The 115343-nt window shown below is 30.0% G+C and carries 97 protein-coding genes and 2 tRNA genes (2 of these 99 only partly in view); 56 read left to right on the plus strand and 43 right to left on the minus strand.

Annotated elements, in window-relative coordinates:
- Positions 1 to 544 carry the 5' portion of an SdiA-regulated domain-containing protein gene (locus tag I0K12_RS05155; protein WP_196885860.1) on the minus strand. Its footprint begins 194 nt before the window's first position, so the window shows 544 of its 738 coding nt (coding positions 1–544); the start codon lies at positions 542 to 544; its stop codon lies beyond the left edge, outside the window.
- Between the two features lie 108 nt (positions 545 to 652).
- On the opposite strand from I0K12_RS05155, the gene I0K12_RS05160 reads away from it, so the two are divergent.
- On the plus strand, positions 653 to 1396 hold the full coding sequence (locus I0K12_RS05160) for a hypothetical protein (RefSeq protein WP_196885862.1): 744 nt from the start codon (positions 653 to 655) through the stop codon (positions 1394 to 1396).
- Between the two features lie 39 nt (positions 1397 to 1435).
- Here the strand turns inward: I0K12_RS05160 and dusB are convergent, their stop codons facing one another.
- From dusB to I0K12_RS05180, 4 genes are all read right to left on the minus strand, one after another.
- The gene (gene dusB, locus I0K12_RS05165; protein ID WP_196885871.1) at positions 1436 to 2413 is read right to left on the minus strand and encodes a tRNA dihydrouridine synthase DusB; all 978 of its coding nucleotides are present in this window, start codon (positions 2411 to 2413) and stop codon (positions 1436 to 1438) included.
- An 83-nt stretch (positions 2414 to 2496) separates the two neighbouring features.
- Positions 2497 to 3792, minus strand: coding sequence for a TlpA disulfide reductase family protein (locus I0K12_RS05170; protein ID WP_196885879.1), 1296 nt, complete (start codon positions 3790 to 3792; stop codon positions 2497 to 2499).
- Between the two features lie 28 nt (positions 3793 to 3820).
- Entirely contained in the window at positions 3821 to 4939 is a 1119-nt protein-coding gene (locus I0K12_RS05175; RefSeq protein WP_196885880.1) for a hypothetical protein, read from the minus strand.
- A gap of 239 nt (positions 4940 to 5178) precedes the next feature.
- Positions 5179 to 5886: an NRDE family protein gene (locus I0K12_RS05180; RefSeq protein ID WP_196885891.1), complete on the minus strand. Its 708-nt coding sequence runs from the start codon at positions 5884 to 5886 to the stop codon at positions 5179 to 5181.
- Positions 5887 to 5971: 85 nt separating this feature from the next.
- Between I0K12_RS05180 and pruA the strand changes: the two genes are divergently transcribed.
- Positions 5972 to 7597 (plus strand): L-glutamate gamma-semialdehyde dehydrogenase, encoded by a 1626-nt coding sequence (gene pruA / locus I0K12_RS05185; RefSeq protein ID WP_196885893.1) that lies wholly within the window; start codon positions 5972 to 5974, stop codon positions 7595 to 7597.
- An 84-nt stretch (positions 7598 to 7681) separates the two neighbouring features.
- Here the strand turns inward: pruA and I0K12_RS05190 are convergent, their stop codons facing one another.
- A complete protein-coding gene (locus tag I0K12_RS05190) occupies positions 7682 to 8710 on the minus strand; it encodes an Omp28-related outer membrane protein (protein WP_196885894.1) in 1029 nt (342 codons plus the stop codon).
- A 175-nt stretch (positions 8711 to 8885) separates the two neighbouring features.
- On the opposite strand from I0K12_RS05190, the gene I0K12_RS05195 reads away from it, so the two are divergent.
- Entirely contained in the window at positions 8886 to 9371 is a 486-nt protein-coding gene (locus I0K12_RS05195; RefSeq protein WP_196885895.1) for a TlpA family protein disulfide reductase, read from the plus strand.
- Positions 9372 to 9376: 5 nt separating this feature from the next.
- Positions 9377 to 11101 carry a DUF6029 family protein gene (locus I0K12_RS05200; protein WP_196885896.1) on the plus strand — a complete coding sequence of 575 codons (1725 nt, stop codon included), beginning with the start codon at positions 9377 to 9379 and terminating at the stop codon, positions 11099 to 11101.
- Between the two features lie 182 nt (positions 11102 to 11283).
- Here I0K12_RS05200 and trxA read toward each other — a convergent pair whose 3' ends face one another.
- Positions 11284 to 11601: a thioredoxin gene (gene trxA, locus I0K12_RS05205; RefSeq protein ID WP_196885897.1), complete on the minus strand. Its 318-nt coding sequence runs from the start codon at positions 11599 to 11601 to the stop codon at positions 11284 to 11286.
- Positions 11602 to 11813: 212 nt separating this feature from the next.
- Between trxA and I0K12_RS05210 the strand changes: the two genes are divergently transcribed.
- The gene (locus I0K12_RS05210) at positions 11814 to 12467 is read left to right on the plus strand and encodes an HD domain-containing protein (protein ID WP_196885898.1); all 654 of its coding nucleotides are present in this window, start codon (positions 11814 to 11816) and stop codon (positions 12465 to 12467) included.
- A 30-nt stretch (positions 12468 to 12497) separates the two neighbouring features.
- Here I0K12_RS05210 and I0K12_RS05215 read toward each other — a convergent pair whose 3' ends face one another.
- The 5 genes from I0K12_RS05215 to I0K12_RS05235 all read right to left on the minus strand — a co-directional run bounded on the left by I0K12_RS05215 (position 12498) and on the right by I0K12_RS05235 (position 16575).
- Positions 12498 to 12989: a cupin domain-containing protein gene (locus I0K12_RS05215; RefSeq protein WP_196885899.1), complete on the minus strand. Its 492-nt coding sequence runs from the start codon at positions 12987 to 12989 to the stop codon at positions 12498 to 12500.
- A 119-nt stretch (positions 12990 to 13108) separates the two neighbouring features.
- A complete protein-coding gene (mgtE, locus tag I0K12_RS05220) occupies positions 13109 to 14464 on the minus strand; it encodes a magnesium transporter (RefSeq protein WP_196886141.1) in 1356 nt (451 codons plus the stop codon).
- Positions 14465 to 14536: 72 nt separating this feature from the next.
- Positions 14537 to 15316 carry a 16S rRNA (adenine(1518)-N(6)/adenine(1519)-N(6))-dimethyltransferase RsmA gene (gene rsmA, locus I0K12_RS05225; RefSeq protein WP_196885900.1) on the minus strand — a complete coding sequence of 260 codons (780 nt, stop codon included), beginning with the start codon at positions 15314 to 15316 and terminating at the stop codon, positions 14537 to 14539.
- Positions 15317 to 15462: 146 nt separating this feature from the next.
- Entirely contained in the window at positions 15463 to 16014 is a 552-nt protein-coding gene (gene rimM / locus I0K12_RS05230) for a ribosome maturation factor RimM (RefSeq protein WP_196885901.1), read from the minus strand.
- Positions 16015 to 16041: 27 nt separating this feature from the next.
- Positions 16042 to 16575, minus strand: coding sequence for a 30S ribosomal protein S16 (locus tag I0K12_RS05235; RefSeq protein ID WP_196885903.1), 534 nt, complete (start codon positions 16573 to 16575; stop codon positions 16042 to 16044).
- A 137-nt stretch (positions 16576 to 16712) separates the two neighbouring features.
- Between I0K12_RS05235 and I0K12_RS05240 the strand changes: the two genes are divergently transcribed.
- The 4 genes from I0K12_RS05240 (at position 16713) to I0K12_RS05255 (ending at position 23671) form a co-directional block, all read left to right on the plus strand.
- A complete protein-coding gene (locus tag I0K12_RS05240; RefSeq protein ID WP_196885904.1) occupies positions 16713 to 17237 on the plus strand; it encodes a DUF6252 family protein in 525 nt (174 codons plus the stop codon).
- Positions 17238 to 17594: 357 nt separating this feature from the next.
- Positions 17595 to 18530 carry a T9SS-dependent choice-of-anchor J family protein gene (locus I0K12_RS05245; RefSeq protein ID WP_196885905.1) on the plus strand — a complete coding sequence of 312 codons (936 nt, stop codon included), beginning with the start codon at positions 17595 to 17597 and terminating at the stop codon, positions 18528 to 18530.
- A gap of 162 nt (positions 18531 to 18692) precedes the next feature.
- On the plus strand, positions 18693 to 23051 hold the full coding sequence (gene dnaE / locus I0K12_RS05250; protein ID WP_196885906.1) for a DNA polymerase III subunit alpha: 4359 nt from the start codon (positions 18693 to 18695) through the stop codon (positions 23049 to 23051).
- Between the two features lie 65 nt (positions 23052 to 23116).
- Positions 23117 to 23671 (plus strand): hypothetical protein, encoded by a 555-nt coding sequence (locus tag I0K12_RS05255; protein ID WP_196885907.1) that lies wholly within the window; start codon positions 23117 to 23119, stop codon positions 23669 to 23671.
- Between the two features lie 44 nt (positions 23672 to 23715).
- Here I0K12_RS05255 and I0K12_RS05260 read toward each other — a convergent pair whose 3' ends face one another.
- From I0K12_RS05260 to folK, 5 genes are all read right to left on the minus strand, one after another.
- Entirely contained in the window at positions 23716 to 24027 is a 312-nt protein-coding gene (locus tag I0K12_RS05260) for a DUF4286 family protein (protein ID WP_196885908.1), read from the minus strand.
- 10 nt (positions 24028 to 24037) lie between these two features.
- Positions 24038 to 25816 (minus strand): tetratricopeptide repeat protein, encoded by a 1779-nt coding sequence (locus tag I0K12_RS05265; protein ID WP_196885909.1) that lies wholly within the window; start codon positions 25814 to 25816, stop codon positions 24038 to 24040.
- A gap of 129 nt (positions 25817 to 25945) precedes the next feature.
- Positions 25946 to 27646: an OmpA family protein gene (locus I0K12_RS05270; protein ID WP_196885910.1), complete on the minus strand. Its 1701-nt coding sequence runs from the start codon at positions 27644 to 27646 to the stop codon at positions 25946 to 25948.
- Positions 27647 to 27898: 252 nt separating this feature from the next.
- A complete protein-coding gene (locus tag I0K12_RS05275; protein ID WP_196885912.1) occupies positions 27899 to 29578 on the minus strand; it encodes an OmpA family protein in 1680 nt (559 codons plus the stop codon).
- A 48-nt stretch (positions 29579 to 29626) separates the two neighbouring features.
- The gene (gene folK / locus I0K12_RS05280) at positions 29627 to 30754 is read right to left on the minus strand and encodes a 2-amino-4-hydroxy-6-hydroxymethyldihydropteridine diphosphokinase (protein WP_196885913.1); all 1128 of its coding nucleotides are present in this window, start codon (positions 30752 to 30754) and stop codon (positions 29627 to 29629) included.
- Positions 30755 to 30996: 242 nt separating this feature from the next.
- Between folK and sppA the strand changes: the two genes are divergently transcribed.
- Together sppA and I0K12_RS05290 are read left to right on the plus strand one after the other, a co-directional pair.
- Positions 30997 to 32751 carry a signal peptide peptidase SppA gene (gene sppA / locus I0K12_RS05285; protein ID WP_196885915.1) on the plus strand — a complete coding sequence of 585 codons (1755 nt, stop codon included), beginning with the start codon at positions 30997 to 30999 and terminating at the stop codon, positions 32749 to 32751.
- Between the two features lie 188 nt (positions 32752 to 32939).
- A tRNA-Asn gene (locus I0K12_RS05290) sits at positions 32940 to 33013 on the plus strand.
- Between the two features lie 144 nt (positions 33014 to 33157).
- On the opposite strand, the gene I0K12_RS05295 is transcribed toward I0K12_RS05290, so the two are convergent.
- On the minus strand, positions 33158 to 33709 hold the full coding sequence (locus I0K12_RS05295) for a carboxymuconolactone decarboxylase family protein (protein ID WP_196885917.1): 552 nt from the start codon (positions 33707 to 33709) through the stop codon (positions 33158 to 33160).
- 117 nt (positions 33710 to 33826) lie between these two features.
- Complete coding sequence (locus I0K12_RS05300; protein ID WP_196885919.1) at positions 33827 to 34663, minus strand: AraC family transcriptional regulator; 837 nt, start codon at positions 34661 to 34663, stop codon at positions 33827 to 33829.
- 116 nt (positions 34664 to 34779) lie between these two features.
- Between I0K12_RS05300 and I0K12_RS05305 the strand changes: the two genes are divergently transcribed.
- Complete coding sequence (locus I0K12_RS05305; RefSeq protein ID WP_196885921.1) at positions 34780 to 35382, plus strand: short chain dehydrogenase; 603 nt, start codon at positions 34780 to 34782, stop codon at positions 35380 to 35382.
- 28 nt (positions 35383 to 35410) lie between these two features.
- Here I0K12_RS05305 and I0K12_RS05310 read toward each other — a convergent pair whose 3' ends face one another.
- Both I0K12_RS05310 and I0K12_RS05315 read right to left on the minus strand, forming a co-directional pair.
- Complete coding sequence (locus I0K12_RS05310; protein WP_196885923.1) at positions 35411 to 35881, minus strand: TIGR03792 family protein; 471 nt, start codon at positions 35879 to 35881, stop codon at positions 35411 to 35413.
- A gap of 63 nt (positions 35882 to 35944) precedes the next feature.
- Entirely contained in the window at positions 35945 to 36334 is a 390-nt protein-coding gene (locus I0K12_RS05315; protein ID WP_196885925.1) for a cation transporter, read from the minus strand.
- An 82-nt stretch (positions 36335 to 36416) separates the two neighbouring features.
- Here I0K12_RS05315 and I0K12_RS05320 point away from each other — a divergent pair, with 82 nt between their 5' ends.
- Entirely contained in the window at positions 36417 to 37301 is an 885-nt protein-coding gene (locus tag I0K12_RS05320) for a DMT family transporter (RefSeq protein ID WP_196885927.1), read from the plus strand.
- Between the two features lie 35 nt (positions 37302 to 37336).
- On the opposite strand, the gene I0K12_RS05325 is transcribed toward I0K12_RS05320, so the two are convergent.
- Together I0K12_RS05325 and I0K12_RS05330 are read right to left on the minus strand one after the other, a co-directional pair.
- On the minus strand, positions 37337 to 39418 hold the full coding sequence (locus tag I0K12_RS05325; RefSeq protein ID WP_196885929.1) for an insulinase family protein: 2082 nt from the start codon (positions 39416 to 39418) through the stop codon (positions 37337 to 37339).
- A gap of 21 nt (positions 39419 to 39439) precedes the next feature.
- Positions 39440 to 40756, minus strand: a complete 1317-nt coding sequence (locus tag I0K12_RS05330; protein WP_196885931.1) for a M16 family metallopeptidase — start codon at positions 40754 to 40756, stop codon at positions 39440 to 39442.
- An 876-nt stretch (positions 40757 to 41632) separates the two neighbouring features.
- Here I0K12_RS05330 and I0K12_RS05335 point away from each other — a divergent pair.
- The 7 genes from I0K12_RS05335 to rpmA all read left to right on the plus strand — a co-directional run bounded on the left by I0K12_RS05335 (position 41633) and on the right by rpmA (position 49512).
- The gene (locus I0K12_RS05335; RefSeq protein ID WP_196885933.1) at positions 41633 to 43120 is read left to right on the plus strand and encodes a helix-turn-helix domain-containing protein; all 1488 of its coding nucleotides are present in this window, start codon (positions 41633 to 41635) and stop codon (positions 43118 to 43120) included.
- A complete protein-coding gene (locus tag I0K12_RS05340) occupies positions 43120 to 44769 on the plus strand; it encodes a helix-turn-helix domain-containing protein (RefSeq protein WP_196885935.1) in 1650 nt (549 codons plus the stop codon). Before I0K12_RS05335 ends, I0K12_RS05340 begins: the two co-directional genes overlap by 1 nt.
- Positions 44769 to 46418: a helix-turn-helix domain-containing protein gene (locus tag I0K12_RS05345; protein ID WP_196885937.1), complete on the plus strand. Its 1650-nt coding sequence runs from the start codon at positions 44769 to 44771 to the stop codon at positions 46416 to 46418. Before I0K12_RS05340 ends, I0K12_RS05345 begins: the two co-directional genes overlap by 1 nt.
- On the plus strand, positions 46405 to 46575 hold the full coding sequence (locus I0K12_RS05350; protein ID WP_196885939.1) for a hypothetical protein: 171 nt from the start codon (positions 46405 to 46407) through the stop codon (positions 46573 to 46575). Before I0K12_RS05345 ends, I0K12_RS05350 begins: the two co-directional genes overlap by 14 nt.
- Before the next feature lie 10 nt (positions 46576 to 46585).
- Positions 46586 to 48760 carry a prolyl oligopeptidase family serine peptidase gene (locus I0K12_RS05355; RefSeq protein ID WP_196885941.1) on the plus strand — a complete coding sequence of 725 codons (2175 nt, stop codon included), beginning with the start codon at positions 46586 to 46588 and terminating at the stop codon, positions 48758 to 48760.
- Between the two features lie 131 nt (positions 48761 to 48891).
- A complete protein-coding gene (gene rplU, locus I0K12_RS05360) occupies positions 48892 to 49206 on the plus strand; it encodes a 50S ribosomal protein L21 (RefSeq protein ID WP_196885943.1) in 315 nt (104 codons plus the stop codon).
- 45 nt (positions 49207 to 49251) lie between these two features.
- Positions 49252 to 49512 (plus strand): 50S ribosomal protein L27, encoded by a 261-nt coding sequence (gene rpmA, locus I0K12_RS05365; protein ID WP_196885945.1) that lies wholly within the window; start codon positions 49252 to 49254, stop codon positions 49510 to 49512.
- A 526-nt stretch (positions 49513 to 50038) separates the two neighbouring features.
- Here the strand turns inward: rpmA and I0K12_RS05370 are convergent.
- A complete protein-coding gene (locus I0K12_RS05370; protein ID WP_196885947.1) occupies positions 50039 to 51286 on the minus strand; it encodes a pyridoxal phosphate-dependent decarboxylase family protein in 1248 nt (415 codons plus the stop codon).
- A gap of 99 nt (positions 51287 to 51385) precedes the next feature.
- Between I0K12_RS05370 and uvrC the strand changes: the two genes are divergently transcribed.
- The 3 genes from uvrC (at position 51386) to I0K12_RS05385 (ending at position 55935) form a co-directional block, all read left to right on the plus strand.
- The gene (uvrC, locus tag I0K12_RS05375) at positions 51386 to 53185 is read left to right on the plus strand and encodes an excinuclease ABC subunit UvrC (RefSeq protein ID WP_196885949.1); all 1800 of its coding nucleotides are present in this window, start codon (positions 51386 to 51388) and stop codon (positions 53183 to 53185) included.
- A 262-nt stretch (positions 53186 to 53447) separates the two neighbouring features.
- Positions 53448 to 55655, plus strand: coding sequence for a patatin-like phospholipase family protein (locus I0K12_RS05380; RefSeq protein WP_196885951.1), 2208 nt, complete (start codon positions 53448 to 53450; stop codon positions 55653 to 55655).
- A gap of 91 nt (positions 55656 to 55746) precedes the next feature.
- A complete protein-coding gene (locus I0K12_RS05385; protein WP_196885953.1) occupies positions 55747 to 55935 on the plus strand; it encodes a hypothetical protein in 189 nt (62 codons plus the stop codon).
- Positions 55936 to 55983: 48 nt separating this feature from the next.
- Here the strand turns inward: I0K12_RS05385 and dnaG are convergent, their stop codons facing one another.
- The 3 genes from dnaG to clpP form a co-directional block, all read right to left on the minus strand.
- Positions 55984 to 57954 (minus strand): DNA primase, encoded by a 1971-nt coding sequence (gene dnaG, locus I0K12_RS05390; RefSeq protein WP_196885955.1) that lies wholly within the window; start codon positions 57952 to 57954, stop codon positions 55984 to 55986.
- A gap of 288 nt (positions 57955 to 58242) precedes the next feature.
- A complete protein-coding gene (gene clpX, locus I0K12_RS05395) occupies positions 58243 to 59478 on the minus strand; it encodes an ATP-dependent Clp protease ATP-binding subunit ClpX (protein ID WP_196885956.1) in 1236 nt (411 codons plus the stop codon).
- A gap of 106 nt (positions 59479 to 59584) precedes the next feature.
- Positions 59585 to 60244 (minus strand): ATP-dependent Clp endopeptidase proteolytic subunit ClpP, encoded by a 660-nt coding sequence (gene clpP, locus I0K12_RS05400; RefSeq protein ID WP_196885958.1) that lies wholly within the window; start codon positions 60242 to 60244, stop codon positions 59585 to 59587.
- A gap of 294 nt (positions 60245 to 60538) precedes the next feature.
- On the opposite strand from clpP, the gene I0K12_RS05405 reads away from it, so the two are divergent.
- The 3 genes from I0K12_RS05405 to I0K12_RS05415 are packed head-to-tail and all read left to right on the plus strand — an operon-like array spanning position 60539 to position 63865.
- A complete protein-coding gene (locus I0K12_RS05405; RefSeq protein WP_196885960.1) occupies positions 60539 to 61981 on the plus strand; it encodes a hypothetical protein in 1443 nt (480 codons plus the stop codon).
- 9 nt (positions 61982 to 61990) lie between these two features.
- Positions 61991 to 62926, plus strand: coding sequence for a DMT family transporter (locus I0K12_RS05410; RefSeq protein WP_196885962.1), 936 nt, complete (start codon positions 61991 to 61993; stop codon positions 62924 to 62926).
- 39 nt (positions 62927 to 62965) lie between these two features.
- Complete coding sequence (locus I0K12_RS05415; RefSeq protein ID WP_196885964.1) at positions 62966 to 63865, plus strand: DMT family transporter; 900 nt, start codon at positions 62966 to 62968, stop codon at positions 63863 to 63865.
- On the opposite strand, the gene I0K12_RS22205 is transcribed toward I0K12_RS05415, so the two are convergent.
- Positions 63842 to 64402: a YIP1 family protein gene (locus I0K12_RS22205; RefSeq protein ID WP_196885966.1), complete on the minus strand. Its 561-nt coding sequence runs from the start codon at positions 64400 to 64402 to the stop codon at positions 63842 to 63844. The two genes, I0K12_RS05415 and I0K12_RS22205, sit on opposite strands and share 24 nt — an antisense overlap.
- A 101-nt stretch (positions 64403 to 64503) precedes the next feature.
- A complete protein-coding gene (locus I0K12_RS05425) occupies positions 64504 to 66411 on the minus strand; it encodes a CocE/NonD family hydrolase (protein WP_196885975.1) in 1908 nt (635 codons plus the stop codon).
- Positions 66412 to 66568: 157 nt separating this feature from the next.
- On the opposite strand from I0K12_RS05425, the gene I0K12_RS05430 reads away from it, so the two are divergent.
- On the plus strand, positions 66569 to 67570 hold the full coding sequence (locus I0K12_RS05430) for an NADP-dependent oxidoreductase (RefSeq protein ID WP_196885976.1): 1002 nt from the start codon (positions 66569 to 66571) through the stop codon (positions 67568 to 67570).
- Between the two features lie 54 nt (positions 67571 to 67624).
- Here the strand turns inward: I0K12_RS05430 and I0K12_RS05435 are convergent.
- A tRNA-Phe gene (locus tag I0K12_RS05435) sits at positions 67625 to 67697 on the minus strand.
- 105 nt (positions 67698 to 67802) lie between these two features.
- Here I0K12_RS05435 and I0K12_RS05440 point away from each other — a divergent pair.
- From I0K12_RS05440 to I0K12_RS05495, 12 genes are all read left to right on the plus strand, one after another.
- Entirely contained in the window at positions 67803 to 68528 is a 726-nt protein-coding gene (locus tag I0K12_RS05440; RefSeq protein WP_196885977.1) for a type III pantothenate kinase, read from the plus strand.
- Positions 68528 to 69811, plus strand: coding sequence for a hypothetical protein (locus tag I0K12_RS05445; protein WP_196885978.1), 1284 nt, complete (start codon positions 68528 to 68530; stop codon positions 69809 to 69811). The genes I0K12_RS05440 and I0K12_RS05445 overlap by 1 nt, the downstream gene beginning before the upstream one ends.
- 26 nt (positions 69812 to 69837) lie before the next feature.
- Entirely contained in the window at positions 69838 to 71196 is a 1359-nt protein-coding gene (locus tag I0K12_RS05450; RefSeq protein ID WP_231372707.1) for a tetratricopeptide repeat protein, read from the plus strand.
- Positions 71196 to 71765: an LPS export ABC transporter periplasmic protein LptC gene (gene lptC, locus I0K12_RS05455; RefSeq protein ID WP_231372708.1), complete on the plus strand. Its 570-nt coding sequence runs from the start codon at positions 71196 to 71198 to the stop codon at positions 71763 to 71765. Before I0K12_RS05450 ends, lptC begins: the two co-directional genes overlap by 1 nt.
- A 217-nt stretch (positions 71766 to 71982) precedes the next feature.
- Positions 71983 to 73230: a hemolysin family protein gene (locus I0K12_RS05460; protein WP_196885979.1), complete on the plus strand. Its 1248-nt coding sequence runs from the start codon at positions 71983 to 71985 to the stop codon at positions 73228 to 73230.
- Between the two features lie 113 nt (positions 73231 to 73343).
- Complete coding sequence (locus I0K12_RS05465) at positions 73344 to 75437, plus strand: peptidylprolyl isomerase (RefSeq protein ID WP_196885980.1); 2094 nt, start codon at positions 73344 to 73346, stop codon at positions 75435 to 75437.
- A gap of 99 nt (positions 75438 to 75536) precedes the next feature.
- Positions 75537 to 76838, plus strand: coding sequence for a hydroxymethylglutaryl-CoA reductase, degradative (locus tag I0K12_RS05470; protein WP_255552878.1), 1302 nt, complete (start codon positions 75537 to 75539; stop codon positions 76836 to 76838).
- Entirely contained in the window at positions 76838 to 77767 is a 930-nt protein-coding gene (locus tag I0K12_RS05475; protein WP_196885982.1) for a GYDIA family GHMP kinase, read from the plus strand. The genes I0K12_RS05470 and I0K12_RS05475 overlap by 1 nt, the downstream gene beginning before the upstream one ends.
- A complete protein-coding gene (locus I0K12_RS05480) occupies positions 77764 to 78972 on the plus strand; it encodes an NAD(P)/FAD-dependent oxidoreductase (protein WP_196885983.1) in 1209 nt (402 codons plus the stop codon). Before I0K12_RS05475 ends, I0K12_RS05480 begins: the two co-directional genes overlap by 4 nt.
- A 552-nt stretch (positions 78973 to 79524) precedes the next feature.
- Positions 79525 to 81399 carry a helix-turn-helix domain-containing protein gene (locus tag I0K12_RS05485; RefSeq protein WP_196885985.1) on the plus strand — a complete coding sequence of 625 codons (1875 nt, stop codon included), beginning with the start codon at positions 79525 to 79527 and terminating at the stop codon, positions 81397 to 81399.
- Positions 81400 to 81961: 562 nt separating this feature from the next.
- Positions 81962 to 84976 (plus strand): SusC/RagA family TonB-linked outer membrane protein, encoded by a 3015-nt coding sequence (locus I0K12_RS05490; protein WP_196885994.1) that lies wholly within the window; start codon positions 81962 to 81964, stop codon positions 84974 to 84976.
- Between the two features lie 20 nt (positions 84977 to 84996).
- Complete coding sequence (locus tag I0K12_RS05495; RefSeq protein WP_196885996.1) at positions 84997 to 86433, plus strand: RagB/SusD family nutrient uptake outer membrane protein; 1437 nt, start codon at positions 84997 to 84999, stop codon at positions 86431 to 86433.
- Between the two features lie 223 nt (positions 86434 to 86656).
- On the opposite strand, the gene cdaA is transcribed toward I0K12_RS05495, so the two are convergent.
- Positions 86657 to 87430 carry a diadenylate cyclase CdaA gene (cdaA, locus tag I0K12_RS05500; RefSeq protein WP_196886144.1) on the minus strand — a complete coding sequence of 258 codons (774 nt, stop codon included), beginning with the start codon at positions 87428 to 87430 and terminating at the stop codon, positions 86657 to 86659.
- A 153-nt stretch (positions 87431 to 87583) separates the two neighbouring features.
- On the opposite strand from cdaA, the gene I0K12_RS05505 reads away from it, so the two are divergent.
- The 6 genes from I0K12_RS05505 (at position 87584) to I0K12_RS05530 (ending at position 90003) form a co-directional block, all read left to right on the plus strand.
- A complete protein-coding gene (locus I0K12_RS05505; protein ID WP_196885999.1) occupies positions 87584 to 87826 on the plus strand; it encodes a MoaD/ThiS family protein in 243 nt (80 codons plus the stop codon).
- Between the two features lie 12 nt (positions 87827 to 87838).
- A complete protein-coding gene (locus tag I0K12_RS05510) occupies positions 87839 to 88264 on the plus strand; it encodes a molybdenum cofactor biosynthesis protein MoaE (RefSeq protein ID WP_196886001.1) in 426 nt (141 codons plus the stop codon).
- A 54-nt stretch (positions 88265 to 88318) separates the two neighbouring features.
- The gene (locus tag I0K12_RS05515) at positions 88319 to 88657 is read left to right on the plus strand and encodes a TM2 domain-containing protein (protein ID WP_196886003.1); all 339 of its coding nucleotides are present in this window, start codon (positions 88319 to 88321) and stop codon (positions 88655 to 88657) included.
- A 92-nt stretch (positions 88658 to 88749) separates the two neighbouring features.
- Complete coding sequence (locus tag I0K12_RS22210; RefSeq protein WP_196886004.1) at positions 88750 to 89073, plus strand: DUF2752 domain-containing protein; 324 nt, start codon at positions 88750 to 88752, stop codon at positions 89071 to 89073.
- Positions 89070 to 89525, plus strand: coding sequence for a DUF4870 domain-containing protein (locus I0K12_RS05525; protein ID WP_196886006.1), 456 nt, complete (start codon positions 89070 to 89072; stop codon positions 89523 to 89525). Before I0K12_RS22210 ends, I0K12_RS05525 begins: the two co-directional genes overlap by 4 nt.
- Before the next feature lie 160 nt (positions 89526 to 89685).
- Positions 89686 to 90003, plus strand: coding sequence for a hypothetical protein (locus I0K12_RS05530; protein ID WP_196886008.1), 318 nt, complete (start codon positions 89686 to 89688; stop codon positions 90001 to 90003).
- A gap of 19 nt (positions 90004 to 90022) precedes the next feature.
- Here the strand turns inward: I0K12_RS05530 and I0K12_RS05535 are convergent, their stop codons facing one another.
- Together I0K12_RS05535 and I0K12_RS05540 are read right to left on the minus strand one after the other, a co-directional pair.
- Entirely contained in the window at positions 90023 to 91798 is a 1776-nt protein-coding gene (locus I0K12_RS05535) for a MutS-related protein (RefSeq protein ID WP_196886011.1), read from the minus strand.
- On the minus strand, positions 91788 to 92891 hold the full coding sequence (locus tag I0K12_RS05540) for a HesA/MoeB/ThiF family protein (RefSeq protein ID WP_196886013.1): 1104 nt from the start codon (positions 92889 to 92891) through the stop codon (positions 91788 to 91790). Before I0K12_RS05540 ends, I0K12_RS05535 begins: the two co-directional genes overlap by 11 nt.
- A gap of 253 nt (positions 92892 to 93144) precedes the next feature.
- Here I0K12_RS05540 and I0K12_RS05545 point away from each other — a divergent pair, with 253 nt between their 5' ends.
- The gene (locus tag I0K12_RS05545) at positions 93145 to 93864 is read left to right on the plus strand and encodes a T9SS type A sorting domain-containing protein (RefSeq protein WP_196886015.1); all 720 of its coding nucleotides are present in this window, start codon (positions 93145 to 93147) and stop codon (positions 93862 to 93864) included.
- A gap of 156 nt (positions 93865 to 94020) precedes the next feature.
- On the opposite strand, the gene I0K12_RS05550 is transcribed toward I0K12_RS05545, so the two are convergent.
- The gene (locus I0K12_RS05550; protein ID WP_196886017.1) at positions 94021 to 95196 is read right to left on the minus strand and encodes an NTP transferase domain-containing protein; all 1176 of its coding nucleotides are present in this window, start codon (positions 95194 to 95196) and stop codon (positions 94021 to 94023) included.
- A 191-nt stretch (positions 95197 to 95387) separates the two neighbouring features.
- On the opposite strand from I0K12_RS05550, the gene I0K12_RS05555 reads away from it, so the two are divergent.
- From I0K12_RS05555 to I0K12_RS05585, 7 genes are all read left to right on the plus strand, one after another.
- On the plus strand, positions 95388 to 95957 hold the full coding sequence (locus I0K12_RS05555; RefSeq protein ID WP_196886019.1) for a thioredoxin family protein: 570 nt from the start codon (positions 95388 to 95390) through the stop codon (positions 95955 to 95957).
- Positions 95958 to 96322: 365 nt separating this feature from the next.
- Positions 96323 to 97135 (plus strand): type I methionyl aminopeptidase, encoded by an 813-nt coding sequence (gene map / locus I0K12_RS05560; protein WP_196886020.1) that lies wholly within the window; start codon positions 96323 to 96325, stop codon positions 97133 to 97135.
- Positions 97136 to 97137: 2 nt separating this feature from the next.
- Complete coding sequence (locus tag I0K12_RS05565; RefSeq protein ID WP_196886021.1) at positions 97138 to 97701, plus strand: HNH endonuclease; 564 nt, start codon at positions 97138 to 97140, stop codon at positions 97699 to 97701.
- 96 nt (positions 97702 to 97797) lie between these two features.
- Positions 97798 to 98562 (plus strand): class I SAM-dependent methyltransferase, encoded by a 765-nt coding sequence (locus tag I0K12_RS05570; RefSeq protein ID WP_196886022.1) that lies wholly within the window; start codon positions 97798 to 97800, stop codon positions 98560 to 98562.
- A 69-nt stretch (positions 98563 to 98631) separates the two neighbouring features.
- A complete protein-coding gene (rsgA, locus tag I0K12_RS05575; RefSeq protein WP_196886023.1) occupies positions 98632 to 99570 on the plus strand; it encodes a ribosome small subunit-dependent GTPase A in 939 nt (312 codons plus the stop codon).
- 8 nt (positions 99571 to 99578) lie between these two features.
- Positions 99579 to 100031 carry a D-aminoacyl-tRNA deacylase gene (gene dtd, locus I0K12_RS05580; RefSeq protein ID WP_196886024.1) on the plus strand — a complete coding sequence of 151 codons (453 nt, stop codon included), beginning with the start codon at positions 99579 to 99581 and terminating at the stop codon, positions 100029 to 100031.
- Between the two features lie 146 nt (positions 100032 to 100177).
- Positions 100178 to 102100 (plus strand): DUF3857 domain-containing protein, encoded by a 1923-nt coding sequence (locus I0K12_RS05585; RefSeq protein WP_196886026.1) that lies wholly within the window; start codon positions 100178 to 100180, stop codon positions 102098 to 102100.
- A 355-nt stretch (positions 102101 to 102455) separates the two neighbouring features.
- Here the strand turns inward: I0K12_RS05585 and I0K12_RS05590 are convergent, their stop codons facing one another.
- The 5 genes from I0K12_RS05590 to I0K12_RS05610 all read right to left on the minus strand — a co-directional run bounded on the left by I0K12_RS05590 (position 102456) and on the right by I0K12_RS05610 (position 107536).
- Entirely contained in the window at positions 102456 to 104420 is a 1965-nt protein-coding gene (locus tag I0K12_RS05590) for an alpha/beta hydrolase family protein (RefSeq protein WP_231372710.1), read from the minus strand.
- Positions 104421 to 104738: 318 nt separating this feature from the next.
- Positions 104739 to 105338, minus strand: coding sequence for a hypothetical protein (locus I0K12_RS05595; RefSeq protein ID WP_196886029.1), 600 nt, complete (start codon positions 105336 to 105338; stop codon positions 104739 to 104741).
- A 7-nt stretch (positions 105339 to 105345) separates the two neighbouring features.
- Positions 105346 to 105825 (minus strand): RNA polymerase sigma factor, encoded by a 480-nt coding sequence (locus tag I0K12_RS05600; protein ID WP_196886030.1) that lies wholly within the window; start codon positions 105823 to 105825, stop codon positions 105346 to 105348.
- Positions 105826 to 105960: 135 nt separating this feature from the next.
- Positions 105961 to 106554 (minus strand): hypothetical protein, encoded by a 594-nt coding sequence (locus tag I0K12_RS05605; RefSeq protein WP_196886031.1) that lies wholly within the window; start codon positions 106552 to 106554, stop codon positions 105961 to 105963.
- A 223-nt stretch (positions 106555 to 106777) separates the two neighbouring features.
- On the minus strand, positions 106778 to 107536 hold the full coding sequence (locus tag I0K12_RS05610) for a response regulator transcription factor (protein WP_196886032.1): 759 nt from the start codon (positions 107534 to 107536) through the stop codon (positions 106778 to 106780).
- A gap of 121 nt (positions 107537 to 107657) precedes the next feature.
- Here I0K12_RS05610 and I0K12_RS05615 point away from each other — a divergent pair, with 121 nt between their 5' ends.
- The 3 genes from I0K12_RS05615 (at position 107658) to I0K12_RS05625 (ending at position 111517) form a co-directional block, all read left to right on the plus strand.
- Positions 107658 to 108524: a DUF5694 domain-containing protein gene (locus tag I0K12_RS05615; protein WP_196886033.1), complete on the plus strand. Its 867-nt coding sequence runs from the start codon at positions 107658 to 107660 to the stop codon at positions 108522 to 108524.
- Between the two features lie 81 nt (positions 108525 to 108605).
- Entirely contained in the window at positions 108606 to 109001 is a 396-nt protein-coding gene (locus I0K12_RS05620; RefSeq protein WP_196886034.1) for a hypothetical protein, read from the plus strand.
- A gap of 137 nt (positions 109002 to 109138) precedes the next feature.
- On the plus strand, positions 109139 to 111517 hold the full coding sequence (locus I0K12_RS05625; protein WP_196886036.1) for a TonB-dependent receptor domain-containing protein: 2379 nt from the start codon (positions 109139 to 109141) through the stop codon (positions 111515 to 111517).
- Between the two features lie 143 nt (positions 111518 to 111660).
- Here I0K12_RS05625 and dsrP read toward each other — a convergent pair whose 3' ends face one another.
- The 4 genes in view from dsrP to I0K12_RS05645 are tightly spaced (at most 17 nt apart) and all read right to left on the minus strand, a layout consistent with a single transcriptional unit that may run on beyond the window.
- The gene (gene dsrP / locus I0K12_RS05630; RefSeq protein ID WP_196886038.1) at positions 111661 to 112872 is read right to left on the minus strand and encodes a sulfate reduction electron transfer complex DsrMKJOP subunit DsrP; all 1212 of its coding nucleotides are present in this window, start codon (positions 112870 to 112872) and stop codon (positions 111661 to 111663) included.
- A 12-nt stretch (positions 112873 to 112884) separates the two neighbouring features.
- Positions 112885 to 113934 (minus strand): 4Fe-4S dicluster domain-containing protein, encoded by a 1050-nt coding sequence (locus I0K12_RS05635; protein WP_196886039.1) that lies wholly within the window; start codon positions 113932 to 113934, stop codon positions 112885 to 112887.
- A 17-nt stretch (positions 113935 to 113951) separates the two neighbouring features.
- Positions 113952 to 114653 (minus strand): cytochrome c3 family protein, encoded by a 702-nt coding sequence (locus tag I0K12_RS05640; protein WP_196886041.1) that lies wholly within the window; start codon positions 114651 to 114653, stop codon positions 113952 to 113954.
- Positions 114654 to 114663: 10 nt separating this feature from the next.
- Positions 114664 to 115343, minus strand: partial view of a cytochrome C gene (locus I0K12_RS05645; RefSeq protein ID WP_196886043.1) — the 3' portion only. It continues 10 nt past the right edge of the window; only the last 680 of its 690 coding nucleotides appear in the window; its start codon lies off the right edge, out of view — the gene reads right to left on this strand; it ends in the stop codon at positions 114664 to 114666.

Genomic DNA, 115343 nt, shown 5'->3' on the forward strand with positions numbered 1-115343 from the left:
CGCAAAATATTCCTGAAACATCTTTGGTAAAAGGTAATTTCATAGTATTTTCAACTTCTCCTTTTTTTGAAACTTGTAAAAGCTGTTTCGGACTAGCTTCGTTTACCATGTATAAATAATCATCATTTGGATTATAACAAATTCCTTCCAATCCGCTATTTTTATGTTTTTGTTTTCCTGATATTTTATGTTTTTCTACAATTTCTCCTTCCAAATTTACAGCATAAAGTTTCCTTTTATTTTCACTGATAATCCAAAATAAATTTTCTTTTTTGTCAAAAGTCACACCTTCAAGGTCGATTACGTCTAGCATTATCCTCGAAAGCACTTCTCCAGAAAGCGTAGTTTCATAAATTCCACCATCATTATCACTCACAATAAATAAAGTATTCTGATCCGAAGAAATAGAAATACCAGAAGGTTCTTTAATTTCTAAATCATAAACCTCCAAAAGCTTCAAATCACTTTGCATACGCATACTACAAGAAGCAGTGATCAGCGTCAAAACACATAAACTTGTTAAAAAAGAATAAAAACGTTTCATAAATGTTGATTACTTGTTGATAAAACAAATTACTGAATAATTTTAGTAATTTATTTTAGGACTCTTAGTTTTTTTATTTATTTGTGAAAAAATTAAAATTGTTTTAGGATGAAAAGAGTTTTTCTTTCAGTTTTTACTGTATTATTATTTATTTCCTGTCAAAAAGAAACTTATCAAGATTCAAATTCATATACTAGTGTTGAAGATGAAGTTTTTGATATTTTAGGTTTAGAATCTAAAGAATTTTCTTCGAAAATTGTATTTAGATATTCTACATATCAAAGAGAAAATTCTCTAGAATTTAGTGAAGGAAATTTTGAAACTTGGATTGTATTAAGAAATCAGTTATTTGGTAAAATTGTAGCAATTAATAAGGATTCTTACATTGGAATTGATGAAGAACTAATAATCCTTTCTGATAAAGATAATAAACAAAATCATATTGAGAAACCTAAGAATATCTTTATTCAGAGTGAAAAATCTTGTCAAATAGCAGAAAGCTTTCAAATTCCAAGACCAATATTATTAAAGAACACAATTAAGGAAGTTCCTATAGATCAGGATTTGATTTTAGAATTTGAAATTGATGAAAACTATCAAAATTCTTTTGTAATCGATTTAACCTTAAATGGAGGAGAAATTGTAAATGGAGAAGTATTTCCAAAAATTCATTATAATATTCCTGCAAATACGAATACTTTTAAAATTTCTTCAGAAGATTTAAAAGCAACTTTTTCAGAAGGAGATGAATTGATACTTTATATTGAAACTGCAAATTATGCAGAAAATGAATGTCAAGGTGAGAATTTAGGAGTGTTAGCTATTTCTCAATTATCTGTGTTTTTGTTTTAAAATAAAAAAAGCTACCAAAAAGGTAGCTTCTAAATATTTTTATCCAAATTTTTGAAGAACTTCATCAAAAGTAGCGAAAACTGTTTCAGGATCATCTGAAGTTACCATTTTCAATCTATACTCTTTGAAATGAGGAATTCCTTTAAAGTAATTTGTATAATGTCTTCTTGTTTCTAAAACTCCAAGCGCTCTACCTTTCCAAGCAATAGCCATTTCTAGGTGGCGACGAGCTACTTCTACACGCTCCGCAATGGTTGCCGGTTCATGATGCTCTCCAGTTTCAAAGAAATGCTTTACATCTCTAAAGAACCAAGGATTTCCAATTGTTGCACGACCAATCATCGCTCCATCTAATCCAAATTCATCACGCATTAAAGCTGCTTTCTCTGGCGAATCTACATCTCCATTTCCAAAAACAGGAATGTGCATTCTTGGGTTATTTTTTACTTCTGCAATTGGTTTCCAATCTGCAAAACCTTTATACATCTGAGCTCTTGTTCTTCCGTGAATAGAGATTGCTTTTGCTCCAGCATCCTGAATTCTTTCAGCAACTTCTACAATTTTGATAGAATCATGATCCCAACCTAAACGAGTTTTTACAGTAATTGGCAAATGTGTTCTTTTTACCATTTCCGCAGTAAGTTTCTCCATCAAGTCGATATCTTTTAAAATACCTGCTCCAGCTCCTTTACTCACTACTTTTTTTACAGGACAACCAAAGTTGATGTCAATAATATCTGGGTTCGATTTTTCAACGATTTCTACCGTACGTAGCATCGAATCTAAATTTGCTCCAAATATCTGAATTCCTACAGGACGTTCTTTCTCATAAATATCCAATTTCATCACACTCTTTGCAGCGTCACGAATCAAACCTTCTGAAGAAATAAATTCTGTATAAACTACATCTGCTCCTTGTTCTTTACATAATGCACGAAAAGGCGGATCACTTACATCCTCCATTGGTGCTAATAATAAAGGAAAATCTCCTAATTCTATGTCTCCTATTTTTACCAAAGCCTTAATTTTAAGGCTGCAAAGATACTATTTAGAATAGAAACATGAAAAAAATTCACGAATTCTTAAGATAGTCCGTTTTTTTACAGTGAATTAGCTTCTTTTAGAAATTTAAGAACTTCTTCTTTTGTTGGGTTTTCAGCTAAAATTATTCCTTCATTGTTCACTAAAAATTGTCTTCCAGCTAAACCTTCTAAATTATATAAGTTCCAAAGATTATACTCTCGATTTAATTCCACATAGTTCTTCCAAGGATATTTTAATCTTTTAATTACTCCATCATAATCTTTTATATTTTGAAGTCTTCCAACAACTCCCACAATTTCAAAACCTTCATCGTGATAATTATTGTATGTTTTTTCTAAAGCTTTACTTTTTCTTATACATGGGCTACACCAAGTTGCCCAAAAATCAAGAAGTGTTATTTTATTATTTTTTACAATTTTAGAAACATCAATTTCATTTCCTTCTCTATCTTTTGTTTTAAAAGGAATATATTTATTCCCAACTTTTATTTCAGAAAATTTTAGTTCTCTATTTTTTATAAACTCTGTATAAGGATGATTTGGAAATTTATTTTCAAATTGTGAAAAAGCAGTATTAAATGCTTTACGAACACTTTTATGATTTCTATAAATAGAATTATAACTATTGATGAATTTTGTATAACTAACAATATCTAGTGGTTTAGAAAGTAAAAATTCTAAATTTTTAATTTGTATTTTTTCTTCATAAGTTTCTATTTTTTCAATTATTTGTTTCCCTTCAGAAGAATAAAACTGATTTTTATTAATCAAATCATCTCTTAAAATTCTCAATTTTTCCATTTTATCAAAATCTTCTTCTTCTTGATATTTATCATCTATTTCTCTTCCTTTTGGACTGTGAAATTTATGATTTTCATAAAGTTCATTTCTTTTATCATAGGCAAGATTTAAACTATCGCGATAAGATGAATTATATTCTTTGGAAAAATTTTTATAATCAATTGTTTTGGAACTAGATTCTACTACGTTTTTTTGACTATTATAAATATCATAAATTTCAAATTGAATTGTATCTTTTTCTAAAAAGAAGGAATTAGCATAATAAGTTCCTCTTTCAAGTTCATTATTTAAAGAAATTTGATATAAAATATCTTCATCTTTTTCCAAAGTATATTCAAAACTTCCATCAGAATTCAAAGGAATTTTTACTCCTTCAAAATCAGCTTGATTTTCATAAATCTTGGAAAGTAAAACAAATTTTGTTTCAGGACTTTCTACAACTTTTCCTTTTAATACAATTTTTTGATTTAGTTCCTTTTTTAATTCTTTTTTGTCATCACAAGAAATCAAAGCCAGCAAGGCTAAAGGAAGGATAGTATTTTTTAGTTTCATCGTTAAATTTTTCAACGAATATATGAATTTACTCCTTCTTTTTCTTCTTATTTCTAGTAAAAACACGACCAGCTAAAAAACCTAAAGTAAACGGAACAAAGAAAATAACAAAGATGATTAAGACAACATAGAAAAGTATATCTCGAATAATTTTATCCAAATGTGACATAGCTTTATCTACAACACTTTCGCTCAAATCATCGATGTCGTTCATGATAACTTTTCGCTCTCTTTGAATGATGCTATCCAAAGCAACTCTTTCTTCTGAAATTTCATCGAAAACAGTTTCAATTTGATGATTTAAATTATCAAAAAGAGGCCGAATTTCATTTCGAATATTTTCAATACTTTCCCCTAATAGTTCTGGACTTTTTTCAGCAACAGCAATTAATTCTGTCAAACGAATATTTAAACTATCAGCTACTCGATCAAAATTCAATGTATCCAAACCACTTTCTTTTGCTAAAATTTGCGATTCCCAAAGAAATTGTTTTTTCGTGTTATTTGTAGTAAATGCAACCGTTGTAGAAAAATCTGCAACGACTTCGGCCAAAGAACCAATGGTTTTTACAGCCAAACTATCAGGTGTATTTGTATAACTTAAAAAAGATTCCCGTACAGGTTCATGTACCATTTTTAAAGATTTCATCGGGAAATTTTTAGCATGTCCTTCTACAAAATCTTTATATTTTTTTTCTTTATGTTTAGGCAGTTGTTTCAAAGCAATTTCTTCAATTCCTTTTTTATTTCTTTCAATTGCATCTTTGGCAATATGATGATATTTTCCAAAAAACTTTTTTCCTTCAGGCGAATTGATCAAATTTTCCATTTCAATCGCATAAGCCCAAGTATCCAAAAGCGCCATTTCTGGAGAAACTTGATAAGAAACTCTAGAGATTCCGATAGAAGCATTTAATTTCCATTGCAAAGCTTCTAATTCAATTTTTCGATTGTTTGTTATTTTTAATATAGAATCCGAAGCATATTCAATTTGGTCTAACATTAAATTTCCATATTCATGTGTAGAAACTCGAATGTTTAAATTTCTTTTTGTTAAAGGTTTTTGTCCTGTATCAATTTTCAATAAAGAACAAGAATAAATACACAATCCAAGAAACAAAAGCGCCAAATATTTAACATACCTCATAACCAAACAACATTAAAAATCTTATTTGAAGTTAAATCTTAAATATTTAGAATTTTCTTTAAGAACTATTAATTAACTTTTATTAAACATTTTTAGAAACTTCTTTATCCTTCATATAATATCGGGAATAATTGATATTACTTTAAATCATAAAACGATTTCAAACAAGAAAACAGATTAGAATAAAAAAATCCCCTTCAGATAAGAAGAGGATTAATATTTTTATTGATAAGTATTTTTTATTTCAAGAAAACTTCTTCCTTTTCTTCACGAATGACATCTTCATAAAGCATTGAAACTTCGTTTTCTTTTTTGATTACAGAAGTAATACTCACTGTTTCCACATAAGGACGATACATAAAAATAGTAGTTCCTTTTTCTCCCAAATCTTTTCTATGATGAAAATCTAAAATAGATTTTTGTGTAAATTCTGGATTATTTTTCAGCCAATCTGCAAACCAAGTTCTTCTGTCTTCTTTCATATCTTCTGTATACAAAGTTGCCGAAGACCAAATTCGAGGTGTATCTTTTAGTTTACTGAAATATTTTGTTTCTTCATCCCAAACCAGTTCGTAAGCTTTTCTTTCTGCTGACCAATCAACAATAATCAAAGTAAATGGTTCGATATCATGAAAATCAAAATTTTCTACATAAGTTTCCAAATCTTCCGCTTTCAGGATGTTTTTTACAACAATTCCACGGCTCATTCGGTAAGATTCTTTTCTAGAATGTTTTTCAAAAGCTCCATTTAGCAAGCAAGCTAGTCTTTGTTTTTCACTCATTCCAATCCAAGTTCCACCGGCAAATTCATCTTTTGGAAAAATCAAACGAACATTTTCTTCTGTATATTCTTTAGGGAAAAATGTTTTTCTATCTGGTTGCTCATCTCTGCTAGAAGTCAAGATAAAATCCGAGTCAGACAATGGCAAAAAAGTTACTGTACACATTCTTTTTATTTTAAAGCAAAAATAAAGCTTTTATTATTAAATTTACAGCAATTAATTTTTGATAATTTATTAAATAAATATAATTATGGCTAACGCATTTTTTAATGTTCCAACGGCAGTAAATGAGCCAGTTAAATCATATGCTCCTGGAACTCCAGAAAGAGAAGAACTTTTAGCTATGTACAAAAAAATGTACAACGAGCAAGTAGAAGTTCCATTATATATCGGTGAAGAAGAGATCAAAACAGGAGATACTGCTACGATGCACCCTCCACATGATCACAAACACGTATTAGGAACTTACCACAGAGCTTCAAAAGAGCACGTTGACTTAGCAATCGAAAAGGCGTTAGCTGCAAGAGAAGAGTGGGCTAATACTCCTTGGGAGCAAAGAGCTTCAATTTTCATTAAAGCTGCGGAGCTTTTAGCTGGACCATACAGAGCTAAAATGAATGCTGCTACAATGTTAGCACAATCTAAGAATGTTTTCCAAGCGGAAATCGATGCTGCTTGTGAGATGATTGATTTCTTTAGATTCAACGCTCAGTTCATGACAGATATTTACAAAAACCAACCAGAATCTGCTCCAGGAATGTGGAACAGAATGGAGTACCGTCCATTAGAAGGTTTTGTATATGCTGTTTCTCCATTCAACTTTACTTCTATTGCTGCAAACTTATTTGCTTCACCAGCAATGATGGGTAACGTTTGTGTTTGGAAACCATCTGATCACCAAATTTATTCTGCAAAAGTAATCGTTGACTTATTCAAAGAAGCTGGATTACCTGATGGAGTTGTAACTGTTGTTTACGGAGACCCTGTAATGATTACAGATACTGTAATGACACACAAAGATTTCTCTGGAATTCACTTTACAGGTTCAACTAGCATCTTCAAGAGCTTATGGAAAAAAGCTGGAGAAAACATGGATGTTTACAGAACTTACCCAAGAATTGTAGGAGAAACTGGAGGAAAAGACTTTATCTGGTCGCACCCAACTGCAAACATGGAAGAAGTTGGAACTGCAATTATCCGTGGAGCTTTCGAATACCAAGGACAAAAATGTTCTGCTGCTTCAAGAGCTTACGTTCCTGCTAGCCAATGGGATTCTATGAAAGATTTCTTAGAGAAAGAAATTGCTACAATCAAAATGGGAAGTCCAGAAGATCCAAGTAACTTCATGAATGCAGTAATTCACGAAGGATCTTTCGATAAATTAGCTTCTTACATTGATGCAGCTAAAGAAGCTGATGATGCTGAGGTAATTATTGGTGGAGGTCATGATAAATCTGTAGGTTACTTCGTAGAGCCAACAGTTATCGTAACTACAAACCCTCAATATGCTACAATGCACACAGAGTTATTCGGACCTGTAATTACAATTTACGTTTACGAAGATGCTGAGTGGAAAGATATCTTAAAAACTGTAGATGCTACTTCTGATTATGCTTTAACTGGAGCTATTTTTGCAAAAGATAGATATGTTATCAATTATGCTTGTAAAGCTTTAGAAAACGCTGCTGGAAACTTCTACATCAATGACAAACCAACTGGAGCTGTTGTAGGACAGCAACCATTTGGAGGAGCAAGAGGATCTGGAACAAATGATAAAGCTGGATCTGTATGGAACTTATTAAGATGGGTTTCTAACAGAACTATCAAAGAAACATTTGTACCACCAACAGACTACAGATACCCATTCTTAGGATAATTCTTAGAAAAGTATAGAAAACAAAAAAGCTCGCAATTGCGAGCTTTTTTATTATGAAGAGATGTCAAAAGAGCCATCCTTCAATTAATCAAACACTTTATTTTCTCCAATTTTTGCACTCTGAGCATTGATTACTTTATTGTTAGAATCAACTACAAATGCAACAATTGACATATTTTCTGGGTTTTCGATACTTCCTGGTACAGCTTGGTTAAACTGTTTTACAAATAAATCACCAACAGACTGAGGCTCCATATCATCACCAAATAAATCTGTTAATGACTTTCTCATTACATCATTATGCTCGTAATTTGGAATAGGGTTTTGTCCATCATAGTATGAAGAGTAATTTGTTTGAGAATAGATTAAGTTATTTTCCATTAAATAAACTACAATTTTAGTATCTGAAACATTTTCAGCAAAAGCAACTTTTACATCAATTGAAATGTTATTATCTTCCAATGAAGAATTGATAGCTAAACCTAATTTTGGAGTTTGGTTTAATGGTCCTTGTAATTCTTCTTCCGTTTTTAACCATGAATCACCTCTGTTAACGTATGCTCTTGGATATCCTGTTCCTGGCTCAATCCCGTGGAATTCTTCGATGTCAGTCAAACGCTCATAAGTCATTACATCACCACCTCTACCATGAATTACAATTGGAATAATATTAGAATTGTTTTCAATAGCATTATATAATTTATATCCCATATCTACACAGTATCCACACCATGTTCCTGTAAACTCTTCAATTGTAATTTTTTGAGTAAAGCTTGTTGGAAGTTCTTCTGTAACGTTTAATTGAATTGTTTGTGTACTTAATCCTTCGTATTTTGCATAAGCATTATAAGTCCCAACTTCTGTAGGAGTATATGTTTTTCCACTGATTTCTTCACCATTAATGAAGTAAACAGAGTTATCTGTTAAATCGTCTCCATATTCGCTAGCAACTGTAAAATTAAAAGATTCTCCAGAATTTAAATTGATTTGATCTTTATCAGTACTAAGAATATATTCTAAGTATTCTTGTGGTTCTTCTTCATCACATGATACTATTAAAAGAAGAAAAAGGCAAGAGATTATTTTTGTAAGGTTAGGTATAAATTTCTTCATTGTTAATTATTTAATTATGTAATTAATATTTTAAAAAACAGCTCAAATATATGTCTTTTCGGCATAACATTTGTAAATTATTTTATTTTTAAGTTAATTTTTATTAAAATAATAGGTTTAATATTATGTTAATTTTATATAATTGCATACTAATTAAATTTTAAAACTCTAGAATATGAAAAAAATAATCTTATTTGCTTTTTTTATAGCCATGACTGGTTATGTGAGCGCACAGAATTCATTACCTCAAATTTCCTTAAAAAATTTAAAAGGAGAGACAGTTGATGTAAAATCGTATGAAAAAGATGAACTAGTAATGGTTAACTTCTGGGCAACTTGGTGCGGACCATGTGTGAAAGAATTAAACGCATTAAGTGAAGAATATGATGAATTAGTAGAAGATACTAAAGTGAAAATTGTAGCAGTTACAATTGATGATGCTAGAAGTATTCCAAGAGTAAATGCATTAGTTAACGGAAAAGGTTGGCCATTTGATGTATTATTAGATTCTAACAGTGATTTAAAAAGAGCTATGAATGTTGGAAATGTACCTCATGTTTTTATTATTAAAAATGGAAAAATTGTATATAGCCATTCAGGATATACAGAAGGAGCAGAGTACGAATTAATCGAAAAGTTAGAAGAACTTTCTAAATCATAGAATTGATGAACTTAAAAATAAAACAATTAATCCCAGCTTGTTTATTAGGAATAACTACTCTTACTACAGCCCAAGAATTAGGTAATATTACAGGAAGTTTCGAATCAACTACACAACATTATAATAATGATGATGCTATTGGAGCTAACTTTGATAATATTGATAAATGGGGTTCAAATAACTATTTAAAACTAGATTATACTTTTAAAAACATATATGCAGGTCTTCAGTTTGAAGCATACGAACCTGCTTTATACGGTTTTGATCCAGATGGAAGTTTTCAGGGAGAAGGAATAGGTAGCTACTACTTAGCTTACGAAAAAGAGAATTTCGGATTAAGAGGAGGATTTATTTATGATCAATTTGGTAGTGGTCTAATTTTTCGTACATGGGAAGACAGACAAATTGGTATCAATAACGCTGTAAAAGGTGTTAGTGCATATGTGAATTTCGAAAATATTTTAAAAGTAAAAACGGTTTTTGGAAGGCAAAGAAAAACTTTAACAGAAACTGGAACTGGTGTAATTCGTGGAATTGATACAGAATTAGATCTAAATAATCTTTTTAAATATGATGGAAAATGGAAATTAAACGCTGGAGCTAGTGTTGTAGATCGATATGAAGGAGGTTACTCTGGACCAATCGAGGATTTCCCATCAAATGTTACAGCTTATTCTTTAAGATTTAGTGCTACAAATGGTTCTGTATTTTTTGATGCAGAATATGTAGGAAAAAGTAAAGATGCTTATGTGAGCTTGGTACCAGAAGTTGAGGTAACAGATTTCTTTTTTAAAGGAGATGCACTTTTAGCTAATTTAGGATATTCAAAAAAAGGATTTGGAATAAATGCAACTTTCAGAAGAATGCAATTTATGAATTTCCGTTCTGAAAGACTTGCGCAAAATAACTCATTGATTGTAAATTATATTCCTTCTTTAACAAAACAACATGATTATGGTTTAACAAATATCTATGTTTATGCTGCTCAGTCTAATTTAGTTTTATCTAAAAAACATGCAGTAACAGGTGAAATAGGAGGACAGATTGATATTTATTACACAATTCCTAAAGGAACTTTATTAGGAGGTAAATATGGAACTAAAATCGCTGTAAACGCTTCACAATGGAATGGACTTGTAAATAAAGGTCATTTACGTTTTGAAGACAATAAACTAGTAGAAGCAGAAGTTGATAATGAGTTTTTAAAACTAGGAGAAAGATATTTCCAAGATATCAATATTGAGATTTATAAAAAATGGAATCGTAAATGGAAATCTACCGTAGCATTTTTAAATGGATATTATAACAATACAGTTTTAAAAGGTGGACCTGGAGTAGGAGGAATCGTTAAAACTCAAATTGCTGTTCTAGATGTTACACATAATTTTTCTAGAAAAAGTGCTCTAAGGGTAGAAGGACAACATATGTGGGCAGAAGATAGTACTGGAGATTGGGCTGCTGCTACAATTGAGTATACTTTTGCACCAAAATGGTCTATTTATGCTGCCGATATGTATAATTACGGTAACAAAAAACCAGAAGGATCTAACGAACCAGATAATCAATTCCAAGTACATTACTACAATTTTGGAATGAGTTATACAAAAGGTTCAACAAGATTTGCTGCAAGTTACGGAAGACAAAGAGCAGGATTGCTTTGTGTTGGAGGAGTTTGTAGAATGGTACCAGCTTCAACTGGTTTAACATTAACATTGAATACTACTTTCTAAATTATTTAGAATATTTACTATTTTTTTTAAAAAGCTACCATTCTTTGGTAGCTTTTTTAATTTCATTTTGTTCAGATAAATTCCTTTTAAATTTTGATTCAAAAGTTTATTTTTAGTCCATAAAAAAGCAGTAATCGTATAAAACAATTACTGCTCCTTTATATTTTTAATACACTAAAATATTATAATGCACTATCAATTTTGTCTGTATAAGTTGCTTTTGGTGCTACACCAACTTGCTTATCTACAACTTCTCCATTTTTGAATAATAAAACAGTTGGGATATTTCTGATTCCAAATTTAGCAGCATATTCTTGGTTTGCGTCTACATCAACTTTACCAACTACAGCTTTTCCTTCGTACTCATTGCTGATTTCATCAATGATTGGTCCAACCATTTTACAAGGTCCACACCAAGCAGCCCAAAAATCAACTAATACTGGTTTGTCTGATTTTAATACTACTTCTTCAAATGTTGCATCTGTGATTTCTAATGCCATAATATTATTTTTTTATTGTTGTTTTATTTTTAATACTTGTAAAGAAAGTAAATTCTTATTATATGAACAAAATTACATATAATTTTAAGTAATATTTATATGCTTAAATCATTTTTTTCTATTTCGCTATTTCAGAAATTGATAAAATCTAAGTCGTTTAAAAAAGTTTTTTTATACATATTTTAAATAGAATTTTTCTGTACTTTCGAACTATGAAAAATACGGAGTTATTAGAAAAAACGATTCAGTTTGTTAAAGATAAATTGAAAGATGCCGAAGGAGGTCATGATTGGTTTCACATTGAAAGAGTTTGGAAAAATTCAAAACTAATTGCAAAAAACGAAGATGTAAATCATGAAATTGTAGAACTTGGTGCTTTGCTTCACGATATTGCGGATGCGAAATTTCATGAAGGAGATGAAACAGTTGGACCAAAAGTAGCAAGAGAATTTTTAAAAGACAATAATGTAGAAGAAGAAATAATTTCTCATGTAGAAAATATCATCAAATATATTTCTTTCAAAAATGGAGATACATCGCATATTTTTGATTCTAAAGAACTACAAGTTGTACGAGATGCAGACCGGTTAGATGCCATAGGAGCGATCGGAATTGCAAGAGCGTTCAATTATGGTGGATTTAAAAATAGAGCTTTGTATGATCCGGAAATTGAGCCAAAATTAAACCAAACAAAAGAAGAGTATAAAAAGAGTAAAGCTCCAACAATAAATCATTTTTATGAAAAACTTCTTTTATTGAAAGATAAAATGCACACAGATTCTGCAAAAGAAATCGCTGAAAAAAGACATCAATTTATGGAAGACTTTTTAGAGCAGTTTTATGGAGAATGGAACGGTGAAAGATAAAATGAAAAAATCCCTAATTAGGGATTTTTTTTATCTCGTCAATTTTGTAATAATTTCTTCGTGCTTTGGATATTCTTGGACTAAATAATTTCTTTCTGCCAATTGAAAATCTTCAAAATCAAAACCTGGAGCAACTGTACAACCTACAAAAGAAAATGTATTTTCATCTTTCACAGTTGCAGCAAACCAAACTCCTGCAGGAACTACATATTGTGGAATTGCATCTCCTTCTAGTCCTACTTCTTGTGTATGATAATTTCCTTCTTTGTCAATCGTATGAACAATCACTGGTGAACCTGAATAATAATGCCAAGTCTCATCTTGATTGATTTTATGAAAAGCGGAAAAATTTTCTGATTTTAATAAATAATAAATTCCCGTAGCGTAATTTCTATCCCCACTAAATTCTTTACCCAAAACCTCTTTTGGAATAGTTCCTTCACTTCGATAAACTTCTTTGTAAAATCCACCTTCTGGATGTGGAAGCATTTCAAATTTATCTATAAAATAGCTTGCTGTCATTTTCTAATAATAGTTTAGACATACGAAGTTATGAAAGTTTATTTTATCCTAAAGTGAAAATTTGTTTTAAACAAACACTAAGGGTCTGTTTAAAATTCTGATATAGATTTAAATAAGCTCTAAAAACCTAAAATTAATTTAGCAATGATAAAATAAATCAGAATACCAAAAACATCATTACTTGTTGTAATAAATGGTCCTGTTGCTACAGCAGGATCCACACCTCTTTTATGAAGAAATAAAGGAATGAAAGTTCCGATAATAGCTGCCAAAATAATTACTGTAGAAAGTGCAACTCCAATAGTTAGTGCAATTTTTAGATCTGTTTGGAAGAAAACTTGACTAATAATTAAAAAGATAGAAGCAAGTGCTAAAGCATTTACCAATCCTAAAGTCAATTCTTTCAGAAGTCTTTTTACAATTTCATTATTCAAACTATTATTTGCAATAGCTTGTACCATAATTGCTGCAGATTGTACACCAACATTTCCGGCAGTTGCCTGAATTAATGGAATAAAAATAATCAGCGAAGAGTAAGTTTTTAAACCAGATTCAAAATGATTAATAATCGTTGCAGCTCCCAAACCTCCAAGCATTCCGATTAGAAGCCAAGGTAAACGTGCTTTTGTTAGTTTAAAAATTGTATCACTAGCTTCTACATCTTCCGAGATACCAGCTGCCATCTGATAATCACGATCTGCTTCATCCTTGATTACATCTACGATATCATCAATAGTAATTTTTCCAACCAAATGTCCAAGCTCATCTACAACAGGAACAACGATCAAATCATATTTTTGCATGATTTTCGCTACTTCCTCGTCTTTTTCATTGGTTTTTACATAAATGATATTGTCATTATAGATTTCTTTAACTGGAGTTTTTGTAGAAGTGGTCAACATACTTTTTAAAGAAAGAATTCCCTTTAAAACATTTTCTTCATCTACCACATATACTGTATGTACTATATCGATTTCTTGCGCTTGATCTCGCATTTCTTTTACACATCGAAGCATCGACCAATTTTCGTTCACTTTTACAAGTTCTTTTCCCATCAAACCTCCAGCAGTGTCTTCTGGGTAACGTAAAAGATCTACAATATCTTTGGCATGATCCGTATCTTCGATTTGTGAAATTACTTCCTCTTTTTTATCATCGGTAAGCTCTGCAATAATATCTGCTGCATCATCCGTTTCTAGATCATCAATTTCTTCTGCAATTTCTTTTGAAGAAAGCGCATTTAAAACTTTTTCTCTAGAATCTTCATCTAGCTCAGTAAGTACATCGGATTTTTTTTCTTTGTCAACAATTTTAAAAATGTAAACAGCTTCTTCTAGATTTAATTCGTCAATAATATCAGCAATATCAGCAGGATGAATATCTCGGAGAACTTCTAATATTGCTTTTTGATGTTGCTTAGCAATATTATCTTTGATTTCTCTGATTATTTCTTTCGTTAATTCAAACTGCATGATATTCTTTTTTTCTTATGACGGAAAATTTTCTATTCTGTACTACATTAAAAAAACCTATTTTGGTATAGGTTTCTAACCTTTTAAGTCCTTTTCAATTTTCGCTGTAAGCTCAATAAAAGCTTGAACAGATAATTGTTCTGGACGTTTTGCAAATATAGAATCTTCCCTCAAACTATCACTTAAATTAAAGCTTTTTAAACTATTTCTTAAAGTTTTTCTTCTTTGGTTAAAACCAGCTTTTACAACTCTAAAAAATAATTTTTCGTTAACGGGAAGTGTATAGTTTTCTTTTCTTTTTAAATGAATAACACCAGATTTTACTTTTGGTGGTGGATTAAATACATCTTCACTAACTGTGAATAAATATTTAGCATCATAAAAAGCTTGTGCTAAGACAGAAAGAATCCCATATTTTTTACTTCCTTCTTTTTCTGCAATTCGTTCTGCAACTTCTTTTTGAAACATTCCACTAAATTCTGGAATTTGATCTCTATTTTCAATTACTTTAAAAACAATTTGTGTTGAAATATTATATGGGAAGTTTCCGATTACAGCAAAAGGTTTTTCTCCAAATAATGTTGTTAAGTCAACTTTCAAAAAGTCTTTTTCATAAATTCTGCTAGACAAGTTCATGTAATGTGCTTTCAGATATTCAACAGATTCTGTATCAATCTCGATTACATGCGTATTGTATTTTTTTTCCAGAAGATATTTTGTCAAAACTCCCATTCCAGGACCAATTTCCAAAACATCATTATATCCTTCTTCTGTTAGAGAATCTGCAATATCTTTTGCAATTGACTCATCTGTTAAAAAGTGTTGTCCTAAATGTTTTTTTGCTTTTACACTCATCTTTTTTAGTGTTTTTTGTAGAAGATTTTAAAGAATAAGGGTTTATAAATATTTGAATAATCACCCTTATTAAATTTAAAAAAAATCAAGAAGTAAAAAAAGGTGAATTTGTGCTAATATTTATAATAAAAAGGGAAGCTTCCTTATTAATCTTCCCTTTCGTGTTCGTCTTCTAAATATAAATCGATTAATCCTTCTGGAGTTTCAACGATAAATTTTTCATTTTCTCTATCGATCTTTTTGATAAAATCGTCAACCAGAGGAATTAAAATTTGTCTATTGCTTTCTGTTTCAATTTCCAGAATTTCTTGTGCAGCATTATCGTTTATTTTCTTGATTTTCCCGATGATTCCTTTATTCACATCTTCTACAGAAAATCCAATAATTTCGTGATAATAGAATTGTTTTCCTGATAATTTTGGTAAAAACTCAAGAGGTAAATATAATCCTGCTTTCATAATCGCTTCCGCATCAGCTTCTGTGTCAACTCCTTCAAATTTTACTCGAAGTTGATCTCCTTTGTGTAAAGAAGATTTTTCAATAAAAAAAGGAACCAGATTGTTGCCTAGAGCAACAAAAACTGATTCCATTTTTCCGTATAACTCCGGTTCGTCAGTATCTAATTTGATAACTACTTCCCCTTTGTAACTGTGCTTTCTAACGATTATACCTAAATAAAAACAATCTTCTTTACGCATAATGTCGTTATTAAGTTTTTTTTATAATTACTCAGCAGCTTCTTCTGTAGCCTCTTCTGCATTATCAGCAGCGTTTGCAGCTTCTTCTTCAGCTTTTGCAGCAGCAGCAGCAGCTTCAGCAGCAGCAGCTTTACGCTTTTCATTAATTTCTTTTTCAGCTTCTAAAGCTTTTGCTTTCGCATCTGCTTCAGCTTTAGCTAAACCTTCTTTTTTACCAGAGATTTTACCTTCTTTTTCTGATAACCAAGCTTGGAATTTTTCTTCAGCTTGCTCTTCAGTTAAAGCTCCTTTACGTACTCCACCTACTAAGTGATTCTTTAATAAAGCTCCTTTGTAAGATAAAAGCGCTCTTGCAGTATCTGTAGGTTGTGCTCCATTTTGTAACCATTTTACAGCTGAATCAACATCTAAATCGATGATTGCTGGGTTATGGTTTGGATTGTAAGTTCCGATTTTCTCTAAGAATTTACCATCTCTCTTTGCACGTGAATCTGCAGCTACTACCCAGTAAAAAGGTTTACCTTTCTTACCGTGTCTTTGTAATCTAATTTTTACAGGCATAATTTAAAAATTTTAGGTTCTCGACCTAGTTTATTAATTTAGTGCGCAAATGTACAATTTTTTTATAACATTAAACGTTAATAAGATTAAAAATAATACGTACTTTTAGCCTCACTATAAATTTATTAAACCAAATTATGAGAAAACTATTACTTGCCATTTTTGTTTTTGCTTCACTAGTTTCATGTGAAGATCCCGTAGAGGGTGTTGGTGAAGATAGCACCTATTTAGATGAATATTTTAATACAGATGACCCTAATGATAATACACCTGTTTTTCAAGTAAATAAAGATGATTCTACTTGGACTGGAGTTGCTTTCAATTTTGAAAAAGAAGAAGGAAAGATAACTATCAATGCAACTAGAGGAGAAGAAACTTTAAAACTAGTTGTAAATGCTAATGGAGCAGGAAATTTCCCATTATTGATTACAGATCCAGATGATTTAGACAATACATTTGGAGCGATTTTTACAAATCAAAATGGAATCGTTTATACATCTACTTCTGGTAACAATTATATAGTTATTGATTTATTAGATACAGAAAACAATATCATTAACGGTGAATTTGAATTAAACTTAGTTAATACTGAAAATGCTGATGATGTAATTGTTTGGACAAATGGAAAATTTAAAAATGTCTCTCAAGTAACTGCTGAGTAACATATTTTTAAAAATATAAAAAAGCTTCCATAAAACTTTACTTTAAGTTTTATGGAAGCTTTTTTTGTTTAAGAGCTTGTTTAAAATTGTATCAGAATTTATTTTATAGTTTATTGAAATGCTATTTTGCCGACTTTTTTGGAGTGTATAGCATCGCTATGGAGGAGAAAAAAGACAAAAAAGAGCTTTTAAGAAGCATATAAATTTTTTTGATATAAATTTAATCAGGCTCTAAAATATATTTTGGAAAGAAAACTAATACTTAGTTATCAAATCTTTAGTCAAAATTAACCTCCAATTAATTTCTTCATATTTTAAATATACATTTAACCCAAATAACTAAAAAACATCTACAATATGAAGAACATTTACATTTTACCTATGTTACTTTTTTCCATTTTTTCTTTCGGTCAATTGACTGTTGTTTTGGAAAATGATTTTCAAGCTGAAGAAGCTCTTGAAGGTTATACTTTAATAAATAATGATGGTTTAACTCCAACAGAAGGATTGGAAGTCTTTGAAGAAAATGCTTGGTATGTAGGATATAATACTCAAAATGAAGAAGAAAAATATGTAGTAAGTACTTCTTCTTATGATCCTGCAGGACAATCGGATGATTGGTTAATTACTCCTATGGTAAGTTTAGGAACAGAATCTAAAATCTCTTATAAAGCACTTCCAACAGATCAGAACAAAAAAGATGGTTATCAAATTTTAGTTTCAACAACAGGAACTGAAATAGAAGATTTTGAAGAAGTTTACTCTATTGATGAAGCAGAATATGGATGGCAAGAATTAGAACATAGTTTAGCAGCATATGATAATATGGATGTTTATATTGCTTTTAGAAATAATAGTACGGATAAGTTTTTATTACTAATTGATGATATTAAAGTAGAAACAATTCCAAATGATGATGATACCGACGATGGAGACGATACAGATGATGGGGACGATACAGATGATACAGATGACGGAGACGATACCGACGATGGAGATGATACAGATGACGGAGATGATACCGACGATGGAGATAATACAACTTCGATCTCTGAAAATGAAATCAAAGGATTCTCATTATATCCAAATCCTGTAAAAGATATTTTTACAATAAAAGCAGATGTAAATATTGAAAAAATAGAAATTGTTAATAATTTAGGTCAAATAATTTTTTATAAAGAAATAAATATGTTAATTTCAGCCATTAATATTAATAATTTAACATCTGGTATATATCAAGTTAAGATATATACCGAAAATGCTATAGGAAGCTATAGGATTTATAAACACTAGAGTAATTATTTTTTTTCCATAGATTATAATTGAAAAAATCTTGAATTAACTTTCAAGGTTTTTTTTTGTTTTATATTTTAATGGAGAAATATTTTTTAACAATACATGTTATAAAATATTCTTAATTTTGCAGACTTTTATTTTACTAAAATTTTATAATTCATGTACTTAATTTTCGATACAGAAACAACTGGTTTACCAAAGAATTGGAATGCTCCGATAACAGACACTGATAACTGGCCTCGTTGTATTCAGATTGCTTGGCAACTTCATGATGAGTATGGAGAATTAATTGAACATAAAGACTTTTTAGTAAAACCTGATGGATTTACGATTCCTTATGATGCAGAGCAAATCCACGGAATTTCTACACTTTTAGCACAAGAGAAAGGACATTCTTTAGAAGAAGTTTTAGAAGAGTTTAATATTGCACTTTCTAAAACAAAATTTGTAGTTGGACAAAATGTTGGCTTTGATGTCAATATTATGGGATGTGAGTTTTTTAGAAATGGAACGGAAAATATTTTAGAAGAACTTCCAGTTTTAGATACTTGTACGGAAAGAACTGCTCTTTTATGTAAAATTCCTGGAGGTCGTGGAGGAAAATTTAAACTTCCTACACTAACAGAATTACACCATCATTTATTTAATCTTCCTTTTGCAGAAGCGCACAATGCAACTGCCGATGTGGAAGCGACAACAAGATGTTTCTTAGAATTAATTCGTCAGAGACATTATTCTGCGGAGGAACTTGGGGTAACGCATGATTTTTTTAAGGAATATCAAGAAAGAAATCCGAAACCAATTCGTTTAATTGGATTACGTCACTTAAATCTGAAAAATCAGAGTGCCTTAATCAAAGAAAAATTAACGGAAGAAGCGAAAGGAATCAGTTCTGCACAAATCAACGAAAATGTTGAACTTCTAACAGAAGCTCCTTTTGCACATTTACACAATCATTCACAATTCTCGATTCTTCAATCTACATCAAGTATTGATGATTTAATTTCTGCAACGATTCAAAATAATATGCCAGCAGTTGCCTTGACAGATGTTGGAAACATGATGGGAGCTTTTAATTTTGTAGAAAAAATTATTAAGCACAACAAATCGGTTGCAAAAGATAATGAAGAACTAGAAGAAGGAGAAGAAAAGAAATCGGAAGTAAAACCAATTGTTGGTTGTCAGCTTTATGTTTGTGAAGATCATACGAACAAATCGAGAAAAGACAACGGATATTTGACTACTTTTTTAGCTAAAAACAAAAAAGGATATCATAATCTAGCAAAAATGTCATCGATTGGTTATTCGAAAGGTTTCTATTATGTTCCGAGAATTGACCGAAAAGTTGTTGAAAAATATAAAGAGGACATTATTGTTTTATCAGGAAACCTTTCCGGAGAAGTTCCTCATAAAATATTAAATATAGGAGAAACGCAAGCGGAAGAAGCTTTACTTTGGTGGAAAGAGCATTTTGGCGATGATTTTTATTTAGAATTAATGCGTCATAAGCAAGAAAATGAAGATCACGTAAATTCTATTTTATTACAATTTGCCCAAAAACATCAAGTAAAAACGATTGCTACAAATAATACTTTTTATATAAATAAAGAGAATGCAGAAGCGCATGATGTTTTACTTTGTGTAAAAGATGCAGAGAAAAAAGCAACACCAATCGGAAGAGGAAGAGGATATCGTTATGGACTTCCAAATTCTGAGTATTATTTCAAGACGCAAGAAGAAATGAAAGAATTGTTTAAGGATATTCCTGAAGCAATTTTAAACATTCAAGAAATTATTGATAAAATTGAAGTTTTTGGTTTAGCTAGAGATGTTTTACTTCCAAAATTCGACATTCCAGATGAGTTTAAATCTGAAGAAGATGAAAAAGATGGAGGAAAACGTGGTGAAAATGCTTTTTTGCGTCATTTAACTTATGAAGGAGCAAACCAACGGTATGAAGAAATCACGGAAGATATTCGTGAACGTTTAGACTTCGAGTTGATGATTATTGAGAAAACTGGATATCCAGGTTATTTCTTGATTGTACAAGATTTTATTGCTGAAGCTCGAAAAATGGATGTTTCCGTTGGTCCTGGTCGTGGATCAGCAGCTGGTTCTGCGGTTGCTTATTGTTTGGGAATTACGAATATTGACCCAATTAAATACGACTTACTTTTTGAGCGTTTCTTAAATCCTGACCGTGTTTCACTTCCCGATATTGATATTGATTTTGATGATGAAGGAAGACAAAGAGTTATCGATTTCGTAATTAAGAAATATGGAGCAAATCAAGTAGCACAGATTATTACTTATGGAACGATGGCGGCAAAATCTTCGATTCGAGATACTGCCAGAGTTTTAGATATTCCACTTTTTGAAGCAGATAGAATTGCAAAGTTAATTCCAGGTCTGAAACTGAAAAATATTTTCGGAACAGATAAAAAAAGTGTTCAAAAAGTAAAAGATTTACGAGAAGAAGAAAAAGCAAATGTTCAACAATTAGTTGAAATTTCTGAAGGAACAGATTTAAATGCAAAAACCGTAAATCAAGCAAGAGAATTAGAAGGTTCGGTTCGTAATACAGGAATTCATGCTTGTGGGGTGATTATTACACCAGAAGATATTACGAATCTAGTTCCAATTTCGATTGCAAAAGATTCAGACATGTATGTAACACAATTCGATAATGGAGTTGTAGAAGATGCTGGTCTGTTAAAAATGGATTTCTTAGGTTTAAAAACGTTGACTTTAATTAAGGATACTGTAAAACTTATTAAAGAAATTCATGGAATAGAACTGATTCCAGATGATTTCCCGCTGGATGATGTGGAAACATATGAATTATTCCAAAGAGGAGAAACTGTTGGTATTTTCCAATACGAATCTCCTGGGATGCAAAAACACATGAAAGCATTAAAGCCTACAGTTTTTGAGGATTTAATTGCAATGAATGCTTTGTATCGTCCAGGTCCGATGGAATATATTCCAAGTTTCATTAATCGTAAACATGGTTCTGAGGAAATTGTATATGATCTTCCGGCAATGGAAGAATATCTGAAAGAAACCTACGGAATTACGGTATATCAAGAGCAGGTAATGCTACTTTCTCAGAAGTTAGCCGGATTTACGAAAGGTGAAGCTGATATGTTGCGTAAAGCAATGGGGAAAAAGATCTTTTCTTTACTGGAGAAGATGAAACCTCAATTTTTAGAAGGTGGAAAAAATAATGGACATCCAGAAGAAGTTCTAGAAAAAGTTTGGAAAGATTGGGAAGCATTTGCTGCTTATGCCTTCAATAAATCACACTCGACTTGTTATGCATATATTGCTTATCAAACAGCTTACTTGAAAGCACATTATCCAGCAGAATATATGGCTGCAGTACTTTCAAATAATATGAATGATATCAAGCAGGTTACTTTCTTTATGGAAGAATGTAAGCGAATGGGAATGGAAGTTCTTGGTCCTGATGTGAATGAATCTTACTATAAATTTGCAGTAAACGAAAATGGAGCCATTCGTTTTGGAATGGGAGCGATTAAAGGAGTTGGACAATCTGCAGTAGATGCTATTGTGAATGAAAGAAAAGAAGGAGGGCGTTATACTTCTATTTTTGATTTGGCAAAACGTGTAGATTTAAGAGCTGCAAATAAAAAAGCTTTTGATAATTTAGTTTTAGCAGGAGGTTTTGATTCTTTCGAAGGAATTCATAGAGCGCAATATTATGTGAAAGATGAAAAAGGAGTTACTTTCATTGAGAAAGCAATCAAATATGGTTCGAAATATCAGGAAAGTAAGAACTCTTCGCAGGTTTCTCTTTTTGGTGAAACTTCAGAAGTGCAATTTCCAGAACCAGTTTTCCCAGAATGTGATACTTGGGGAACGATGGAACTTTTAGCAAAAGAAAAAGAAGTTGTGGGAATTTATATTTCTGGACATCCATTGGATGATTTTAAATACGAAATGAGTAATTTCTGTAATACGCCTTTGTCTGCTTTTAATAATGAAATGGAGTTAATCCATAAAGATCTTGCCATTGGTGGAATCATTACAGATGTACAACATAGAGTTTCTAAAAACGGAAAAGGTTGGGCATCTTTCATTGTGGAAGATTATACGGATGCAAAAGAATTCCGTCTTTTTGGAGAAGAATATTTGAAATTCCGCCATTTCTTGGTGCAGGGTTCGTTTATTTATGCCAAAATAGCAGCAAAACCAGGTTGGAATAATGATGTTCGATTTACGTTTATCAACATTCAATTATTGCACGATATTTTAGAAGCCTTTTCTAAGAAACTAACTTTGCGATTTAGCATTGAAGAATTAACGAAAGAAACGGTTGAATGGTTACATCAATTCTTTTCGGAAAATAGAGGTTCTAAAGCAATAGATTTTATTGTCTATGATATGAAAGAACAAATGAAAGTTCAGATGCTGAGTAGGACAATGAAGATTGATATCAATCATGATGTTCTTCGGGAATTAGAAATAGAACAAATTCATTTTAAATTGAATTAAAAAAATATAAAACACCTTTTGGATTTATTCTGAAAGGTGTTTTTTTATACATTTAAAGAAAAAAAATGAAAAAGATAATTTATAGCATCTGGATTTTTGTATTAACGATATTTCTTGTTCAAGATTATTTATATATCATTCCTTATAATCAGGATGCTTTTTTTGATATTTGGCCAAAAGACATTGTATTTTCACTAAGGTGGTTTGTATTATTTAACTTGGCTACTTTCTCAATGCTACCTTTATTGAAAAAGAAGAAAATAGGATTTTTAGCGATTGTTTTATTTTTAGGAATTATAATGAAACCAATTCTGATTAAAAAAGTTCCGAAACAAACAGCTGAAGAATTTGTTTTTGAAAAAGAGGAAGATTTATTTAAAATAATTGATGCATATAATGCAGATCAAAATCTAGAAAAGATAAATTCTAAAATACAAAGTATCGGAATAGAACATTTTTCTGTAGAAAAAGATGTTTATGTTTTTACTATTAATAGTTTTTCAGAGAATTCTACAGGAATAGTTTTAAACAAAAAAGAAAAACTTCCTAAAAATATTTTATCATCAAAAACTAACTTCGAATATTTGTTTGGAGATTGGTATGTATTTAGAACGACATAAAAAAAGGTATCATTACGATACCTTTTTTTATGTTCTATAATTTTTTAATGCTCTGAAACTACTTTTAATTCTGTACGGAAAGCAACAAACTTTCCAGCGAAAAGTTTCATTCCTTCTTCACGAAGCTTTTCAGCATCTTCTTGGTAATATTTTTCAAGAGTTTCTTTACTATCTGTAGTGTATTGTACAGAATACGTAATTCCTCCCATTTCTTCTTCAACCATTACTTGAGACATTTTAGCTTTCGCAAATTTCCCAGTTGCAAGCATATCTGGAATATGTTTTTCTTTCATCCATTTTAGCCATGCATCATGACTTTTTTCCTCAATATTGATTGTTACGTTATAAATGTACATTTGTTTCTATTTAATTAATTGCGTCTCCGCGTAAGTTTCTAAATCGTTTTCTGGCTTCTACCAAATAAATACTAGAAGGATAATCAAAAATAATTTTCTGATAATATTCCGAAGCTTTTTCTGGGTTGTTTATTTTTTCTTCATAAAGTTTCCCTAAAGCAAAATAAGCATCATCAATCAGAATATCATTTTCTTTCAGATTAGTTACTTTCAAATAATTTTCAGCAGCTTTTTCCAATTGATTTGTTTTCTCAAAAAGTTCTGCTTGTTTCATCAAAGCTTCATCCTCGATTGCTCTTCCTTTAAACTTTTGCAAAATTACATTTAAAGAATCAATTGCAGCATTATTTTGATTTCTATAACTCAAAAAATCTGCTTTTGCATAAAGTTCCAAACCTTTTTTCTCATCTTCATCTACCGAATTATCAGTAATCAACATAAATAAATCTATAGCATCGTTAGAAATAAGTTGCGAAGTGGATTTTTTCAAAACATCTAATTGTGTTTTTGCCCAATCAAAATCTCCTTTATAATAAGAAGTTTTTGCAACTTTAAATTTTGCCAATTGCGCCAAACGATGATTTTTTAGGTCGGTTTGAATTTGAGAATAATAAATTAAACCTTGATTAAATTTATTTTCATAAACCAAAATATCTGCAAGTTTGATTTTCACATCTGCTTCTTCAAATTTTGTTAGGTTTTGGTTTAAAATTTCTTTCAAAATCTGAATTGCTTTGCTCGATTCTCCCTTTCTAAAAGCTAAATAATCTGCTTCTAAAATTTGAAAATACATCGTGTTGATATTTCTTCCAAACTGCGTATAAACATTCTCGAATTCTTGCTCTATTTCTTTATTTTCAGTTCCGTTTTTCAACTTGCTTTCCAGAATATAATATCTAGATTCGATGATTTCTTCTGGCATTTGAGAGTTTTCCAAAATATAATTATATGCTTTGATAGAACTATCGTAATCTTCGTTTTGAAAAGCATTTTCTCCCAAATTGAAGATTCTCTGAAAAGATTCTTTATTTCTTCTATAAAGTGCTTTTTCTTGAATTAAAGCTTTGCTATATTCTTTCTGTTGGATAAAAAGCCAACTCAATATTTCGTTCCAAGCATCTTTTGGGCCTTCTTGTATTTTTTTGAAAACAAGATTTTTTAAGATTTTATTATTTTCATTTTCAGAATCATCTGTAACATATCTTCCTATATATCTTAAAACAATATTGTTGTAGTTTTCTCTAATTTCGATCATTTCTAGATATGCGCTAAACATATTTTCGATTTCTCCTAATTCACCATAAATACTTGCAATTGTAGTTTTTGTACTAATATTTTCTGAGCTTTTAGAATCCATTTTTTTGAAAGTTTCTAAAGCTTGCTTCAATAAGAAATTATCTTTAAAAGCTCTTCCGACAGGGTTTCCAAGTTTTGGATTTTTATCAACAGCTTTCAAAGCTTTTTTATAAAACTTCTCAGCTTCTTCATTTTTATACTGAAGTTGTAGATTATAACCAAGTTCTACATAAAGTTCTGCTTTTTGTGGATATTTCTTTTGATAGGCTAAAATAGTTTCCTCTGCTTTTTTGAATTTTTCCAATTGTTGGTAACAACTGATAAGTCGTTTAAAATAATAAGTGCTATAAGGCTTCTGAGCATGAAGTTCCGCAAATAATTGCTCTGCTTTGTCATAAGCACCAGTAACAAAATAGCGATTTGCTAACTGAACACTTTGTGCAGAAGTGAATTGGAAAGTAAAAACAAATAAGAAAACTAAGAAATATCGCATAAATATTAGGTAATTAGTAGTTATCAAAAATAAGAAATACGTGGTAAAAAATAGGTTTTCTAAAAATAAAAAATCTGAAGCATCGAAATACTTCAGATTTTTAGTAAAATATTATTTCAAAAATGATAATTATTCTTCTTCAACTCTTAGTATTTGACCTTCATTAATTCTATCATCTTCTAAATTGTTCATTTCTTTCAGTTTCTCAACTGTTGTGTTGTATTTTTTAGATAAAGAATAAAGTGTATCTCCATCTTTTACTAAAATCTCTCCTGGTTCTAAAGTAACTTCCGTAGCAACTTCTGTTGTTTCTTCAATCACTTCACCACCATCAATATTTTCTTCAGTAGTATTTGTTACAATATCAGAATCTACTTTTGTGATTTCTACACGTCTATTCAGCTGTCTTCCACCTTGTGTTTCGTTGGAATATCTTGGACGAGTTTCTCCATATCCGTGTGTAATCAAACGCTCTGCAACCACTCCTTGTTTTACTAAATATCTTTTTACAGATTTAGCTCTACGAATCGAAAGGAATAAATTGTGTTTTGCAGAAAGTTTATTATCTGTATGTCCATCGATATTGAATTGTGTTGCAGGGAATTGATTCATTACTTCTGCAATTTTATCTAATACGCTAAACGAAGTTCCTTTAATTACATGGCTATTTGGCTCAAAGAAAATATCTTTTGATAAAGCATATAAAATCTGAGAAACACTCTGACTGTATTCTTTTTTCGGACATCCTCCATTTTCTGGTAAACCTGGTGCATTTGGACAAATATCTTTTTCATTACTAATTCCATCTCCATCGTCATCTGCAATATCAGGACAACCACCATCTGCTTCAGAACCTTTTTTCAGTGGACATTTATCTAAATAATCTGGAATTCCATCATTATCACTGTCAATTGGTAAACCATTACTATAAACTTTTACTCCCGGAGGTGTATTATTATCTTTATCAAAACGATCGATAATTCCATCTCCATCTGTATCTTTTAAAGCTTCTTCAATTCCATCTTTTAATTCCTCTTCTAACTTTTCTTCTTTATTCTTTTTGTCTTTCTCTTCTTCATCATCTGATTTTCCAGAGAATTTATCATACCAAATAGCATATTTTTTCTTACTTCCCAATTTGATATTTACACCAAGGTGCGTTACTAAAAAGATTTCTAAGTTCTTTCTATTGCTATAAGCAGCATCTAATTGATCTTCATTGTTTAGGTTTAAAGTTGGTCTAAACTCCAAATCAACTCTTCTACTCAAACGATATTTAATTCCTAAACCAGAAGTATAATAGATTGAGTTTTGATTTTTAGATTTACCTCCAATATTCCCAAAATCTACTAATAAGTTTCCTGTAGTTTTATCGTATAATTTAGAATCATAAGATTGGTAACCAATACCTGCATAAAATGCAACATTCCATTTTCTATTTTTACGAACATTTGGATTTAAAGAATTTAAGTTTACAATAAGATTTAATTCACCACCAAATGCTTTTCCATCATATTTTACAGGGCCTTTAAAGTCATCTGTATATAGTAAATAAAAAGGAGAAACTGAACCTACAGCTCCAGACATATTTAAATAATGTCCTTTCAGTTCGAAACCAAATGCTGGTGTAATCATTTTGTCAACATAAGCATAAAAACCATAATCAAAAGAAGATTGACCTCCACCAAAAGTGTTCAAATCTCCATACATAATAAAGTTGCTTGCTCCAGCTCCAACAGACCAAGTGTTGAATTCTTTTTTTTGTGCTTGTATTAAACTAATACAAAATAACATCAAGATTATAATGATGTTTTTACTTTTAATTATCATAACAATAATTGTAAATTTTAGAATTATTAATTGTGTAAAACTAGATAGAAGAAAAAGAATTTAATAAAATAAGTATAAGCTTTCAACTTGTGTATTTAAATTGAAAATACTGTTATAATTTTGAATGAAGTAGAATGAATATAATTATTAAATGTAGGATTTCTTAAGCTTCTTCGTTTAAATTATTGTAAAAGTGGGGTAGATATAAAACACCATACTTATATTTTATATAAGTATGGTGTATAATTATTTTTATTTTAATCTCAATTTAGTTCCAATTACAATTTTTGTATTTGGAAGATTATTAAGTTTTTTAAGTTTAGCTACAGAAGTTCTGTATTTTTTAGCAAGAGAGAATAAAGTATCTCCGTTGATTACAGTATGGTAATCTGGAATTTCTCCATTATCATAACTATCGTTAGAATCATTAGAGTTACCAGAATTATCAGAATCAGCAACATTATCAACATCATCCGTTGGGATATTGATATTTTCGTTGATTTTCTTGATTTCTACTCTTCTGTTTTTATTTCTATTTTCAGGAGTATCATTAGGATATTTAGGTCTTGTTTCACCATACCCTTCTGCAAATAATCTTTCACTACCAACACCTTGTGTAACTAAATATTTCTTTACAGCTTTAGCTCTTCTTCTAGATAAGAAAAGATTATAGTTTTCTGCTCCTTGATTATCTGTATGTCCTTCAATTTTGAAGTTTGTAGCAGGATATTCTTTCATCATATCTGCAATTTTATCTAGAGTTGCATAAGAATCTTTCGTTAATTCATGACTACTAGATTTAAACGAAATTCCATTAGAGAAGTTTGCGATTTTTTCTAAAGCATTTTCACTAATTCCTTCTTCAGGACAACCATCATTTTTCTCTAGACCTTTTTCATAAGGACAAGCATCATCAACATCAAAAATTCCATCGTTATCAGAATCTTTAAATTCTGGACAACCACCATTATCCTCTAATCCTTGTTTGAAAGGACAAGCATCTTGATAATCTGGAATACCATCATTATCTGTATCAATTGCTTCACCAGATCCATATACTCTTACTCCAGGAGGTGTGTTAGGTTCTTTATCAAAACGATCCATAACTCCATCACCATCGGTATCCTTATATGCATCTACCATGATTTTGTTTTTCTTTTTCTTAGTACCAGATTTTTTGTATCCAGAAGAAGCAGAATCAAACCAAACAGCATTTTTCTCTTTTCCACCAAATTTGAATACTAAACCTAAATTTGTTACTGCAAATGTTTCTAATGCTTGCTTAGTGCTAATCGCACCATCCAAATTATCAGAAAGATTCACATTTACAGTTTGTCTTAATTCTAAATCTAAACGCTTACTCAATCTATATTTTAAACCTAAACCAACAGTACCGTAAGGAGAAAAAATGTTTGAAGAGTTTGTATCTTCACTATCTCCAAAAGCAAATTCTAATTCATCTGTTTTTAGATTATATAATTTAGAACTATATTGATGTACACCTAAACCAGCATACATAGCAGCGTTAAATTTTCTTTGTTTGTTTGTTATTCGAGGAGAAATATTACTTAAATTTAATATTACATTGAATTCCCCTCCATATGAAGTTGACTCAAATCGGAAACCATCAAGCTCATTAGTTGTGTATAAAACATCATAAGCTTCAGAAAATCCAGTAGATTCCCCTTTAAAAGTTAGGTAATTTGCCTTTAATTCGATTCCGAAAGTAGGTGTGAACATTTTATCTACGTATAGATAACCACCATAACCAAAATCTTTAAATCCTGAAGAGTCGAAAGATTTAATATCTCCGAACATTAATGTACCACTTCCTCCAAATCCTAATGACCATGAGTTGAAATCAGATTTCTGAGCAAAGGTTGAAATAGCTAAAAGGGGGGTCAATAAAAAAGCGAGTAAAATTTTCTTCATAAAGTTTTTGTTTGATTTGAATTAGGCAAATATAATATTTTTTGTGACTTACAAGGAAGTTAGTTTTTTTATTATCAGACTGTAATCATCTGGATTTGAAACAAAATCCAATTCTGAAACATCAATTATGATTGTGTTTAGATCATTTCCTGCTTGCATAAAATTAGCATAACCTTTGTGTATTTTTTCCAAATATCCAGAAGCTATATTTTGCTCATAATCTCTTCCTCGTTTCTTAATGTTTTCTAGTAATCTATCCGTGTTTTGATATAAATATACATATAGGTCGGGTTTTGTGATCTCTTTATACATGATATCAAAAACTTTTCTATATAAACGATATTCTTCTTGTTGTAGTGTAATTTGAGAGAAAATAAGTGATTTAAAGATATAATAATCCGAAACTATAAAGTTTTTGAACATATCGAATTGTGCTAAATCATCAGATAACTGTTGGTATCTATCTGTTAAAAAAGTCATTTCAGTTTGAAAAGCATATCTATCTTTATCTTCGTAGAATTTTGGTAAAAAAGGATTATCTGCAAAACGTTCTAGCACTAATCTCGCATTAAAATCATCCGAAATCATTTTAGAAAGTGTTGTTTTTCCTGCTCCAATATTTCCTTCAATTGCGATATAATTATATTTATCTGCCAAAGAAACTGGTTTTTCTAACTCTAGATCTTCTAATTTTACAATCTCAGAGCTATCCGTACATGCTGCAACACATTGGTTGATTTTTTGTTTTTTAATTGGATGTAAAAAGTTTGGTTCTATCTCGGCAAGAGGAACTAAAACAAATTTTCTTTCCAACATTTTAGGATGTGGAACAATTAAATCTTTTGAAAAAATAACTTCATCGTCAAAAAACAAAACGTCAATATCTATGGTTCTATCCTCATAAGTATCAGAAATAGTATGAACTCTCCCAAGATATTTTTCTACCATTTGTGTTTTTTCCAAAAGTTCTTCTGGATTCAAAGTTGTATTTACTTTAATACAAATATTGTAGAAATCTTCACTATCAAAACCCCATGAAGCTGTTTGGTAAATAGATGAAATAGCTGCAATTGTTCCTATTTTTTGTGAAATTAAATAAATTGCTTGTTGTAAATTTTCTTGTTTATTTCCTTTATTCGACCCTAAAGAAAGGTATGTAGTTCTTACTATTTTCATCTTTTTAAAACTTATCTTCTATTCAACTTCTATTTTAATTCACAATAACTTATGAAATTGGAATTAAAAAATCATTTAACTTTATAGTAATTAATGCTTAAAATTTGAACTTACAAAGAAAAGAAAACTTATTGTAATAAGACATATTTATCCTCTTACTTTGTAACAATTTAATAAAGTATAAGACAGATAAGATAACTTATAAGAAATAATTAATCTATAAATCAATAATCAATTTATACATGAAATTTTTAAGAAATTTAGTAGCTTCTATTTTAGGATTTTTTATTGCAGGAGGAATCATCTTTGTGTTGTTTTTTGCAATAATTTTTTCTTTGGAAAATGAAGATAAAGTTGTGGTAAAATCAAATTCAGTACTAAAACTTGATTTGTCAAATGCAATCAAAGACTATGCACCGAAAGAAGACAATCCGTTTGAAGAAATCTTAGGTTTATCAGAAGGTAAACTTTCTTTAAATGAAATTTTGAATGCTATAGAAAATGCAAAATCAGATCCGAAAATTAAAGGAATCAATATAGAAACTTTAGGAGTAAGTGGAGGAGTTGCTCAGATTGAAGCAATTCGTGAGAAATTAATCGAATTCAAAGATTCTGGGAAATTCATCAAAGCATATTCGGATGTTTATGATCAAAAAAACTACTATTTAAGTTCTGTTGCAGATTCAATTTTTGTTAATCCTGTGGGAGGAATGGAATTTACAGGACTTTCTTCTGAAGTTCTTTTCTACAAAGATTTCGAAGATAAATACGGAATCAAAATGGAAGTAATTCGTCATGGAAAATACAAAAGTGCTGTAGAGCCTTACATTGCAAACAAAATGAGTGATGCAAACCGTGAGCAAATTACTTCATTCTTAAAATCTATTTGGGGAGAAATGTTGGAAGATATTTCTAAAAGTAGAAAATTATCTGTAGAAGAATTAAACAATATTGCAGATAATCTTTTAGCAAGAAATCCAGAATTGGCAAAAGAAAATAAATTAATCGATGGAATAATTTATAAAGATACTTACGTAGATAATTTAAAGAAAGATGTAGGAATTGATTCTTCAAAAACTTTAAACCAAATTTCTTTAGCTAAATATATCAAGTCTGGAAAAGGAAAAATCGTAAAAACTGCTAAAGATAAAGTTGCAGTAATTTACGCACAAGGTGAGATTATTTACGGTGAAGGAAATAAAGATAAAATAGGGCAGGAATTAATCAACAAAGCTTTAAGAAAAGCTAGAAAAGATAAAAATGTAAAAGCAATCGTTTTACGTGTAAATTCTCCTGGAGGAAGTGCTTTAGCTTCTGATATTATGTGGAGAGAGTTAGAATTGACTAAAAAAGAAAAGCCAATCGTTGTTTCTATGGGGAATGTAGCCGCTTCAGGAGGTTATTATATTTCTTGTAACGCAGATTATATTTTCGCTGAGCCAACTACAATTACAGGATCTATCGGAGTTTTCGGTGCTGTACCAAATGTGAGTGAATTTGTAAATAAAATAGGAATCAATGCAGAACAAGTAACTACAAATAAATCTAAACCTTATAGCTTATTTGAGCCAATGTCTGAAGATTTCTACAATGTAACAAAAGAAGGAGTTGAAATGATCTATAAAACTTTTGTAAATAGAGTTGCAGAGGGAAGAAAAATGACATTTGAGCAAGTAAATGAAATTGCACAAGGAAGAGTTTGGTCTGGAGCAGAAGCAAAAGCAAATGGTTTGGTAGATGAATTAGGAGGATTGGAAAAAGCAATCGCTAAAGCTGCTGAATTAGGAGAAGTTTCTGATTTCAGAATTTCAAACTATCCTAGATATAAAACAGATTTAAAAGAATCGTTACAGTTAAATCCTTTTATGAATTCTAAAGAGTCTATCTTAAAAGAAGAATTAGGAGAAACAAACTATACAATTTATAAAAACATCAAAGAATTATCAAACTTGAAAGGAATTCAAGCAAGATTACCATTTATGATAGAGGTTAAATAAGAATTTTTATCAAGCTAGTCCTAGTGAATTGTAATGATTTTTTAGGACTAGTTTTTTTTTTGAAAAAAAGTTTTGAATAAAATTATTTGAATTTCAGGTTGTTAAAATTTATTTAAATATTTTTTTGAAAAAAGTTTTTGTAGAATAAAAAAAACGTATATATTTGCAACCGCAAAAGAGAAGTAAATTCCTCCTTAGCTCAGTTGGTTAGAGCATCTGACTGTTAATCAGAGGGTCCTTGGTTCGAGCCCAAGAGGGGGAGCAAAAATTAAAGCCATTCATTTCGAATGGCTTTTTTATTTTTAGAAATTACGATTTATCAAAGCAAAAAAGCTGTCACCATTTAGGTCGACAGCTTTTTTTTAGAATATTGAAATTTGAAATAATAACTGATAAATGGCAAAGATTAATTTGCTTCAGTCACTTTTAGTTCTTCTGCTAATGGGAAATCAATTGCGAAATCCGCTAAGTTGTGAATATAATTACTAATGATTTTATCTCCGATGATGATTACAACATCAATCATATTTGCTTCTGTATAACCAGCGTTGAAGAAAGCTTCTTTTTCTGCTTCTGAAGTTCTACCACGATTAATTGTTACAGACTTTGTAAACTTCACTAAAGCGTCTAATTTTGGATCAAACGAAGCGCTACCTGAACGTAATTCTAAAACTTGCTCATCTGTAAATCCATTCATTTTTCCTAAAACTGTATGCGCAGATTGACAATATCTACAATTGTTTACCTGACTTACAATTAAATTAATCACTTCTCTTTCTTTTGCTCTTAGAGTTGACTTTCTGTTTTGAAGTGCTAAATAATCTCCTAAAGCTGTATCGTTTTTTGCAAAATATGCATATAAATTAGGTACAAAACCTAAAGCGTTATTTAAGTTGTCAAAAATTGCTTGATTGTTTTCTGAAACTTGATCTTTTGTTGGTACTGCAAATTTTTCCATAATTTGTTCTTTCTTTAATTGTTTAATTACTATTACATTGCAAAGATGCGACAAGAACCAAATGGAGAAATAGGCTAAAATTCCCTATGTGTTAGCAATTTTTCCCTTTTGAGGGTTTTAAGCCATCGAAAAGTACTTTTCTTTATATTGAAGAGGAGAAATTCCTTCTTGTTTTTTAAAAAAACGACTAAAAGACTGCACATCGTTATAACCAATTTCGTAGGCAATTTCTTTAATCTGCATAGAAGTATAAGATAAAAGACGCTTTGCTTCTAAAACTCTTCTTTCTTGAATAATTTGTTGTGGTTTTTTTACGCCAGATTTTAAAAAGTAGTTTGTCAAAGTTTTTGGAGATTTATGGAGCATTTTGGCATATTCTGAAACCGAATGAATTTTCTTATAATTGCTTTCCACCAAATAATTGAATTCACGAACAATATCTAGTTTAATATTTTCAATTTGATTCATTTTGTTTGCTTCTTTATAAAAACGCGTACAAAGAATCAAAGTTCGTTTCAGCATCATTTGAAGCATTTCCATTTGCAATTCATCTTTAGAATACATTTCCATTTCAAACATTTTCATCAAAGTCTGAAATTTTTCCAATTCTTCTTCTGGTAAATGCATGATTGGAAGTCGAGAATTTCCATAAAAAAGAATTCCTTTACAGCCAACAGTGGAATCATGATCTACAATACAATAAAAATCACGATTGAAACGAATCATTTTTGCATTGGAGATTTTGTCAATTGTTACTTTATGATATTCTGTAAGAAAAACAATATCATTTTTTTCGAAAACATATTTTTGATTATCAATAGAAATCTCAAAACCTTCTTCTGTAAACCAAATAAGCGTCAGAGAGCTTTCAATATTTTCTTTGATAAAATGACAATTCTTTACAGTGATATCTTCAATTCGTAAATATTCGCTTTTTTTTCCTTGAAATAACATAAAATTCTTTTTACTAAAAGTAGGGATTTCTTGTCAAATCTTACAAAAGAAGAAAAATTAAAATATTAGTTCCGATTAATTTTTTTAACTTAAATAAGGATTAAAAATTACTAAATATGAAAATATTAATAATAGGAGGAACAGGAACTATTGGGCGAAAAGTTTCCGCACATTTTATAGCAACAGATGAGGTAATTGTAGTTGGAAGAACTACACCAAATATTTCGGTAGAAATCACGAATACGGATTCGATAAGAGAAATGTTTGAAAGAGTAGGCAAGGTGGATGCAATTATTTCAATCGTTGGTGAAGCAAAATGGAAACCTTTTGAAGATTTGTCTGAAGAAGATTTTTATGTAGGAATCAAAAGTAAATTGATGGGGCAAGTAAATATTGTCCGAATTGGAAAAGAATATTTGAATGAAAATGGTTCTTTTACTTTAACAACAGGAGTTTTAGCAGATGATCCAGTTTATATGACAACTGCTGCTGCAATGGTAAATGGAGGAATTCATAGTTTTGTTTTAGCTGCTGCATTAGAAATGAAAAATGGACAGCGAATCAATGTTGTCTCTCCAGATTATGTAGAAGATGCTTATGAGAAGTATAAAGATTTCTTTCCTGGACATAATTGTATTCCGATGCGAAAGGTTGTCAATGGTTATGTAAGAAGTGTCAAAGGAAAGGGGAATGGAGAAATAATAAGAATATATGAATAATAAAAAAGAGGTTTTTAGGCCTCTTTTTTTATTTATTATTAAAATCTAAAATTTCAAATTCTTTAATCCAATGAATTTCATATGGATGTTTAAACTGTTTACGAAAAACTTCTTCATTTTCTTCTATTTGTTCTGGAGTAATTTCTTTCCAAACTTTATAAGAATTCCATTCTAAGATAAATGCAATCTGATTATCGTTATCAAGAGGTTTTACGACTCTTTTCGAAAAATAAGCGTTGTTTTTTTTTAGATAAGGAGTCCAAACAATACTATCTACTTTTAAAAAATCTTTGATGTGTTCGGGTTTTTCCAATTGATAAACTAAAACTTCAACAGCTCTAAAGTCATCTTTTTTATCAATAGTTTTTGGAGAAGAAATAAGAGAGTTATTTAAGTCCTTAGAGTTTTTACTTAAATAACTCTCTTTTGATATTTTTGTGTAGGAATAAATTGCAAAACTGAGCAAAACTACTCCTAATAGGATTTTATAAGTTTTCATAAATAATTCAGTTTAATTTGCCTTAAATTAACTATTTATGAAGTAAAAACCTAATGATATTATTTAGTAAGTTACTTTTTCAATTTCGTTTACTCCAGTAACTTTGTAAGTTGTACCGCCTGCGATACTATTAATTTTTTCTGTAATTTCTTTTTCAGAAACTTGTGCAGCATCATAAGAAATTTGTCCTTTTTTATCGTCAAATTTTACTTTTGCTACTTCTACACCATTCATTTTCGAAAGTTTTGATTGAATAATCTTTGCACAACCAATTTGACAAGTCATTCCTTCGATAGAAACTTCGATGTTTTTGATCTCTGGTGTTGCTTTTTGAGCTACTTCTTTCTTCGCTTCTTGCTTTGGAGTTTCCTTAGTTTCTGCCGTATTTGAAGAACAAGAAACTTGGAAGAAAACTACTGATATTAAAATTGTTAGGGTTTTTAATAATTTCATAATTACCGTGTTTGTTGCAAATTTAAGGACTTAATTTTTAAATACGAATAAAAAGACGACTTTTGCACTTTAAATTTGATTTATGGGAGAAATAAAAAAGCGCTGGTTTTATTTAATAATGTTAGCGATTATTTGGGGGAGTTCATTTATTTTAATGAAAAGAGGATTAGAAAATTTTACTCCGATGCAAATGGGAGCTTTAAGAATAATTTTTTCATCTGTTATTTTGATTGCTTTTGGATTTAAAAATATTTCAAGAATTACGAAAAAACAATGGTATTATGTTAGTCAAGCTGCATTTTTAGGAACTTTTTTTCCAGTATTTTTGTTTGCTTTCTCTTTAAAAAAATTAGACGGTGGTTTAGCTTCAATATTAAATTCACTAGTACCTCTTTACACTTTAATAATAGGAGTTTTATTTTTTAAATTTATTTTTAATAAAAAACAAATAATAGGAGTTTTAGTAGGTTTAGCAGGGACTATTTTATTGATTTTGGAAGGAGCTAACTTGAACCCAGAACAGGATTTATTGTCTGTTGGTTTTATTTTATTAGCATCTTTGGGTTATGCTTTAAATGTAAATATTTTAAAAAGAAAATTAGCAGATTTAGATGCTTTTGCTTTAACAGTTGGAGTTTTTACAATTTTATTATTTCCTGCTATAGGGATGCTTTATTTTTCAGGATTTTTCAACATAACAGAATTTTCCTCTGAGCATCAAATGTCCATTTTTTATATAATAGTTTTAGCTTTTATTGGAACAGCACTTGCTAAAATTTTCTTTAACACACTTGTACAGATTTCTACACCTATTTTCTCTACATCGGTTACTTATTTAATTCCGATTGTAGCAGTTTTATGGGGGATTTTCGATGGTGAAAAAATATCAATACTTCAAGTACTTTCTTCTGGAATAGTTTTAGGAGGAGTGTATATGGTAAACAAAAATAAAGCTGAAGTAAAATAATACTTCAGCTTTAAATATTTTTAAAATAGAATAGATTATTCGAAATCTTTATCTGATAATTCTTCGTTTAATTTGATTTCAGTATACTCAAAGCTTAATTTTTGAGGACCAGAAATCATTCCCATTTTAGTTGGGATTTTTACACCATCAAAATCTTTATAATCACTAAAAGAAATTGTTGTAGTAATTTTTTGTCCCATTGCTTCTTGAGTAGAAGATGTTTGAACTAAGAAACCAGAATTTACATCAAATAACATTTCTGCTTTTTTACCATCTTTATCAGTTACAACCATTTTGTATGCTTTACTTCCGTTGAATGGAATAATTCCATCTAAAGATAAATCTTTACCTTCTTCAGTTAAATACATTACTGGGAACATAGATTTAGATTCTTTCTTTTGAGCCAACACATCAGGAGTCATGTCAATTTTCATTCCTTGTTGCATCATATATCCTTTCTCTCCGTTGAATACAGATTTCATTAAAGTTCCCATTCCTGGTGCTTCTAATTCCATGTATTCTTTATTTGGATATGCCATTTTTTGAGTAGCTTGAATTTCAAATGGAGCTCCTTCAGCTTTTACTTTTCCTTTTTGAGATAAAGTTTTAACAGCCATTAATTTTTCTTTACCACCAATAGCATCCACATAGTTATTGATTACTGATTCTGCAGTAACTCCAGCAGGAACAGGCATTGTTAACTCTGGCTTTTCAGCTGGGTTAGCTTCTGTATCAAAATATTTGATTGGGTAAGGAAGTTTTTCTAATCCTGGTAAAACATCTAAAGCTTTTCCTACGATCACAATTCTTGTGTTGTCATAGTTAAAGTATTTTTGAGCAGCTTTTTGAATATCTTCTACAGTAACAGCGTTGATTTTCTGTAAGTAAGTCTCATAGAAATCTTCTGGTAAATCATTTGTGATGATGTTTAAAGCGTATCTAGCAACTGTTGAAGGTCTTTCGATAGCTAATACGAAGTTTCCAGTATAAGCAGCTTTTGCGTTGTTTAATTCTTTCTCAGAAACTTTTTCAGTTCTGATTTTTTTGATTTCTTTCATGAACTCAACAACAGCACTATCTGTTACCATGTTACGCACACTTGCAGAAGCACTAAATAAAGACTCAGCATCTCTATCTGATCCAATTCTTGAATAAGCTCCGTAAGTAAATCCGTGAGCTTCACGTAAGTTTAAGAAAAGACGAGCTTCTCCACCACCACCTAAGATTTTGTTTGCTAAAAGAACAGCAAAATAATCTGGGTCAGATACTTTTAAGTTTACAGTATTGATAACGCTAACTTCTGATTGAGAAGCATTTGGTAAGTTGATAAAATCAATCTCTGTTTTTGCAACAGCAGGAACTTTAGGAAGCTCAGTTGTAGGAACTTCTCCTTTTTCCCAAGATTTGAAATATTTCTTGATTAATTTTTTAACTTTTTTATACTTAACATCTCCAATTACAACAATATAAGCATTGTTTGGCTTGTAGTAAGTGTTGTATAATTTTTCAACATCTGCTAAAGTTACATTTTCTAAAGTTTTTTCAGAAGTAAACTCTCCGTATGCGTGGTTTTTTCCGTAAGAGATAGCTCTTCTTACTTTTCCAGCGATAGCAGAAGCACTTTTAGCATCTGATTTTAAACCTTCAATGATTTGTTCTTTTTGCTTGTCAAATTCTTCCTGAGAAAATTTAGGGTGTAAAGCCTGATCAGCTAACATCGCTAAAACTTCTGGGAAATATTTTGATAAACTACTCATAGATGCACCTGAACTAGAGAAATTCACTCTTGCTCCAAGGTAATCTACTTCCTCATTGAATTTATCTTTAGAAGTTGCTTCACTTCCTGAACCTAATAAGCTAGATAATAAAGAGCTTACTCCTGCTTTATCTCCTTCAAAAAGAGGTCCGTTGTCAATAGATAATGACATTGAAACTCTTGGTAATTTATGATTTTCTACAACTAAAACTTTTAAACCATTTTTAAGAGTAAATTCTTTTGGTTCTTCAAGTTTAATTGTTGGAGCAGGACCAGGTTTAGGTTGAACATTTCTATCCTGTGCGGTCATACTTAACGTTACGAATAATATTGTTATTATTGATAATATTCTTGTTTTCATCGTTCTAATACTTTAGCTTATTTATTTTTTTTCTGTTGGAAGATATTCTAATGTTAGACGTTGGTTAGGGTTCAAATATTTCTTTGCAACCTCACGAATTTCTTCTCTTGTAATAGAGTTATAGATATTTACTTCATTGTTAATAAGGTTGATGTCTCCGTATAACATGTAATATCTAGCTAAAGAATTAGCAATTCCTTCAATACTTGAATTTGAATTTACAAAACGATTTTCAATTTTGTTTTTTAATTTTTCAAATTCTCTTTCAGAAATTAAATTAGTTTGTAAATCTACGATTTCTTTATCGATTTCACTCTTTAATTCATCTAAAGTAACATCTCCTAAAGGTAATCCGTAAATGATGTATGCTCCATAATCTTCTTGACTAAAGCTAAATGCTCCAATTTGTAAAGCTTTCTTTTGCTCATCAACGATTTTCTTGTATAAACGAGAACTTTTTCCATCAGATAAAATAGTAGAAATCATGTCTAAGATATAAGCATCTTTTTCTTTCATAGAAGGAGTTCTATAAGCTTCTACTAAAGCAGGAATCTGAATGTTTGGATCATGATAAGTAGCGTGAATTTCCTCAGTGATAGGATCTTCTTTAATTACTTTTCTTGTTACCTCTTTTCCTTTAGGAATAGGTCCAAAATAAAGTTGGATTAATTTTTTAGTTTCAGCGATATCAATATCTCCAGCAACAACTAATACTGCGTTGTTTGGTACGTAAAATTTATCGTTAAAAGCTAAAAACTCATCTAAAGTTGCAGCATCTAAGTGATCCATAGATCCGATAGTTGCCCAACGGTAAGGGTGTTTTTTAAATAAGTTTTTCTTTACCTCTGCTAAGAAGTTTCCGTAAGGAGCATTGTCTACTCTTAATCTTTTCTCTTCTTTTACAACTTCGTTTTGTGTGTCTACACCAACTTGATTAATTACTGGGTGAAGCATTCTTTCAGACTCCATCCATAATCCTAATGCTAAATTGTTAGATGGAAAAACTTCGTAGTAATAAGTTCTATCATCAGTAGTGTTTGCATTGTTTTTTCCTCCGTTAGAAGTTACCATCTCAAACCACTTTCCTCTTTCGATGTTTTTTGTTCCTTCAAATAAAAGATGTTCGAAAAAGTGTGCGAATCCAGTTCTTTCTGGATCTTCATCCTTCGCTCCAACGTGATACATTACTGAAGTTGTCACAACAGGAGCTGAATTGTCCTTATGTAATACAACGTGCAGACCATTGTCTAAGTCGTATTCCTCAAAATCTACTTTTTGTGCCATAGTTACATTCGCCATTAAGGTTGCGACGGCTAGACCTATAAAACTTTTTTTCATAATTAATTATTAGATAAAACAGTTTTCAAAATTACTTATTTAAATCTGTTAAACACTAAGTTTAGCATATTTAATTAACAGTAAAATTGATAAATACTTTACATAAATTAGTGTTTATTTTCAATTCTTGTTTATACAAACAAGAATTGATTTCTTCATCAGACTTCTGTTTTATAAAAATGTTACAGAAATGATTGATTATTTTAAGTAAAAAGTTTTTTTAGGAATTCATAGCAATTTTTACCCTAAGCAAAATTTAACCAATTAAGCATTCTCTTTTCATTATAATTTGACTTTAAAAACCCAGCAAAGTCTTGCGCATTTTTTCCCCTACGGCTTGAAATATTTTGTCTAAAAAACAATCTATTTTGCCCTTCTATTTTGCCCCAAATTTTACTTTTTTTCAAAAAATAAATAGATTGTTTTTTATCTGATTTTTCAAATATTTCGATGCAAACTTAGAGAGAGAATTTGGATTGAAAAATTGTTTTATATACAAAAACTTAAATTTTTTATTAAAATTTATAAATTTTACAAATATTAATGTATTGATTTTTAGATGTTTATTTATGTTTTGTGATTTTGCTTAAGTTCAGTTGTGTTTTTACATTATATTTGTAATTGAAATTGCATGATTGAGTAAAAAACATAAATTGAAAAAAGGAAATAGGTCGATTAATAATGTTGTTTAGGAAAATTTTTTTATTCATATTCTACTTTTTTTGTATGAATTCTTTTGCCCAAATTAATGTGGGAGAATTCCTCGAAAAGGAGTATAAAAATATTAGGGAAAAGTATATACAAAAATCAAAGAATGATTCCGTAAAGAAAAAATATATTGAACTGTACATTGGTAAAGGAAAGAAAGAAAATAATATGTTTCGAATTGCAGATGGTTATCAAATGCAGTACTTATTAAGTGAAAAAAAAGCTACAAAATATTTAGATAGCATACTTGAGATAAATGGAGATTCAGAAAATAATTTTTCTTTTTATGCTCATGTCCAAAAAGGACTTCATTATTATGAAAAAAGAAACTATATAAAAGCTTTAGAGCATTATATAAAATCTGCGAAAATTGTTGAAAAAATAGATGATAAGTCTGAATTTCTAGATTTAAAATTCAAAATAGCTGTTGCTAAAATGAATCATAATTTGAAAGAGGAAGCTTCTATGGATTTTCTGGAGTTTTATACTAATTGTAAGAAAGAGAAAGATTATGATTGGTTGGAGAAAAAATCATTATCGAATCTGGCAAAGGTATTTTTAAGTTTAAAAAAAACAGATTCTGCTAAAATTTATCAAGATGTTTGGGTGCATAAATTTTACACAAAATCAACAAATGAAGAGAAGTTTAATTCTTTGATTCGTTGGGCTGAATATTTTTATCAAAAAGAAAATTATCAATCTTCTTTAGATTCTTTGAATAAAGCATTAAAAATGTTTCATGAAGACACTAGTTTAAAATCTAATGATGAACAAGATCTTTACTATTTACTTTATTTAAACCATGCTAAAATTTACAATAATAAAGATGTGAAGTTTTTATTAAAATCAGATTCGATTATAAGTAGTGAAGGATGGAGTATTAATCAAAATAGTTTGAGAATTTATCCGCTTTTAGTTGATTATTATAAAAATCATGACACTGATAGAAATATTAATGAACAGATTAAGTTCACAGGAGAATTGATTAAATATGATAGTGTTATAGATGTAAATAATAAAAGTATTGTCAATCAATTAAAGAAGTTTTATTTAGATAATCATAATAGCGAAAAAGAGAAATTAGAACAAGAAGTTTCAAAAGCTAAAAGTCAAAAGAATATTTTAGAAATTATTACAGTTTTACTTTTAGTAAGTGGTTTTGGTTTGTTTTTTAGAAAAAAGTTTAAGTTTCAAAAGAAAAAGGTTGAAAGGAAGATTGAAAAAAAGGTAATAAAGGAAGTTAAAAAAGAAAGTAAAAAAGAAACGAAACGTACAATTCGAAATCTAGAAAATGGTTTGTCTGAAAACTATGTTTTAGAAACTTTGGAGAAGTTGAATCAATTTGAAAAATCAAAAAACTTTATCAAAAAAAAATACACACTTCAAATTTTAGCAAAAGAGCTTGAAACTAATAGTACATATTTATCGAAAATAATCAATCAAGAAAAAGGGGAGAGTTTTTCAAATTATATAAATAATCTAAAGATTTCATATATCACGGAAAAGTTGGAAAAAGACTCGAAGTTTAGAAATTATACGATAAAAGCTCTTGCGGAAGAAGCAGGTTTCAATACTACACAAAGTTTTACGAAAGCCTTTGAGAAAAAACACCAGAAATCGATTTTAGATTTCATTGAAAAATTAGAAAATAGTTAATGAGAAATATTTTAATGATAATATCTTTCTTTTTGGGAATTAATTGTTTTGCACAGATTGATACAGAAGAATTTATAAAGAAAGAATATAGAGATATTGATGATAATTATATTATAACTGCGCTTAATGATTCAATCCGAAGAAGATATATAGATTTATATATATATAAAGCTAAGAAAGAAAAAAGCGCAATTAAAATAGCAACAGGTTATAAAATTCATTATGAATATTATAAAAATAGATTTAAAGCTGCTCCATATTTAGATAGTATTTTAGCTGTAAAAAACAATCCATATCGCTATTACAATTATTTTGCATATGGAGAAAAAGCAATGTTATATAGGTTTAAAAATGATACAAAAAAAGCTATAGAATATTATAAAAGGGCTGAAGAAATTGCTGAAAAAATAGGTCATGTTTTTGGAGTTTATTGGGTGAAATATGAACTTGCTTCTATAAAAATGAATTATCATCAAAAGGAAGAAGTTGTACAAGATTTGATTGAAGTTTATGATTTTTGTCAAAAGAATGAAGGAGAAAAATATGAATTATTAGAAAATAATACATTAATTATATTATCACGTGTATTACTATTATTAAAGAAAAATGATCTAGCTATAAAATATTTAGAATATTGGCAAGAAAAACATTATAATAATTCTAAAGTATTAAAGAAATATTTTTCCCTTATCAATTGGGGGATTTATCTTCATCAGAAAGAATATTATAAAGCGTCAACAGATTCATTAGCTAAAGGATTAAAACTTCATAATGAATATTTTAAGCTTAAATCAGATGTGCATGAAATTTATTATCATCTGTATTTAAATGATTTAAAGTATTATGGAATAGGAAATATAAAATATTTGTTAAAATCCGACTCTCTATATACAAATACACGTGATACTTTACTTAATCGAAATCGTTTGAGAATTTACCCTCTTCTAATTGATTATTATAGAGATGAATATATTAATGATGTTGAAAAGCAAATATTTTATGCGAATAGATTAATAAAGTTAGACAGCACATATGATGCTAGGAATAAAGACGTTTTAGGTACTTTCAAAAAATATGATATTGAAAAAATAAAAAAACAGAAAGAAGATTTAGAAAAAGAAATTGAAAATGTTGCTAATCAAAAGAGATTACTAGTTTTTATAATATCAATATCTCTATTAATTCTTATTTATTTTTTGTGGAAAAAAAAGCAGAAAAATCGACTAAAGAAAGTAGTCAATAATTCTGAAGATGCTGTTATAGAAAGTGAAAATAATAAAGAGAAGTCGCTATCAAATGATGTAATTGAAGATATTTTAAGTAAACTCGATAAGTTTGAAAAATCTGAAGGCTTTATCAAGAAAAAATATACACTTCAAATCTTAGCAAAAGAGCTTGAAACAAATAGTACATATTTATCGAAAATAATCAATCAAGAAAAAGGGGAGAGTTTTTCAAATTATATAAATAATCTAAAGATTTCATATATCACGGAAAAGTTGGAAAAAGACTCGAAGTTTAGAAATTATACGATAAAAGCTCTTGCGGAAGAAGCAGGTTTCAATACTACACAAAGTTTTACGAAAGCCTTTGAGAAGAAACATCAGAAATCGATTTTAGATTTCATTGAAAAATTAGAAAATAGTTAATGAGAAATATTTTAATGATAATATCTTTCTTTTTAGGGGTTAATTGTTTTGCGCAGATTGATATTGAGAAAATTCTTAAAAAGGGATATAAAGATATTGGAATAAATTACATAATTGCTGAACTTAATGATTCAATCCGTAGAAGATATATAGATTTATATATATACAAAGCTAAAAAAGAGAAAAATCCATACAGAATCGTAAATGGTTATAAAATTGGATATGATTATTCTAAAGATATATTTGAAGGTGCACCATATTTGGATAGTATTTTAGCTGTAAAAGATAATCCAAAACCTTATTATTTTTATTATGCTTATGCTCAAAAGGCAATGTTATGTAGATTTAAAAACGACATAAATAAAGCGATAGATTATTATATTAAATCTCAAAATATTGCTGAAAGTTTAGGAGATACTTTAGGAGTTTATAAGGTTAAGTATGAAATTGCTACAGTAAAAATGAATTATCATCAAAAGGAAGAAGTAGTAGAAGATTTAATAGAAATTTACAATTTTTGTCAAAAAAATAGAGGAAAATTATATGAAAATCTAGAAAAAAGAACCATTGGAATATTAACACGTGTTTTGTTACTGTTGAAAAAAAATGATCAAGCTTATGGATACATGAAATATTGGCAAGAAAGGCATTATGCAAAAGCTAATGTATATCAAAAGTATTTTTTTCTAACAAATTGGGGTATTTATTATCATCAAAAGGAATATTATAAAGCTTCCATTGATTCATTAGCTAAAGGATTAAAAATACACAATGAATATTTTGAACATAAAGCCGATATTCATGAAATATATTATTATTTATACTTAAGTAAGTTAAAGAAAAATGGTTTAGGAAACATAAAACTCCTGTTAAAGTCTGATTCTTTATACATGAATAAATATGATACTATATTGAACCAAAATCGTTTAAAAATATATCCTCTATTAATTGATTTTTATAAACAAAAAGAAGATATAACAAAACAAATATTATATACGGATAGATTAATTATGTTAGATAGTATTTATGATGCTGAAAATAATGATGTTGTAAATAATATTAAAAAATATGATATTGAAAAAATAAAAAAACAGAAAGAAGATTTAGAAAAAGAAATTGAAAAAGTTGCTAATCAAAAGATATTACTAGTTTCTATAATATCAATATCTCTATTAATTTTTATTTATTTTTTGTGGAAAAAAAAGCAGAAAAATCAACTAAAAAAAGAGATAGATAATTCTGAAGGTGTTGTTGAGGAAAGTGAAAATAATAAAGAGAAGTCTTTATCAAATGATGTAATTGAAGATATTTTAAGTAAACTGGATAAGTTTGAAAAATCTGATAGCTTTATCAAGAAAAAATACACACTTCAAATCTTAGCAAAAGAATTAGATACGAATAGTACGTATTTGTCCAAAGTAATCAATCAGAAAAAAGGAGAGAATTTTTCAAATTATATTAATAATCTAAAGATTTCATATATCACGGAAATATTAGAAAAAGAATCAAAGTTTAGAAATTATACGATAAAAGCTCTTGCTGAAGAAGCTGGTTTTAATACTACACAAAGTTTTACTAAAGCTTTTGAGAAAAAGAATAAAAAAACAATAATAAATTATATAAATCAATTGGTAAATGAAAAAGACTAGAAAAATAGAATTAAAAAATATAGAAAAAGTCAAAGAGAAAGATATTTCCGATTTTGAACATGTTAGTTTAGAGTTTGGATTTGATGTAAATCATTCAATACTGTGTATTTCTGGAAAAGATGAAATAGATATTTCAACTAGATTAACTAATATTTAAAGGGGATTATATGAGAACGAATTATTTACTACTGCTATTGTTAGTAATAACAATCAGTTGCTCTGAAAAAAAAGAGACAGTAATTGCGACTGCAGAATTAAGCCCAATTGAATCAATTCAAGAGTATCATGGAATTGAAATCAAAGACTCTTATGAGTTTTTAGAAAATTCTAAAGATTCTTTAGCGAATCTATGGTATAAAGAAAATTCAGAATTAACAAAGAATGTTCTTGATAGAATTCCAAATAAAGAAAAATTATTTGATGATAAAGAATCTCAACAAATTATCTCTAATGGATATATCTATCATTATGCATCTTTTACTAGTAAGTTAGATGTTTTTTATATCAAACTAAAAGAGGATGAAAAAATTCCGAAGTTATTTCTAAAAAAGAAAGGTTCTGAAGAAGAAAAATTAATATTTGATCCAAATTTATATAAAGAGAACTACAAAATTAATTATTTAAAAGTTTCTCCTTCTGGAGATTATGTGATTTTGAGTCTTGCTCCTTTAGGAGAAGTGATTTCAGAACTGGTAGTGTTAGATGTAAATAAAAAAGAAATTATTCCAAATATAAAATTAGAAAATACTTGGTCAACAGGTATTTATGAGTGTTCTTGGCTTCAAGATGAAACAGGATTTACATATATATACATTCCTGATATAAATAAAGACTCCAAAAATTATATCCTTGATACAGAGTCTAGAATATGTTTTTTAGATGGTAGTTTAAAAACAATTTTTTCTAAAAAGAATAATCCCGATTTTAAAATTGAAAGCAAAAAATTTCCGACGGTTATAACAACTGGAAAGAAACATATTTTTGGAGAAGTAAACAGTGTAAGTAAATTTTCGGATACCTATTTTACAACTATTGAAAATGCAAAGAAAGGTGGAAAAAAATGGCGTCCTTTGTTTAAAAGAACAGATTCTATAAAGAAAGTATTTACATATAATTCTAATTTTTATTTTTTAACCTCTAAAGGAAATAATATAGATAGAATTTGTATGACTTCAATTGAAAATCCAGATTTTAAAAATCCTGAAATTTTGATTGAAGCAGATACAGAAAATTTAATCTTAAATTCAAAATTAACAAAAGATGGAATTTATTTTGTGAAATCTAGATTTGGATTGACTTCAGAGCTTTTTGTATATGAATTTTCTACAAGAAAAATTAGAAAAATTGAACTACCGCATCAAGCAAGTAAGATATATTTGAAAAAATTAAATAGTGATTCTTCTGATATTTGGGTTTCAATTTCAAGTTGGGTTTCAGATGCTGAAAGATATTTTTATGATTATAAAACAAACACATTTAAAAGAGATGAGATTTTTCCTACTAACGGTTTTATAGAAATAGAGAATGCAGAAGTTAAAGAAATCGAAATAGTATCTCATGATGGTGAAAAAGTACCTTTATCTCTAATTTATAGAAAGGGAACAAAGCTAGATTCAAATAATAGAACCATGCTATATGGTTACGGTTCATATGGTTCTTCAATCACTCCTAGAGTTAGTACTATAATTAGAGAATGGATTGATAATGGAGGAGTGTATGCAATTGCTCATGTAAGAGGTGGAGGAGAAAAAGGAGCAGATTGGCATATGGCAGGGCAAAAAAGTACAAAACCTAATACTTGGAAAGACTTTATTGCATGTGCAGAATATTTAATAGATAATAAATATACATCTCCTGATAAGTTGGTAATAAAAGGAAGAAGTGCTGGAGGTATTTTAGTTGGAAGAGCCATAACTGAAAGACCTGATCTGTTTAAAGCAGCTGTTGTTGGAGTAGGTCTTTTAAATACTGTAAGAAGTGAATTTGGTCATAATGGTCAAAATAATATAGCTGAATTTGGAACAGTAAAAGATTCTTTAGAATTCCAGTATTTATTAGAGATGGATTCTTATCATCATATTAAACCTAAAACAGATTATCCAGCATTATTAGTTCAAGTAGGAATGAATGATGCAAGAGTTCCGCCATGGCATTCAGGAAAATTTGTAGCTCAAATGAGAAGATTGAATCCAAATCCTAAAAATCCAGTTTTATTTTGGGTAGAATTTGATGAAGGGCATATGGGAGCTTCAACTTCCCAAAAAGGATGGGATGATGATACAAATGAAATGGCTTTTTTACTTTGGCAAACTGGTCATCCAGATTATCAATTAGAAAAATAATTCATTAGCAAAATGTTAAATATTGTTTTTCAGCGAAATAACTATTTAAAACAACGAGGATCTGTTTTGTAGTTTAGATAAAAACGCTTACATTTGCACTCATTTAATAAAAGTTAGTAAATTTATAAACTATGTACGCAATTGTAGAGATAGCAGGGCAACAGTTTAAAGTATCGAAAGACCAAAAGGTTTTCGTTCACCGTTTGCAAGATGAGGTTGGAGCTAATGTAGCTTTCGACAAAGTATACCTTGTAGATAACAATGGACAAATCACTATTGGCGCCCCAGCTATAGACGGAGCTAAAGTAACAGCTACTGTTTTAGATCACGTAAAAGGTGATAAAGTAATCGTTTTCAAGAAAAAACGTAGAAAAGGATACAAAGTAAAGAATGGTCACAGACAATTATTTACTCAAATCCAAATTAACGGAATTGAAGGTATCTAATAAACGATTGTAAAATTAAAGTCTAACTAGAAAAAAATTTAAAACATGGCTCATAAGAAAGGTGTCGGAAGTTCTAAGAATGGTAGAGAATCAGAATCGAAACGTCTTGGAGTAAAAATCTTCGGTGGTCAAGCTGCAATCGCTGGTAACATCATCGTACGTCAAAGAGGAACGAAACACAACCCAGGAAACAATGTTTACATGGGGAAAGATCATACTTTACACGCTAAAGTTGATGGTATCGTGAAATTCCAAAAGAGAAAAGACAACAGATCTTACGTTTCAATCGAACCGTTTGAAGCTTAAGAATTTGTAAGAAAAACATTATAAAAAAGCTCCCTTATGAAAATAAGGGAGCTTTTTTGTTTTATAAAGTTTTCGTTGGAGCTTCCCTTTCCTTCGTTTCAAAAACGCAGGAAAAGGTCAGGCTTTCCGTTACAAGTTTTCTTTTTCCAAAAAAGTTTTTCTAACAAATCCGTGGGCTTCTAAGGTCGCCTCCGTTTTGAAAGAAAAACTAATTTTTGTAAAAAAGAAAAGCTTTCCACTACAATCCTTAAGCCAGCATCTCTAGCAAGTTTTTGGCTTAGGGATTGTAGCGGCATCCTTTTGCGGAGGTACGGAGCAAAAGATATAGCGGAAAGCCCGACCCGAAATGTAATGGAGGGAAAGCCCCAAATAATGACAATAAAAAAATCCCTACTTGAAAAATAGTAGGGATTTTGTATAAAATATTTTAAAGTCTATCACATTTTATCATATAGGAGAATGTTGAATAAATAGTTACACACCCCTAGCCCCTCTCAAGAGGGGAACTAAAATGAAATAATATTTCTTAAGCTTCTTGAGCAACTATTACAGTTGTAAGCTCATCGATAAATCTTTTTAAATCGTCGATTTCTACGTGATCCATCACGATAACTTTGTACCAGTTATTTTCTCCATCATGAGATTCTGGAACTAAACCATGTTTGTGAGCGATATCCGCAGGAACATGATTTGAACGAAGCGTGATGATGTTCATATAAGGATCTCTATAATAAGAAACATTTAGTTTGTCTAATTGCTCACAGAACCAATTTGTTCTTAATAATAAAGTATTGATTTTCTCAAACCATCCGTAGTATCCGTAGCTAAATAAAATTAACCAAACCGCAATCGCATTTGCTCCAGAACGAGATCCTGAAAGTGTTAAATCCATTCCGTCTACATATTGCGCTTCTTTTGTCAATACATTTTCGATTAATCCTTTTCTACATAAAAACACACCAGTTCCGTAAGGAGCTTGTAACATTTTATGTGCATCAATTGTGATAGATGTGATATTTGGATTTTCGAAGTTAATGGTAGATTGACGGTTGCTGATTGGGTAAATAAATCCTCCAAAAGCTCCATCTATATGGATTTTGTAAAGTACTTCGTGCTTTTCTAATACTTTCGCATATAAATCTGGATTGTCTACAGAACCAAACATTGTAGTTGCCATGTTTGATACGATTAGGAAATATTTCTTTCCCTTTGCTACTTGTTCTGCAACGATTCCGTCTAAAACTTCCTCTTCAATTTGTCTAGTTTCAAAATTTACTGGAATACTTACAGCGTCGATATTTAATAAATTTGAACCTTTTGGTACAGAATAATGCGTATCTACAGAAGAAAGAATTACCATTTCATCATGCTTTGCATTGTGGTGATTCATGTAGTAGTTTCTGTAAACCCAAAGAGCTTGAATGTTCGCTTCTGTTCCTCCAGTTGCTATATATCCATCGTATGCATCTTCTTCACTCTTAAAAATATCAACTGCTAAAACTTTGATTACTTCACGCTCTAATTCTTGAGAACCTTTAAAAGCACTTTCCGATTTTCCTGTAGTATGACATCCGATGTTGTTCGGGTTTGCAATATACGTACGAAGAAGTGGAGCATCTTTTAAAAATGGAGCGTTACTGAAAAATACATTTTCATCTAACTTAGAAACAGGATATCCTAAAAATTTACTGTTTTCATAATCGATCGTATCAGTTAATGCTTGATCAATTCTTTTGTTAAGTTCTTGATGTGATTGTTTTATCCAATATTTCATTTTATTCTAGCTTAAAATTTCTATGCAAAGATACTTCAACAAAAAAGAAGATAGTCTGTCAATTGTCATTATTTGGAGATAATTAATTAATTTCGTTTCATGTTAGAAACAATTCAATTACAAGTAAAAACACTACCACAATCGCCAGGAGTTTATCAATATTTTGATAAAGATGAAAACATTATATATATAGGTAAGGCAAAAAATCTTCGCAAAAGAGTTGCTTCTTACTTCAATAAAAATCATGAAAATGGTAAAACAAGGATTTTGGTTTCAAAAATTGCCAACATAAAACACATTGTTGTAGATACAGAAACGGATGCCTTATTGCTTGAAAATAACTTGATTAAGAAGTATAAGCCTAAGTATAATATTCTTTTAAAAGATGATAAAACCTATCCTTGGATTTGTATCAAAAAAGAACGTTTTCCAAGAGTTTTTTCTACAAGAAGAGTGATTAAAGATGGTTCGGAATATTTTGGTCCATATCCAAATGGAAGAACAATTCATGTGTTATTGGAATTGATTAAAGATTTGTTTCCACTTCGTAGTTGTAATTATGATTTGAGTCTAAAAAATGTCAATGCAGGAAAATATAAAGTTTGTCTGGATTATCATTTAGGAAATTGTAAAGGACCTTGCGAGAATTTTCAATTGGAAGAAGATTACAACGAATCAATAAAAGCGATTCGAAATATTTTAAAAGGAAATTTCAAACAATCTGTAGATGCTTTTTCTAAAAAAATGATGGAATTTGCAGAGAATTTGGAATTTGAAAAAGCTCAAGAAATCAAAGAAAAATTAGATTTACTGAAAAACTACCAATCGAAATCTACAGTTGTAAATGCTTCGATTACCAATGTAGATGTGTTTTCTATTATTTCGGATGAAAGTTTTGCTTATGTAAATTATCTGAAAATTGCTAACGGAGCGATTATTCAATCACATACAACAGAAGTCAAAAAGAAACTGGAAGAAACAGATAAAGAAATTTTGGAATTGGTAATGGTAGAAATACGACAGAGATTTCATTCACAATCCAAAGAAATATTTGTTCCTTTTGAAGTGAGTTTAGGAGAAAACGTAAAGATTACAGTTCCGAAACTTGGAGATAAAAAGAAAATTGTAGAATTGTCGGAGCGAAACGCAAAGTATCACAGGCAAGAGCAATTGAAGCAAATTAAAATTGTAGATCCAGATAGGCATGTAAAGAGAATTATGTCGCAGATGAAATTGGATCTAAGATTGAAAGAAGAACCAAGACATATCGAGTGTTTTGATAATTCGAATATTCAAGGAACCAACCCTGTGGCGGCTTGTGTTGTTTTCAGAAATGGAAAACCGAGCAAGAAAGAATATCGACATTTTAATATTAAAACTGTAGAAGGTCCAGATGATTTTGCTTCAATGGAAGAAGTAGTTTTTAGAAGGTATAAGCGTTTGGTAGAAGAAAATCTCGATTTGCCACAACTGATTGTAATTGACGGAGGAAAAGGACAGCTTTCTTCAGCTTTGAAAAGTTTAGAAGTTTTAGGTTTAAGAGGAAAAATAGCAATTATCGGAATTGCGAAACGTCTGGAAGAAATTTATTATCCTGGAGATTCGATTCCGCTTTATTTGGATAAAAAATCGGAGTCTTTAAAAATTATTCAGCAATTAAGAAATGAGGCGCACCGTTTTGGAATTACTTTTCATAGAAAGAAACGAAGTAATGCGGCAATCAATTCGGAGTTGGAAAAAATCGAAGGAATCGGGAAGAAAACAATTGAAGATTTGCTTAGAAAACTTAAATCTACAAAGAGAGTTTCCGAAAGTTCTTTTGAAGAGTTAGAGAAAATAATAGGAAAGTCAAGGGCTACAAGGGTTTTTGATTATTTTGAAAAAAAGAGGAAACTTTAAAATTATTCAAAGTTTCCTAGTTCTAGGATTTATTTTTTAATATTTTTGTAAGACAATTAAAGCATAAAAATAAGTATCTTACACGAAGTGAATTTCCCCTGAAATAAAAAGAAACTTTATTTGTTGTTTAAATATTGTATTGTAGCATCATTTTTGATTTGGCTCGTCTTTCAAAATGAAATTTCTAAAAAAATAAAGGAAATATAAATTTTGAAAGAGGTTTTATAAGTGTATTTCAAAGAAAGTTTCAAAATAAAGTAAAATGAATAGACTATTAGTAGTATTATTTTGTCTAATTGTTAATTTATCTTTTTCGCAGCAAAAATTAGATACCATTAAGAAAAAAAGACCAAAAATTGGCTTGGTTTTAAGTGGGGGAGGAGCTAAAGGTTTCGCACATGTTGGTGCTCTAAAAGTAATTGAAGAGGCAGGTGTGGAGATTGATTATATTGGAGGAACCAGTATGGGAGCTATTGTTGGTTCTTTATACGCTTCGGGATATTCTGCGAAAGAAATTGATTCTTTGATTCGAATTTTAGACTTTGATAAAATACTTCAAGATAAACTTCCTAGAAAAACGTACTCACTTTACGATAAAGAAAATACAGAAAAATATTCATTTACATTCCCTATTTCTAAAGGAAAAGTAGGACTTCCAAAAGCAATTTCTAAAGGACAGAATGTACTTAATCTTCTTACAAGATTAACGCAACATGTGGATACAATCCGAGATTTTTCAAAACTTCCAATTCCTTTTGTTTGTGTTGCAACAGATTTAGAAACAGGAGAAGAGGTGGTTTTAAGAAAAGGATTCTTGCCAGAAGCAGTAAGAGCAAGTAGTTCTTTCCCTACATTGTTGGAGCCTGTAGAATTGAATGGAAGATTATTGATTGATGGAGGAGTGGTAAATAATTTTCCTGTGAATCGTGTTCGTGAAATGGGAGCAGATATTATTATTGGAATAGATGTTCAGAATGAATTAGCAAAAAAAGATGAATTGGATTCTGCTGTGAAAATTCTAAATCAGATTGTTAGTTTTCAGATTTATGCAGAAGATCAGCAAAAAGTAGATGATGTAAATCTTTATATGCATCCTGATATTGATGATTATTCGGTCGTTTCTTTCGATAAACTTTCAGAAATAATTAATGAGGGAGAAATTACTGCCAGAAAATATATTCCACAATTGGAAGAATTGGCGAAAATTCAAGCTTCTGTAAAAAGAGAAAAGATAGATATTTACCATCCAGAACAATTTTTGGTAAAAGAAATCAATATCAATTTTACACCGCACTATACGAGGGATTATATTCTTGGAAAATTAAAAATCAAGGAACATCAAATTATCACGATGGATCATTTGATACAAGGAATTAATAATCTTACTGCAACAAACAACTTCGATACAATTCAGTACGAAATCTTAGATAAAGACGGAGAGATTACCATTAATTTTAATTTAAAAGAAAGTCAGATTGCTACTTATTTACAGTTAGCGGGGCATTATGATAATCTTTTTAAAACAGGAATTTTGGTGAACGTTACTTCTAAACACTTATTGGTGGACAATGATGTGTTTTCTCTAGATGTTGTTGTTGGAGATTATTTAAGATATGATATGCATTATTTTATTGATAATGGATATAACTGGAGTTACGGTTTAAATTCTTTTTATAAAGGTTTTAAAGCAAATTTAGCATACTCAGAAAATATTGAAAATAAATCAGAAGTAAATTACCAACGATTCGAGACACAGGTTTTTTTACAAAGAAGTTTTGAAAAAATTGCAGCAATTGGAGCTGGGTTTGAACATCAAAATAACAGGATTTTTTCTGAAGTAGTCGATTTGCAAGGAAATAGTAAGAAAAGTTTTTATGATAATTCTGATTATGTGAATTTCATTTCTTATTTTAAAATAGATTCTTATGATCATCGAAATTTTCCAAAATCTGGTTTCTTTACAGATGTGAATTTTAGATGGTATTTACTTTCTTCAGATTATGAAAAAAACTTTAATTCTTTTTCACAAATTAGAGGAAAAATAGGAACAGCTTTTACCTTTTTTGATAAACTGACTTTTAAGCCAACAGTAGATTTAGGTTTTACAATTGGAACTAGTGATATCAAAGAATTAAACTTTCAGCTTGGAGGATATGGAGGTAATTATTTAGATAATTTTATTCCTCTCTTCGGTTATGATATCGGAGATTTGAATGATAATAGTTATTATAAAGGAGAATTAGAAGTTCGTTATGAAGTATTAAAAAAGAATTTTATTTCAGTTTATACAAACGTAGCAAAAGTAGATAATGATTTAATTGGAGATTCTCAAGCTTTTAAAGACCTAGAATTAGGTTATGCTTTAGGATACGGATTAGAGACATTTCTTGGTCCTGTTCAAGTACATTATGCATGGTCTCCAAATACTAAAAAAAGAGAATGGTATTTTAATGTCGGTTTCTGGTTTTAGTGGATGGGTAAGTTTTTGGAATTTAGTGATTTATTTCTTCAGTAGTTTTTTTGTTTAAATTAGAGCAATATAAATTTAAACATATTGCTTTATGAAAAATAGATCATTTTTAATTTTATTCATTATAGGTTTTGTTGCAGTTTTAATTGGAGCTTTCAACAAAATAAACGGAAATGAAAATGCGAGTATTCAATTACTTGTGGGAATGTTATTAAAAGTTATTTCCATATTAGGATTAATATGGAATAATTTTTCAAGGATAAAATTTTTATTTAAATAATAAAATATAGGCAATTCAATTTTGAGTTGCCTTTTTTGTTTTATGAGTTTATCCAACTACACGATTTAAAAACACAAATAAACGTTGTTTTAAAGCTGTATAATCCATGATTTGTTTCAAGATAGAAGAAGTATCTACTTCTGGATTTGAAACTTGTGCAGTAAGTTGTTGAATTTTTAAATCAATTAAAATTCTACGAAGATTAAAAATAGTATCGTTTACTAATTTTGATAATCCCATTTCTTTTGATTTTACAAAAACCTCTTTGCTATCCCAATCACTCAACATGTGTTTTTCATCATCCATAAGAAAATGTGTTACTTGCATGGCGATATTTGTATCAGGATGATTGATTAAGTTTTCAATCGAAATTCCATCACTTTGATTTGCTCTATTCATGATTTCATTATAAATAGACTGAAAAGTTGGATTCGTAAATTCCGTTTCGTCTTCTTGTAATTGCAAAAAGATTTCTTGAAAAACTTTACTTCTGAAAATCTCCTTTTTGAAAATTTCTTTTTGTTTTGCTTCATCAAATTCAACATAATTAGAAACAAAATCTACTTCCGTATTTCCATATAAAATCAAAATACGAATTACTTCTTGCTCCAATCTCAGAAGTTGCTTTTCGATGATGGTAGTTTTCTTCTCTGTTTGCTGTTGTTTTACAACTTCAAGAGCCGGATTTCTTCTTTGTGTTCTACCTTGTTCTCTTTCTCCTTTTTGACTTAATTGCTGTAATTCACTGAAAAGAACATTTTCCGAAATTTCCATGATTCTTGCACATTCTTGCACAAAAACTTCTTGTTGAATTCTATCTGGAATTTTAGATATACTAACAACAATTTCACGAATCAGATTCGCTTTCTTTATCGGATCATTTTGCGCTTCTTCCATTAATAAAGAAACCTTAAACCCAATAAAATCCTGCGTATTATTCTGGATGTATTCTTTTAGTTCCGCATCCGAAACTTTCTTTGAAAAACTATCTGGATCATCTCCATCAGGAAAATTTAGAACTTTTACATTCATTCCTTGTTCCAGAATCAAGTCAATTCCACGGAAAGAAGCTCGAATTCCAGCAGCATCTCCATCAAAAAGAATCGTGATGTTATTTGTTAATCGTTTAATCAAACGAATTTGATCTGGAGTCAAAGCAGTTCCTGAAGAAGCTACCACATTTTCAATCCCCGATTGATGTAGAGAAATTACATCCGTATAACCTTCTACCAGATAACAATTATCTTCTTTGGCAATCGTTTGTTTGGCATAATAAATTCCATAAAGAATTTTACTTTTATGGTAAATATCACTTTCAGGAGAGTTTACGTATTTGGCGATTTTTTTATTATTTCCAAGAATTCTTCCACCAAAACCAAGAATTCTTCCACTCATACTATGAATCGGAAAAAGCACACGACCTTTAAATCTGTCAAACTTTTTAGTTTCACGAACAATCGTTAAACCAGTTTTATCCAAATATTTTAAATCATAACCATTCTTTAATGCAGCATCTGTAAAATCACTCCATTTATCTAGATTATAACCAAGTTGGAATTTCTTAATAATATCTTCTCGAAAACCTCTTTCTTTAAAATAAGATAAGGCAATTGCTTTTCCTTCTTCTGTATTATGAAGTGTTTTTTGGAAATGTTCATTGGCAAATTCAGAAACTATATACAAACTTTCTCTTTCGTCTGCTTGTTGTTTTTGCTCTTGAGTTTGCTCCGTTTCTTCTATTTCAATCTGATATTTTCTAGCTAAATATTTTATCGCTTCTGGATACGAATAATGTTCGTGTTCCATCAAAAAAGTAACTGCAGAACCTCCTTTTCCTGAACTAAAATCCTTCCAGATTTGTTTTACAGGAGAAACCATGAATGAAGGAGATTTTTCATCCGAGAATGGACTCAAACCTTTTAAATTGGAACCAGATTTTTTTAATTGTACAAAATCACCAATTACTTCCTCAATTCGAGTTGCTTCAAATACTTTATCAATGGTGTGCTTAGAGATCATATTTTCTTAAAGTAGAAATTTTAAAATTAAATTGTTTTAAATTTCCCCTCTTGAGAGGGGCTAGGGGTGTGTTTTTCCCAATTTTATAAAATCAATATTAAATTTAATCTTATTATAATTAAATAGAAAGGTGTGTTAAAATTAGTTTCTAACACACCCCTCATTCCCCTCTCAAAAGGGGAGGATTTTATTTTAAATATGTTTTTGAAGGTTTAATTTTTTTAAGTTCCTCTCTTGAGAGGGGTTAGGGGTGTGTAAATTCACACAAAAATTAAACTTTTAAAACAATTACGAAACTGCTTTTAATTTCTTTAAAGTAGTTTTCGTTAATTTTTCTTCTGCGTAATCTTTAGTTACAACTAATTCTTTTACATCAGAACCTGGAAGTTCGAACATTGCATCTGTTAAGATAGATTCACAAAGAGAACGCAATCCTCTTGCTCCAAGTTTATATTCCAATGCTTTGTCAACAATATACTGTAAAGCTTCTTCGTCTATAGAGAATTTAATTTCATCCATTCCGAATAACTTTTCGTACTGCTTGATAATTGCATTTTTAGGCTCTGTAAGAATCGCTCTTAAAGTTTCTCCATCAAGAGGGTTCATGTAAGTCAGAACAGGAAGACGACCAATAATTTCAGGAATTAATCCAAAAGATTTAATATCTGTAGGAATTATGTATTGTAATAGATTTTCCTCGTCAACTTGATCCGTGTTTTGCGAAGCTCCATATCCAACAGCTTGCTGATTTAAACGTTTTCCGATGATTTTTTCAATTCCAGAAAAAGCTCCTCCAGCGATGAATAAAATATCTTTCGTGTTTACTTCGATAAACTTTTGATCTGGATGTTTACGACCACCTTTTGGCGGAACATTAACAACAGTTCCTTCTAATAATTTCAGTAAAGCCTGTTGTACTCCTTCTCCAGATACATCTCTTGTAATAGAAGGATTATCACTCTTACGAGCAATTTTATCTACTTCATCAATAAATACAATTCCTTTTTCAGCTTTCTCTACATTATAATCAGCAGCTTGTAAAAGACGCGTTAAAATAGTTTCCACATCTTCTCCTACATATCCAGCTTCTGTTAAAACAGTTGCATCCACAATTGTAAAAGGAACATTTAACATTCTTGCGATTGAACGAGCAATAAGTGTTTTACCAGTACCAGTGTTTCCAACTAGCATGATATTACTTTTCTCGATTTCTACATCATCATCTGTCTTCTCTTGTAATAATCTTTTATAGTGATTGTAAACCGCAACAGACATTACTCTTTTTGCTGCATATTGCCCAATCATATATTGATTCAAGAATGCTTTAATTTCTTTAGGTTTTTTTAAATCGATATCTGCGGTTAAAGCATCCGATTTTGCTCCGATAACTTCTTCCAAAACAATGCTGTGTGCTTGCTCGATACATTTATCACAAATGTGCGCATTCATCCCAGCAATCAATAAATCCGTGTCAGATTTCGGACGTCCACAAAACGAACAACCTAATACTTCTTCTTTAGACATTATAAAAAAATTTAATAGATATTATTGTGATCTCAAATTCCTCTCTTGAGAAGAGTTAGGGGTGTTTTTTTGCCTAAATTTCCATCACAATAAAGTTTAATATATTTTAGTTACGAATTAATAACTCATCAACCATACCATACTCTTTTGCTTCTTCAGCTCTCATCCAATAATCTCTGTCAGAGTCAAGATTTACTTTCTCTACAGTTTGACCTGAATGCTTAGCAATGATTTGATATAATTCGTCTTTTAATTTTAAAATTTCACGAGCAGTAATTTCGATATCACTTGCTTGTCCTTGTGCTCCACCTAATGGTTGGTGAATCATAATTCTTGAATGTGGTAAAGCAGAACGTTTTCCTTTTGTTCCAGCACACATTAAAACAGCTCCCATAGAAGCAGCCATTCCTGTACAAATTGTAGCTACATCAGGTTTGATAAATTGCATTGTATCATAAATTCCTAACCCAGCGTAAACTCCACCTCCTGGCGAGTTAATATAAATAGAAATATCTTTCGTAGAATCCATACTTTCTAAGAAAAGTAATTGCGCTTGAATGATATTTGCAACTTGATCATCAATTGCTGTTCCTAAAAATAAAATTCTATCCATCATCAAACGAGAAAAAACGTCCATTTGCGTTACATTCATTTGGCGCTCTTCCATAATATAAGGAGTCATGCTACTAACAATTTTATCGTAGTACATACTATTGATTCCGTGGTGTTTTGTAGCAAATTTTTTAAATTCTTTTCCGTAATCCATATTTGGTTGTTTTAAAGTTTTTTAAAAACGTGTAAAGATACACAAATTAAGTCTTCTATGAAGAAATACGATAGTTTCCGAAATATATTACAATTTTATGGAAAATCTTCATTTTAAATTACCATTCAATATAAATCATATTTATGCAATATTAAAATTTTCCTAATTAATATTATGCTAGTTTTTTAAGGTAGATATATTTTATAATTTAAATTTTAAATAATTGAAAATCAATTAATTGAATTTAAAAACATATTAATTAAGATATAAATTAAATTGTAAAGAAATCTATTGATGAGACAACCAATTGAAATAATCAAACCAAATAGCTTTGAAGCAGATAATCACTGGTATCCTAAAGCTTTAAATGCAACTATTCATCCGATGGTTAATTTTTTTATGAATTTAGATGTGGAAAGAATGGTTAATCGTTATTGTCATTTGAATCCTAGTGTCAAAAGAGAAAAATTAAAAGAAATACTCAATTATAAAACTAAATATTACCATTGGTGTGGAGCAGATTTAATTAATGTTACGACTAAAAATGGAACAAGAAAAATGGTTGTGATCGAAAATAATTCTTGTCCATCTGGTCAAAAATCCATGCCACTTCAATTTGATAATCAAGAAGAAGGAGGCTATAAATCTTTAATTGAAAATGCATTTGTTCCTTTTATGAAATGTAAAAGAGGCGTGCCAAAAGTAGAAGGGAAGTTAGCTGTTTTTTATGATAAAAATCCGATGGAAGCTTCGGGTTATGCGCATGCGATTGCTAATAGATTTAATGAAGAAGTGTTTTATATTCCTTTTTATAATGATGAAAGACATGATAAGATTCGATATGTAAATGATCAGTTCTATGTTTTTCATAAAAAGGCTTGGCATCCGATTCGAGGAGTTTTTCGCTATTTAACCAAAAAACCATGGAATAGATTACCTATTCGTTCTAAAACGAGAATTTTTAATCCAATTATTGCTTGTCTTTCTGGAGGAAGAAATAAAACAACTGCTGCAAAGGCATATGATATGTACAATGCAGATTTAAACAAAACAGGATTGAAGATAAACACACCAGAAACGATTTGGGATGTAAACAAAGAAGAAATTCCGCTTTGGGTAAAACGTTTTGGAGGACAAGCCGTAATCAAAGTTCCTTATATGAATGCTGGACAAGGAGTTTTTCCGATTCTTTCAGAAGAGCAATTAGAAACTTTTATGGCTAAAGAATTTACCTACGATCGTTTTATTGTGCAAAGTTTGATTGGGAATTTTAATTGGGGAACTAGTAAAGAAGCGAATAAATTATTTCATGTAGGAACGATTCCCAATGCTAGAGGAAATGCTTATGTAACAGATATCCGTTTCATGACAAGTACAACTGCAAACGGAATTCGCCCAATTGCTATTTATGCAAGAAGAGCTAAAAAGCCATTAAAGAATGAAATTCCATCGGAGAAAGAATCTTGGGAAGTTTTAGGAACGAATCTTTCGATAAAATTAGGAGAAAATCAATGGACTTCGGATACTTCTAGATTATTACTCCCTGATAGAAGAGATTTTAATAAACTTGGTTTAGGATTAGATGATTTAATCGAAGCATACATACAAACAACACTTTCGATGATTGCAATAGATAAAATGTGTTCGAATCTGATTTCGCCAAAAGGAGTTTTAAAGAAAAGATTGTTTAAATCTTTAAATGATGACTCGAAATTGATAAATGAGATTTTTGAATAATTTTTGAAGATGAACAAGCAATTGATAGGATATTTTTATGGTGTTTTGAGTACTTTAATTTGGTCTGTAAATTATTTAGTACCAAAAGCTGTGAATGGAAATATTTCTCCGATTGCTTTCAATACTGCAAGGTGGTTGGTTGCTTTTTTGATTTTGTTGCCATTTAGTTTAAAGTTTTTTACCAAAGAAAATTTTATAATATTAAAACGTGATTTTTGGTTTTATACGATCGCAGGAATAACAGGGATTTCGATTCAAAATACTTTGATTTATTTGGCAGGACAAACTTCACCTACAATAAATCTTTCTTTGATTTCGATGACTTCAGGAGTTTTTATGGTCATTATTGCGATTATATTTTTTAAAAGAAAATTACACTACAAAGAGTTTTTCGGAATACTGATTACAGTTTTTGGGGTTTTGCTTTTAATTTCTGAAGCTTCTCTAAGTAATATAATGAATTTAAATTTCAAAATTGGTGATTTATATATGTTATTAGGAGCTATAAGTTTTGCGGTATATTCTACATTTGTGAGAAAAAAACCAGAAGGAGTATCTAATCATTTTATGCTATTCTTTTTGATTTTTTTCGGGCTGATTTACATGTTACCCTTGACTGTTTGGGATGTGATACATAATAGCTCCAAATATAATTTTAAAGATGAGGTTTTGTTTTCGATTTTTTATACAGGAATTTTTGCTTCGCTAATTGGTTATTATTTATGGAATAAAGCAATAGATAAAATTGGCATTGTAAAAACCGCTGCTATCTATTATTTGATTCCGGTTTTTAGTGCTTTTTTAGCAGTTATTTTTTTCGAAGAAAGACTTTATTACTATGATGTTTTAAGTTTAGTTTTAATAGTTTTTGGAGTTTCTTTTGCTTCAAGTCTTGATTTTGCAAAAGTCAAAAAACTTCGATTTGTAAGACAGAAAAAGAAATAATTGTTCGGGATTGAAATAAAACTTTAGAAATAAAAAAGAATGAATAAAACAGTATTAGGATATGTTTTTGGGTTTTTAAGCACTTTTTTTTGGGCGTTAAATAGCGTGATTCCTAAAATAGTAAATGATACGGTTTCTCCATTTCTTTTAAACACATTACGATGGAGTTTAGCATTTCTGCTTCTTCTACCTTTTAGTTTAAAATTTTTCAAAAAAGATAACCTACTTATTTTAAAGAAACATTTTATCTTTTTTTCAATAATAGGCTTTACAGGAATCACTACAGTAAATTCTTTTTTTTATATAGCAGGAGAAACTTCACAAGCCATTAATTTATCCTTGATTGCTATAACATCTTCCATTTTTACAGTTTTGATTGCAGTTCTTTTTTTAAAAAGGAAAATTTATTTAAAAGAATTTGTTGGAATTATCTTGGCAATTGTTGGAGTTGTGTATTTAATTTCAAATGGTTCTATTAAGAATATTCTCGATTTAGATTTTAATAAAGGAGATATTTTAGCTTTAATAGGTTCTTTGTTTTTTGCAATTTATTCTGTTTATATTAAAAAAATACCCAAAAATATTTCCAATCATTTATTTCTGTTTTATACAATTTTAATGGGATTGGTTTATTTAATTCCTTGTGTTGTTTATGAATATTTTTCCGGTACTTGGGTTTTTAAACCAAATGAAAAAGACATTATATCTATAGTTTATTCCGCAGTTTTTTCTTCTTTAATTGGTTATTATCTTTGGAATCGAGCAGTTATTTATATCGGAATTGTAAAGACTTCTTCTATTTATTATTTGACTCCAGTGATTGGTATTTTGGCTGCTGTTGTTCTTGTCAATGAAAAGCTACATTTTTATGATATTATAAGTATGCTCTTGATTATTTTTGGTGTTTATTTAACTTCAATTCAAAAAGAAGAAACTTAAAAATAAAATTGAAAGAATCCATAGTGGAGAAATTGCTATTAAAGTTTTTTTTACTCCAAATTGATTGAATTTTTTTAGACCAATAAATCCAATTTTAAAACTATAAAATGAGAAAAATAAGATAATAATATTTCTTGTAATATAATTATTCCAATCAGTTGTGGAATAATCTGAGGTTTTTAAATATCCTATAATTAGATTACAGAATATTATCGGAATTAAAGAGTATATGAAAGTTGAAAAAACTTCTAAGAATTGTGCTTTTCCATTTAACTTTTGACAAATTTTAAAAACGATAAAAGAATAAGCATGATAGAATCCAAATGAAAAAAATGATGAAAAGGCAAGAAGAAATAATTGATATGAAATATTAAAACTGAATGTTGTGTAATCTTTTTCAAAATTAAGAATAGACAAAGTATAGCAATGAACGGTTGTAATTATAAAGCATAAGAACAGTCTATTTTTTTTACTTTTTTCATTGAATAAGTCTAAGTTTTTTCCGGAAGAAAAAGCTGTTAAGAGTATGTTTTTCATTCTTTTTCATGTTTTTAGTTTTTAAATGTATAAAATTTTAAATAAAAAAACTCCCAAACTAAAAATAGAGTGGGAGTTTTAAAAATATATTTTGAAAAAAATTATTTTTCTAAAACAGTAAATTCAATAGTTGAATTTGTGAAAACAGAATGTGTTTGTTTTTTGAAATCTGATTCTTTTGCTTTGTAAATATTTGGTACAAAAGTTTGTGGATTCAAATCAAATAATGGGAACCAAGAGCTCTGAATTTGAATCTGAATTTTGTGTCCTTTTTTGAAAGTATGGAAAACATCTTGAAGTTTTACATCAACTTCCGTTTCTTTATTTGGTACAAAAGCTTCAGGTTTTGCAAAATCGTTTCTAAACTTTCCTCTCATGATTTCACTACGAACCATTTGATGATAATTACTCATCTTTAAATGATTTTGAACGTCCTTATGCTCTTCATGGTCTGCTGGGTAAATGTCTACAACTTTTACAATCCAATCTGCATCTGTTCCAGTAGTTGCAACTTTTAATTTTGCTAAAATATCTCCAGCTAAAGTCACATCGTCTTCTAAAACTTCCGTTTCAAAAGTAAGTACATCCGGTCTTCTTGCAGCAAAACGTTGGTCATCCGTCATGTATTTTCTTGGAGTAAAAACAGTTTTGATGTCTTCAGAATAAGGAACAGGTTTTTTAGGGTCGCTCACGAAAGAAATTTTCTCTTTAGAAGTTTTATCAGTTCCAAATTTTTGATCTGCTTGTAAATACCAAGTTTGTTTTTTTGCATTTTTTGGTGGCCAAACATCATATTCTTTCCATTCTTTTTTTCCAGTATCAAAAACATAAGCTTCAGGTAAACCACTTTCTTTTGATCCATCTCCTTTTAAGAAATGGTGGAAGAATTTACTTTCAATATTTTTTTGATAAAAAGTAGAAATAGAATCTCCGAAATATACATTTCCAACTAAACTTTTTCCTTTCTCTCTCGCCCAATCACCATGACTCCAAGGTCCGAAAACCATTGTGTTGTAATTGTCTTTGTTGTATTTCTCAATGTTTTTATAAGTTTCAAGTGGTCCGTATAAATCTTCCGCATCAAACCAACCACCAACAACCATCGTTGCAACGCTCGGCTTTACATTTTTTAGATGCTGAATTAAACCTCTTTTCTGCCAAAATTCATCATAATTAGGATGTTCTGTGATTTGTTTCCAGAAATAATCATTTTTATAATTTTCATCCAATTTCGATAATGGAGTATTATCTAAGAAATACTGATATTGATCTTTTGTTCCGAAATCTAAAAATTTATACCAAGCAGTATCTGTTGGCTGATCTTTTGGAGTTCCGAATAGGCTATTTACCTTATAATAACTTAAAGTATAAGCTCCGTTATGATGGAAATCATCAAACCAAAAATCTCCAATACAAGCTTGAGGAGAAGCAGCTTTTAATGCAGGATGTGCATCTACTACAGACATTGTTGCATAATGCCCAGGATAAGAAATTCCCCAAGTTCCAACTTTTCCATTATTGTTTTCTACATTATTTACTAACCAATCAATAGTATCGTAAGTATCTGTAGTTTCATCAATTTCTTTTTCTTTTTTGTTTGGGATTACAGCACGCATATTGTCATATACATCTTCGCTCATCCATCTTCCACGAACATCTTGATATACTACAATATATCCTTCTTTCATCATCGTTTCACTTGGCCCGATTTGTTTTCTAAACTTATCTTCACCATAAGGACGACAACTATAAGGAGTACGTTGCATTACGATTGGATACTTTTGACTTTTATCTTTTGGAGAATAAATAGTTGTGAAAAGTTTTTTTCCATCACGCATTTCAATTTCAACTTCTTTTTTGTCGTAATTTTCTTTTACATAATTATTTTCTTTCTTCTCCTTCTTTTTTTCTTCTTTTTTGGTTTCATTTTTTGAAGTTGTCGATTCATTACAACTTGTGAAAACCAATCCGATAGAAAATAAAATGGCCGTTATCGTGTTAAATTTCATTTTGATATTATGGGATTATTTTAAGATTGTAAAGCTACAAAATATAAAATATTCTTATTTCAGGTTAAAAAATCCTTATTAATCCAAATTTTTTTTTTGTAGAAAAAAATAATATTGTAACTTATAACTAATTTATTTTTAAATAGTTAGGTTGATTATGGAGAATAAACAATATATACTGAAAGAACGCCCATATGGTGATGTTACAAATGATACTTTTCATATGAGAAGAGTGAGTATGCCGAGCTTGAGAGAGGGAGAAGTGATGGTGAAAACAAAATATATTTCTGTTGATCCATATATGCGTGGAAAAATGAACGAGCAGAAAACATATACAGAGCCTTATGTTGTAGGAAAAGCAATTTATGGGGCTGTTGTTGGAGAAGTTGTAAAATCTAAAGATAAATCCTATCAACCTGGTGATTTTGTTCATGGAATTATGCCATGGCAAGAGTATTGTTCTATTCATACGGAAGATGTAACAAGAGTAAATGTTCCAAAAGAAGATTTACCAATGGCTTTAAGTGTTCTTGGAATGACAGGGCTTACAGCTTATTTTGGTATGATGAAAATTGGAAAACCAAGAGAAGGGGAAACAGTAGTGATTTCTGGAGCTGCCGGAGCAGTAGGAACTGTTGCAGGACAAATAGCAAAGTTGCATGGATGTAGAGTGATTGGGATTTCAAGTTCAGAAATCAAAAATCATTATTTAGAAAATGATTTAGGGTTCGATGATACCATCAATTATTTAACAACAGATGATTTAGATTATGAATTAAGTAGAAAATGTCCTGATGGAATCGATATTTACTTTGATAATGTTGGAGGTAAGATTTCAGATACTATTATGGAGCAGATGAATTTCTTTAGTAGAGTAATTGTTTGTGGTCAGATTTCTACTTATAACTCAAAAGAGAAAAATATTGGATTAAGAATCCAGCCAATGATTTTAACGCGAAGCATGCTAATGCAAGGATTTATAGTTTCTAATTATCATGATGAGTTTCCGAAAGCACAAAATGAATTAGCAAAATGGATTTCTGAAGGTAAAATTAAAAATAGAGAAACAATCATAAATGGTTTTGAAAATCTACCAAGAGCATTTATGGGATTATTCCGAGGAGCAAATATTGGAAAACAATTAGTGAAAGTGTATTAAAACAAGATGTGTATAAATAAAAAAGCCTTAATCAATTTGATTAAGGCTTTTTTGTGGTACCTCCAGGAATCGAACCAGGGACACATGGATTTTCAGTCCATTGCTCTACCAACTGAGCTAAGGTACCATTGCTTGTTCTTAGCGGTTGCAAATATATGACATTTTTTTTTACAATTCAAAGTAAAATCTAAAAAAACTCTTTGTATTTTTGCAATCTTTATGATTTAGACCAATGAATTTAATTATTGATGTAGGAAATACCAGGATTAAAGTAGCTGTTTTTGAGGAGGATACTTTAGTTAGTTTATTGAAAATAGATCCGGAAATGATTTTTCAAGTTTTAGAAAAAAAAATTGAAAAATATAATTTACAACATGCAATTCTTTCTTCAGTTGGTGAAAAATCGGATGAAATAGCAAATTTTTTAGAAGGTAAAGTCGCTACCGTTTTTTTAGACCAACAAACAAAAGTTCCTTTTATCAATAAATACGAAACTCCAAAAACTTTAGGTGTAGACCGTATAGCATTAGCTTCTGCTGGTGTTAGTCAGTTTCCAGAACAAAATGTTTTGGTGATTGATGCTGGGACTTGTATTACATTTGATTTTGTAAATAAAGAAAAAGAATATTTAGGAGGAGCAATATCATTAGGATTGATGATGCGATATAAGGCTTTGCATAATTTTACGGCAAAATTACCGTTATTAACTCCTGAAATACCTGATAGCTATATTGGAAAGACAAGTGTAGAATCCATGAATTCGGGTGTGGTAAATGGAATAATTGCTGAAATAGAAGGAATAATAAGCAAATATCAACGTGATTTTAATAACTTAACAATAGTTTTAACAGGTGGAGATGCTAAATTCTTGGCTAAACAATTAAAAAAAGGCATATTTGCAAATCCAAATTTTTTATTAGAAGGATTAAACGATATTTTGAAATATAATTTAAAGTAATGATAAAACGAATTTTAGTATTAATTACTATTCTTTTTTCTTTAAAGGGGGTAGCACAAAAAAACAGTAGTTCACCATATTCTTATTTTGGAATTGGACAAGGGCAATCTTCAGCTACTGTGGAGCAACTTAGTATGGGGGGCGTAGGAGTATCTTATGGAGATGCTTATCACGTGAATTTGATTAACCCTGCTTTAGCTTCAAAATTAAGATTAACAACATATACGGTAGGATTAAATACAAGAGCATTAAATGTAGAATCTGAGTCTGGAGGAAAGCAAAAAGCTAGATCTACTTCTTTTTCATATTTAGCAATGGGAATTCCTGTAGGTGAAAAGGGAGGATTTGTTTTCGGATTGGATCCAAGAACTACTGTTGGTTATGATCTTACGAGTATTATGAGAGATGGAGATGATATTTCTGAAATCAATTACTTTAAGGGTGAAGGAGGAACAAATAGAGTTTTTGCAAATTTTGGATATGAAGTTTTTAAAGGTTTAAGTTTAGGAGTTGAAGGTTCTTATATTTTTGGTAAAATCGAAAATGATGTAATCAAACAAGTAAACGGAGTTCAGTATGCTACTAAATATGGAACGAGTTATAACGTAAAAGGGACTTCATTGAAATTAGGAGGATTTTATCAATATAATTTAAAAAATAAAATGCAATTGAATTTTGGTGCAACAACTACGTTTGAATCAAAATTGAATACAAATGGAAATGAGCAGTTCTATTCTTTATTATACATTGATGGTGTAGAATATCCTAATGAGTTTTTATTTGACAGAACTATTGAAGGAAGTTACACAACACCTATGAGAAATGATTTCGGATTTGGAATTGGAATTGAAAATAAGTGGTTCGTAGGAGTTGATTATTCTATGAGAAGTGCTTTAGATTTATCAGGAGATGCTTTCCCTGCGCAAAATATTCAATATAAAGATTATTCAAAAATTGCTGTTGGAGGTTTTTATTTACCAAAACAAAATTCAATATCTAGCTATTGGCAAAGAGTTATTTATAGAGTTGGATTTAAATATGAAAAGCCAGGATTTGCAGTTCGCCCGACAGGAAGTTTATCAGATTTTACAGAAATTGATGATTTTGGCATATCTTTTGGTTTAGGTCTACCACTAGGTAAGAAGCTGAGTAATTTAAACTTAGGTTTTGAGTTTGGAAGAAGAGGAGATAATAAAGATGGATTAATACAAGAAAACTATTTTAATTTTAGAGTTGGATTATCTTTAAATGATAAATGGTTCAATAAACATAAAATCGATTAATACAAAATAAAACAGAAAATTTAACAATGATGAAAAGAATCACTTACATAGCACTTTGTTTATTTTTGATGGTTGGAGCAACTTACAAAGCTAATGCACAAGACGCATCAGAATGTAACGTTAAGTATAATTTGTTTAGAGGAGATTATAAAGCAAAAAAATATGACTTAGCTTATGATAACTGGTTATATTGTTTAGATAATTGTCCTAAATTAACTAAGAATATTTATATCAACGGAGAGAAAATAGCAAAACACAGATATAACAATGCTTCAGAAGCAGACAAGCCTGCTGCTTTAGCTCTTGTAAAAAGAGTATATGAGCAAAGAATCGAAAACTACCCTTCAGATTTAGGTAAAGTTTATGGTTCTTATGCAACTTTTATGAATGAAGCTGGAGCTCCTAAGTCAGAAGTTTTTGAATTATTACAAAAAGCTTTTGATGCAGATAAAACTAGAATGGGAGGGAAAAATATCTATATGTTCTTCGATATGATCTTAAACAAGAACAAAGATACTAACGTTCAGAAAGTGTTTGATACATATGATGACGTAAGTGAAGGAATTGAAGAGCAAAAAGAAGACTATATCAAGAAAATTTCTGCTTTAGAGGCTAAAAAAGAATCTGGTCAAACTTTAACAGCAAGAGAGAAAAAGAACTTATCAACTTATGAGAAAAATTTATCGAATAATGCTTTAATTGAAGCAGGATTAGATAAAAAAATCGCTGAAATTTCTACTTGTGAAAGATTAATTCCTCTTTATAGAGAAAATTTTGAAGCAAATAAAGCGAATACAACTTGGTTGAAGAGAGCTATTGATAGAATGGATAATAAAGATTGTACTGAAGATCCATTATATGTTGAATTAGTAGAAGCTTATGTTGCTTTAGAGCCATCTAAAACTATTTACTTAGCTAAGATTTTATTGAAAAATGGAAAAATCAATGAAGCAATTGAGAACTATATCAAAGCTGCTGATTTAGAAACGGATAAATTTAAGAAAGCTAAGATTTACTTACGTCTTGCAATTGAGATGAGTAAAAAAGGAAGAAAATCTGAAGCTAGAAAATATGCTAGATTAGCGATCCAAAATAATCCAAAATCAGGAGATGCTTACTTCTTAATTGGAAGTATGTATGCTTCAAGTGCTAACTCTTGTGGATCAGATGAGTTCGAAAAGAGAATGGTTTATGTTGCTGCTTTAAATAAAATGCAACAGGCTAAAAATGTAGATCCAAGTATCGCTGCAAAAGCAAACAGATATATCAAAGCTTACAAAAAACAAATTCCTACAAAGAAATCTGTTTTCGTGAGAGGAATTGAGGCAGGATCACCATTTAAAATTAACTGTTGGATTGGAGAAACTGTTAGTGTTCCTAAATAATGAAACAATCTATAGTAGATAAATATATAAAAGGCATTGGTATCACATTCGTGATATCAATGCTTTTTTCATGTGGTAACTCTAATAAAGAATTGAATGACTTTTTAGCTAATAAAAATTTACCAATTCGTGTTGGAGAAAATATACATGATATACATCAAGATTCTGGTTTTGTAAATTATAAAATGGAAACTCCATTATTGTATGATTATGAAAACAGAAAAGAACATCCTTATTATGAATTTCCGAAAGGAATCACCATTACTAGTTATAGGAAAGGTGGAGATTCTACCAAAATAACAGGGAATTATGCGATTTCTTTTCAAAAGACAGGAGTTGCCGAAATTAGAGGAAATGTTGTTGTGAATAATTATAAAGAAAATTCAATTCTAAAAACATCTCAATTGTATTGGGATCAAAAAGAAGATTTGTTTTATTCGGATAAAAAATTTGTTCTTTATAGAGATAAAGATACTATTATTGCAACAGGATTTGAATCTAAAGGAGATTTATCAAAATTAGAAACAAGAAATAATACAGGAAGTTTTAACTTAAATAATAAAGAATAGAGAAATGGAAAAATTTCAAAAAATAATGCAGTGGGGTTATTTAATAATAGCTTTGATTTTAATTATTGAATCTGTGTTGAAATTTATGGATGGAGAGACGAACAAAGGTATCCTAGGATTAATTTTTGCAGGTTTAGCAATATTTATGTATTTTTTCAAAAGAAAATTTCGAAAACGCACGAAATTCAATAATAAATAATAGAGTTTAAAATTAAATATGGAAGTAGAAATAATTGTTATACTTGTAACAATTTTATTATCAGCTTTTTTCTCAGGAATGGAAATAGCATTTGTATCTGCGAATAGATTACAAATCGAGCTGGAAAAGAAAAACAACGGAATTTTAGCAACAGTTCTTACGAGACTAACTAAGAAATCTTCAAAGTTTATTACTACAATGTTGGTTGGTAATAATATTTCTTTGGTTATTTATAGTTACTTTATGGGGGAAGTTTTGACAAACCTTTTAGGTATTGGAGATATACTTTTTCAAACACTTATTTCTACACTTGTTATATTAATTACTGCAGAATTTTTACCAAAAGCAATTTTTAGAATTTATGCAAACGAAGTTCTAAAACTATTTGCGGTTCCTGCTTATATGTTCTTTGTCGTATTCCACTATATTTCGGAATTTATGACTTGGATTTCTGATTTTTGTTTAAGAGTATTTTTTAATGCAAAAGAAGATGAACAAAAAACAGAATTTAGTAAAGAAGAATTAGGAAACTATATTACCCAACAACTTGAAAAAACATCTGATAAAGACGATGTGGATTCAGAAATACAAATATTTCAAAATGCTTTAGAATTTCATAATGTGAAAGCGAGAGAAATCATGATTCCAAGAACAGAAATTGTTGCTCTAGAAGTTTCTGATGATGTGGAAGAATTAAAGAAAATATTTGTAGAAACCGGATATTCTAAAATTATCATTTATAAAGAATCGTTAGATAGTATTATAGGTTATGTTCATGCTTTTGAAATGTTTAAACAACCTGAAACGATCAAATCTGTTTTACTACCAATAGAAATGGTACCAGAAACAATGATGATTAATGATATTTTGAATATTCTTACCAAAAAGAAAAAAAGTATTGCTGTTGTTTTAGATGAATACGGAGGTACTTCTGGAATTATAACTGTAGAAGATATTGTAGAAGAACTTTTCGGAGAAATTGAAGATGAACACGATACGGTGGAACTTTTAGACAAACAAATCACTGAAAATGAGTTTGATTTTTCAGCAAGATTAGAGGTAGATTATATAAATGAAACCTATGATTTGAAGATTCCAAAAGAAAATGCTTATGAAACTTTAGGTGGATTTATAGTTTATAATACAGAAAATATACCTGAAAAAGGAGAAATATTAAAAATAGGGGACTATGAATTTACAATTCTTGAAGTATCTGCAACAAAAATAGAAGAACTTCATTTAAAGATTGTTAATAATTCAAAATAATTTTTTCATTTCCTATAAAGTACAAAAGAAATTAAGAGAATTATAATAAAATCACTTTTATTTTTAAATACTAAATTGTACTTTCGCACTTCGAATATAAAAGAAAATAACTAATGGCAATTTTATCAAAAATTAGAGAAAAAACGAGTATCTTAATTCTTATTGTAGGATTAGCACTACTTGCATTTGTTGTAAATCCAAAAGATATTTACGATTTTTTCACTTCTAAAAAAGGAAACTCTGTTGGATCAATTGACGGAGAGACTATTTCAAGAACTGAAATGGGACAAGCTGTAGAGGCTTATAAAGCAGGAAGACAAGGTGTTTCTCAAACACAAGCTGTGGATGCAGTATGGAATAGTTTAGTAAGTGAAAAGATTTATGCTAAGCAATTAAAAGAAGCTGGAATCGTAATCGGTGAAAACGATGTATGGAAAGCTATTGTTAATATGCCAGCAGTTCAACAAAGTCCATTATTTAAAAACGAAGCAGGTTTATTCAACGAAGAAAAACTTAAAGAATATATTGCTAATTTACAATCTGATGCAAAAAACGGAAACTCTGCAGGATGGTACAATTGGTTAAACACTGAAAGAAACGTGAAGCAAAGTTTAGAAAGAACTGAGTACAATAACTTAGTGAAATCTATCATCGGAGCTTCAATTGAAGAAGGAAAAAGAAAATACTACTTCGAAAATACTAAAATGAATGCTGATTATGTTTACGTTCCTTATTCTTCTATTAAAGATGAAGAAGTTTCAGTAACAGATGCAGATATTCAAGCTTATATTTCTGCGCACGCAGCACAATATCAAGTTGGAAATGGAAGAGATATCGAATATGTGAAATTTGATATTAAGCCATCAGCTGAAGATATTAAGAACATCAACGCGAAAGTAGCAGGATTCATTAATGAATTAAAAGAAACTAAAGATTCAGATATTTCTTTATTTGTAAACGAAACTTCTGATATCAACTATAACGATAACTTACTTTACAAAAGTCAAGTACCAAGTGCAGTAGCTGATACAATTTTTAACTTACCCTTAAATGGTGTTTACGGACCATATGATGATGCTGGATATTCTAAAATCAGTAAAGTTGTAGCTATCGAAGATGTACCTGAAGTAAAGTCTAGTCACATTTTAATTGCTTACGAAGGAGCGCAAAGAGCAAACCCAGATGTAACAAGAACTAAAGAAGAAGCTGAAAAAGAAGCTCAAAAAGTATTAGCTGAAGCTAAGAAAAGAGATGCTGACTTTGCTGCTTTAGCAATGAAATATTCTGATGGACCTTCTGCTAATAAAGGTGGAGATTTAGGATGGAATAAAGACGGAGTAATGGTTCCTGCATTTAATGATTTCACTTTTGATGAGAAAAACAAAGTTGGAACTATCGATTTAGTAGAAACTCCTTTTGGATTCCACGTAATCAAAATCGATGATAGAAAAGCTGAAAAAGCTATCAAATTAGCTACAATTGCTTTAACAATTGAGCCATCTGAAGAAACTGAAAACAAAATTTTCGAAGATGCTGAGTTATTTGCTTCAAAAGTTTCTGAAAACGGAAATTTTGATGAAATCGCAAAAGAAAAAGGATTCAAAGTAAATCCAGCTGACGGATTAGATATTATCAATGATAACGTTCCAGGATTAGGATCTCAAAGATTAATCGTAAACTGGGCATTCAACGAAGATACTAACATTGGAGCAACAAACCGTTTTGATGTTGAAAAAGGATATGTTGTTGTAAAATTATCTGGAATTACAGAGAAAGGTTTAGCAAAAGCTTCTAGTGTTGCTTCTGAAGTTAGACCAATCGTAATGAAAGAAAAGAAAGCTGAGTTATTAAAAGCTAAAATGAACGGAGCTACTTTAGAAGAAATCGCTTCTTCAAATGGAGTTACTGTAAAGAAAGTAGCAGCAGTTACTTGTGCTAGCCCAGCTATTTCTGGAGTAGGAACTGAGCCAGCTGTAGTTGGAGCAATGTCTACTGCAAAATTAGACCAAGTATTTTCTAATGTTGTTGGAGAAAAAGGAGTATTTGCTTTCAAGGTTACTAAAAGAGAAGAGCCTGCTGATATCAAAAATTACACTTCTTACACAGATCAAGAAACTAAGAAATTACAAGCAAGAACAGGACAAATTTTCAATGCTCTTAAAGAAACTTCTAACGTAGAAGATAACAGAGAAGCATTATACAAATAAAAAATATAAAAGTTATTTCTTTGAAAAGCGAGTCGTTTAGACTCGCTTTTTTTATGCCTTATATCTAAATGCTTTTCTATTAGTTAGAAAGAAGTATCTTTGCGTTTTAAATTAAATAGAAAAATGACGAAGACGATTTCTGGATTTTCGAAACTTTCGAAAGAAGAAAAAATTGAATGGTTATCAAGTACTTTTTTCCTTGATAAAGAACAAGGAATTAATACATTGAAACAATATTGGAATCCGAATACTGAATTACAAGATTTACATGACGATTTTATAGAAAATACGATTTCTAATTTTTATTTACCATTCGGAATTGCTCCAAATTTTATTATCAATGGAAAAGAATATGTAGTACCAATGGCAGTGGAAGAAAGTTCTGTGGTAGCAGCAGCTTCTTTGGTTGCAAAGTTTTGGTCAAAAAGAGGAGGATTTAAAGCAGAAGTAATTTCTACGACAAAAGTTGGTCAAGTTCATTTTCTATTTAAAGGAGAAAAAACAGAAATAGAAAATTATTTTAATGCTAAAAAAGAAGAATTATTAGCTTCTACAGATTCTATCACGAAAAACATGCGTAAGCGTGGTGGAGGAATTTTAGATATTGAATTAGTTGATAAAACAGATAAATTAGAAAACTACTATCAGATTCATGTGACTTTTGAAACGAAAGATAGTATGGGAGCTAATTTTATCAATTCTTGTTTGGAAACAATCGCTGGAGAATTTAGAAATGATGCTATTCAGATTGTGATGAGTATTCTTTCTAATTATGTTCCAGAATGTGTGGTTAGAGGAGAAGTTAGTTGTCATGTAAATGATATTGATAAAAAAACAGGATTGGAATTTGCTGAAAAATTCAATCAAGCAGTACAAATTGCAAAAGTAGAACCTTATCGTGCTGTAACGCATAATAAAGGAATCATGAATGGAATTGATGCTGTAGTTTTAGCAACAGGAAATGATTTCCGTGCAATTGAAGCTGGAGCACATGCTTATGCTGCAAAAGATGGTTCTTACAGTAGTTTGACAGATTGTGAAGTAAAAGATGGAATTTTCCGTTTTTGGATTGAAATTCCTTTAGCTGTTGGAACTGTTGGAGGTTTAACTTCTTTACATCCTTTAGCAAAACTTTCTTTAGAAATGCTTGAAAATCCTTCTGCAGAAGAATTGATGAAGATTATTGCAGTAACTGGTTTAGCACAAAATTTTGCTGCTCTAAGAGCTTTGACAACTACTGGAATTCAACATGGACACATGAAAATGCACTTGACAAATATCTTAAAACAATTAGGTGCTACAGAAGATCAGAAGAACGAAATTGAAACGTATTTTAAAGACAAAACAGTTTCGCATAGTGCAGTAGTGGAGAAATTTAATTCAATGCAAAAATTGGTTTAATGAATCGTTTTTATAGCAACGGAAAATTATTAATTACTGGAGAATATTTGGTTTTAGATGGAGCAAAAGCTTTGGCTGTTCCAACAAAATTTGGTCAGGATTTAATTGTTGAACCATTACAAGAACCTGTTTTAATTTGGGAAAGTTATACAGTTGAAGGAAATGAATGGTTTTCTGCAGAATTTGATTTACCAAAAATTAGATTAAAAACAGCAACTTTTTTTTCAGATACGGAAGGAAAAGGAGAGATGATTGCAGAAACGCTTCAAGGATTTTTGAAAGTTTGTAAAGAATTAAATCCAGAGTTTTTGACGGAAGCAAATGGTTTTTTAGTAAAAACAAATTTGACTTTTCCACAAGATTGGGGATTAGGATCTTCTTCGACTTTATTAAATAATCTTGCAGAATGGGCAAAAGTGAATCCTTTTGAATTATTGGAAAAATCTTTCTCAGGAAGTGGTTATGATTTAGCTTGTGCAAAACATAATCAGCCGATTTTGTTTCAAAAAAATGGAATAAATCCGATTGTAGAAGAAGTTGATTTTAAACCAGAATTTTCAGAGGAATTATTTTTTGTTTACTTAAATCAAAAGCAAAATAGTCGTTCTGGAATCAAAAGATACAGAGAATTCAAAGGAAATATTTCTGCTTATGTTCAAGAAATTGATGTTTTGACAAAAGAACTTTTAGAAACGAATTCTATAAAAGATTTTGAAAAAATAATCAAAGAACATGAAGCGATTATTTCTAGAATTATTGATAATCGACCAATTCAAGATATTGTTTTCAAAGATTATTTTGGACAAGTGAAAAGTCTTGGAGCTTGGGGAGGCGATTTTGTTTTAGCAACCGGAAATGAAAATTCGAAAAAGTATTTTACTGAAAAAGGTTTTTCGGTGATTTTACCTTATAAAGAAATGGTTTTATGAAAAAAGTAATTGTAATTGGAGGTGGTGCAGCTGGATTTTTTTCTGCGATAAATATCAAAGAGAATAATCCGGAAATGGAAGTTATTATTTTAGAAAAAGCCAAAAATGTATTACAGAAAGTCAGAATTTCTGGGGGAGGAAGATGTAACGTAACGCATGCTTGCTTCATTCCAAAAGATTTGACGAAGTTTTATCCTAGAGGGAATAAAGAACTTTTAGGACCATTTCATACTTTTATGACTGGTGATACCATGGAATGGTTTGAAACTCGTGGTGTTCCTTTGAAAATTGAGGAAGATAATCGAGTTTTTCCAACTTCAAATGATTCGGAAAGTATAGCAAGTTGCTTACTGGAAGAAGCTGATAAATTAGGAGTTTCTGTGAGAACAAGTATGGGAGTTCAGAAAATTAAAAAAGAAGAATCTGGTTGGAAGATTTTTACTAAAGAAGAAGTTTTCGAATCGGATTATTTGGTCGTAACTCCAGGAAGTAGTAAACCTATTTGGCAGCTTTTAGAACATTTAGGACATACTATTATTCCTACAGTTCCATCGTTGTTTACATTTAATATAAAAGATTCTAGAATTAAGAATTTACCAGGAATTTCTGTACCAAAAGCAACAGTTTCTGTTGTAGGTGAGAAATTAACTGCTTCAGGACCTTTGTTGATTACACATTGGGGAATGAGCGGTCCGGGAATTTTAAAACTTTCTTCTTTTGGAGCTCGAATTTTAGCTGAGAAAAAATATGAATACAAGATAAAAGTAAATTGGCTTTCGAAATCTTTTTCTGAAATAGAAGAATTATTGGAAGAATTTAAAAATACAAATCCGAGAAAACTAGTTTGCCAACGATCTCCATTTATGGAAATTTCAAAAAGACTTTGGGAGCAATTTGTAGTTGCTTCGAAAATTAATGATACTTCAAAATGGGCAGATCTTTCTAGAAAGCAATTTCAAAAATTGTTGGAAGAAGTAGGTTCTGGAATTTATACAGTACAAGGAAAAAGTACTTTTAAAGATGAATTTGTTACTGCAGGTGGAGTGGATTTAAAAGAAATAAATTTCAAAAAATTTGAAAGTAAAATTCATCCAACATTATTTTTGGCAGGAGAAATTTTAAATATTGATGCTGTAACAGGAGGATTCAATTTTCAGAATGCTTGGACAGGAGGATATATTATCGGACAAAATTTAGGGAAATAAAAAAAAGAGAACTTTTGACTTAGTCCTCTTTTTCCATAGAATTATAATCTTAAAAGATAAAAATTAAATAGCCTAAATGTTGATAAAACAAGTTGTACTTTTTTTAATTAGTACAACTTGTTTTTTTTTGAGAGATGTTTTTTAAATTTGAAAAAAATCTCTCGTATAATAGATGTTTAATAGAGTTTTATTCTTGATAACAATTCAAATGTAAGTCAACTTCTATTCAAAAAAAAAACAACTAGGTTGAATATCATAAAAAATAGGGTGATTTTTATAAAAATCAATTGTTACTGAAGGTTGTAAGATGTTGAAAAATAAGGGTTTTATTGTTTTTTTATATTTTTACGTTTTAAAAAGTTATTTAAAAGAGGAATAATAAATAAAATTGGGTTTATCTTTAAAAAGTTGAAAATAATTATATTTTACCTATAAAAATCTTTCAATTTTTTTGATTAATAATTTGCTTTTTGAAATAAAAATACTTTATTGGAACACGAAGATTTTTGACAAAAATCTTACAAAGCAAATGGAACTACACTAAAATATTTAATGAAGAATAAATTTATTTACATATTAAAGAAGTCTGAGAAAATCAATGTGAAAACAATGAAGCAACTTTCGTATTTGTTTTTACTTTTTTGGAGCTTTTCTTTTTATGGTCAAAAAATAGATGAGAATATTTTAGTCAATCAAAGTTTTTCGAGAATTCAAAAACATATAGATGCACAACAGATATATGAAAATGGAGTTCCAGTTGGAAGAAATGATTCTTTATATACATATTATTTAAATGTGTATTTGAAAAAAGCGAAGATTACGAAGAATCATGAGGAAATGCTTTTGACTTATTTAAAGCTGAGTACTATTTCGAAAGAAGAAGCTATTTTAAAAAATTATAATGATAGTATCAATGCTGTTTTTAGTCAAGTGCAGCCGTCAAAAAGAATCATGTATGCCTATTCTTTCCGAGCACAAGATTTATTGAATAGTCAAAATCATTATGAATTAGCAATTGAAGATTATAGTAAAACAGTTTATCTGGCAAAACAACTTGGGGATGAGGATCAGATTTATCTTACAAAGCTGTATATAGCGAATTTACACCAAGAAGTAGGTGAGTATAAAAAAGCAATGGATATTATTGAGGAAGTTTTGGCTGCACATAAAGAAAAAAACTTCTCTTGGATGGAAATTTATTATCCAGAATTAGCTGCTACTTTTATCCATAATAATAAATTAGATTCTGCAAAGATTTTTATTGAAAAAGGAATTAAAGAAGGAGGAGTTCAGAAAATTCAATATATGGATTTGGTGATGTACTCTGGGGTTTATCACTTTTTGAATGGAAATTATGACCAAAGTATTGATAGTTTACAAAAAGTAAAGTCGAATTACCAACATAAAGCTTATCTACAACAAGATAAATTACTTTCTATTGATTTATATCCTGATTATTATATAGGGAAATCAATTTATAAAAAGACTGGAAATGTTGAAGCTGCAATTCCATATTTTAAGAATGTAGATAGTATCATGCAATCGTATAAGGATGCAGATTATACTGTGATGGATACTTATGATCATTTGGTTGGATATTATAAATCTAAAGGAGATTCGAAAAATCAATTGAAATATTTAGAGCATCAAATAGAATTAGATAGCTATTTGGATAAAAAATATCGTACAGTTGTAAATAATATCAATAGAAAATATAATATTGAAGAAGTAAAAAAAGAAAAAGATGCTCTTATTGATGATTTAAAAGAGGATAATTCGAGTTTCTTTAATTTAATAGTTGGTCTTCTTATTCTTGCAAGTTCTCTTGGTATTATGATTTATATTCAAGTGAAAAGAAGTAAAGAAAGTCAATCACTTCTTGACTTGAAAGATGAAAAGCTTAATGAGTATAAAAACATAAATGAAATACAGAAAGTTGCTTTAGAAAAGGAAAAAGAAGTTGCAAAGAAGCTGAAAATCCAGAAAATGATTGAAGCTAAAAAGAGAGAAAAAGAAGAAGCGAAGAAAGAAGATAAGAAGGATTTTGAAATTTCAGAGAAATTGGTTGAAGAGATTTTGGAAAAATTAGAGAAGTTTGAAGCTTCTAAAAAGTTTATCAATAAAAAATATACATTGAGTTCTTTAGCAAAAGAATTAAATACGAATAGCTCCTATTTATCGAAGATTATAAATGCTGAAAAGAAATTAAATTTCTCTACGTATATTAATCGATTAAGAATCGAATATGCAATCCAAAAACTGGAAGAAGACAAGGTATTCCGTTCGTTTACTATTAAAGCAATTGCGGAAGAAGTCGGATTTAAAACAGCACAATCTTTTTCAGCTACTTTTTTCAAATATAAAGGTGTTTATCCTTCTGCTTTTATAAAAACTATTGAGCAAGAAAAGACAGAAATAGATTCTTAGAGTTAACCTTTTTTTTTCAAATTATTTACTTTTTCTCTCTAAAATTCCGCTGATTTTTAGCTAAATTTTCCTTCAATTTTGCTTAAAAAAATCATAAAGTTTCTCAAAATCTTCCATTTGATCGTTTTTTTCTTGTGAAAATCTTTCAAAAACGGCTTTCAAAAACCATCTTTTCATCAATTTTAAGTGAATTTTAATAAAAAAATTAAGATATTTTTTAGTTCGAAAAAACTGAGTATTCGTTAATATATCTTGTAATATATTTAATATACTATAATTGAATACATAATAGATTTACTTGTTATTTTTAAAAAATTATATAGAATTAACATTTCTATTTAACATAAAAAATAAAAAAGAAAAAATAAATTAACATTAGTATTGTTTTTATATCATTCTTAAAGCCTTTGTGGTTGTGGCTTTATTTTATTATTATGCTAAAAAATAAGGATTTTGTCAAAGTAAGTTGTTTTAACATTTAAATAACATAAGTGTTAAATAATTTGCTTATCAAAGTAACAAATCCCATTTTTGGGCAGATTAATTTATAAAACATGATAGAATGAAAAAAAGAACTAATCTTTTATTAATGCTGTTCTTTGCATTAATAACTCAAATTGGTTTTGCTCAACAGATCACCGTAACAGGTACTGTATCTGATGATGCTGGTCCTCTTCCAGGGGTAAGTATCGTTATTGAGGGAACAGCTACTGGAACAGACACTGACTTTGATGGTCTTTACACTATTCAAGCAGAAAAAGGTCAAACTTTAGTGTTTAGTTTCGTAGGATTACAAACAGTTAAGAAACTTGTTGGAGATGCTACAACAATTGATGTTGTAATGACAAACGACAACGTTTTAGAAGAAGTTGTAGTATTAGGTTATTCAGATAAGAGTAGAGAGACTCTTTCGTCTGCTGTAACAAGTGTAACTACAAAAGAATTAGAGGAAGTTGCTCAAACTAACAACGTAGCGAATGCCTTACAAGGTAAAGCTTCTGGGGTAACAGTAACTGCTCAAAACGGTAAGCCAGGTCAAACTGCTTTCGTACGTGTACGTGGTACAGGATCTATTAATGGAGGTCAAGAACCATTATATATTGTTGATGGAGTTGCAATCAGTGAGTCTGATTTGAACTTAATTAACAGTAGTGATATTGAGTCTATGTCTGTATTAAAAGATGCTGCAACTGCTGCTATCTACGGAGCTAGAGGATCTAACGGGGTTGTTGTAATTACTACTAAAGGAGGTAAAAAAGACAGAGATGCTAAGTTTACTTTAAACTCTCAAATTGGATATTCTGAAAGAATTGATGATGGATGGGATTTAATGAATGCTGAGCAAAAATTAGATTACGAAAAAGAATTAGGTATTGGTGTTGGAGCTTCAGCTTCTGATGAAGAAAGAGCTGCATTAATCAAGAATGACCACGATTGGAGAGAAACTTTATTAAAGAAAGGTTTCACAAGATCAAACGCTCTTTCTGTAACAGGAGGATCTGAAAAAACTACTTACTTCGTTTCTTTAAAGAATGAAGAAGATACTGGAATCATCGATGGATTAGATGGATATAAAAGAACAACTGGACGTGTTAACTTTACATTTGACGCTAGAGATTGGTTAACTATTGGAGCTAAAACTGGAGCTTCTTACACTATTTCTCAAGAGCCAAGAGATAGAAACAATGCTCAAAATCCATTTAGAGCGATGTATACTTACAACCCATACGAAACAAAGTATGAGTTAGATGCTGATGGTAACGTAAAGTTAGATGACAACGGAAATCCTGTTTATAACTATACACACGCTGGATTCTCAATTTCTGAGGCAATCGTTAATAATCCAGAGACTGATAAATTCTTAAGAATTTTCAATACAATGAATGCAGATGTAAGATTCAATGAGAATGTTTCTTACAGTACTAAAGTAGGTTTAAACTACAGAAGATATAAAGGAGAGTACTTCGTTAAGCCAGGGTCTATCTTAGATGGTTATGTTGGTGATGCTAACGCTCCAGGATCTAAAAGAGATAGTGGATCTGATAGATTTACTTTCAACTACCAAAATATCTTAAAGTATAAGAATACTTTTAATGAAAAGCATAACTTTGGAGCTTTAGTTTTATCTGAATATATTACTACAGTACATGAAGGATATTCTTTAAGAAGTAAAGGATTCCCTACAGATAAGTTCGATGAGCAAGTTAATGCTTCTGACCCAACAGGTGCTTCTACTACGAAATTTGAGGAGACTACTTTCTCAATTGCTGCTTCTGTAGATTATGATTATGATCAAAAATATATCGCAACTGCTTCTTTCAGACGTGATGGATCATCTAAGTTTGGTGCTAACAACCGTTACGGTAACTTCTGGTCAGCTTCTGCTGCATGGAACATTGCTAACGAAGATTTCTTAAAAGATGTTGAATTCTTAAGTGCATTAAAATTAAGAGCTTCTTACGGTACCTTAGGAAATGATAGAATTGGAAACTACGGATTCTTAGGATTATATTCTTTCGGAGCTTATAACGGATCTTCAGCTTCTTTCCCAAGTAGAACTGAAAACCCAGATTTAAAATGGGAGTCTAAAGCTATTACTGATATAGGATTAGAGTATGGATTCTTAGGAGGAAGAGTACGAGGAGTATTTGATTATTATAAGTCAGTAACATCTGATTTATTATCAAACAAAATTTTAGCTTTCGAAACTGGAGCACCAGGATTATCAGTAGTTCAAAACAATGGAGAAATCCAAACTGAAGGATTTGAAATCGAATTAAGTGGAGATATCATCAGAAATTCTGATTTAAAATGGACTGTAGGTGGTAACATCGCATTCTCTAAAACTAAAGTAAATAGCTTAGTTGGAGGAGATGACCAAATCATCGGTGGTGGAAACATCATTTTAAGAGAAGGTGAAGAAGTAAATACTCATTATTTAGTAAGATATGCAGGAGTAAATTCTGAAACTGGATTAGCTCAATACTATGATAAAGAAGGAAACATTACAGATCAATATTCTGCTGATGATGCAGTAGCATTAAGTGGAAAATCTGTAAACCCTGATTTTGATGGATCTTTCTTTACAAGAGCTGAGTACAAAGGATTCGAATTATCTGCTAACTTCTACTTCAAGTTCGGAAACTACATTTACAACAATGTAAAAGCTGACTTAGAGAGTGATGGATCAAATGCATTTGATAACCAAAGTGTTTCTGCATTCAACTACTGGAAAAACCCAGGAGATACAGGAGTATTACCAGCACCACAACAATTAAGTGGAATTCGTTCTGATGTTGCTTCTGATCGTTTCTTACAAGATGGTTCTTATATCCGTTTAAGAAGTTTAAAATTAGGATATACTGTACCTAGAGAATTAGTTGAGAAAATCAAACTTTCTGATGTAAAGTTATACGTTCAAGGTCAAAATTTATGGACTTGGACAAAAGAGTATGAAGGAGATCCAGAAATTGGAGTTGGATCAGGTGAAGCTACAGGAGAAGTAGCAGGATCTAGATCTTTATACTCATACCCAACTACTAAAACTTATTTAGTAGGATTAGATATTTCTTTCTAATAACTTAAAAGCGAAAAACAATGAAATTAAATAAAATATTAATTGGAGCATTAGTTGCCATGATGACATTATCTTCATGTGACGATGCTTTAGATAAAAGTCCATACGATTCAATTGATGATAAAACTGCATTTGAGACAGTATCTGATTTTGAAAACGCAACAAGAGGACTTTACAACGGATTTATCGGAAATGATGCAGATGCTGGAACTGAGTACTTCGGAGGTGGAATGTTCATTTCTCCAGATGTAGCTTCTGATAACTTAATTGTTAACCAATCAGGAAGACAAACTAGAAAAACTTTATTTGACTGGAATCATGATGCAGCTGTTAGTGGATTTGGATTATACACAAATGCTTATATCGTAATCAACAGAGCAAACAAGATTCTTGAAAATATCGAAAATTTAAGTGATGGTGATTTTAAAAACAAAACTAAAGCACAAGCTTTAGCAGCAAGAGGAATTGCTCACTTTGATTTAGCAAGAACTTATGCTAAGATTCCAGTACAGAGTGCTGATGCTAACGCTTCTTTAGGTGTTGTTTATTCTGAAACTTCAGATCCTTTCGCATTACCAACAAGAGAGACTGTAGCAGAGAACTATGCTCACATTATTTCTGATTTAGAAGAGGCTAAATCTTTAGCAAGTACTGAAGTAAGCAGCTTAAACGTATTATCTTTAGAGACAATCAACGGATTCTTATCTAGAGTATACTTATACAACGGAGAAAACCAAAAAGCAGCGGATGCAGCTAACGCTGTAACTACTTCTGTAGCTCCAATCGGAACTTTCTCTAATGTTTGGAAAGATGCTTCAAATGATGGAGTTATCGCTAAGTTCTTAATTACAGACGTAAACTCTGTAGATATCGGAACTGAGTATTCTCAAACTTCTCCACAAGGAACTCGTTCTGAGTATGTAGTTGCATTTGATTTTTATAACTTATTCTCTGATGAGGATATCAGAAAATCAGCTTACATGTTCACAGGTTCTTTCGGAGGAAACAACTACAACAACGTAGGAAAGTATTTAGGAAAAACTGGTCAGGTTAACGGAATCGTAGATTCTAAAATCTTAAGAGCAGGAGAGGTTGTATTAAATAAAGCTGAGGCTTTATACAACTTAGGAAATGAGGCTGAAGCTTTAGCCGCATTAAATACTTTAAGACAAAATCGTTATACTGGATTTACTCCAGGAACTGAGACTGGAACTGACTTATTAGACGCTATCCGTTTAGAGAGACGTTTAGAGTTAGCTTTCGAAGGACACAGATTCTACGATTTAAAACGTTGGGGATTATCTATTAACAGATCTAATGATGGAGATCAAGCAGATGGATCAGGTGTACCAGCAGTAAACCAAACTTTGGATGCAGGTAGTCACAAATTCCAATTTGCAATTCCTCAAGGAGCTATTAATGCAAATCCTAACATGGTGCAAAACCCAGGTTACTAATTTTCATTATATCTCATTATAAATTTTAGAGATAAGAGCCTTGAAGTTTTATACTTCAAGGCTTTTTTTATGTTCTTATTTTAAAATATTTAGGTTGAAATCAGGTAGTATTTATATTGAAAGGTTGTCAAAATCTCTTGTTAAGTGAGAGGAGAGGTATATTTAGTTTAAAAAAAACTTCAAAAGATTTTAAAGTATAAGATTGATTAAAAGTTTAATAAAACTATTCTAAATCAAAATAAACTTGTTCTATAAGTTCTTTTTCAGATTTGAATAAAACAAATTCTCCATCTTTTATATAAGAGATTTTACCTGTCTCTTCCGAAACTACAAAACAAATAGCATCTGTTCTTTCTGTAATCCCGATCGCAGCTCTGTGGCGTAAACCAAAGCGTGCTGGAAGATGTTTTGCTGAAAGTGGTAAAACAGCTCTGGTGGCTTTAATTACATTTTCCTGAACTATAATAGCACCATCATGTAAAGGACTATTTTTGTAGAAAATACTTTGTAAAATTGGTCCATTTAATTCAATGTGCATTTTATCACCAGTATGTGCTACAAAATCTAAACTTTGATTTCTTTCCACAACGATTAATGCACCTGTTTTTTTCTCAGACATTTGACTACAAGTTGCTATAATAGTTTCAATATCTGTTTCTGTATTAATTTCTGATTTTAAAAACATAATCTGTTTCAGAAAATTTCTTTTGGAAGCAAAATTTGTTGAACCAATCATCAATAAAAATTTTCGAATTTCTTGTTGAAAAACGACAATAATTGCAATTGCTCCACCACTAATTAATGTTCCTAAAATTCCACTAAGCATTTCCATATGCAATGCTTGCGTAACTTTCCAGATTAAAAAAACAATAGTAATTCCGATAAAGATATTAATAGCAACAGAACCTTTTAAAAGTTTGTAGATGTAATACAATAGTATTGCAACTAATAAAATGTCAATAATATCTAAAAAGCGAAAATGTAAGAAATCCAAAATATGTTTTTATTGAAAAGGTTTCTCTCAAAATTACTATTTTTTATAATAGTATATAAGTCAGGTAGTACAATTTCTTCGAATTAAAAGTAAAATCAAAGCAATTATCATCTTATTTTAGTCAATAAAAGAGTATTTTTACAAAAATAACTAGTAATGAATATAACTGTTCTAGCCTTTGGAATCCTTTCAGATTTACTAGAAAATGATTCCATTCAACTGACTTTAGAGAAACAAATGTCTGTTTCAGATTTTAAACAATATTTAATCAAAAACTTTTCTAAGTTAAATGGATATTCTAACTTTAGTATAGCAATAAATGAAGCTTATGCTTCGGATGATATACTATTAAATGAAAATGATGTTGTAGCATTAATTCCACCAGTTAGTGGAGGATAAAATTATAAGCTTATGAGTGATAATATTTCTATTAAAGTAACTTCTTGCCCCCTAAAACTCGAAGATTGTTATGCTTTTGTAGAGGATCCTTCTTGTGGAGGAATTTCTGTTTTTGTAGGAACTGTGAGAAATCAGACGAAAGGAAAAGACGTAAAACGATTGGATTTTTCTGCCTATGAACCAATGGCGATTAAAGAAATGAAGAAAATAGCAGAGGAGTCTTTAGCAAAATTTGAAATTTCAAAAATAGCAATTCATCATGCGATAGGTAAGTTGTCAATCAAAGATATACCTGTAATTATCGCAGTATCTTCTGCCCATAGAAAAGATGCTTTTAGAGCATGCGAGTATGCAATAGATACACTAAAAGAAACCGTTCCAATTTGGAAAAAAGAACATTTTGAGTCTGGTGAAGTTTGGGTGAATTCGCATCCATAATATTTTTGTATATTACGCATCCAAAAAAATTAACAAACTAAACTTAAAAAAACTATGGATGCACAAAAAGTAGACATGTTCCTTGTAGCAAATGCAAAATGTTTTGAATCTTACCATGTTAACATTTTAAGAGATAAATTATTGTCTTTAGATGATTCGAACTGGGTAAAATTACAATCAGTAAGTTTAAAGGATCCAACAACAGTACTTTTAGTATCAATTTTTGCAGGAGGGTTAGGAATTGACCGTTTTATGATTGGAGATACAGGTCTAGGAATTGGAAAACTTTTAACTTGTGGTGGATTTGGAATTTGGACAATCGTTGATTGGTTTTCAATTCAGAGCGCTACAAAAGAGAAGAATTTATACAACATCCAAGAAGTATTAAGATAATCTTGACTCTTAGTAGAACAAAATTTTACGTACTTTCAATTTTAGCGTGTATTTTATCATACGCTTATTTATATTATTCTTATAAAAATAATGTGAAATCAAATATTTCATTTTGTTTTTATAAGAATTTTTTTTCTATTCCATGTCCTTCTTGTGGTTCTACTAGAAGCCTTTTAGCATTTTTAAAATTTAATATTTACGAAGCACTAATTGTTTTTAATCCTTTAGGTGTTTTTTATTTCATATTATTGATAGTGATTCCTTTAATGATAATTTTTGATATCATATTTAAAAAAGAACTAACTTTAAGGTCCTATTTAATATTAATTGAAAAAATAAAAAATAAAAAGTTTTGGATTCCATTTTCAGTAATTCTTATTTTAAATTGGATTTGGAATTTTTATAAAGGATTATGAGAGAAAAAGAGTTTGAATATCAGCCAGAAAAATATGAATTTGAAAAAGCATCGAATGCATATTTAATTTCCCTATTTATTTTAGTATTGGTCTTACCCTTACCAATTATTAATCTTTTTGGAAGTATCATATTTTATACAACTAATAGAAGAAGTACTCCTTTTGTTAGATGGCATTGTACACAAGTTATTTTATCACAAATATTTTTATTAGTAATTAATAATTTGATGATTTTCTGGACATTAATGTTGAATCTACTGGTTCCTATTTCACCTTTTTATTATACTTGTTTAATCATTGTAATACTTTTTAATATCATAGAATTGATAGCAACTGTTGTAACCATTATTTTATTAAATAATGAAAAACATGTAAGGTGGTTGTTCTTTTCTAATATAACAGATTATTTTTTCAAAAATAAAATGCAGAAAAAGGAAGAATTATTTTGGTAGAAATATAAATCTGAATAAAATATTTAAAAATCCATTTATTGAATGGATTTTTTTGTTTGTAAAATTTAATATGTTAAAATATTGAAAATCAAGTATTTAATCTTAAATAATTATTAACTTATAGATAACCATAGAGTTATAACCTTAAATGTTTTTGATTATGAGATTAACTTTACTTTTACTATTTACTATGGTTACTTTTAGTTTACAAGCTCAAGGTACCAAATATGAAGACAAGATTATGCATTATGGAGCAGGAAACTTTGTAGCAGCTTCTACATCTGTATTCTACAACATGATTACGCCTAAAGAAAAACGAAGTAAAATATGGAAAAGTGTATTTTGCTTAGCATCTGCAACCTTAGTTGGCTTAGGTAAAGAATTATACGATAAAAGCGCACCAAACGGTCAGTTTGATGTGAAAGATCTTGGAGCAACTATGCTTGGTGGCTTAACGATTGTGATCGTAATTAATTAAAATCTTTTGTAAATCGACCCTAAACGATTTCCATTTTCTTCAATAAGAAAGATGCATTCATATTTTTACAAACTCCAGTTTTAAAATGATAATCAAAATGTAATTCATCATTTATAATCTCTGCATCAAAATAAAAATTCTTTACTTGTTTAAATTCATCTTCCATTCTACAAAGACTTAAATCGTGTGTTGCAATAATTCCTGTAGAACCAGAATGTACTAGTTTAGTTACAAATTTTTGTGATCCTTCTGCTTTGTCTTTACTATTTGTTCCTTTTAAAATTTCATCTAAAATGATAAAATAACGATCATTTTTCATTTCTTCTACAATGAATTTTAATCTAGTCAATTCTGAAAAGAAATAAGAAGAATCATCCGCCAAAGAATCCGAAGTTCGCATAGAAGTAATCAACTTAATTGGCGAATAAGAAAAACTTTTAGCACAAACTGGTAAACCAATATTCGACATTACAATACTCAAAGAAACTGTTCTTAAAAAAGTACTTTTTCCAGCCATATTTGCTCCAGTAATAATGAAAAATTCTTTCGAATGAATTGTATAATTATTATCAATTCTAACTTTTTCATCTAAAAGAGGATGTCCCAATTCTTTAGATTCTATTACAGTTCCATTGTTTTCTATTTTTGAAAAAGTATATTTTGGATGGTTAAAAGCATAGTTTGCAAGCGAATTTTCTGCATCGAAAAAAGCTAACACAGAGAACCAATTTTCTACCAAACCATGATATTCAGAAATCCATTTTTCAATTTTTAAAATCTGCTGAATATCCCATAAAAATAAACCATTTCCGATGATTCCGAAAAAGATATTATTTCTTTGGTCTAAAGCATCGATAGCTTTTGAAAATTCTTTTAAAACCTCTGAAGCTTTTAAGTTTTCTGTACGAATTAATTGATGTTGTTCTTTCAAAATTTCTGTTTCAAAAGAAGTGTTTTCAATCATATCTAAAAGCAAATGATATTGTTGAAAATTAGATTTCATTCTTGAAACATTTGCATAAAGATCTCCGATTTTCTTTACAAATCTTCCCGTAATTCCTAATCCTAAAAAGAACCATATCATGATTAGCCAAGAAGGAATTAGTTCGAAGAAAATTCCGGCAATCATCAAAAATGAAATCACTGAAAATCCAATAGAAATTGCTTTAAAAGATTTTGGAATAAAAGAAACATGAGAATTTAAAAGTTCTAAAATTTTCTCTTCTTTCGTTTCTGTTTTTACTTGCTGTGCTTTTGCAGTAAAATCTTGTCGCCACTCCGCTTTTTCTGCTAATTCTTGAATTGCTTTTTGCTTTTTCTCAATATGATCAATATGATTTTCAGTCAAAACAGAAGCAAGTTTTTTCTTTCCAGAAAGTGTGGCAGTTCGATTCAAAAATTGAAAAAAAGAACCTCGTCCAAACAAATCGATATCATAACTGAAAAAATGTCTCGGATTGATGAATTCTTCTCCAGTATCTAAGTCTACTTTTTCTTTGTTTAAAACTTTTAATTCTAAATCATTGATAGCGATTTTCGAATTAATCACATCTCGTTTTCTTTGTAAATCGGTGTGTTTTGAAACTAAAAATAAGAAAAGTGAAATTCCGATTACCAAACTACCAATCATGAATTTTGCTTCACCAAAATAATAATAAAGCGAAAAAACAGTCAGTAGAAAAACCGTAAAACGGATAATACTTGAATAAATTAATTTCTTTTTTAGTTCTTGTTGAATTGTAATTGCACGTTGTTTTTGTTCTTCATAAAACAACGCAGGGTTTTCATATTTCATAAGCTTCTATTCCTCCTTCTAAACTTAAAACTTTCATTTCTGGAAATTTTTCTTTGAATAACATCAAAGCTCCGTAGCTCGTAATTCCAGTTCCGCAAACCAAAATATAGGTTTTATTTTCATCCAAATCTGTTTCTTCCAACCAATCTGGGAAATCATATAGCGGAATTCTTTCATTTACTTCAAACGGAATTTCGGTTTCTTCATCCGACATCACAGAAATTTTTATAAACGAAGGATTTTCTAGTTGTTCTTTTAATTCTTTTGCTGAAATTTTAGTTTGTTCTTCATTCAGTTCACAAGTTTCTATCGCATATTTTTCTTGCTCAAAAGCACTACGAATTTTTCCTTTTGTAAACGTATGAGAACATTTTATTTTTTGTTGGCTATTGGAAAGTGCATTATAAATTAGAAGACAATTTTCTAAAGGTTTTCCGATTTCTAAAAGAATTTTCAGTACCTCATTTGCTTGCAACATTCCGATGAAACCAACAATTGGATTTAGAGTTCCAGCTTCTTCACAATTTGGAATGGTATTTTCTGGAATGTCTGGAAAAATATCTCTCAAATTTGCAGTTCTTTCTTCATTTTCTTTCGGAAGATTAAAACTCGCAACATAACCATCATATTTGTAAAGCGAACCATACACCAAAATTTTATCATTCAAAACACAAATATCATTCAGAAGATATTTTATAGGAAGACTGTCCGTACAATCCACAATAATGTCGAAATCTTTTACGGTATCAAAAGCATTTTGTTTCGAAATTGCATCTGTACTTGTTGTCACTTCAATCAAAGGATTTAAAAGTGAAATATGATCTGCAAGTGCTTTTGCTTTATTAATTCCGATATTTTTTTGAGTAAAATAAGTCTGTCTGTGAAGATTTGAAATGGAAACGGTATCAAAGTCAATTAAATGTAATTTACCAATTCCGCTTGCTGCCAAATTAATTGCAACAAAATTACCTAATCCACCACAACCAACAACCAGAACTTTAGCTTTTTCCAGCTTTTCTTGTCCAGTTTTTCCTACTTCTCTTAATGTAATCTGTCTTTGGTAAAAGTCATTAAACAAACTTTTATCTTCCATATTTTCTAAATTTTATGACTAAAATTCTTTCATCCAATTAATGATGCAAATTAATGTTTTTTCTCCATTATTTGATTTAGAATTAAATATTTCAATATAAATACAGTTTATCGATGATTTATATTATTTAAATATTCAAGATGTTTTTAAAATAATAAAAAATGAATAGTAATGTTTTGAAATTCATTTCCTTAAGCTAAGGAAATTATTATTTTTGAAAATAGTAAAACTCTTTAAATCTAAAATAATGTATATGAAAAAACTTTTACTCTTTATTTTTATTATTAGCTTTTTAAGTGCAAAAGGACAACAAGAGGATCTTTTTGACAATACTTGGTATTTGGAAAAAGTAATTCTTGATGAGGAAGAGCATCCAGTACATATTGATGAATGCATAGAATATGTTTCATTAAATTTTGATGACAATTCTTTTGAAACTAATATTGTAAACTTTTATTGGTCAGAACCCGAATTCAATTTTACAGAAAATTATTTCACTTTAACACATATTGGAGGAACATTAACAGGATGTAATCAAGAAAGTGACGATTACGAAGGTTTGTATATGAGTTTTTTTAATGGTGTTAATTTTGAGGTTTCGAACCCGTTTTATTTTGAAATAACTAATGGTGAAAATGATTCTCTAAAACTTGAAATTACAAATGAAAATGGTGATATTGCTATTTATTCTTCTATAAAATTAAGTCTTCAAGAGGATGAGAAATTAGATTTTGAAATTTATCCAAATCCATTTTCTGGAAATAAAATAACTATTGAGCTTTCTATAAATTTTTCTAATTCAAAAATTGAATTAAAAGATTTAACTGGTAAAACTTTAGATGTTAAAAATATAAATCATCAAAATAAAATAAATTATTTCCTTCCAACTAATCTTAATTCAGGAGTTTATGTTATTACTATTACAGATTTAAATAATAATAAAGTTATAACAAAAAGGTTGGTGAAAGAATAAATTATAACTGATCTAATTTTAAAAAACAAAACAGCTTCTAACTCAAATTAGAAGCTGTTTTCGTTATAAAATAGTTTATTCAGTCTTTGACAATTTCAGTTGTTGATTTTCTCAAAAATTGAAATTATCAATTTCCTTTTTAATTTTGGTTGAATTTTATTTTTTCAAGTTTTCTTTTGCTTGTTCAAATTCTGTTGGTGTGTTCACATTGTGAATTAAATCCGTATCCACTTCCACCAATTCTACATCCGAATTAATCAATGCTTTTCTAGGACAAGAAAAACCTTGTGCTAGATAACTCAGTAATACAGGATATGCTTTTGGTTCCCAAATAGTAATTAATGGCTCAGGGAATTCGTTGTCTTTTCCTTTGATTGCCGTTGCCATTTTCTTTGGATTCCTTTTTTCAATTAAAAGCTGAATCAATTTCTCATCTACATAAGGTAAATCTGTTGCAACTACCAAATATGCTTCATTTGGATTGTTCATAAAAGCAGAACAAATTGCACCAAAAGGACCTAAATCGATAAATTTATCAGGAATAATAGAATAATTTAAATCTTCATTATTTTCTCTTAAAGAAAGATAAACTTTTCCGATCAATTGTTGGTTTTCCAACTCAGGATTAGCTAAAAGTTGTTGTTGTTCAGAAAATGCCAAACCTTGCTCTAAAAGCTCTACTAAAAACTCTCTTTGTGGCATTCCATGGTAATCTAACATTCCTTTATCTTTACCCATTCTCGTACTTTTTCCTCCAGCTAAAACCAATCCATTTAAAGTTGGTCTATTGCGAATTAAAAGTTTTTCAATATGATTTGTGATACTATCTAAATCATTAATATGATATGTAGGAACATCAGCAACTTCAGGATATTTTTGAAGAATAAAATCAAAAACAGGCATTCCAACATCTGTTTTGATGATGAATTGAATGTTATCAATTTGTTTTAATCTTTTATAAACTGAATTTTCTTTTTCTCTATCTAAAATCAGAATTTGTTTTTTTCCAGGGAAATGATTTCCATTTACGAAAGTCAAATCATGTTCTGAAAAACGAATTCTTTCTGAGTATTTATTCAAATTAGCAGCAGCTTTCATAGCTAAACTTCCAGAATGATGGAAAGTATAAGTATTGAAAACTGGAGCAACAGCAGTGTCACTATGATAAGCGTCTAAATATCCGATACTATAATTTTTATGTAATCTCTTGGCTACATCTTTCACTAAATTGGTAATTATAGAACATTTTACTCCTAAAATAGATAATTCAAAAGGAGCATAAACACCATTTGTTCTTCTCTGTAATTTCGCGTGTTTTGTATGTTTTTTCATGTTAAACTCTTTATCATGATATTTATAAGCAGTTAAGCTTACAAATGTACTTTTTTATTTATAAAACAATTAGGTTTTAAAACCGTTTATCAAAAATAAGAAATGGAAAATGAAAGGAGAAATAATTAGCCAATTTCTGTTTTATTTTAAATGAATTTTTTTTCTATACCTTTACGAAAATGCATAAATACATGAGAAAATTAGCTTTACTTATTTTTAGTACCTTTTTGTTTGTCAATTGTGGTGCTCCAAAAAAAACAATTGATACAAGTACTTTAGAAAAAAATGAAAAGGGACAATTTGTTGCTATAAAAAATGAAAAAGGAAGTTTGGTAGGGGTTACCAACAAAGAAAAATTGACCCAACCTCCATATTCTGTTTGGTTCAATAGAACTTTTGATCGTTATAAAACAGAGAAAGAAACAATGAAAAGTTTGAATGAAAATACTTCTGATATTACTATGGAAATTTTCATGGGAACTTGGTGTAGTGATAGTAGGAGAGAAGTACCAAGATTTTATAAAGTTTTGGACGAAATGAATTATGATTTGACAAATGCGGAATTAATCATGGTGGATTATGAGAAAGAAACCTATGATAATCTTCAAAAAGATAAAAATATAATTCGTGTTCCTACTTTTATTATTTATGAAAATGGAAAAGAAATTGGGCGAATTGTAGAAACACCACAAGAATCTTTAGAAGAAGACCTTAATAAAATCCTTCAAAAAGAACCTTATACACCTTCTGTTGTTGACTAAATTTAGGATAAAGTTTACATTACAGGTAGTTGAAAATGCTAGAAAACTTATATATTTGCCGACTCAGTAAGCTTAAGGATGTAAATTAATTTTTATGAATAAAGTAAAAATTAATTTACCTTCAATTTTACCAAAAAAACTAACCCCACAAAACTGAAGGAGCAATTATTGAAACTGTTCTACTTTGCTATAAATTATAGTGAATAGACCTTTTTCGAATTAAATTCAAGTAAAATTGCACCAAATAATTTTTAATAAGTTTTTAAGAAGAAATTAAGATATTACTGAATTTTTAGTATATTTAATTTAAATGTAAATCTTTGTACTACAATAAGGTATAAAGATGTAAAAAATACATTATATCAATGATCAAGATAAAAACACGCGAAGAAATTGAATTAATGCGCGAGAGTGCACTTATTGTATCAAGAACATTAGGAATTTTAGCGAAAGAAGTAAAACCAGGAGTTACACCTTTACAATTAGACAAATTAGCAGAAGAATTTATTAGAGATAATGGTGCGGAACCAGCATTTTTGGGATTGTATGACTTTCCCAATTCTTTATGTATGAGTCCAAACGATCAAGTAGTACATGGTATACCTACAAATAAACCATTAGAAGACGGAGATATTATTTCTATAGATTGTGGTTCATATAAAAATGGTTTTTATGGAGATCATGCTTATACTTTTCCTGTAGGGAATGTAGATGAAAAAACGCTACAATTATTACAAGTAACCAAAGAGTCTCTTTATGAGGGAGTTCGTGCTTTTAGAGCAGGAAATAGAATTGGAGATGTAGGAAATGCTATTCAAGTATATGCTGAAAAGTATGGATATGGAATTGTAAGAGAATTGGTAGGACACGGAATTGGACGTGAAATGCACGAAGATCCAGAAATGCCAAACTATGGTAAAAAAGGAAGAGGTAAGAAATTTGTAGAAGGAATGGTTGTTGCTATTGAACCTATGGTTAATATGGGGACACAGAAGATAAAACAACATAAAGACGGATGGACAATCACAACGAAAGATAATTTACCAAGTGCACACTTCGAGCACGATGTTGCTATCGTTGATGGGAAACCAGAACTTCTTTCTACATTTAAATATATTTACGATGCACTTGGTATCGAAAGCAATGAAGAAGACGAATTTAGACAAATAAAAATTTAATTATGAACTATTACAATGAGGAGTGGAAACTTTATCATTGCGATGATTGGCTACCAAATCAAAAGTTTTTGGTATCCAATCATGGCCGTGTTAAAAGCCTAGTCGCAGTTTCCGAAGGTAGACTCCTAAAGGGCGGAACCTCACAAGGTTTTTTGATTATCAATCATATCAAAAAAAAGGATGGTAAACGTACAGGTCGGTATTTTCACAGAATGGTTGCAGAACTATTTTTAGAAAAAAAAGAAGACGATAAATACATCATTCACAAAAACTATGAAAAGAAAGACAATCGGGTTAGCAATTTAAAATGGGTAAATAAAGAAGAATGGGTAGCCCACCAGAAGAAAAACCCAAATGTCATCGAAGCAAAGTTGATGCGGAAAACCAAAAGACACTACAGCAAGCTGACAGAAACCCAAGTGAAGATGATTAAACGGAAAATCAATGATCCGAATCGGAAAACACGAATGAAAATAATTGCTAAACAGTACGGGATTTCATTGATGCAGCTGTATCGAATTAAATCTGGAGAAAATTGGGGCAACGTTAGCCCAGATAATGTGTAAATTTTCTAACATTTTTTTATAAACATTATCAACCCTTTTTTATTTTTGCTTTGAAAATAATAAATTAACCCCCACAACCTATTTTACATATTTAGAATGCGAATATTTAAGCTAGTATTGAATACAATACCTAGACCTTTATTGATTAAAGCTAGTTATGTTGTAAAACCATTTATTGCATTAGCACTGAAAGGGAACCGTTATACAGATCCGATTGACGGAAAAAGTTTCAAGAAGTTTCTTCCTTATGGATATGGAACACAAAGACCTAATGTGTTGGCTCCAAGTTCTCTTTCTTTGGAAAGACACCGTTTGATGTGGCTGTATTTGAAAAATGAAACAGATTTTTTTACAGCAGAAAAAAAAGTTTTACATATAGCGCCGGAACAATGTTTTTTGAAAAGATTTAAAAGTCAGAAGAATCTGAATTACATTACAGCAGATTTATATTCTCCAATTGCAGACGTAAAAGCAGATATTTGTGACTTGCCTTTTGAAGATAATTCTTTTGATGTAGTTTTTTGTAATCATGTTTTAGAACATATCGAAGATGATAAAAAAGCAATGTCTGAGCTTTATAGAGTAATGAAACCAGGAGGTTTTGGTATCTTTCAAATACCACAAGACTTAAATAGAGAAGAAACTTATGAAGATTTCTCCATTACTTCACCTGAAGAAAGAGCAAAACATTTTGGACAATATGATCACGTTAGAGTTTATGGTAGAGACTATTTTAATAAACTGAGAAATGCAGGTTTTGAAGTGGAAGAAGTAAATTATAATGAGAAAATTTCAGCTGAATTGGTAGATAAATATCGTTTATGTAAAAATGAAATTCTACCTGTGTGCAGAAAAAAATAAAAGATTCTATTTCAAAACGAAAGAGATAAGAAAACTATTCTTTTGAATTTTTGAAGTATCTTTGTCGCTATGAATGGTATTGTAATAAAATCTACAGGAAGTTGGTATCAGGTTCGTCATGAAGATGGAACAATTTATCAATGTAGAATTAGAGGAAAATTTAGAATTAAAGGAATCAAGAGTACAAATCCGGTTTCGGTTGGAGATGTTGTTGATTTCGAATTAGAACCAAAAAAAGATACGGCAGTAATTACAGATATACATGAACGTAAGAATTATATTGTCCGTAAATCTGTGAATCTTTCCAAAAGAACACATATTATTGCTTCTAATATTGATATAGCATTTTTACTTGTTACTATTGATAATCCACCAACTTTTGAAGGATTTATCGATCGTTTTTTGGTAACAGCAGAGGCTTATCATATTCCTACCGTAATACTTTTCAATAAAGTAGATACTTTGACAGAAGAAACTTTAGATCAAAAAGAATATCTGGAAGCAGTTTATGGTTTGATTGGATATAAATGTATAGATGTTTCTGCAACAGAAGGAATCAATATTGATAAAGTAAAAGATTTGATGAAAGGAAAAGTAAGTCTTTTCTCAGGGCATTCTGGTGTAGGAAAATCTACTTTAGTAAATACTATTGAGCCAGATTTAAACCTGAAAACTACCGAAATATCAAATCAACATAAACAAGGACAACATACCACAACATTTGCAGAGATGCATCCGTTATCTTTTGGAGGATATATCATCGATACTCCAGGAATTAAAGGTTTTGGTATTGTAGATTTTGAGAAAAATGAACTTGGAAATTATTTCCCAGAATTTTTTGCTTTAAAATCTGAGTGTAAATTCCACAATTGTTTACATGTAAACGAGCCAAAATGTGCTGTAAAAGATGCTTTAGATCGAGGAGAAATTGCTCCAACAAGATATAATAGTTATTTACAAATGTTGGAAGGAGACGAAGAACATTATCGTCAAGATATTTATGGTTAAAAAATAAGATGAGAGTAGTAGTACAAAGAGTAAGTGAAGCTTCTGTAAAAGTTGACGAAGAAATAATTGGAGAAATAAAACAAGGAATTGTTGTTTTATTAGGAATAGAACAAGCAGACAGTGAAGAAGATATTGATTGGCTGATCAAAAAAATAACAAATCTTCGAATATTTAATGATGAAAATGATGTAATGAATCTGTCATTGCAACAAATAAACGGTGAAGTTTTAGTAATTAGCCAATTTACACTTCACGCAAGTACAAAAAAAGGAAATCGTCCTTCTTATATCAAAGCTGCAAAGCCAGATGTTTCGATTCCTTTGTATGAAAAATTTATAGAAAAACTTAGAAAACAAATACCACAAAAAGTTGCAACTGGAAAGTTTGGTGCCGATATGAAAGTTAGTTTGATTAATGATGGTCCAGTGACAATTTGTATGGATACAAAAAATAAAGAATAAACAAGCGACTATTATTTTAAGTTCCCCTCTTGAGAGGTGTTAGGGGTGTGTAAATTCCTCAAAATAAGATTATGAGTAGCTATGTTTGATGATGATTTTATATCATCATTTTTTTTGGAAAGAAATTAATCACAAACTATTTTAATATGAAAAAAAGATTATTGGTAGCTTTCTTGATGACTTTTCAATTCTTATCTGCGCAAGATTATGGATACGGAAAAGTCTCTAAAGAAGAAGTAAAAGAGAAAAAAAATAGTATTGAAGAAGATGCATCCGCTTCGATTTTATACTTAAACAGAAAAACAAATTTTGATTTTATTCCAGGGCAGGGAATCTCGATTTCTCATGATTATCATTACAGGTTCAAAGTTTACTCTGAAGAAGGAATAAAATATATCCGAAGAGAATTTGAGTTTTTGCCAGAAGCAAATGAAAAAGTTATTGGTTTAAAAGGAACTATTTTTAGACTAAAAGGGAAAGAATTAGAAAAAATTGATGCTGAAATTGAAGAAAAAACTGTTGAAAAAAACAAGTCTTTATCTAAAAAAATACTAGAAATTAAGAATGTGAAATCGGGAGATGTTGTAGAATTTAAATATACAATCACAACACCAAATTTCTTGACAATTCCAGCAGCAGATTTACAAACGGAGATTCCTGTAAAAAAAGCAGAGCATTTTGTAAATATTCCAGAATTATATGTTTTTAGAACACAAATGCGAGGTGGTTTATTCAATGTTGAACAAGGAACTGCTTCGAAATCTATTTCTATGAACGGACAAACAATTCCTTATTCTGACAATACTTACAAAATTACGGATAGCAATATTCCTTCTTTAAAAGAAGTTCCTTTCGTAACGGCTATGAAACATTTCGAAAGAGGTTTAGATTTTGAATTGGTAGAGATGAAATCTATGAATCAAGCTCCATCACAAAATTTTGGAGATAGCTGGGAAACAGTTGGGAAATTCATGAAAAGATCTTTAGATAAAAACTTAAACAGTACTTCTTATCTAAAAGAAGAAGTGGCAAAAGTGATTCAAGAAGGAATGACAGAAGAGCAGAAAATTGCAGCTGTTTTTGCTTTCATCAAGAATAAAATGGAGCTAAAAAATAACGCAGATGTTTCAAGTGCTAAAAAAGCTTTTGAAGTTGGTTATGGAGGTGTTGGACTGATCAATATGAATTTACGAAATGCGCTAAAAGAAGCAGGAGTAGAGGCAAACATCATGTTGAGTAGTACGAGAGAAAACGGTTCATTTGATGGTAGACCATATATGGGAGCTTTCGATTATTATTCGGTTTATTTACCAAAACAAAAAATGGTTTTAGATGCTTCTCAAAAATATACGAAGCTGAATGAATTACCATTCGAAGCGCTAAACTGGAAAGGTTTTGTATTTAAAGATGATGGAACTTTCGAGTGGATTTCTTTATTGACAAGCAATGTTTCTACTGAAGAAGTAAATCTGAGAACAGAGCTTACAGCAGACGGAATTATCAAAGGAACTGGGCGTGTGAAAAGAGAAAACATGGCAGCACTTTTACACAGAAATGCTTCAGAAAACAAAGAAAATGACGCACTGAAAAAGAATTTTGAGGACAAATTCAACAACGTTTCTCTAGAAGCAATTCGTTTGAGCAACCTAGAAAATATTGATAAAACTTTAATTGAAAGCATAAAGTTTCAATACAAAGTTGGAGCGGAAAAATCTAAAGTTGTTATAAATCCACTATTATTTTTCACTCCAGAAGAAAATCCTTTGGCAGAAGAAAAGCGTTATATCCCGATTGATTATGGAACACCTTGGATGAAAAAATACACGATTTCTATCAAATTACCAGAAGGAGCAACGGTGAAAAAATTACCAGAAAGTAAAGTGATCGAAATTCCAGAAGGTATCGGATATTCTGCGATTTCTATCAAAAATGAGAATAACACGATTTTGATTGGAGTAGAAACACAAATTTATGCAAGTGTAATTCCAGGTGCTTATTATACGCAGATGCATGAATTTTATAAAGATATGATTGCTAAACAAACTGAAGAAATTGAAATCAAATTATAATTGATTAAATAGTATCACAATTCATTTTGTACAAAGATTTACAGATTGTCAAGTTCCCCTCTTGAGAGGGGCTAGGGGTGTGTTTTAAAATTTATTTGATTTAAATTCGTGATAATTTATCAGAATGAAATTTTGGGCGAAACCCTAACGGGTCGGGCTTTTCGTTACAAGTTTTCTTTTTCAAAAAAAGAAATTCTATGCAATCCGTGGGCTTCTAAGGTCGCCTCCGTTTACCAAGAATTTCTAATTTTTTTCAAAAGAAAAGCTTTCCACTACAATCCCTTTCGCAAAAAAAACAACAATAAAAAAGCTCACTAATTAGTGAGCTTTTTTTGTCGCAAGTTTAAACAAATACTTATTTCAGGTGTTTAGCAAAGAATCCCATCATGTAAGTATAAAGTTCGATTCGGTTGTCTTCATGTCCGAATCCATGCCCTTCATTATACTTTACCATATATGGAACATCTACACCACGATCCCTTAAATTTTCTACTATTTGATCTGATTCTCCAATTTTCACTCTCGGGTCATTCGCTCCTTGAACTACAAAAAGAGGTTTTTTGATTTTTTCTACATTCAATGCAGGTGAAACTTCTTTCATAATTTTCTGATCTTCTTCGCTGTCTGCATTATACCATTGCTCATAAACTTGTCCTAAATAAGGCTTCCAATAAGCTGGGAACGAATTGAAGAAAGTAAATAAATTAGAAACTCCTACATAATCGACTCCACAAGTATATAAATCTGGAGTTTTAACCAAACTTCCTAAAGTTGCCAATCCACCGTAACTTCCTCCGTAGATTGCTACTTTATCATTATCAATAAAATCTAAATCTTTAGCAAAAGCAACTCCATCTTCTAAGTCATTCAACATTTTTCTACCGATTTGCTTGTTTCCAGCTAAGAAAAATTCCTTTCCATATCCACCAGAACCTCTATAGTTTACTTGTAAAGTTGCATATCCTCTACTAGCAAAAAGTTGTGTTTCTGGGTTGAATCCCCAACTATCACGTACACCATAAGGCCCTCCGTGTGGATTGATAATTAAAGGAACTTTATTAGATTTTGAAGCATTTTTGGGAATCGTTAAATATCCATGAATTGTCAATCCATCTCTTGTTTTATATTTGATAGGGCGCATTTCTGCCATATCGTTTTCTTTCAACTGTGGCATTAAATTGATTAATTCTTTGAAAGAATCTGAGTTTACATCATATAAAAAGTATTTTCCATATAATTTATCACTTGTTACCATAATCAAGTATTTATCCTCTGCATCTGTAGTACTTTGAATGTAAAATGATTTATCACCAAACTCTTTTAAAAATTTCTTATGAAGTTTTTTATACGTTTTACTCTTTGGAATAATGTTGTTTTTTTCTCCATTATAAGAGAAATAATCGATTTCATAATTACGTTTTCTAGATCTTGAAAGTCCATCTACATCGTAATTTTTATTCTTGAAAACCGTTTTAATTTTTTTGTTTTTAGCCAAATCGAAAAGAACAATTTCTGTTTTGTCCGAATCAACATTCGATTGTAAATAAGCTAAATGAGGATTGTCTTTATCATAAGTAAATTCCATAATATCAAACTCATCTTTCCAAGTAGTTTCTTTTAATGGTTTGAATTCTTCATTTTCGTTAGCTCTATAATACAGGATATAATTTACAGCATTGTGTTGTTTTTTGAATGCTCTTAGTTTTCCGTCTTTGTCAAAATAATAATTGTCAATTGGGCTAGAAAGATCTTTGTTTTCATAAAGTTTTTCTGTAGCTCCAGTATTTACATTGATTTTGAAAGGTTCAAAAATTTGCGGATTATCTTTATTCATCGCAATGATAATGTACTCTGGCTGTTCTTTCAATCCGTTTAAGAATTGAACTGTTACATTTTCATAAGGGGTAAGATCTTTATTGTTTTTTCCGTCGATATCTACAGCAAAAAGGTGGTAATTTTCATTTCCTCCGTTGTCCATGATGTAAATAAGTTTTTCATTGTTTACCCAACCATATCCACGAATTAATTCTTTTTTCTCTTCAATAACTTTCGTTATTTTATTGGTTTTGGTGTTTTTAACATACACGTGGCTTTTTCCATTTTCGTCTTTTTCTTTGAAAGAAATATATTTCCCATCAGGAGAAAATTCAAAGCTAGATTTGGTAGGTTTTTGGAAATAATCGGAAACAGAATATTGGTAAGTTCCTTGGTCTAAAGTAGCAAGTTTTTTAAGTTCTTGTGTTGTAGATGGCAAATGTGTGTTTCCAGGTTTTTTATTCATTTCTTGAGCAGAGGCAGTACCAACTGTAATCGTGGCCATGATCCCTAATATTAGTTTTGTAATTTTCATAATTTCTTTGATTAATTTTTAGTGATTTAAAAGGTTAGAAGATTCTAAGTTGAATTTGTTACTAATAAAATTAGCATTTAACAAAATGTTAACAAATTTTAATAGCAGCGTTTTTCTGGTTAGAATGGCTTAGGGATTGTAGCGGCATCCTTTTGCTGCCTGCATTTTGCAGCAAAAGATATAGCGGAAAGCCCGACCTTTTTTGAGTTTTTTGAAACGAAAAAAAGGGAAGCTCCAAATTATTTTTATTTTTTACTTCCCATTTTTAAATCTTATTTGAATTAGTTTTTAGCTTACTTCTAAACTTTCTAATAATTCTTGCATGTTTTTAGTTTTTTTCTTCAAAGCATTGATTGCAAATCTGGTGAAGAAAAACAAGAAAACTCCCATGATACCTACGAATAATAAAAGTTTTGTTGGCTTCAAAAAGATGTTTTTGTCATTCAATATTTTAGCACAAACTGGTAGTGTTGTGAAAAGTAGGAATGCATTGGAAACTGCGGTGATTTTCTGAACGAAAATGACATTTTTCTTTTTCTCGATAAAGTTTTCTAGGGTTTCTCTTGAAGTCAGGTTTCCAGAAGAGATTTTTTTCAGGTTGAAAATAGATCTCAACACAATGATTGGAAAAATGATTAGAGAAACTAGGAAAAGAACACCACAAAGTTGTAAATACCAAGTGTCTAATTTGTCAAAATTTAAGATTCCATAAGCTGCTACTGAGAAGCAGATGATTCCTCCGATTAGTTCCGGAATTAGGATTCCGTTCATTTTTTTGTTGTATTTTTCTTTTGTCATATCTAAAACTAATTTATCTGTTATACTTTTTTGTTTTTCTATTTCATTACTAAGTTTCTCCCAATTATCTTTCATTTTATCTAAGTCCATCTTTCTTTTATTTTAGCATTTGTGTTTTTAATTTTTCTTTAATTCTTCCGATTCTTGTTCCTATATTGGAGGTAGAAAATCCGGTAATTGCAGCGATTTCTTTATGACTATGGTTTTCAAGAAAAAGTAAAATGATACCTCGTTCTACAGAATTTAATTGTTTGATATGTTTGTATAGAAGTTGAATCTGCTCTTCCAATTGAGAATCTTTGATATCCATGACTTGAAGAAGACTACTGTCAAAAGAAATCTGATTGATTTTCTTTTTTTCCTTTTTGATGTGAGTCAATGCGGTGTTCAGTGCTACTTTATAAAGCCAAGTGGAAATTTTTGATTGGTTTTTGAAATTTTTAAAACTTTTCCACAATTGAAAGACAATTTCCTGATAAAGGTCCTCTTTATCTTCCTTGCTGTCACCATATAACATTGTGATTTTGTATATGATACCTTCGTTGTCTTTAATGATGTTTATAAAATCTTTTTCCATATAGAAACAAATTAAATTCACCTTATTAGTATTCTAAATTGGAAAAAAATCACACAGAAATGAAAAAAAAATAAAAAAAACTCCACAAAGGGAGTTTTATTAAGTAGGATTATAAATAAAAATTAGATTTACTAATTAAAGTAAATTGCTTTGGGTAATCTTGTCAATTTTCTGTTCCAATTCCTCAAAATCGATTTCTTCTTTTTGATATAAAACCTCCAGTTTTATTATCTCTTCAAGGTCAATCAAAAGAGATTTATATTGTTCGATTCTGTTGTAACTTGAAATCTTTTTCATGTTTATTAACAAGTTATAAACAGTCTTATGTGTTTTTTCAGAAACATTTTTTGTGAATAATTCGTTAGACACAATTGTTTCGAAAAAATAAGGATATGGAATTGGGTTTTTAGATTTTTTTAGTTCAATTTCTTTTTTTGAAAGCGTAGTATCTTTTTGGATTTCTAAGAAATAATTGTTCAGACCTTCCGTATAATCTTTAGTTTCATCGATGATGTTTATCGATGATTGTAATAATTTAATAGTATCCTCTTTCTCTTTTTTATCATTTTCAGAGTTGGTTAGTGTAATTGCAAGCCAAACTCCAATCAAAGTAGCAATGATTGTAGAGATGAAAGATATGACTTCAGATTTCTTTCCCTTTTTTTGAATTACAAAAAGAAATAGAAAACTCAGTATAAATAATAATATTAAAACAAAAGAATTAAACATTTGTTTAAAAAAGAAGTTAAAATTTGTTAAGGCACGAATATAGTAAAATTGTTCTTTATTTAAAATAAAAATAAAAAACTACCCGAAAGTGTAGGTCAACTTGAAAAAAAGTGCTTTAGTTTTGTCTTTGAATTTCAATATAATACGCGGGGAAAAGCTATGAAGCCCTTATTTTAAAGGTGATTTAAACTGAGCGTCTATCATTTCAGTTTAAATCACTTTTCTATATTAATTTATTGTGAGTAGCATAAGAAATTGCCTCTCCAATACTTGTTACTTCCAATTTGTCAAAAAGTTTTTTTCGATGAAATTTTACAGTATTCGGAGAAACGAAAATTGCTTCTGCAATATCATTAACGGTATAGCCTCTTGCGGAGTAATGAAGAATTTCTTTTTCTCTAGTAGTTAGTTGTAAAGTTTCTTCCTCTTTCCAATAATCTTTCTCAATATTGTATTTATAAATCTTTTTAGAACCTTGTTTATAAATCTGAATATTTCCAGCTTTTTCAGCTGTTGAAAGCGAAACAATACAAATTGCTTTCCATATTTTTCCGTCTTCTGTCAGGAAGATTGGTGTCAGTTTTTGGTTGATTAAAAATGTTTTTCCTTCTTTATTTCTTAGGTGGAAGTCATAAGAAATAGAATATTTTTTTCTTTCTTCCAGCGGAATCTTATCATAAAAATCGAATCCTGCTGTGTTAAGTGCCAAAAGTAATTCTAGATCTTCCTCAGGAAGACTTTTGATGTAAAAATCATAGCCCATTTCTTCCACTTCTTTTGCAGTATATCCGCAAAGAAACAAAGGATTTTCTGAAACATATTCGAAGCCCTTTTTTAAATAATCAACAACGTAGATACTTTTATAACTTGTGCGTGAAAAAGCTTTCACAGCCTCAAGATACAAAGCAGTTTGTTTTGTTTCTTCCTCGTTGACAGATCCAACAGTGTTCTTTAATGAGAAAAAATCATCAACTCTTTTCATAAAATTTGAATTTCAATAATGTAGCGTAAATATACTAAAATGTAAAAACTATCATAACGGGTAGTTTTAATTTTTTGGAACATACATAATTTTACATCATAAAATTTAAACAACTAATAAAATGAAAAAAGCGATTTTAATTAATTTAATGGCAGTAGCAACTTTTTTTACAGCATGTAATGAAGCAAATGTAAAAACTGAAAATGTTGAAAAAAAACCAAAGAAAGTTGAAATAAAAAAAGAGGAAATAGCTAAAATTCCAGTATTGAATTTAGCTACTTTTCACATGGGATATACTTCAGATGCTCATAGTGTAGAATTTGATGAAAATGATGAAAAAAACGTAAAAGAAGTACATGAGATTGCTAAAAAAATAGCAGATTTTAAACCAACAATTATTTTGGTAGAAGACTTGTCGAAGCACGATTCTGTAATGAATGTGAATTTTGAAAACTATAAAAAAGATCCTTCTCTTCGATTTAAAAATCCAAATGAAATTGAACTTTTGGCTTTTGAAGTTGGAAGATTGGCAGGAGTAGAGAAGATTTATGGAATTGACCACAAAATGGGATATAATTACATGATTGGAACTGAGATTGAAAATAAAATTGATCCAGAAATGCATGATAATTACTACAAAAATCCATTTGGTTTTTATGCTACAGATTTGAATTTTGATTCTAAAAATATTCCTTTAATGGAAAAATTTAAAAGAGGAAATACAGAAGAGTATTTAGATTTTTTAATAACTGTAAATGCTGATATGCTGACGCATGTTGGAACTGAAGATAGTTTTGAAGGAGCAGATGAAGCAGCTATTTTATACAAAAGAAATTTAAGAATGTATTCGAATATGAACCGAATTCCTATTACAAAAGAAGATCGAGTTTTTGTATTAATGGGAGGATCACACACTGCTTTTTTTAGAGATTTTTTAAGTAGAAGTCCAAAATATAAAATGGTTGATACGTTTGAGTATTTAAAATAAATGGAGAAAATCTATCCTTTTGGGTAGATTTTTTCTTACTAATCTATTCTAAATTTGGATTATAACTATAAACTTAAACATATGAACTTAATTGTAAACTGGAGCGATGGAAAACCTTCACCTTATTTGTATAAATTTCTTGTAGATGGTGAAAAATATGAAATAGATAATGCTGTTTCTAAAAAGATTTCACTAAAAAGAGGTAAACATCAATTTAGAATAAATAATTTTTGGCTAAAAAGTAAAACTTATGAATTTGACTTACAGGATGAGAATGTAGAAATCAAAATTGAGTCGAATTTAAAGCTGATTAATCAGTTGATTTTTGCTCTCTTTTTTGCGGTAGCTCTTGTATGTGCTCTTTTCCAAGCTTCTTTTATAATCTATGTTGTAGCTTATTTGGCTTCTGTTTTACTTCTAAAACTTTATACAAATTTCTTTAAGGAAAAATTTTTGAAAATAAATTTAAAAAAATAGGCAACCATTATTTCAGATAAAGCGTCTAAATAGTATTAAAGTGTTTGTAGTCAGTATTTTTAACCTTGAGTTAATATTGAACACTTTAGTTTTACATAGAATTTAATCGAAATAAAAACTTGCATTTAATTAGAAAAATGAAACAAAAATTACTATTTGGAGCTTTATTGTTTTTTAGTACAATAACTCTTTTTGCACAAAACACTATTGGCGGTAAAATAGAAGATGTAGCCAAGCAACCTTTACCCTATGCGAATATTTTATTGCATGATGCTAATGATTCGGAGAATATAAAAGGAACAACTTCGGATGACGAAGGAAATTATTCTTTTAAAAATATTCCAAATGGAAAATATCATATCGAGGTTTCTATGATAGGATATACCACTAAAAAATCGGAACCATTTGAGCTTTCTTCTCATAAAACTTTACATTTTACAATGTCAGAAGAAACACAATCTCTAGGAGAAATGGAGATTAATACAAAACCAACAATCCGACAAACTGCTGAAAAATTGATTGTTGATATTGAAAAATCTCCAATGGTAAATACAAATCTTCAAGATGTAGTAAAGAAGGTTCCTGGAATTATTGCTACAAATGGAAAAATAAGCTATGGAGGTCAACAAGGAATTACGATTCTTATCAATGGAAAAACGACTAATTATATTGATACAGAAACATTATTAAGAGATTTTCCGGCAGATAATATTGCTAGAGTAGAATTGATTCAGCAACCTGGTTCGGAATATGATGCAGAAGGTTCTGGTCCGATTTTAAATATTATTTTAAAGAAAAATGTGAGTTTAGGGACTCATGGAAATGTAAAGGTAAATACTGGGTATGATAATGAAATAGAATATGGTTCAAGCGCTTCGATTTCTAGTTTTAAAAATAAAATAAATTGGCAAGCTAGTGCAGCTTATAGAAAATCTGCTTGGCGTGAAGATTTACAAATCATCAGAAGAGTAGCTTCAGAAGAGAGTGAGGAACCAACAGTTTTTGATCAGTTTACAGAATCTCCATATCATCCTAGATCTTTCCGTTTTTCTGGAGGAATTGACTATTATATTCACAAATTTCATAGTATTGGAGTAAGTGGAAGACGAACTGAGGTGGATTCGGATAGAAGTGATTTTAATAAGACTTTTATCACAGAAAATAATCAGACAAATGGTCTTTTTACACAAAATGATTATGAAAGAAAGAGAAAGGTTTTTAATATAAATCCTTATTATGAATTTGATGATAAAAAGAACAAACTAGTTGCAGATTTTAATTATGTAAAGTATGATAATAATAATATGAATACTTTATTTGATACTGGAAGTAGTTCTGTTTTTTATGATGATCAAAGATATTTTCAGGATGGAAAATATGATATTCAAACATATAAGATAGATTATAAAAGAGAGATTAGTGAAGATTCTAATTGGATGGTAGGTTCAAAATATTCGATGGTAAATACAGATTCAGATTTGAAATCTTTTTTGAGAGACGCTGATGGAAATTTTATTTTTCAACCAGACCAAAGTAATCGTTTTATTGTAGATGAAGATATTTTTGCGCTTTATGGTAAAGTTAATTTGAAATTAGATAAATGGCATCTTACAGCTGGTCTTCGTTGGGAAGATAGTAAGACAAGTGGAACTTCAAAAAGCAACAATGAAACGAGAACTAGAAATATTTCGAAGCTTTTTCCAAGCGCGAGTGTAAGTAGAAAAATAGCAGGAGAAATAGGAGCGAATTTATCATATAGTTATAGAATCCAAAGACCATCTTATAATTCTCTGAATACATTTGTTTATTATTATGATCCGTATGCTTTTGAAGAAGGAAATCCTAATTTGAAACCATCTTTTACAAATAGTTTTCAATTTAATCTGACATATGATAATCAACCATTTTTTAGTGTAGGATATAGAAATACGAAAGATGCTTTGTTTGAATTTATTTCTCAGAATGACGAAACATCTCAGATTTCTAGATCAATGATCAATCTTGCCGAAAGAGAAAATTGGAATTTTAGACTTTTTGCTCCATTGAATTTTGCTAAAGGTCTGGAAGGATATACTGGAGTGATTTTAGATTATAACAGATTTATGTCTGACAAATTGGTGCCGAAATTAGATATTGATAAATGGAGTTTTACTTGGTACACAAGTATTGAATACAAACTTCCTTGGGATATTCACTCAGAGTTGACAGGGTATTATAATTCTGGAAGTTTGGAGGGGCAAATCGATATTGATTGGGTAGCGAATTTGAGTTTTGCTTTAAGTAAAAAATTCATGGATGGAAAATTAAAAGCTTATGCTGGAATCGATGATATTTTGAATAGAAAAGTTTTTGGAGATATCATGTATAAAAATATTGATGCGAATATTGTAAGTGATTGGTCTAGACAAAAATTGTATTTTCAGTTGACTTATAATTTTGGAACAAAATATAATAAGAAGAAAAATAGAGGAAATTCTTCTCAAGATGAGCAAAATAGAATTAACTCAAATAATTAGAGAACAAATTTCAAACCTGAAACCTTTTCCCATAGTACTGAATTTTTGAAAATAAATTCAGTCTTCAATTAAAAAAACCTCTAGATGTTATTTCTAGAGGTTTTTTTGTTTAAAACGAAAACATATATTAAGTCTAATAATATTTAAGATTTTTTATACTTGATTTTACCAAGCTCAATTTGAACTCCCGTTCTTGCTAAAATTGTAAAGATAAAAGCTCCTAAGGCCCAAATACCTATTGTAACACCAATTTCTATTCTAGTAGGTGTATATTCAACAATAGCTCCCCAGGGTCCAGGAATAAATCCAGGAATAATTAAACCAAAACCTTTTTCAATCCATACTGCAATAAATAAAAGTCCACATACGAAATATAGAAACTTTAAATTATTTCTAAGTTTATGGAATAATAGACTTATGGTTGCAAATACATTGATAATTATAGAAATACGCATCCAAGGTACTAAAGCATCTTTACCATCAATCCCGAAGAATAAATAATGAGCACTTTCACTATGATGTGTCGGGAAATAAAATTCTTTAAAGAATTCAGATAATAACATAATTAAGTTAATCTGTGCAGCAACAGTAATTACTAAGCCCAACTTTTTTAATGTTTTATCTTCAATTTTAAAGTCGGTAAATCTTCTAATTATAGCAAGTGCAATAATAATTAATGCAGGTCCGGCTGTAAATGCAGAAGCTAAGAATCTAGGCCCTAATAACCCAGTATTCCAGAATGGTCTAGCAGGAAGTCCTTGGTATAAGAATGCTGTTACCATGTGAATTCCAACTGCCCAAAAAACAGAAATAATTACACCAGGTATATAAATTTTTGGGTTTGGTGTTTTTCCTTGGTAGCGCATAATTAAAATATATAATGGAATTGTGATGTTTATGATTAAATAACCATTTAATACTAAAACATCCCAAGCAAGCATAGAATTTGGAAAATTGAATACTCCAATAAATGGAATAATATGCCAAAGTCTTGCTGGTCCTCCCATATCTACAACAACAAAAGCCAAACACATAATCAGAGCAGCAACGGCCATTCCTTCTCCAATTAGTACAGCTTGTTTAAAGTCAACATCGTTTAAAATATAAGTTGGTAAAACTAACATCACCGCAGCAGCAGCAACTCCAACGAGGAAGGTAAAGTTAGAAATATACAATCCCCAACTAACCCTGTCTGTCATACCAGTAACATGTAATCCTTCAGAAATTTGAACTCCATAGCAAAACGCTCCAACCAACATAATGAAGGTCAAAACAGCCATCCAAACATGGTAAGCTCTATTTCCGTGTACAATTGATTTACAACTGTCTTTTACTAAATTTGAAAATACTCCCATAGTTCTTGTTTTTTAATCCATATAATACCAGAACTTAGGTTCTGTTCCTAATTCTTCTTTTAAACGAAATACTTTTTTATTCTCAATAATCCAACGAATATCACTGTTAGGATCTAGTAAGTTTCCGAAAACTCTAGCTCCAGTTGGACAAGCATCTACGCAGGCAGGATTCTTTCCGTTTCTTGATCTTTGAATACAGAAAGTACATTTCTCCATTACACCTTTTTTACGTAGTCTATTTCCAAGGTAATGTTGGTTTTTATTTACTTCTTCTTCTGGAACTTCTGGAGTTTTCCAGTTAAATCTTCTTCCATCATAAGGACAAGCAGCCATACAATATCTACAACCAATACACCAATCGTAGTCAATTACAACCAATCCATCTTTTTCTTTCCAAGTAGCTTGTACAGGACAAACTTCTACACAAGGAGGATTGTCACAATGATAACATTGTGTTCCGATATAGAAATGTTTTGCAGCAGGAACTTCGTGGTAATAAGTATCATCTCCATTTTTGAACTCAATTCCTTCTCCTTTTTCTATCTCATGAATTCGAATATATTGCATCTGTGAATCTCTGTCTTGGTTGTTTTCTTCAACACAAGCATTGATACAATCCATATATCCTTGACATTTTGAAATATTAAAAGCATAACCATAAAGAACATCATCAATTGGACCAGCAGCAGACATATCTATTTTTTTGTCGTTTCTTAATTCATAAGAACGAACCAAACGATCTACAGTACTTTGCTTTTCTGTATCGGTCATCAATTTGTAATTTCCTTTGAAGTATTCTTCCCAATCTATATCAGAAATTTCTTTAGCTTCATCAGTTTTAGAAACACTACAAGAGGAAGAAACTGCTCCAGCTCCAATAAGCAAACCAGCAGTAAGTTTTTGAATGGCACTTCTTCTATCTGTAGGAGCATTTAAAACCTGATCAAATCCGTCGTTTGTTTTTTCCGATTTACAAGAACAAGGTTTACCAGAATCACAAGATTCTTTTTTCTCCACTCTATTAGAACCGATAGAAAACCACTTTTTTATATTATTACTCATTTCATTCACTTTTTGGTTTATTCTAAATCTCTTTGCTCAATCATTTGCGTGTTCAGACGAGATGGCCAACGATGCTTAATTGCAGGATCATGAGGGTTGTGACAACCAACACAAGTTTGTCTAACTTTTGGTTCTCCCCAACCTGTCAATTGTTTTCCATGCGCACCATTTTTCCATTCATTGAATTGTGTACTATGACACTGACTACATACTTGATAACTGTTATTGAAATTGATATTTTTATTAGTTAAACTAACCAAATTATTCATTTCTTCTTGGTTATGACATGTAGCACAATTCATCGCTTTATCATCTGCATGATTTAAGGAAACATTCCAGTGAGATTTCTTTAAATATTCGTGACAAGACTTACAGTCTTTAGCAGAAACTCCATCATGAGTTTTATCTTTAGGAGTAACAAAATTTCCACCTTTCTTTTTTAATTCTTCTACAGAAAGTACATGACAATTATTACAAGGATAAGTGTCAACGATTGAGCTTCTTTTAGGGATAGCAAAACGATGTGCAGCAATTGTATCTAATGCTACTTGTGTGGTATCATATTCTATTTCAGAATTGTTTTGTACGTGAAAAGGCTTGTAATGCTCACTTTGATGTTCAATTCTTTTGTGTAAGCTTCCATATTCTTTTTCTGGATCTTCTGTTTTACAAGAAAACAGAGTTGTCAGAATTATTATTATGTATATAAATCTTTGCATAATCATTGTTTTAATACTCAGTTTTTCTTGTAAAATCTGGAACAGGAACTACTTCTTGATTATTTACAACATGACATTGACGACAATTTACTCTTTCAGGGTGTGTCACACGAATTTCCTTTGGTGCAGCTGGACCAGCATGACAAGCCAAACAATTTTCATGTAATTGTAACTGATGAGGTATTACAGGAGGAGCAGTAACCGTGAATTTAGTTCCAGTTTTTGGAGCTTTTAATCCAGGATACGTTGATTCTTTAAATAAAGAATTTGTTTCTTTTCCCACATGACATTGACGACAATTTACTTTCTCAGGATGTGGTGTAACAGGTGCATACGCATCATAAATTGCTACATAACCTCCGTTTTGATGACATTGTAAACAAGTACCTTCTCCAATAGTCCTATCATTAGAAATTGGATGAGGGATATATGGAGGAGCTCCATGATATGCTTGTGTTTTATAATAATCACTTAATGTTCTTTCTCCAGGAATATCAAGCGGTATATTTTCATAATCGATTGCATATTTAGCTCTTTCAAATACACCACTTTCATCAGGAAGAATCGTAAACTCATCATCTACCTGTTCTATAATGGGTGTATAGGCATCTTCATTGGTTGCCCGTAAACTATTGGCTACAATCATTGCTGCAGCGATAATTAGTAAGGCAAAAAATAATAAAACTAAAA

The sequence above is a fragment of the Aureivirga sp. CE67 genome (genome assembly GCF_015767245.1).
Taxonomy (GTDB): Bacteria; Bacteroidota; Bacteroidia; order Flavobacteriales; family Flavobacteriaceae; genus Aureivirga.

What these genes read in the sequence shown, in the direction of transcription:
- dsrP (WP_196886038.1), bottom strand. Translation starts at nt 112,872, where the DNA reads ATGGGAGTATTTTCAAATTTAGTAAAAGACAGTTGTAAATCAATTGTA.
- rplU (WP_196885943.1), top strand. Translation starts at nt 48,892, where the DNA reads ATGTACGCAATTGTAGAGATAGCAGGGCAACAGTTTAAAGTATCGAAA.
- clpP (WP_196885958.1), bottom strand. Translation starts at nt 60,244, where the DNA reads ATGGATTACGGAAAAGAATTTAAAAAATTTGCTACAAAACACCACGGA.
- I0K12_RS05270 (WP_196885910.1), bottom strand. Translation starts at nt 27,646, where the DNA reads ATGATAATTAAAAGTAAAAACATCATTATAATCTTGATGTTATTTTGT.
- I0K12_RS05590 (WP_231372710.1), bottom strand. Translation starts at nt 104,420, where the DNA reads ATGGCCACGATTACAGTTGGTACTGCCTCTGCTCAAGAAATGAATAAA.
- I0K12_RS05620 (WP_196886034.1), top strand. Translation starts at nt 108,606, where the DNA reads ATGAACTTAATTGTAAACTGGAGCGATGGAAAACCTTCACCTTATTTG.
- I0K12_RS05325 (WP_196885929.1), bottom strand. Translation starts at nt 39,418, where the DNA reads ATGAAAACAAGAATATTATCAATAATAACAATATTATTCGTAACGTTA.
- I0K12_RS05315 (WP_196885925.1), bottom strand. Translation starts at nt 36,334, where the DNA reads ATGAAATTATTAAAAACCCTAACAATTTTAATATCAGTAGTTTTCTTC.
- sppA (WP_196885915.1), top strand. Translation starts at nt 30,997, where the DNA reads ATGAAATTTTTAAGAAATTTAGTAGCTTCTATTTTAGGATTTTTTATT.
- I0K12_RS05355 (WP_196885941.1), top strand. Translation starts at nt 46,586, where the DNA reads ATGAGAACGAATTATTTACTACTGCTATTGTTAGTAATAACAATCAGT.
- I0K12_RS05585 (WP_196886026.1), top strand. Translation starts at nt 100,178, where the DNA reads ATGAAAAAAAGATTATTGGTAGCTTTCTTGATGACTTTTCAATTCTTA.
- rimM (WP_196885901.1), bottom strand. Translation starts at nt 16,014, where the DNA reads ATGCGTAAAGAAGATTGTTTTTATTTAGGTATAATCGTTAGAAAGCAC.
- clpX (WP_196885956.1), bottom strand. Translation starts at nt 59,478, where the DNA reads ATGTCTAAAGAAGAAGTATTAGGTTGTTCGTTTTGTGGACGTCCGAAA.
- I0K12_RS05570 (WP_196886022.1), top strand. Translation starts at nt 97,798, where the DNA reads ATGCGAATATTTAAGCTAGTATTGAATACAATACCTAGACCTTTATTG.
- I0K12_RS05310 (WP_196885923.1), bottom strand. Translation starts at nt 35,881, where the DNA reads ATGAAAACTTATAAAATCCTATTAGGAGTAGTTTTGCTCAGTTTTGCA.
- rpmA (WP_196885945.1), top strand. Translation starts at nt 49,252, where the DNA reads ATGGCTCATAAGAAAGGTGTCGGAAGTTCTAAGAATGGTAGAGAATCA.
- rsmA (WP_196885900.1), bottom strand. Translation starts at nt 15,316, where the DNA reads ATGAGTGTAAAAGCAAAAAAACATTTAGGACAACACTTTTTAACAGAT.
- I0K12_RS05345 (WP_196885937.1), top strand. Translation starts at nt 44,769, where the DNA reads ATGAGAAATATTTTAATGATAATATCTTTCTTTTTAGGGGTTAATTGT.
- I0K12_RS05385 (WP_196885953.1), top strand. Translation starts at nt 55,747, where the DNA reads ATGAAAAATAGATCATTTTTAATTTTATTCATTATAGGTTTTGTTGCA.
- I0K12_RS05445 (WP_196885978.1), top strand. Translation starts at nt 68,528, where the DNA reads ATGATAAAACGAATTTTAGTATTAATTACTATTCTTTTTTCTTTAAAG.
- I0K12_RS05600 (WP_196886030.1), bottom strand. Translation starts at nt 105,825, where the DNA reads ATGGAAAAAGATTTTATAAACATCATTAAAGACAACGAAGGTATCATA.
- I0K12_RS05595 (WP_196886029.1), bottom strand. Translation starts at nt 105,338, where the DNA reads ATGGACTTAGATAAAATGAAAGATAATTGGGAGAAACTTAGTAATGAA.
- I0K12_RS05495 (WP_196885996.1), top strand. Translation starts at nt 84,997, where the DNA reads ATGAAATTAAATAAAATATTAATTGGAGCATTAGTTGCCATGATGACA.
- I0K12_RS05460 (WP_196885979.1), top strand. Translation starts at nt 71,983, where the DNA reads ATGGAAGTAGAAATAATTGTTATACTTGTAACAATTTTATTATCAGCT.
- I0K12_RS05335 (WP_196885933.1), top strand. Translation starts at nt 41,633, where the DNA reads ATGTTTCGAATTGCAGATGGTTATCAAATGCAGTACTTATTAAGTGAA.
- I0K12_RS05555 (WP_196886019.1), top strand. Translation starts at nt 95,388, where the DNA reads ATGAGAAAATTAGCTTTACTTATTTTTAGTACCTTTTTGTTTGTCAAT.
- I0K12_RS05430 (WP_196885976.1), top strand. Translation starts at nt 66,569, where the DNA reads ATGGAGAATAAACAATATATACTGAAAGAACGCCCATATGGTGATGTT.
- I0K12_RS05505 (WP_196885999.1), top strand. Translation starts at nt 87,584, where the DNA reads ATGAATATAACTGTTCTAGCCTTTGGAATCCTTTCAGATTTACTAGAA.
- I0K12_RS05255 (WP_196885907.1), top strand. Translation starts at nt 23,117, where the DNA reads ATGAAAAAGATAATTTATAGCATCTGGATTTTTGTATTAACGATATTT.
- I0K12_RS05510 (WP_196886001.1), top strand. Translation starts at nt 87,839, where the DNA reads ATGAGTGATAATATTTCTATTAAAGTAACTTCTTGCCCCCTAAAACTC.
- I0K12_RS05175 (WP_196885880.1), bottom strand. Translation starts at nt 4,939, where the DNA reads ATGAGGTATGTTAAATATTTGGCGCTTTTGTTTCTTGGATTGTGTATT.
- I0K12_RS05200 (WP_196885896.1), top strand. Translation starts at nt 9,377, where the DNA reads ATGAACTTAAAAATAAAACAATTAATCCCAGCTTGTTTATTAGGAATA.
- folK (WP_196885913.1), bottom strand. Translation starts at nt 30,754, where the DNA reads ATGAAAATAGTAAGAACTACATACCTTTCTTTAGGGTCGAATAAAGGA.
- I0K12_RS05465 (WP_196885980.1), top strand. Translation starts at nt 73,344, where the DNA reads ATGGCAATTTTATCAAAAATTAGAGAAAAAACGAGTATCTTAATTCTT.
- I0K12_RS05240 (WP_196885904.1), top strand. Translation starts at nt 16,713, where the DNA reads ATGAGAAAACTATTACTTGCCATTTTTGTTTTTGCTTCACTAGTTTCA.
- I0K12_RS05640 (WP_196886041.1), bottom strand. Translation starts at nt 114,653, where the DNA reads ATGCAAAGATTTATATACATAATAATAATTCTGACAACTCTGTTTTCT.
- pruA (WP_196885893.1), top strand. Translation starts at nt 5,972, where the DNA reads ATGGCTAACGCATTTTTTAATGTTCCAACGGCAGTAAATGAGCCAGTT.
- I0K12_RS05380 (WP_196885951.1), top strand. Translation starts at nt 53,448, where the DNA reads ATGAATAGACTATTAGTAGTATTATTTTGTCTAATTGTTAATTTATCT.
- I0K12_RS05450 (WP_231372707.1), top strand. Translation starts at nt 69,838, where the DNA reads ATGATGAAAAGAATCACTTACATAGCACTTTGTTTATTTTTGATGGTT.
- I0K12_RS05485 (WP_196885985.1), top strand. Translation starts at nt 79,525, where the DNA reads ATGAAGAATAAATTTATTTACATATTAAAGAAGTCTGAGAAAATCAAT.
- I0K12_RS05210 (WP_196885898.1), top strand. Translation starts at nt 11,814, where the DNA reads ATGAAAAATACGGAGTTATTAGAAAAAACGATTCAGTTTGTTAAAGAT.
- I0K12_RS05235 (WP_196885903.1), bottom strand. Translation starts at nt 16,575, where the DNA reads ATGCCTGTAAAAATTAGATTACAAAGACACGGTAAGAAAGGTAAACCT.
- I0K12_RS05190 (WP_196885894.1), bottom strand. Translation starts at nt 8,710, where the DNA reads ATGAAGAAATTTATACCTAACCTTACAAAAATAATCTCTTGCCTTTTT.
- I0K12_RS05480 (WP_196885983.1), top strand. Translation starts at nt 77,764, where the DNA reads ATGAAAAAAGTAATTGTAATTGGAGGTGGTGCAGCTGGATTTTTTTCT.
- I0K12_RS05260 (WP_196885908.1), bottom strand. Translation starts at nt 24,027, where the DNA reads ATGTACATTTATAACGTAACAATCAATATTGAGGAAAAAAGTCATGAT.
- I0K12_RS05265 (WP_196885909.1), bottom strand. Translation starts at nt 25,816, where the DNA reads ATGCGATATTTCTTAGTTTTCTTATTTGTTTTTACTTTCCAATTCACT.
- I0K12_RS05215 (WP_196885899.1), bottom strand. Translation starts at nt 12,989, where the DNA reads ATGACAGCAAGCTATTTTATAGATAAATTTGAAATGCTTCCACATCCA.
- I0K12_RS05415 (WP_196885964.1), top strand. Translation starts at nt 62,966, where the DNA reads ATGAATAAAACAGTATTAGGATATGTTTTTGGGTTTTTAAGCACTTTT.
- I0K12_RS05425 (WP_196885975.1), bottom strand. Translation starts at nt 66,411, where the DNA reads ATGAAATTTAACACGATAACGGCCATTTTATTTTCTATCGGATTGGTT.
- lptC (WP_231372708.1), top strand. Translation starts at nt 71,196, where the DNA reads ATGAAACAATCTATAGTAGATAAATATATAAAAGGCATTGGTATCACA.
- I0K12_RS05625 (WP_196886036.1), top strand. Translation starts at nt 109,139, where the DNA reads ATGAAACAAAAATTACTATTTGGAGCTTTATTGTTTTTTAGTACAATA.
- dnaE (WP_196885906.1), top strand. Translation starts at nt 18,693, where the DNA reads ATGTACTTAATTTTCGATACAGAAACAACTGGTTTACCAAAGAATTGG.
- I0K12_RS05615 (WP_196886033.1), top strand. Translation starts at nt 107,658, where the DNA reads ATGAAAAAAGCGATTTTAATTAATTTAATGGCAGTAGCAACTTTTTTT.
- I0K12_RS05195 (WP_196885895.1), top strand. Translation starts at nt 8,886, where the DNA reads ATGAAAAAAATAATCTTATTTGCTTTTTTTATAGCCATGACTGGTTAT.
- I0K12_RS05340 (WP_196885935.1), top strand. Translation starts at nt 43,120, where the DNA reads ATGAGAAATATTTTAATGATAATATCTTTCTTTTTGGGAATTAATTGT.
- I0K12_RS05440 (WP_196885977.1), top strand. Translation starts at nt 67,803, where the DNA reads ATGAATTTAATTATTGATGTAGGAAATACCAGGATTAAAGTAGCTGTT.
- uvrC (WP_196885949.1), top strand. Translation starts at nt 51,386, where the DNA reads ATGTTAGAAACAATTCAATTACAAGTAAAAACACTACCACAATCGCCA.
- I0K12_RS05610 (WP_196886032.1), bottom strand. Translation starts at nt 107,536, where the DNA reads ATGAAAAGAGTTGATGATTTTTTCTCATTAAAGAACACTGTTGGATCT.
- I0K12_RS05635 (WP_196886039.1), bottom strand. Translation starts at nt 113,934, where the DNA reads ATGAGTAATAATATAAAAAAGTGGTTTTCTATCGGTTCTAATAGAGTG.
- I0K12_RS05530 (WP_196886008.1), top strand. Translation starts at nt 89,686, where the DNA reads ATGAGATTAACTTTACTTTTACTATTTACTATGGTTACTTTTAGTTTA.
- I0K12_RS05330 (WP_196885931.1), bottom strand. Translation starts at nt 40,756, where the DNA reads ATGAAAAAAAGTTTTATAGGTCTAGCCGTCGCAACCTTAATGGCGAAT.
- map (WP_196886020.1), top strand. Translation starts at nt 96,323, where the DNA reads ATGATCAAGATAAAAACACGCGAAGAAATTGAATTAATGCGCGAGAGT.
- I0K12_RS05370 (WP_196885947.1), bottom strand. Translation starts at nt 51,286, where the DNA reads ATGAAATATTGGATAAAACAATCACATCAAGAACTTAACAAAAGAATT.
- I0K12_RS22205 (WP_196885966.1), bottom strand. Translation starts at nt 64,402, where the DNA reads ATGAAAAACATACTCTTAACAGCTTTTTCTTCCGGAAAAAACTTAGAC.
- I0K12_RS05170 (WP_196885879.1), bottom strand. Translation starts at nt 3,792, where the DNA reads ATGAAACTAAAAAATACTATCCTTCCTTTAGCCTTGCTGGCTTTGATT.
- I0K12_RS05550 (WP_196886017.1), bottom strand. Translation starts at nt 95,196, where the DNA reads ATGAAAAAACATACAAAACACGCGAAATTACAGAGAAGAACAAATGGT.
- I0K12_RS05490 (WP_196885994.1), top strand. Translation starts at nt 81,962, where the DNA reads ATGAAAAAAAGAACTAATCTTTTATTAATGCTGTTCTTTGCATTAATA.
- I0K12_RS05405 (WP_196885960.1), top strand. Translation starts at nt 60,539, where the DNA reads ATGAGACAACCAATTGAAATAATCAAACCAAATAGCTTTGAAGCAGAT.
- I0K12_RS05320 (WP_196885927.1), top strand. Translation starts at nt 36,417, where the DNA reads ATGGGAGAAATAAAAAAGCGCTGGTTTTATTTAATAATGTTAGCGATT.
- I0K12_RS05245 (WP_196885905.1), top strand. Translation starts at nt 17,595, where the DNA reads ATGAAGAACATTTACATTTTACCTATGTTACTTTTTTCCATTTTTTCT.
- I0K12_RS05410 (WP_196885962.1), top strand. Translation starts at nt 61,991, where the DNA reads ATGAACAAGCAATTGATAGGATATTTTTATGGTGTTTTGAGTACTTTA.
- I0K12_RS05525 (WP_196886006.1), top strand. Translation starts at nt 89,070, where the DNA reads ATGAGAGAAAAAGAGTTTGAATATCAGCCAGAAAAATATGAATTTGAA.
- dnaG (WP_196885955.1), bottom strand. Translation starts at nt 57,954, where the DNA reads ATGATCTCTAAGCACACCATTGATAAAGTATTTGAAGCAACTCGAATT.
- I0K12_RS05605 (WP_196886031.1), bottom strand. Translation starts at nt 106,554, where the DNA reads ATGTTTAATTCTTTTGTTTTAATATTATTATTTATACTGAGTTTTCTA.
- I0K12_RS05160 (WP_196885862.1), top strand. Translation starts at nt 653, where the DNA reads ATGAAAAGAGTTTTTCTTTCAGTTTTTACTGTATTATTATTTATTTCC.
- I0K12_RS05540 (WP_196886013.1), bottom strand. Translation starts at nt 92,891, where the DNA reads ATGGAAGATAAAAGTTTGTTTAATGACTTTTACCAAAGACAGATTACA.
- rsgA (WP_196886023.1), top strand. Translation starts at nt 98,632, where the DNA reads ATGAATGGTATTGTAATAAAATCTACAGGAAGTTGGTATCAGGTTCGT.
- I0K12_RS05305 (WP_196885921.1), top strand. Translation starts at nt 34,780, where the DNA reads ATGAAAATATTAATAATAGGAGGAACAGGAACTATTGGGCGAAAAGTT.
- I0K12_RS05565 (WP_196886021.1), top strand. Translation starts at nt 97,138, where the DNA reads ATGAACTATTACAATGAGGAGTGGAAACTTTATCATTGCGATGATTGG.
- trxA (WP_196885897.1), bottom strand. Translation starts at nt 11,601, where the DNA reads ATGGCATTAGAAATCACAGATGCAACATTTGAAGAAGTAGTATTAAAA.
- I0K12_RS05545 (WP_196886015.1), top strand. Translation starts at nt 93,145, where the DNA reads ATGAAAAAACTTTTACTCTTTATTTTTATTATTAGCTTTTTAAGTGCA.
- I0K12_RS05180 (WP_196885891.1), bottom strand. Translation starts at nt 5,886, where the DNA reads ATGTGTACAGTAACTTTTTTGCCATTGTCTGACTCGGATTTTATCTTG.
- I0K12_RS05300 (WP_196885919.1), bottom strand. Translation starts at nt 34,663, where the DNA reads ATGTTATTTCAAGGAAAAAAAAGCGAATATTTACGAATTGAAGATATC.
- I0K12_RS05535 (WP_196886011.1), bottom strand. Translation starts at nt 91,798, where the DNA reads ATGAAATATGAAAACCCTGCGTTGTTTTATGAAGAACAAAAACAACGT.
- I0K12_RS05275 (WP_196885912.1), bottom strand. Translation starts at nt 29,578, where the DNA reads ATGAAGAAAATTTTACTCGCTTTTTTATTGACCCCCCTTTTAGCTATT.
- I0K12_RS05475 (WP_196885982.1), top strand. Translation starts at nt 76,838, where the DNA reads ATGAATCGTTTTTATAGCAACGGAAAATTATTAATTACTGGAGAATAT.
- dtd (WP_196886024.1), top strand. Translation starts at nt 99,579, where the DNA reads ATGAGAGTAGTAGTACAAAGAGTAAGTGAAGCTTCTGTAAAAGTTGAC.
- I0K12_RS05350 (WP_196885939.1), top strand. Translation starts at nt 46,405, where the DNA reads ATGAAAAAGACTAGAAAAATAGAATTAAAAAATATAGAAAAAGTCAAA.
- I0K12_RS05295 (WP_196885917.1), bottom strand. Translation starts at nt 33,709, where the DNA reads ATGGAAAAATTTGCAGTACCAACAAAAGATCAAGTTTCAGAAAACAAT.
- I0K12_RS05515 (WP_196886003.1), top strand. Translation starts at nt 88,319, where the DNA reads ATGGATGCACAAAAAGTAGACATGTTCCTTGTAGCAAATGCAAAATGT.